Annotated in this window: 113 protein-coding genes, 5 pseudogenes and 1 riboswitch (2 of these 119 only partly in view); of the genes and pseudogenes, 89 read left to right on the top strand and 29 right to left on the bottom strand. The window is 40.5% G+C overall.

The features are described from left to right. The 13 genes from pdxS to MHI53_RS12590 all read left to right on the top strand — a co-directional run. Positions 1-233 carry the end of a pyridoxal 5'-phosphate synthase lyase subunit PdxS gene (gene pdxS / locus MHI53_RS12650; protein WP_061142929.1) on the top strand. The gene continues 655 nt to the left of window position 1, outside the view, so 233 of the gene's 888 nt are visible here — the last part of the coding sequence; its start codon lies beyond the left edge, outside the window; its stop codon occupies positions 231-233. Position 234: 1 nt separating this feature from the next. Then, positions 235-834 (top strand): pyridoxal 5'-phosphate synthase glutaminase subunit PdxT, encoded by a 600-nt coding sequence (gene pdxT / locus MHI53_RS12645; protein ID WP_061142928.1) that lies wholly within the window; start codon positions 235-237, stop codon positions 832-834. A gap of 417 nt (positions 835-1,251) precedes the next feature. Further along, complete coding sequence (ssuE, locus tag MHI53_RS12640; RefSeq protein WP_061142927.1) at positions 1,252-1,788, top strand: NADPH-dependent FMN reductase; 537 nt, start codon at positions 1,252-1,254, stop codon at positions 1,786-1,788. A gap of 234 nt (positions 1,789-2,022) precedes the next feature. After that, positions 2,023-2,132, top strand: a riboswitch (SAM riboswitch). Positions 2,133-2,281: 149 nt separating this feature from the next. Next, positions 2,282-2,425 carry a YezD family protein gene (locus tag MHI53_RS12635; RefSeq protein WP_340371437.1) on the top strand — a complete coding sequence of 48 codons (144 nt, stop codon included), beginning with the start codon at positions 2,282-2,284 and terminating at the stop codon, positions 2,423-2,425. Positions 2,426-2,610: 185 nt separating this feature from the next. Then, positions 2,611-3,315: a phosphoadenylyl-sulfate reductase gene (locus tag MHI53_RS12630; protein WP_061143013.1), complete on the top strand. Its 705-nt coding sequence runs from the start codon at positions 2,611-2,613 to the stop codon at positions 3,313-3,315. Positions 3,316-3,344: 29 nt separating this feature from the next. Then, the gene (gene sat, locus MHI53_RS12625) at positions 3,345-4,493 is read left to right on the top strand and encodes a sulfate adenylyltransferase (protein WP_061142926.1); all 1,149 of its coding nucleotides are present in this window, start codon (positions 3,345-3,347) and stop codon (positions 4,491-4,493) included. A gap of 39 nt (positions 4,494-4,532) precedes the next feature. Then, on the top strand, positions 4,533-5,132 hold the full coding sequence (gene cysC, locus MHI53_RS12620) for an adenylyl-sulfate kinase (protein ID WP_061142925.1): 600 nt from the start codon (positions 4,533-4,535) through the stop codon (positions 5,130-5,132). A 16-nt stretch (positions 5,133-5,148) separates the two neighbouring features. Further along, positions 5,149-6,774 carry a nitrite/sulfite reductase gene (locus MHI53_RS12615; protein WP_340371436.1) on the top strand — a complete coding sequence of 542 codons (1,626 nt, stop codon included), beginning with the start codon at positions 5,149-5,151 and terminating at the stop codon, positions 6,772-6,774. A gap of 19 nt (positions 6,775-6,793) precedes the next feature. Then, complete coding sequence (locus MHI53_RS12610) at positions 6,794-7,009, top strand: DUF3906 family protein (RefSeq protein ID WP_061142923.1); 216 nt, start codon at positions 6,794-6,796, stop codon at positions 7,007-7,009. 18 nt (positions 7,010-7,027) lie between these two features. Further along, positions 7,028-7,804, top strand: a complete 777-nt coding sequence (gene cobA / locus MHI53_RS12605) for a uroporphyrinogen-III C-methyltransferase (RefSeq protein ID WP_061142922.1) — start codon at positions 7,028-7,030, stop codon at positions 7,802-7,804. Next, a complete protein-coding gene (locus MHI53_RS12600; RefSeq protein ID WP_061142921.1) occupies positions 7,804-8,565 on the top strand; it encodes a sirohydrochlorin chelatase in 762 nt (253 codons plus the stop codon). Before cobA ends, MHI53_RS12600 begins: the two co-directional genes overlap by 1 nt. Next, positions 8,546-9,166 (top strand): NAD(P)-binding protein, encoded by a 621-nt coding sequence (locus MHI53_RS12595; protein WP_061142920.1) that lies wholly within the window; start codon positions 8,546-8,548, stop codon positions 9,164-9,166. The genes MHI53_RS12600 and MHI53_RS12595 overlap by 20 nt, the downstream gene beginning before the upstream one ends. A 140-nt stretch (positions 9,167-9,306) precedes the next feature. Next, positions 9,307-10,206 carry a sulfite exporter TauE/SafE family protein gene (locus MHI53_RS12590; RefSeq protein ID WP_061142919.1) on the top strand — a complete coding sequence of 300 codons (900 nt, stop codon included), beginning with the start codon at positions 9,307-9,309 and terminating at the stop codon, positions 10,204-10,206. A gap of 209 nt (positions 10,207-10,415) precedes the next feature. Here MHI53_RS12590 and MHI53_RS12585 read toward each other — a convergent pair whose 3' ends face one another. Beyond that, entirely contained in the window at positions 10,416-11,561 is a 1,146-nt protein-coding gene (locus MHI53_RS12585) for a glycosyltransferase (RefSeq protein ID WP_061142918.1), read from the bottom strand. A 400-nt stretch (positions 11,562-11,961) separates the two neighbouring features. On the opposite strand from MHI53_RS12585, the gene MHI53_RS12580 reads away from it, so the two are divergent. The 12 genes from MHI53_RS12580 to MHI53_RS12525 all read left to right on the top strand — a co-directional run bounded on the left by MHI53_RS12580 (position 11,962) and on the right by MHI53_RS12525 (position 24,145). After that, positions 11,962-12,546: a DUF2642 domain-containing protein gene (locus tag MHI53_RS12580; RefSeq protein WP_340371435.1), complete on the top strand. Its 585-nt coding sequence runs from the start codon at positions 11,962-11,964 to the stop codon at positions 12,544-12,546. Between the two features lie 13 nt (positions 12,547-12,559). Then, positions 12,560-12,775, top strand: a complete 216-nt coding sequence (locus MHI53_RS12575) for a hypothetical protein (RefSeq protein ID WP_100530045.1) — start codon at positions 12,560-12,562, stop codon at positions 12,773-12,775. A gap of 308 nt (positions 12,776-13,083) precedes the next feature. Beyond that, entirely contained in the window at positions 13,084-13,614 is a 531-nt protein-coding gene (locus MHI53_RS12570) for a mismatch-specific DNA-glycosylase (RefSeq protein WP_061142915.1), read from the top strand. Between the two features lie 376 nt (positions 13,615-13,990). After that, positions 13,991-15,004 carry a glycoside hydrolase family 15 protein gene (locus tag MHI53_RS12565; protein ID WP_061142914.1) on the top strand — a complete coding sequence of 338 codons (1,014 nt, stop codon included), beginning with the start codon at positions 13,991-13,993 and terminating at the stop codon, positions 15,002-15,004. A 245-nt stretch (positions 15,005-15,249) separates the two neighbouring features. Continuing rightward, a complete protein-coding gene (gene glgB / locus MHI53_RS12560; protein WP_340371434.1) occupies positions 15,250-17,190 on the top strand; it encodes a 1,4-alpha-glucan branching protein GlgB in 1,941 nt (646 codons plus the stop codon). Next, a complete protein-coding gene (locus MHI53_RS12555; protein WP_061142913.1) occupies positions 17,190-18,356 on the top strand; it encodes a glucose-1-phosphate adenylyltransferase in 1,167 nt (388 codons plus the stop codon). The genes glgB and MHI53_RS12555 overlap by 1 nt, the downstream gene beginning before the upstream one ends. Before the next feature lie 17 nt (positions 18,357-18,373). Further along, positions 18,374-19,480, top strand: a complete 1,107-nt coding sequence (glgD, locus tag MHI53_RS12550) for a glucose-1-phosphate adenylyltransferase subunit GlgD (protein WP_061142912.1) — start codon at positions 18,374-18,376, stop codon at positions 19,478-19,480. 16 nt (positions 19,481-19,496) lie between these two features. Continuing rightward, positions 19,497-20,936, top strand: coding sequence for a glycogen synthase GlgA (gene glgA, locus MHI53_RS12545; RefSeq protein ID WP_340371433.1), 1,440 nt, complete (start codon positions 19,497-19,499; stop codon positions 20,934-20,936). A gap of 117 nt (positions 20,937-21,053) precedes the next feature. Further along, positions 21,054-22,559, top strand: a complete 1,506-nt coding sequence (gene cls / locus MHI53_RS12540; RefSeq protein WP_340371432.1) for a cardiolipin synthase — start codon at positions 21,054-21,056, stop codon at positions 22,557-22,559. A 74-nt stretch (positions 22,560-22,633) separates the two neighbouring features. Then, a complete protein-coding gene (locus MHI53_RS12535) occupies positions 22,634-23,389 on the top strand; it encodes an exodeoxyribonuclease III (RefSeq protein ID WP_061142909.1) in 756 nt (251 codons plus the stop codon). Between the two features lie 63 nt (positions 23,390-23,452). Continuing rightward, on the top strand, positions 23,453-23,851 hold the full coding sequence (locus tag MHI53_RS12530; protein WP_061142908.1) for a hypothetical protein: 399 nt from the start codon (positions 23,453-23,455) through the stop codon (positions 23,849-23,851). Positions 23,852-23,866: 15 nt separating this feature from the next. Further along, positions 23,867-24,145 (top strand): HNH endonuclease, encoded by a 279-nt coding sequence (locus tag MHI53_RS12525; RefSeq protein WP_061142907.1) that lies wholly within the window; start codon positions 23,867-23,869, stop codon positions 24,143-24,145. Positions 24,146-24,187: 42 nt separating this feature from the next. On the opposite strand, the gene MHI53_RS12520 is transcribed toward MHI53_RS12525, so the two are convergent. Next, positions 24,188-24,709, bottom strand: coding sequence for a DUF2179 domain-containing protein (locus MHI53_RS12520; protein WP_340371431.1), 522 nt, complete (start codon positions 24,707-24,709; stop codon positions 24,188-24,190). Positions 24,710-24,959: 250 nt separating this feature from the next. Between MHI53_RS12520 and MHI53_RS12515 the strand changes: the two genes are divergently transcribed. The 5 genes from MHI53_RS12515 to MHI53_RS12495 all read left to right on the top strand — a co-directional run bounded on the left by MHI53_RS12515 (position 24,960) and on the right by MHI53_RS12495 (position 28,703). Next, entirely contained in the window at positions 24,960-25,304 is a 345-nt protein-coding gene (locus MHI53_RS12515) for a n-acetylglutamate synthase (RefSeq protein ID WP_185113100.1), read from the top strand. 30 nt (positions 25,305-25,334) lie between these two features. Then, positions 25,335-25,904: a histidine phosphatase family protein gene (locus MHI53_RS12510; RefSeq protein ID WP_061143010.1), complete on the top strand. Its 570-nt coding sequence runs from the start codon at positions 25,335-25,337 to the stop codon at positions 25,902-25,904. Positions 25,905-25,967: 63 nt separating this feature from the next. Further along, positions 25,968-26,645 (top strand): NAD-dependent epimerase/dehydratase family protein, encoded by a 678-nt coding sequence (locus MHI53_RS12505; protein ID WP_061142905.1) that lies wholly within the window; start codon positions 25,968-25,970, stop codon positions 26,643-26,645. Between the two features lie 324 nt (positions 26,646-26,969). Beyond that, positions 26,970-27,395: a VOC family protein gene (locus tag MHI53_RS12500; RefSeq protein WP_100530179.1), complete on the top strand. Its 426-nt coding sequence runs from the start codon at positions 26,970-26,972 to the stop codon at positions 27,393-27,395. A gap of 528 nt (positions 27,396-27,923) precedes the next feature. Next, positions 27,924-28,703: a hypothetical protein gene (locus MHI53_RS12495; RefSeq protein WP_340371430.1), complete on the top strand. Its 780-nt coding sequence runs from the start codon at positions 27,924-27,926 to the stop codon at positions 28,701-28,703. Between the two features lie 285 nt (positions 28,704-28,988). Here the strand turns inward: MHI53_RS12495 and MHI53_RS12490 are convergent, their stop codons facing one another. Next, a complete protein-coding gene (locus tag MHI53_RS12490) occupies positions 28,989-29,882 on the bottom strand; it encodes an AraC family transcriptional regulator (protein WP_340373682.1) in 894 nt (297 codons plus the stop codon). A gap of 457 nt (positions 29,883-30,339) precedes the next feature. Here MHI53_RS12490 and MHI53_RS12485 point away from each other — a divergent pair, with 457 nt between their 5' ends. The 11 genes from MHI53_RS12485 (at position 30,340) to speD (ending at position 41,282) form a co-directional block, all read left to right on the top strand. After that, positions 30,340-30,687, top strand: a complete 348-nt coding sequence (locus MHI53_RS12485; protein WP_340371429.1) for a UxaA family hydrolase — start codon at positions 30,340-30,342, stop codon at positions 30,685-30,687. Then, entirely contained in the window at positions 30,674-31,834 is a 1,161-nt protein-coding gene (locus tag MHI53_RS12480) for a UxaA family hydrolase (protein WP_340371428.1), read from the top strand. Before MHI53_RS12485 ends, MHI53_RS12480 begins: the two co-directional genes overlap by 14 nt. 36 nt (positions 31,835-31,870) lie before the next feature. After that, entirely contained in the window at positions 31,871-32,644 is a 774-nt protein-coding gene (locus MHI53_RS12475; protein WP_061142899.1) for a glucose 1-dehydrogenase, read from the top strand. Positions 32,645-32,690: 46 nt separating this feature from the next. Further along, a complete protein-coding gene (locus MHI53_RS12470) occupies positions 32,691-33,596 on the top strand; it encodes a fumarylacetoacetate hydrolase family protein (RefSeq protein ID WP_340371427.1) in 906 nt (301 codons plus the stop codon). Positions 33,597-33,732: 136 nt separating this feature from the next. Further along, positions 33,733-35,004 carry an MFS transporter gene (locus tag MHI53_RS12465; RefSeq protein WP_340371426.1) on the top strand — a complete coding sequence of 424 codons (1,272 nt, stop codon included), beginning with the start codon at positions 33,733-33,735 and terminating at the stop codon, positions 35,002-35,004. Between the two features lie 471 nt (positions 35,005-35,475). Continuing rightward, positions 35,476-36,639 (top strand): acyl-CoA dehydrogenase family protein, encoded by a 1,164-nt coding sequence (locus MHI53_RS12460; RefSeq protein WP_340373628.1) that lies wholly within the window; start codon positions 35,476-35,478, stop codon positions 36,637-36,639. Between the two features lie 196 nt (positions 36,640-36,835). Then, on the top strand, positions 36,836-37,990 hold the full coding sequence (locus MHI53_RS12455; RefSeq protein ID WP_340373627.1) for a betaine/proline/choline family ABC transporter ATP-binding protein: 1,155 nt from the start codon (positions 36,836-36,838) through the stop codon (positions 37,988-37,990). 12 nt (positions 37,991-38,002) lie between these two features. Continuing rightward, positions 38,003-38,656, top strand: coding sequence for an ABC transporter permease (locus tag MHI53_RS12450; protein WP_340373626.1), 654 nt, complete (start codon positions 38,003-38,005; stop codon positions 38,654-38,656). 12 nt (positions 38,657-38,668) lie between these two features. Then, positions 38,669-39,586 (top strand): osmoprotectant ABC transporter substrate-binding protein, encoded by a 918-nt coding sequence (locus MHI53_RS12445; protein WP_061142893.1) that lies wholly within the window; start codon positions 38,669-38,671, stop codon positions 39,584-39,586. Positions 39,587-39,602: 16 nt separating this feature from the next. Then, complete coding sequence (locus MHI53_RS12440; RefSeq protein WP_061142892.1) at positions 39,603-40,265, top strand: ABC transporter permease; 663 nt, start codon at positions 39,603-39,605, stop codon at positions 40,263-40,265. A gap of 186 nt (positions 40,266-40,451) precedes the next feature. After that, entirely contained in the window at positions 40,452-41,282 is an 831-nt protein-coding gene (gene speD, locus MHI53_RS12435; RefSeq protein ID WP_061142891.1) for an adenosylmethionine decarboxylase, read from the top strand. A gap of 190 nt (positions 41,283-41,472) precedes the next feature. Here the strand turns inward: speD and MHI53_RS12430 are convergent, their stop codons facing one another. Together MHI53_RS12430 and MHI53_RS12425 are read right to left on the bottom strand one after the other, a co-directional pair. Further along, complete coding sequence (locus tag MHI53_RS12430; RefSeq protein ID WP_061142890.1) at positions 41,473-41,913, bottom strand: DoxX family protein; 441 nt, start codon at positions 41,911-41,913, stop codon at positions 41,473-41,475. 295 nt (positions 41,914-42,208) lie between these two features. Beyond that, positions 42,209-42,826 carry a TetR/AcrR family transcriptional regulator gene (locus MHI53_RS12425; protein ID WP_340373625.1) on the bottom strand — a complete coding sequence of 206 codons (618 nt, stop codon included), beginning with the start codon at positions 42,824-42,826 and terminating at the stop codon, positions 42,209-42,211. Positions 42,827-43,135: 309 nt separating this feature from the next. On the opposite strand from MHI53_RS12425, the gene MHI53_RS12420 reads away from it, so the two are divergent. Next, positions 43,136-44,824, top strand: coding sequence for a CocE/NonD family hydrolase (locus MHI53_RS12420; RefSeq protein ID WP_340373624.1), 1,689 nt, complete (start codon positions 43,136-43,138; stop codon positions 44,822-44,824). A gap of 341 nt (positions 44,825-45,165) precedes the next feature. On the opposite strand, the gene MHI53_RS12415 is transcribed toward MHI53_RS12420, so the two are convergent. Continuing rightward, on the bottom strand, positions 45,166-46,188 hold the full coding sequence (locus MHI53_RS12415; RefSeq protein WP_061142887.1) for a YeiH family protein: 1,023 nt from the start codon (positions 46,186-46,188) through the stop codon (positions 45,166-45,168). Between the two features lie 131 nt (positions 46,189-46,319). On the opposite strand from MHI53_RS12415, the gene MHI53_RS12410 reads away from it, so the two are divergent. The 4 genes from MHI53_RS12410 (at position 46,320) to MHI53_RS12395 (ending at position 50,083) form a co-directional block, all read left to right on the top strand. Beyond that, a complete protein-coding gene (locus MHI53_RS12410; RefSeq protein WP_340373623.1) occupies positions 46,320-47,204 on the top strand; it encodes a selenium metabolism-associated LysR family transcriptional regulator in 885 nt (294 codons plus the stop codon). A gap of 241 nt (positions 47,205-47,445) precedes the next feature. Then, positions 47,446-48,333, top strand: a complete 888-nt coding sequence (locus MHI53_RS12405; protein ID WP_340373622.1) for a hypothetical protein — start codon at positions 47,446-47,448, stop codon at positions 48,331-48,333. A gap of 462 nt (positions 48,334-48,795) precedes the next feature. Beyond that, a complete protein-coding gene (locus MHI53_RS12400) occupies positions 48,796-49,422 on the top strand; it encodes a metal-dependent hydrolase (RefSeq protein WP_340373621.1) in 627 nt (208 codons plus the stop codon). Between the two features lie 217 nt (positions 49,423-49,639). Continuing rightward, the gene (locus tag MHI53_RS12395) at positions 49,640-50,083 is read left to right on the top strand and encodes a C40 family peptidase (RefSeq protein ID WP_340373620.1); all 444 of its coding nucleotides are present in this window, start codon (positions 49,640-49,642) and stop codon (positions 50,081-50,083) included. A 278-nt stretch (positions 50,084-50,361) separates the two neighbouring features. Here MHI53_RS12395 and MHI53_RS12390 read toward each other — a convergent pair whose 3' ends face one another. Further along, a complete protein-coding gene (locus MHI53_RS12390) occupies positions 50,362-50,499 on the bottom strand; it encodes a DUF4334 domain-containing protein (RefSeq protein ID WP_340373619.1) in 138 nt (45 codons plus the stop codon). 62 nt (positions 50,500-50,561) lie between these two features. Beyond that, the gene (locus MHI53_RS12385) at positions 50,562-50,906 is read right to left on the bottom strand and encodes a GXWXG domain-containing protein (protein ID WP_260320219.1); all 345 of its coding nucleotides are present in this window, start codon (positions 50,904-50,906) and stop codon (positions 50,562-50,564) included. A 462-nt stretch (positions 50,907-51,368) separates the two neighbouring features. Between MHI53_RS12385 and MHI53_RS12380 the strand changes: the two genes are divergently transcribed. From MHI53_RS12380 to MHI53_RS12285, 20 genes and pseudogenes are all read left to right on the top strand, one after another. After that, a complete protein-coding gene (locus MHI53_RS12380; RefSeq protein WP_340373618.1) occupies positions 51,369-53,498 on the top strand; it encodes an ATP-dependent Clp protease ATP-binding subunit in 2,130 nt (709 codons plus the stop codon). A gap of 381 nt (positions 53,499-53,879) precedes the next feature. Then, positions 53,880-55,751, top strand: a pseudogene (gene pulA, locus MHI53_RS12375) (type I pullulanase); the annotation flags it as partial. Between the two features lie 90 nt (positions 55,752-55,841). Continuing rightward, the gene (locus tag MHI53_RS12370) at positions 55,842-56,348 is read left to right on the top strand and encodes a PCYCGC motif-containing (lipo)protein (RefSeq protein WP_061142880.1); all 507 of its coding nucleotides are present in this window, start codon (positions 55,842-55,844) and stop codon (positions 56,346-56,348) included. A gap of 158 nt (positions 56,349-56,506) precedes the next feature. Further along, positions 56,507-57,478 carry a UV DNA damage repair endonuclease UvsE gene (uvsE, locus tag MHI53_RS12365; protein WP_340373617.1) on the top strand — a complete coding sequence of 324 codons (972 nt, stop codon included), beginning with the start codon at positions 56,507-56,509 and terminating at the stop codon, positions 57,476-57,478. A 515-nt stretch (positions 57,479-57,993) separates the two neighbouring features. Next, positions 57,994-58,341: a Na-translocating system protein MpsC family protein gene (locus MHI53_RS12360; protein ID WP_061142878.1), complete on the top strand. Its 348-nt coding sequence runs from the start codon at positions 57,994-57,996 to the stop codon at positions 58,339-58,341. A gap of 196 nt (positions 58,342-58,537) precedes the next feature. Continuing rightward, entirely contained in the window at positions 58,538-58,735 is a 198-nt protein-coding gene (locus MHI53_RS12355) for a DUF3311 domain-containing protein (RefSeq protein WP_340373616.1), read from the top strand. After that, entirely contained in the window at positions 58,732-60,213 is a 1,482-nt protein-coding gene (locus MHI53_RS12350) for a sodium:solute symporter (RefSeq protein WP_061142876.1), read from the top strand. Before MHI53_RS12355 ends, MHI53_RS12350 begins: the two co-directional genes overlap by 4 nt. 130 nt (positions 60,214-60,343) lie before the next feature. Then, on the top strand, positions 60,344-61,342 hold the full coding sequence (locus MHI53_RS12345) for an asparaginase (protein ID WP_340373615.1): 999 nt from the start codon (positions 60,344-60,346) through the stop codon (positions 61,340-61,342). 80 nt (positions 61,343-61,422) lie between these two features. Continuing rightward, positions 61,423-62,616 (top strand): amidohydrolase, encoded by a 1,194-nt coding sequence (locus MHI53_RS12340; RefSeq protein ID WP_340373614.1) that lies wholly within the window; start codon positions 61,423-61,425, stop codon positions 62,614-62,616. Positions 62,617-63,138: 522 nt separating this feature from the next. Further along, entirely contained in the window at positions 63,139-63,591 is a 453-nt protein-coding gene (locus MHI53_RS12335; RefSeq protein ID WP_061142873.1) for a VOC family protein, read from the top strand. Positions 63,592-64,414: 823 nt separating this feature from the next. After that, positions 64,415-64,987, top strand: coding sequence for a site-specific integrase (locus MHI53_RS12330; RefSeq protein WP_232732085.1), 573 nt, complete (start codon positions 64,415-64,417; stop codon positions 64,985-64,987). 729 nt (positions 64,988-65,716) lie between these two features. After that, positions 65,717-66,931 carry an ROK family transcriptional regulator gene (locus MHI53_RS12325; RefSeq protein WP_340373613.1) on the top strand — a complete coding sequence of 405 codons (1,215 nt, stop codon included), beginning with the start codon at positions 65,717-65,719 and terminating at the stop codon, positions 66,929-66,931. 108 nt (positions 66,932-67,039) lie between these two features. Continuing rightward, positions 67,040-68,296, top strand: coding sequence for a sugar ABC transporter substrate-binding protein (locus tag MHI53_RS12320; RefSeq protein WP_340373612.1), 1,257 nt, complete (start codon positions 67,040-67,042; stop codon positions 68,294-68,296). 85 nt (positions 68,297-68,381) lie between these two features. Continuing rightward, positions 68,382-69,320 carry a sugar ABC transporter permease gene (locus tag MHI53_RS12315; protein WP_340373681.1) on the top strand — a complete coding sequence of 313 codons (939 nt, stop codon included), beginning with the start codon at positions 68,382-68,384 and terminating at the stop codon, positions 69,318-69,320. Positions 69,321-69,334: 14 nt separating this feature from the next. Continuing rightward, entirely contained in the window at positions 69,335-70,147 is an 813-nt protein-coding gene (locus MHI53_RS12310) for a carbohydrate ABC transporter permease (protein ID WP_340373611.1), read from the top strand. A 400-nt stretch (positions 70,148-70,547) separates the two neighbouring features. Beyond that, positions 70,548-71,564, top strand: coding sequence for a Gfo/Idh/MocA family oxidoreductase (locus MHI53_RS12305; RefSeq protein WP_340373610.1), 1,017 nt, complete (start codon positions 70,548-70,550; stop codon positions 71,562-71,564). After that, positions 71,561-72,532, top strand: a complete 972-nt coding sequence (locus tag MHI53_RS12300) for a Gfo/Idh/MocA family oxidoreductase (RefSeq protein WP_340373609.1) — start codon at positions 71,561-71,563, stop codon at positions 72,530-72,532. The genes MHI53_RS12305 and MHI53_RS12300 overlap by 4 nt, the downstream gene beginning before the upstream one ends. Positions 72,533-72,631: 99 nt before the next feature. Next, a complete protein-coding gene (locus MHI53_RS12295) occupies positions 72,632-73,486 on the top strand; it encodes a sugar phosphate isomerase/epimerase family protein (protein WP_340373608.1) in 855 nt (284 codons plus the stop codon). Then, entirely contained in the window at positions 73,486-74,448 is a 963-nt protein-coding gene (locus MHI53_RS12290; protein ID WP_340373607.1) for a Gfo/Idh/MocA family oxidoreductase, read from the top strand. Before MHI53_RS12295 ends, MHI53_RS12290 begins: the two co-directional genes overlap by 1 nt. A gap of 600 nt (positions 74,449-75,048) precedes the next feature. Then, a complete protein-coding gene (locus MHI53_RS12285) occupies positions 75,049-75,231 on the top strand; it encodes a hypothetical protein (RefSeq protein ID WP_340373606.1) in 183 nt (60 codons plus the stop codon). A gap of 323 nt (positions 75,232-75,554) precedes the next feature. On the opposite strand, the pseudogene MHI53_RS12280 reads toward MHI53_RS12285, so the two are convergent. Then, positions 75,555-76,488, bottom strand: a pseudogene (locus MHI53_RS12280) (IS1595 family transposase); the annotation flags it as partial. A 247-nt stretch (positions 76,489-76,735) separates the two neighbouring features. Here MHI53_RS12280 and MHI53_RS12275 point away from each other — a divergent pair. The 4 genes from MHI53_RS12275 (at position 76,736) to glaH (ending at position 80,279) form a co-directional block, all read left to right on the top strand. Then, the gene (locus tag MHI53_RS12275) at positions 76,736-77,407 is read left to right on the top strand and encodes a GntR family transcriptional regulator (protein WP_340373605.1); all 672 of its coding nucleotides are present in this window, start codon (positions 76,736-76,738) and stop codon (positions 77,405-77,407) included. 17 nt (positions 77,408-77,424) lie between these two features. Continuing rightward, positions 77,425-78,642 carry an L-2-hydroxyglutarate oxidase gene (gene lhgO, locus MHI53_RS12270; protein ID WP_340373604.1) on the top strand — a complete coding sequence of 406 codons (1,218 nt, stop codon included), beginning with the start codon at positions 77,425-77,427 and terminating at the stop codon, positions 78,640-78,642. A 27-nt stretch (positions 78,643-78,669) separates the two neighbouring features. Then, positions 78,670-79,011 carry a DUF3870 domain-containing protein gene (locus MHI53_RS12265; protein WP_061142871.1) on the top strand — a complete coding sequence of 114 codons (342 nt, stop codon included), beginning with the start codon at positions 78,670-78,672 and terminating at the stop codon, positions 79,009-79,011. Between the two features lie 329 nt (positions 79,012-79,340). Continuing rightward, positions 79,341-80,279 (top strand): glutarate dioxygenase GlaH, encoded by a 939-nt coding sequence (gene glaH, locus MHI53_RS12260; RefSeq protein WP_061142870.1) that lies wholly within the window; start codon positions 79,341-79,343, stop codon positions 80,277-80,279. Between the two features lie 128 nt (positions 80,280-80,407). On the opposite strand, the gene MHI53_RS12255 is transcribed toward glaH, so the two are convergent. Both MHI53_RS12255 and MHI53_RS12250 read right to left on the bottom strand, forming a co-directional pair. Then, positions 80,408-80,611 carry a hypothetical protein gene (locus tag MHI53_RS12255; protein WP_185113098.1) on the bottom strand — a complete coding sequence of 68 codons (204 nt, stop codon included), beginning with the start codon at positions 80,609-80,611 and terminating at the stop codon, positions 80,408-80,410. 417 nt (positions 80,612-81,028) lie between these two features. Beyond that, complete coding sequence (locus MHI53_RS12250; protein ID WP_340373603.1) at positions 81,029-81,919, bottom strand: LysR family transcriptional regulator; 891 nt, start codon at positions 81,917-81,919, stop codon at positions 81,029-81,031. Between the two features lie 366 nt (positions 81,920-82,285). Here MHI53_RS12250 and MHI53_RS12245 point away from each other — a divergent pair, with 366 nt between their 5' ends. Continuing rightward, positions 82,286-83,695 carry a DASS family sodium-coupled anion symporter gene (locus MHI53_RS12245; RefSeq protein WP_061142868.1) on the top strand — a complete coding sequence of 470 codons (1,410 nt, stop codon included), beginning with the start codon at positions 82,286-82,288 and terminating at the stop codon, positions 83,693-83,695. 18 nt (positions 83,696-83,713) lie between these two features. After that, positions 83,714-84,955 (top strand): 2,3-bisphosphoglycerate-independent phosphoglycerate mutase, encoded by a 1,242-nt coding sequence (locus tag MHI53_RS12240; RefSeq protein ID WP_061142867.1) that lies wholly within the window; start codon positions 83,714-83,716, stop codon positions 84,953-84,955. Positions 84,956-85,435: 480 nt separating this feature from the next. Here MHI53_RS12240 and MHI53_RS12235 read toward each other — a convergent pair whose 3' ends face one another. After that, entirely contained in the window at positions 85,436-86,554 is a 1,119-nt protein-coding gene (locus tag MHI53_RS12235) for an FAD-dependent oxidoreductase (protein ID WP_061142866.1), read from the bottom strand. Positions 86,555-86,725: 171 nt separating this feature from the next. Between MHI53_RS12235 and MHI53_RS12230 the strand changes: the two genes are divergently transcribed. The 5 genes and pseudogenes from MHI53_RS12230 (at position 86,726) to MHI53_RS12210 (ending at position 90,287) form a co-directional block, all read left to right on the top strand. Beyond that, entirely contained in the window at positions 86,726-87,319 is a 594-nt protein-coding gene (locus MHI53_RS12230) for a hypothetical protein (protein WP_061142865.1), read from the top strand. Positions 87,320-87,833: 514 nt separating this feature from the next. Further along, positions 87,834-88,090: pseudogene (locus MHI53_RS12225) on the top strand (carboxymuconolactone decarboxylase family protein). Positions 88,091-88,128: 38 nt separating this feature from the next. After that, positions 88,129-88,875 (top strand): SDR family oxidoreductase, encoded by a 747-nt coding sequence (locus tag MHI53_RS12220; protein ID WP_340373602.1) that lies wholly within the window; start codon positions 88,129-88,131, stop codon positions 88,873-88,875. Between the two features lie 112 nt (positions 88,876-88,987). After that, positions 88,988-89,383 (top strand): cupin domain-containing protein, encoded by a 396-nt coding sequence (locus MHI53_RS12215; protein WP_340373601.1) that lies wholly within the window; start codon positions 88,988-88,990, stop codon positions 89,381-89,383. A gap of 406 nt (positions 89,384-89,789) precedes the next feature. After that, positions 89,790-90,287 carry a GNAT family N-acetyltransferase gene (locus MHI53_RS12210; RefSeq protein WP_061142862.1) on the top strand — a complete coding sequence of 166 codons (498 nt, stop codon included), beginning with the start codon at positions 89,790-89,792 and terminating at the stop codon, positions 90,285-90,287. Between the two features lie 249 nt (positions 90,288-90,536). Here the strand turns inward: MHI53_RS12210 and MHI53_RS12205 are convergent, their stop codons facing one another. Beyond that, the gene (locus MHI53_RS12205) at positions 90,537-90,692 is read right to left on the bottom strand and encodes a DUF4021 domain-containing protein (protein ID WP_100530237.1); all 156 of its coding nucleotides are present in this window, start codon (positions 90,690-90,692) and stop codon (positions 90,537-90,539) included. A gap of 223 nt (positions 90,693-90,915) precedes the next feature. On the opposite strand from MHI53_RS12205, the gene MHI53_RS12200 reads away from it, so the two are divergent. Then, on the top strand, positions 90,916-91,563 hold the full coding sequence (locus tag MHI53_RS12200; RefSeq protein WP_340373600.1) for a lysozyme family protein: 648 nt from the start codon (positions 90,916-90,918) through the stop codon (positions 91,561-91,563). Positions 91,564-91,629: 66 nt separating this feature from the next. Here the strand turns inward: MHI53_RS12200 and MHI53_RS12195 are convergent, their stop codons facing one another. The 5 genes from MHI53_RS12195 to MHI53_RS12175 form a co-directional block, all read right to left on the bottom strand. After that, the gene (locus MHI53_RS12195) at positions 91,630-92,181 is read right to left on the bottom strand and encodes a DUF402 domain-containing protein (RefSeq protein WP_340373599.1); all 552 of its coding nucleotides are present in this window, start codon (positions 92,179-92,181) and stop codon (positions 91,630-91,632) included. A gap of 235 nt (positions 92,182-92,416) precedes the next feature. Further along, positions 92,417-92,719, bottom strand: coding sequence for a monooxygenase (locus MHI53_RS12190; protein WP_340373598.1), 303 nt, complete (start codon positions 92,717-92,719; stop codon positions 92,417-92,419). 112 nt (positions 92,720-92,831) lie between these two features. Continuing rightward, entirely contained in the window at positions 92,832-93,332 is a 501-nt protein-coding gene (locus tag MHI53_RS12185; RefSeq protein WP_340373597.1) for a VOC family protein, read from the bottom strand. A gap of 186 nt (positions 93,333-93,518) precedes the next feature. Next, on the bottom strand, positions 93,519-93,932 hold the full coding sequence (locus MHI53_RS12180) for a VOC family protein (protein ID WP_061142857.1): 414 nt from the start codon (positions 93,930-93,932) through the stop codon (positions 93,519-93,521). Between the two features lie 77 nt (positions 93,933-94,009). After that, complete coding sequence (locus tag MHI53_RS12175) at positions 94,010-94,477, bottom strand: DinB family protein (protein ID WP_061142856.1); 468 nt, start codon at positions 94,475-94,477, stop codon at positions 94,010-94,012. Between the two features lie 232 nt (positions 94,478-94,709). On the opposite strand from MHI53_RS12175, the gene MHI53_RS12170 reads away from it, so the two are divergent. After that, positions 94,710-95,087: a VOC family protein gene (locus MHI53_RS12170; RefSeq protein ID WP_340373596.1), complete on the top strand. Its 378-nt coding sequence runs from the start codon at positions 94,710-94,712 to the stop codon at positions 95,085-95,087. Positions 95,088-95,157: 70 nt separating this feature from the next. On the opposite strand, the gene MHI53_RS12165 is transcribed toward MHI53_RS12170, so the two are convergent. Then, on the bottom strand, positions 95,158-95,478 hold the full coding sequence (locus MHI53_RS12165) for a 2Fe-2S iron-sulfur cluster-binding protein (RefSeq protein ID WP_340373595.1): 321 nt from the start codon (positions 95,476-95,478) through the stop codon (positions 95,158-95,160). A 279-nt stretch (positions 95,479-95,757) separates the two neighbouring features. Between MHI53_RS12165 and cdaS the strand changes: the two genes are divergently transcribed. From cdaS to MHI53_RS12115, 10 genes are all read left to right on the top strand, one after another. Next, entirely contained in the window at positions 95,758-96,378 is a 621-nt protein-coding gene (gene cdaS / locus MHI53_RS12160) for a sporulation-specific diadenylate cyclase CdaS (protein ID WP_340373594.1), read from the top strand. A gap of 209 nt (positions 96,379-96,587) precedes the next feature. Beyond that, positions 96,588-97,334 carry a type I methionyl aminopeptidase gene (gene map / locus MHI53_RS12155; RefSeq protein ID WP_340373593.1) on the top strand — a complete coding sequence of 249 codons (747 nt, stop codon included), beginning with the start codon at positions 96,588-96,590 and terminating at the stop codon, positions 97,332-97,334. Positions 97,335-97,736: 402 nt separating this feature from the next. Beyond that, positions 97,737-98,489 (top strand): helix-turn-helix transcriptional regulator, encoded by a 753-nt coding sequence (locus MHI53_RS12150; RefSeq protein WP_340373592.1) that lies wholly within the window; start codon positions 97,737-97,739, stop codon positions 98,487-98,489. Positions 98,490-98,602: 113 nt separating this feature from the next. Beyond that, complete coding sequence (locus MHI53_RS12145; protein WP_061142851.1) at positions 98,603-99,850, top strand: GTPase; 1,248 nt, start codon at positions 98,603-98,605, stop codon at positions 99,848-99,850. 118 nt (positions 99,851-99,968) lie between these two features. Next, positions 99,969-101,111, top strand: a complete 1,143-nt coding sequence (locus tag MHI53_RS12140) for an acyl-CoA dehydrogenase family protein (protein WP_340373591.1) — start codon at positions 99,969-99,971, stop codon at positions 101,109-101,111. A 224-nt stretch (positions 101,112-101,335) separates the two neighbouring features. Continuing rightward, the gene (locus MHI53_RS12135; RefSeq protein ID WP_340373590.1) at positions 101,336-102,604 is read left to right on the top strand and encodes a HAMP domain-containing sensor histidine kinase; all 1,269 of its coding nucleotides are present in this window, start codon (positions 101,336-101,338) and stop codon (positions 102,602-102,604) included. Between the two features lie 108 nt (positions 102,605-102,712). Further along, a complete protein-coding gene (locus MHI53_RS12130; RefSeq protein WP_340373589.1) occupies positions 102,713-104,701 on the top strand; it encodes an acetoacetate--CoA ligase in 1,989 nt (662 codons plus the stop codon). A gap of 377 nt (positions 104,702-105,078) precedes the next feature. After that, positions 105,079-106,074, top strand: a complete 996-nt coding sequence (locus tag MHI53_RS12125; RefSeq protein WP_340373588.1) for a nitronate monooxygenase — start codon at positions 105,079-105,081, stop codon at positions 106,072-106,074. Positions 106,075-106,261: 187 nt separating this feature from the next. Next, complete coding sequence (locus tag MHI53_RS12120) at positions 106,262-106,861, top strand: hypothetical protein (protein WP_340373587.1); 600 nt, start codon at positions 106,262-106,264, stop codon at positions 106,859-106,861. A 272-nt stretch (positions 106,862-107,133) separates the two neighbouring features. Beyond that, the gene (locus MHI53_RS12115) at positions 107,134-107,289 is read left to right on the top strand and encodes a hypothetical protein (protein WP_340373586.1); all 156 of its coding nucleotides are present in this window, start codon (positions 107,134-107,136) and stop codon (positions 107,287-107,289) included. 1,888 nt (positions 107,290-109,177) lie between these two features. Here MHI53_RS12115 and MHI53_RS12110 read toward each other — a convergent pair. From MHI53_RS12110 to MHI53_RS12065, 10 genes and pseudogenes are all read right to left on the bottom strand, one after another. Further along, complete coding sequence (locus MHI53_RS12110) at positions 109,178-109,459, bottom strand: hypothetical protein (RefSeq protein ID WP_061142846.1); 282 nt, start codon at positions 109,457-109,459, stop codon at positions 109,178-109,180. 9 nt (positions 109,460-109,468) lie between these two features. Next, a pseudogene (locus tag MHI53_RS12105) lies at positions 109,469-109,684 on the bottom strand (hypothetical protein); the annotation flags it as partial. Between the two features lie 38 nt (positions 109,685-109,722). Then, positions 109,723-110,841, bottom strand: coding sequence for a Gfo/Idh/MocA family oxidoreductase (locus MHI53_RS12100; RefSeq protein ID WP_340373585.1), 1,119 nt, complete (start codon positions 110,839-110,841; stop codon positions 109,723-109,725). 283 nt (positions 110,842-111,124) lie between these two features. Further along, positions 111,125-111,379 (bottom strand): annotated as a pseudogene (locus MHI53_RS12095) (catalase); the annotation flags it as partial. Positions 111,380-111,407: 28 nt separating this feature from the next. Continuing rightward, positions 111,408-111,602 (bottom strand): hypothetical protein, encoded by a 195-nt coding sequence (locus tag MHI53_RS12090; protein WP_340373584.1) that lies wholly within the window; start codon positions 111,600-111,602, stop codon positions 111,408-111,410. A gap of 203 nt (positions 111,603-111,805) precedes the next feature. Further along, complete coding sequence (locus MHI53_RS12085) at positions 111,806-113,134, bottom strand: 6-phospho-beta-glucosidase (RefSeq protein ID WP_340373583.1); 1,329 nt, start codon at positions 113,132-113,134, stop codon at positions 111,806-111,808. An 18-nt stretch (positions 113,135-113,152) separates the two neighbouring features. Further along, the gene (locus MHI53_RS12080) at positions 113,153-113,467 is read right to left on the bottom strand and encodes a PTS lactose/cellobiose transporter subunit IIA (protein ID WP_061142842.1); all 315 of its coding nucleotides are present in this window, start codon (positions 113,465-113,467) and stop codon (positions 113,153-113,155) included. A gap of 2 nt (positions 113,468-113,469) precedes the next feature. Next, entirely contained in the window at positions 113,470-114,372 is a 903-nt protein-coding gene (locus tag MHI53_RS12075; RefSeq protein ID WP_061142841.1) for an ROK family protein, read from the bottom strand. A gap of 22 nt (positions 114,373-114,394) precedes the next feature. Continuing rightward, on the bottom strand, positions 114,395-114,628 hold the full coding sequence (locus MHI53_RS12070) for a hypothetical protein (RefSeq protein WP_061142840.1): 234 nt from the start codon (positions 114,626-114,628) through the stop codon (positions 114,395-114,397). A 12-nt stretch (positions 114,629-114,640) separates the two neighbouring features. Further along, positions 114,641-115,343, bottom strand: the 3' portion of a protein-coding gene (locus tag MHI53_RS12065) for a PTS sugar transporter subunit IIC (RefSeq protein ID WP_061142839.1). 644 nt of this gene lie beyond the right edge of the window; 703 of the gene's 1,347 nt are visible here — the last part of the coding sequence; its start codon lies beyond the right edge, outside the window — the gene reads right to left on this strand; the stop codon is at positions 114,641-114,643.

Raw genomic sequence — 115,343 nt, 5'->3', positions numbered from 1 at the left:
CAGCAGATGCTGCATTGATGATGGAATTAGGAGCAGATGGCGTATTCGTAGGTTCCGGCATTTTCAAATCAGAGACTCCTGAAAAATTCGCATCGGCAATCGTTCAAGCTACTACATATTTCACTGATTACGAATTAATAGGCCGCTTATCAAAAGAGTTAGGCAGTGCAATGAAAGGAATCGACATTTCTAAACTGGCTCCAGCAGAACGTATGCAGGAACGTGGTTGGTAAAATGATAACGATCGGGGTTTTAGGATTACAGGGAGCAGTTGAAGAACACTTGAACCAAATCGATTCAGCCGGTGCGCAAGCAATAATCGTCAAAAAACCGTCACAGTTAAACGAAATCGATGGCTTGATCATACCTGGCGGGGAAAGCACGACGATGAGGAAGCTTATGGATCGCTATGGCTTTCTGGAACCAATCAAAACTTTCTTTGAACAAAAGAAACCAATCTTCGGCACTTGTGCGGGAATGGTTTTGGCAGCCAATAGGTTGTCTGGTGATGAAAAGCCTTATCTTGAATTGATGGATATTTCCGTGAAGAGAAACGGGTTTGGACGTCAACGTGATAGTTTCGAGGCGGACCTAGCAATCAATGGAATGGAAGAACCATTCAAAGCCGTTTTCATCCGTGCGCCATATGCTGATGGAGTTGGGGCAGATGTAGAGATTTTGGCTGAATATGATCAAAAAGTGGTGGCAGCAAGACAGGAACAGGTCCTTGTCAGTGCTTTTCATCCCGAATTAACGGGTGATAATCGTTATATGCAAATTTTCATTAATATGGTAAAAGAATCCCTGAAGGAAGCGGAACTGAAAACCTGCTAAAAAGCAAAGGGGAGCTCAGACTGTAGACAAACTCATTTTCATAGAGAGTTTGTCTACAGTTTTTTTTATGACTATGGAAAAAAGCAGCGGTAATAAATATCATGGCATGACTTTTCCCCCAATTTTGGTGGATTGTCGATTTTCACTTCAGGCACTTGCTGCCCTCGTCATCCATGTTGTCTCACTTGGACGAGCGTTGTTATGCGGGAGTCCTTTAATAGATAGATGGATATTCTTTTGGTGTGGGGGACCATGAAGAAGCTGCAGACCTGTTTTGATAGAAAGAGGGAAAGAACGACAATTAGCCAAGGGTTAGGATTTGACTTCCATTTTTCAGACTATTACGATAAAAATGCGAGCAGAAAAAACCATGATGGGTAATGCTGATTTGAAATCATATAATAGGAGGAAATGTACATGAGCGAAATTGTCATATTATCAGGTAGTCCTGCGATTCCATCCAGAACGGACATTTCACTGAAACATATTCAGTCATTAGTTGAGAAGGAAGGTTATACCACAGCGTATTATTCAATTACCGACTTTTCAGCAGATGATTTATTCCAAGGCAAATATAATAGTGAGGACATTTCAAAGCTTGCGGAAAAGATTTCAAAAGCTAGGGGGATCATCATTGGATCACCTGTTTATAAGGCCTCCTACACAGGGGTATTGAAGGCATTGATTGATTTGTTGCCGGAAAGCGCATTTAAGGGAAAGCCAGTGCTTCCGATCATGATTGGCGGAAGTCACAGGCATCTATTGGCAATAGATTACGCACTTAAGCCGTTAATTTCCATTTTGAAAGGCGAGCCATTGCAGGGCATTTATTTCGTCGATAAGGAAATAGACAAAACGGCTCCAGAAAGCCCGATTCAAGATTTGAACTTGGTTGATCGCGTTCAGGGCCAGGTTCAAGAATTTGTAGAAGCGATTCAATTAAGAAATGAGTGATTTGTTTCCGTTTTTGCGAATTGATTTTAATCGTGGATAGCAAAAATTATGAAAATGGACCCGTTCTCCGGAGGGACTCTAAAAAATGGGTCCATTTTCATATTCATGAACATAAATATAACAAGAGAGTAGTGTGTATAATAATGACAATTCAACCATTTAATTAATCCAAGTTGTTTTATAAGAAAACTCCATTGACATGGATTGAATATATGTTAATATTTAAAATAATAAAACTTATCCAGAGCGACGGAGGGAATTGGCCCTTTGAAGTCCAGCAACCTGCATGATGTATGCAAGGTGCTACATCCAACAAAATGGTTTACCATTTTGGAAGATAAGGTAACGATTATTTACCTTGAAATCTTTCCATGATGGAAAGATTTTTATTTTTTCAAAAAACTTATAATAAACCATAACAATGTAAGGCTGTGTGGAATTATATAAATTTAAGAAAATAACAATTCGTCGATTTTCTTAGGGGGGAACTATTTTGGATAAAGAGAATCAGCTTGAGGAAATATTTGAACGGCTCCAAGAAATGCTTCATTTAATGAAATACGGATCCATCACACTTATTGTCCAAGATGGTAAAATCATTCAAATGGAAAGAAATGAAAAGCTGAGAATTAAATAAGCAGCTGCTGACTAGAAAAACTAGAGGCGTGTTTAACTGATATAAAGAGAGTATTGGTTAGATTCGTCTCTTTTTCCTAGAATCACTTAAACTTGAACAAATTACTGTGGGCTCCGATTACCTGTTACTCTGGCCAATGATTCGCAAGAAAGTTTTTAGAGGGGGCTATAAAGTTGGCTGCATTAATTAATTATGAAAATTTCAATCCCGATTTTTTACCGGTCTTTTCTGAAGGTAGTGAGACTAAAGGGGCTTTAGAAGTACTGCAATGGGCTAATGAGGAATACGGGAATAAGCTCATTTATGCTTGCAGCTTTGGGATAGAAGGCATTGTGCTTACAGATTTACTGGCAAAGGTCAATCCTTCGGCCAAAATCGTTTTCCTCGATACAGATGTCCATTTTGAAGAAACGTACCAATTGATCGATCAAGTGAAAAAAAGATATCCGAATCTTTTAATCGAGATGAAGAAACCTGCTTTGACGCTTGAGGAACAAGCTGCGGAATATGGAGATGAACTATGGCTTAACGACTCTAACAAGTGTTGCCATATCCGTAAAATCACTCCGCTTACCGATGTGCTTTCAACGGCAACGGCTTGGCTGTCCGGACTGCGGCGCGAGCAATCCGAAACAAGGGCTATGACCGAGTATATCAACAAGGATAATAAGTTTCAGTCGATAAAAATATGTCCACTGATTCATTGGACATGGAAGGACGTTTGGCGGTACGCACACAAAAATGGACTGCCGTATAATATCCTGCATGATAACGGGTATCCGAGTATCGGATGCAAAACATGCACAACACCGGCCATAAATGCGGATGATTTACGTTCAGGCCGCTGGCAAGGCGCTCAAAAAACGGAATGCGGCTTGCATTTATCCTAAATAAATAGAAACCATAGGGGGAAATTAGCATGACAATCAGTCTGCCTCACGGAGGAACATTAATTGATCTTTGGGAACCAACATATGATATTAGTAAAATAACAAACTCGATCGAAATTGATGCCATCGCATTAAGCGATCTTGAGTTGATCGGTACGGGTGCATACAGCCCGATAAAAGGATTCTTTTCGAAAAGAGATTATGATGCTGTTGTCAAGACGATGAGGCTAAGCAGCGGCCACGTTTGGAGCATTCCGATTACACTGCCCTTAACTGAAGCGGCGGCAAAGACCCTTACTATCGGCGAGGAAGTCAAGCTGACTCATGAGGGGGAAACATATGGAGTCCTTACCGTTTCCGATATCTTCACTCCGGATAAAAAATTGGAAGCAACATGGGTCTATCAAACGGATGACGAGCAGCATCCAGGTGTGAAAAATTTATATGACCGCGGAAACGTATATGCCGGCGGAGAAATAAAATTGGTCAAAAGAATCGAGCGTACCCAATTCCATGCCCATTATTTGGACCCTGTCGAGACAAGGGCAGATTTTGCAGCGAAGGGCTGGAAAACGGTTGTCGGATTCCAGACAAGGAACCCTGTTCATCGTGCACATGAATACATCCAAAAGACAGCTCTGGAGATCGTTGACGGTTTATTCCTGAATCCGCTAGTAGGTGCCACCAAATCCGATGACATTCCGGCAGATGTGAGGATGGAAAGCTATAAGGTGCTGCTTGAAAAGTACTATCCTGAGGATCGAGTCTCGCTTGCCGTTTTCCCTGCTGCGATGCGATATGCAGGGCCGAGGGAAGCCATTTTCCATGCGATGGTCCGTAAAAACTATGGCTGCACTCATTTTATTGTCGGGCGTGATCATGCGGGGGTTGGCGATTATTATGGCACATATGATGCGCAAAAAATCTTCGGTAATTTTAATGCGGATGAGCTAGGCATCACACTGTTATTCTTTGAACATAGTTTTTATTGCAAAGCCTGCGGCAATATGGCATCGGCAAAAACTTGCCCGCATCGCAAGGAAGACCATGTGATCCTTTCCGGAACGAAGGTAAGGGAGATGCTGCGTAACGGTGAAATTCCTCCGGCCACCTTTAGCCGTAAGGAAGTCATTGAGGTGTTGATCGAAGGTCTAAAGAAGAATGAAGTTTATAACTAAGTAGTGAATTTGAAGGTTTGAAGGAAGAGGGGGAGCACAATGAATAAAAACACAAATGTAACATGGCATGAATCGTCACTGACCAAGGATTTGCGCCGGAAGCAGAACGGGCATGAAAGCACAGTCCTATGGTTCACGGGGCTTTCGGGATCAGGGAAATCAACCATTGCAAACGCAGTCGCCAAGGAGCTTTATAACCGGGATATTCGAAGTTATGTGTTGGATGGCGATAATATCCGTCATGGGTTAAATAAAGATTTAGGGTTCTCCGAAGAGGATCGGACGGAGAATATCAGGCGGATCGGCGAAGTATCCAAGCTTTTTGTGGATAGCGGGCAGTTCGTATTGACCGCCTTCATATCACCTTTTCGGGCGGACCGGCAGATAGTCCGCGATTTACTCGAAGAAGGGGAGTTTATTGAAGTATACATAAAGTGTCCCATCGAAGAATGCGAAGTGCGTGATCCGAAAGGCCTTTACGACAAGGCGCGTAAGGGAATCATCAAAGACTTTACCGGAATCGACTCCCCATACGAGGAGCCAGTACAGCCGGAAATCATCTTGGAATCCAACCAGTACAGTGTAGAAGAGTGCGTTGAACAAGTAATCGGCTTTTTGACAGCAAAGAGAGCGATTTAATCAAGGAGGAAAACGAATGGTGTACGAGAAATTTTGGTCGGATAATCCTTTGATTGCTAAAAATAAAACGGAAATCAGGAAATTGGAAAAAGACGGGTTGAAGATCTTTGAAGATATTGCCCATTATGCCGCAAATGGTTTTGAATCGATTCCTAAAGAGGAATGGGATATGTTCAAATGGGCCGGCCTTTACCTGCAACGTCCCAAGGAAGCAGGCTACTGGATGATGCGTGTCGTTATTCCAGGAGGAATCGTCACATATGATCAACAAATCGCATTAGCGGGCATTGCTGAAGATTACGGCCGCGGTGTGTATGATATCACCACTCGTCAAGCCATCCAATTTCATTGGTTGACGATAGAGCAAGTACCGGATATCTTGAACCGTTTAGAGCGCGTGGGAATGACTACGGCCGGTGCTTGTGGTGATATTACCCGAAATATCATCGGGAATGCATTGGCAGGAATCGACCATGATGAACTTTTTGATACACGTGATGTCCTTTATGATGTTTTTGAATATTTCCGGCTGAATGAAGATTATTCGAATCTTCCAAGGAAATATAAAATGTCAATTAGTGCGAATATTCACAATGCCTCGAATGCTGAAATTAACTGCCTTTCTTTCAATCCTGCAACCAAGGAAATGGAAGGGAAAACCGAAGTTGGTTTTCATGTGAAGGTAGGCGGAGGATTATCCTCCGTCCCGATGCTGGCTGAGGAGCTTGATTTATTTATTTTACCTGAAAGAACCGTTGAAGTAGCAGCGGCAATCACGACGATATTTCGTGACTTTGGCTACCGTGAAAAGCGTCATCGCTCACGTTTGAAATTCCTCGTTGCGGATTGGGGTCCAGAGCAATTTCTCGAAAAATTGCTGGAATACACGGGACCGCTTCCCAAAAAAGGTGAAAGTGCAGTGAAGGGCTGGAATGCAGGGTACTTCTATGGGATCCATCAACAAAAACAAAAAGGACTCCATTATGTGGGTGTTAATATTCCGGTTGGTCGCCTAACTCCAGCGGAAGTGATCGAGTTTGCCGAACTGGCAAAAAACTATGGGAATGGTGAAATCCGTTACTGTAATTCCCAGAATCTAATCATTCCCAATGTCTCTGAGGAAAAACTTGAGGAATTGAAACGGGAATCCATCTTTGAAAGGTTTCCGTATCAACCTAAAAATTTCATAGGCTATTCCGTTTCTTGTACAGGCATTGAATATTGCAACCTTGCTCTCGTGGAAACCAAAAACAGGATGAGAAGCATTTCTGAAAGACTGGATAGGGAAATGGCACTTGATGTACCGGTTAGGATGCATATGGTAGGCTGTCCGAATAACTGTGGGCAACGGGCGATTGCTGAAATAGGCCTTCAGGGCATAAAGATGAAAAACCAGGATAAAAAAATGGTCGAAGCATTCGAAATATACGTAGGCGGTACCTTGCAAGAAGGCGGGAAATTCAATGAAAAGCTTAAAGGGAAAGTGGAAGCTGAACAACTCTACCATGTGCTGAAAGAACTCATCCTGTTTTTCAAACAAACCAAGCTTCCAGCCGAAACCTTCCTTGATTTTGTGAAAAGGGTAGGAAAAGCGGAGCTGCAAATCAAGCTTGACGATATATTGGCTGAAGTGGCCGTTTAATGGGAGATGTAAGCAATCTATGAATCTATACCGTTTTGAAGTCACTATCGACGAAGTTCCAATCCACGTCATCATTGTCGCCGATTCGGATGAAAGAGCATTCCAGTTTGTTGATGTTGAGCTGGAAAAGCATTTTCTGAAAATGCCCGATGTGGAAGACATCTCCTTATACGAAAAAAAGCAACTAACTAATGGAGCTGGTTTCATTTTAACGAAGTTCGAAACGATTCTCTAAGGGAAGGCAGGTAGCAAAATGGGAAAAGTATATCTAGTAGGAGCCGGTCCCGGAGATCCAGATTTAATCACGATAAAAGGATTGAAATGCATTCAGGAAGCTGATGTCATTTTATACGATCGACTTGTCAACAAAGAGTTATTGAATCATGCAAAACCTGGCGTGGAATTGATCAATTGCGGGAAGCTACCGGACTATCATTTGTTGCAGCAAGAAACGATCAATCGTTTTTTGGTTAAATATGCAAAAAGGGGAAAGGTCGTAACCCGTTTGAAAGGCGGCGATCCTTTTGTCTTTGGAAGGGGCGGAGAGGAAGCGGAAGCTCTTGCCAAAAGTGGCGTAAGCTTTGAAATTGTCCCCGGAATCACGGCTGGAATCGCAGCGACGGCCTATGCAGGCATTCCCGTTACGCATAGGGACCATTCATCATCGTTTGCAATAGTTACTGGACATCGGAAAAAGGATGGAAAGGACGATATTAAGTGGGAATCCCTGGCGAAAGGCATTGATACATTAGCCATTTATATGGGAGTGAAGAACTTGCCATATATTCAAGGGAAACTCTTGGAGTATGGGAAAAATCCGGACACTCCGGTAGCTCTGATTCATTGGGGGACTTTAAAAAACCAAAAGACGGCCATCAGTACATTAACGAAGGTTGTGGAAACCGCACAAATCGAACAAATCTCCAATCCATGCATGATCGTAGTCGGAGATGTCGTTCATTTACGCGAAAAAATCAAATGGTTTGAAACAAAACAAACCGAAAATATGCTCGCGAATGAGGCTTATTAATGGAAGCAATTTTATACATATGCCATGGAAGCCGTGTTAAAGAAGCTTCAGTCCAGGCCATTGATTTTATAAAGGTTTGTATGAAATCACATCCAAACCCGATTCAGGAATATTGCTTTTTGGAATTGGAAGCCCCGTCGATTGAAGAAGCTTACGAACGATGCATACGACTAGGAGCGACAAGTATCATTGCCATCCCCGTCCTGTTACTGACTGCTGTACATGCGAAACATGATATTCCGGTCGTATTGGACAAAATGAAAAGTCGATATCCAGCTGTACCCTTGAAATATGGAAGGCCAATCGGTGTCAGTGACCGAATGGTTGACATCTTAGTGGAACGATTGGAAGAAACGAATGAAGAGGTTACCAAGGATTCTTTCATTTTGTTGGTTGGAAGAGGCAGCAGTGACCCCGACGTAAAACGGGATTTGGGACAGCTGGCTGACTTGCTTCGGAACAGGTTCCCAAAAAGCCAGGTGCAGGAATGCTATCTGACAGCTGCCGCACCAAGCTATGCCGAAGCATTGGAGATGGCTGCCGCCTCTCAATCCAACAAAGTTTTCATACTGCCCTACCTGTTGTTTACGGGTATATTGATGCAGTCCATCCAAAACGATTGGCAAAGAATTGCGAATGCCGAAGGGCGAAAAATCATCCTTTGTAATTATCTCGGTTATCACCCGAAAATTGAACGGATATTGAGAGACCGTATACATGAATTGAAGGGGGAGAGAGCTTGTGTATCCAATTACGCTTAATATCGAAAATAGGAAGTGTGTCATTATCGGCGGGGGAAAAATTGGTTACTTCAAAGCGCGCCCCTTATTGGATGCTGGAGCTGATGTGACCGTCGTTAGTCCTGACATATGCGAGGAATTCCGATTATTGGAAAGAGAAGGGGGAATTCGCGTTTCTTTAAAAGAAGTGGAAGAAGCTGACTATCGAGAAGCATTTTTAATCATCGTTGCAACAAATTCAGAAGAAGTAAATGAACGGGTGTACCGGAATGCCTCATCTAGTCAATTGGTGAACGTGATCAGTAATCATGAACTTGGTAATTTTCATATACCAGCAACCTTGAATCGGGGCATGCTTTCGATAAGTGTTTCGACTAATGGAGCTAGCCCGGCGCTCTCCAAAAAAATCAGGAATGATTTAGGGGACGTTTATGATGAATCATATGAGGAATATTTGGAATTCCTTTTTGAAGCAAGGATGATCATCAAGAAAAGCTTGTTAACAAATGAGGAAAAATCCAAACTATTGAAAGAATCGATTGCCGATATATATAAACATTCCACGAAAGAAAGATATCGCTTTTTAGCTAGGCTGTTGCCAGTAGAAGCTGAATTCAAATAAATCATCGGGCTGATCAGAAAAACTGAAGGCACCTAACCAACAAGTCATACCTTTTGGTTACGTGCCTTTTTTTCAGGCTCAATGACAGCCCATCGATTCTATGTTATCCAGTTTTTATTTTCGTTAAGAAGGGGAAGCTCATGAAAAAGTTAATCGTTTTAGCCTTTATCGGATTTTTAGCCCAATTAATCGATGGTTCACTTGGAATGGGATACGGAGTGAGTTCAACTTCCCTATTGCTGACATTTGGAATCGCACCGGCAGTGGCATCGGCATCCGTTCATTTATCCGAAGTGGTCACGACTGCTGTGTCAGGAGCTTCGCATATCAAATTTGGGAACGTGGACAAACATATGGTCTACCGTTTGATCATTCCTGGTTCGGTAGGGGCCTTTGTTGGTGCATGCTTTCTGAGCAACTTGCCTGCCGAACTGGCGAAACCGTATATTGCCGTATTTTTATTTGGGCTTGGGATATACGTTCTTTTTCGCTTTTTATTTATTTTCAAGCCTTCTAAGGAACATGAAACCTTTAGGCCATTAACCGTTAAGCAATCCATTCCGTTAGGGCTCTTTGCTGGATTTTGTGATGCTACTGGAGGTGGTGGATGGGGACCGATTGCAACGCCCGTCCTGTTGTCCAAAAAAGGGATGACTGCCAGAAAAGCCGTCGGAACGGTCGATACAAGCGAATTTGCCATCGCTTTCTTTGGAAGCCTGGGTTTTATCCTTTCACTTGGGTGGGAGGCAGTTAATTGGCTTTGGGTCGGGGCGTTAATCATGGGCGGGGTGGTTGCTGCACCGATTGCAGCCTGGCTCGTTCGGATGCTTCCGGCTCAATTAATGGGCGTCTTGGTCGGGGGATTCATCATCTTAATAAATGTACGAACGCTTTTAACAACATGGGTCCCGATTGAAGCACATGTGTATATCTATATTGGTATAGTCGTATTGTGGGTTTTTGGAATCCTACTTACCCTCAATAAGATGTCCACAGCAAAAAAACATGAACACTTGGAGCAACAGCAGCGTGTGTCCTAGTTAAGAATCAAAAGGAAGTTATTCCCTATTCTGCTAATTCGTCAGTCATATCAAAGAGCGATTGGAGTCATTTCTCAAGGCACTAATGATAGGCGGGATTTTCCATCTTCCCTCATCCCTATTGCATGAAACGAGATTGCTGACTTCATTTTCCCTGTGCCTTCATTACCAAAATATAAGTATTTGATCGTATGTATAAGCAGCAGAGCCTACTTTATGGCCTGCTGCTGTTCAAATGTTTGGACCGTATTTGTATATAACTCAATGAGCGGTAATATGTTTTTTTTGCTATCGAATTGATTCACTACCAATTTCCGTAAATCCCGACCTGTTTGCAAACCAATATCCGATCTAAGGAGGTTACGCAGGTCGCGATAAAGCAACGCTTGGGTGCATGTCTGCTCTGCAGCGTGATCCCCGAAATAACACTCCCACGCTTGTTGAAAGTTATTCCTGTTCACTTCTCCAAAGTATCCTAGATTTCCACAAGAAATGACTGGTTTTTCGCATGCCATTGCTTCCAAAGCAACCCTGCCTGTACCCACCACATAGTCTGCAACTGCATAATAGTCCTTCACATCCTTTTGTTCCCCGGTGAAATGAATGAAATCCTCCTTACATGAGGTCTGGATACTTGCTGCCATGCTCTTGATATCCTTCAATTGCCGTCCGTTCCCGACGACGATTACATGCAGGTTGGAAATATCCTTTAATTTTAACTCCCTGCAGGCCTTAATTAATAGCATGCAGATTTTTCCTTTATGCCGAGTTATTCTGCTGCAGTAAACAATGACTTTGGCATTCAGGGGAATATTCATTTTCTTTCTTAATTCCATTGAAGGAGAAGGGGAAAATAGCGCGGTATCAATTCCATTTGCTATCACTTCAATTTCCTTCGCAAACAATGGCTGAAGCCGTTTTTTTACTGGGTCGCTAACTGCAATCGCAGCATCTGTCAGCTGCAGCACACTTTTTATATCACTTTCGGGAAAGTAGGTGCCATGCAGTGTGAAGATGAACGGAATATTGGCGATTTTCGCTGCTTTGGCAGAGATGTGGCCGGAATTGATCTGGTGGCCATGCACGAGTGTTATCTGTTCTTGCTGTAACAAATCTACAAGGTTGCTTAATACGATTGATCCCGTTCCTGATTTCATCGTGAATGTTGCAGGAAAATCCATATTATGAATGGCGCAACCCGTCTCCCGCAAACGACTTATCATACTTCCGTCTCCTGTTACTACTGCAGTATAGATTCCTCTAGCCTGCAGCTCCTTTACGAGACTTAGCACATGAGTTTCCGTTCCGCTTACATCCAGGGTATCCAACACCATCATGACTCTGATTGGCTTCATGTTCGCATGCCCCTTATGTGAAAGGTGTCGATTGCGCTTAATTGTTTCCTGATAACGCGATAACCCTTATTTAATGGTGCAATAATACCTGGATCAGCAGGAAGAGCACTTACGAATGAAGGGGAGATTTCTTTTCTTGGTAATGAGTTCACACATTTTTTGGTTGGTCCGGATGTTTCGGAGCACGATGGAAATACGATGTTTTCGCTATCCGTTCTTCGTTTATACGTCACATTTATCACCTCATCCGTATCATATTCCGCGCTTTAAAGAAATGGACATGGTTTTGAACATCCTTCATAAAAAATATTAAGTTAGTAAAAAAAGGTTGTTTAGTCCAAGCCGAAAACAACATTCGTCAATATACTACTTTTGAAGCCATATAGAAAGGAGCAGCAAAATGTCAAGATCCTCAAAGGAATTAAGTGGATCAAGGAATTCAAGAAGATCGAATTTAGGTAAAATATTAGCAAAATTGCAGACAGAAAATTCATTTTCAATAGGAACCATACCGGGATTCACGCTTGCGATCGACAACGAATTCAGTGCTGTACTAAAAAAGGGAAAGGGGGAACAGTGCAAAAAGGAAGAGAGTAAGAAGTGTGAACACAAGCAAGATGAGAATAGAAAAGATGATCGTATAAAAGACAATCAAAAAGGTGGTAAAAAAATGAGCAGCAAGAAAGAATGTAAAAAGAATTATTGCGAATACCTCTATTATAAGTGGCTAATTGAAAATGGCAACAATACGCCAGATACACCAGACTTCCCTGATACACCTGGTATTCCTGGAGACCCATTCAGTGATTTAAGAAGGGTTTTATTTAGATTACTAGGAAGAACTGTAACGGTTTCCACTGATTTTGCACCGGTGACGGGAATTTTAAGTGCAATTGAAGCTGATTATATCGTCATTAGTGAAGCAGCTGGGACTGTCGTATTCGTTCCATTCCGTGCCATCAATTCTGTTAGAGAGCCTATATAAGGAGGAGAATGCATTGTTATCTAGTATTTTTTTCAATCAATTAAGACATTATATCGGGAACCCGGTCGAAGTGGCAACAAGCAGTGATTTATTTGAGGGAGTTTTACATGTAGTGACCGATGAAATCGTTCGCTTAACGGAAACATCCGGTGGTTATGAAGGCGATTTGGATATCATCACCATTCCATTAAATCAAATTAACTATGTTCGTGTAGAAAACGCACAATAAGTAATATGAAGAAGCAGCCATCTATAAGGTGGCTGTTTCTTTTCACCGATTAAGTTCGGCTGCTCCGGCTTTCAAAAGGATCTTGACACTGCCGATAAACATTCCAATCACACATAGGAAAAATGCTTATGTGTGATTTCTTTTGGTGCCGCAATTACTGGATACATTAAGTTGCAATATCGGTATCGAATACATAGGAAATTGACGTTTTTTTGGTTATGTTCGTGTGGGAAGGGCGTAGGGGTAGTTAATTATTGTTCCGTTTTGTACAATGAATGGAAGAGAGACATGAAAAGGAGTGATAATCAATGGAAGGAATAGATGATCATTTAAAGATGAATCTCGATATTTTGTTTGTTGGCTTCAATCCAAGCATACGTTCCGGGGAAACAGGACATCATTATGCAAACCCTAACAACCGTTTTTGGAAAATTCTCCATGAATCAGGTTTGACCCCGAGGAAATATGCCCCTGATGAAGATCTTACCTTATTGGATTTAGGGTATGGGTTCACGAATATCGTTTCCAGGCCTACAAAAGGGGCGGATGATATCACTAAGGCAGAATACAGCAAGGGAAGAGAGCAATTAAAAGCAAAAATTGAAAAGTATAAGCCTAAACTTGTCTGTTTCGTAGGCAAGGGTGTTTATCAGGAATATCGTCAATCACGACATATCGCTTGGGGCCTGCAGGAAGATCCCCTATCCAATGCGACGATGGAATTCGTCGCACCATCCTCCAGCGGCTTGGTGAGAATGAAGATCGAAGAAATCATCGAAATATATCGAGAATTGCCGATTCTGCTCGATAAGCCGGTAACTGAAAGAACTGCAAAGTAAAAAGCAAGAAGCAGGTGACGCAAATTTGTACGATTTTTTCTTTCAATCTATACTTAGCATTTTAAGGATAGGCCGAAAAACCCAGTAATGGATTTCCATTACTGGTTTTTTCGTTCCTACCTGGAATCATGCACGAACGAATGAACCGTGGACTGACTACCCATCGCGTAGGCAGATGACGCTTTTTACTGAACAAGGAAAGCTTGATTATCAAAAAAGGCATTGACCACATAAACTAGGGTGAAAGTACTTTTAAAAGGTGTTGTAGGTAAATGAATTGTAAGCGCTTCGAAATCTAAAAGAAAAAACGGATGTTTAGAATGCGGTAGTCTGTCAACAATGGAAATGAGGAAATAACTATGGAGGTGTTCTATAAATGAATGTAAATGGTGCCCTAGAGGTTCTCGATCGCATGCGGCTTACTAATGGTGCATATACTGCCAGCGTTTCCAACGATTATAATTATGTTTGGATAAGGGATGTGGTATATACAGTACTTCCTTTTATAAATGACCCATCCAATCGTTATGAAAAGGCCTATCATGCCTTATTCGACTTATTTCAAACCTATGAATGGAAGATAGATATTCACACTGAGCAAAAACCTCAGTATCTATTCGAATATATCCACTCGAGATATTCCACTGAGCTGAAGGAGCTGCCCGAAGAGTGGGGGCATGCTCAAAATGATGCAATCGGTGCTTTTTTGTGGGGCGTCGGCGAAGGATATAGGCATGGGAAAAAGGTGATCCGAGATGGACGTGATTTACAAATCGTTCAAAAGCTGGTTCATTACTTGGAATGCCTGCAATATTGGCAGTCGGAAGATAATGGGATGTGGGAAGAGAACATCGAAATACACGCTTCGAGCATCGGTGCATGTGTAGCCGGTTTGAATTCAGTCAAGATGCTCGTCAACGTAAAGGAAGAACTGATCAAAAAGGGAGAAGAGGCACTCCGCTTTCTTCTTCCTAGGGAAAGCTATTCTAAAGAGGCGGATTTAGCCCTTTTATCCTTAATATATCCTTATCGACTCGTCGACAGGGAAATAGCCCTTAAAATTTTGAATAATGTTACAAGTCTCCTTGAAAGAACAAACGGGTGTATTCGTTACGAAAATGATCTTTATTATAATGAAGGCCGGGAAGCGGAATGGTGCTTCGGGCTCCCTTGGTTGGGGTTATGCTTTCTTGAACTTGGCATGGTGAATAAGGCCATGGAGTATATAGAAAAAACGAAAAGGATCATTCCGGAAAATTGGGAAGTCCCCGAGTTATATATTGGCGGAAGTGATATCCCTAACAAAAATACACCATTGGCATGGTCCGTATCTTTGTCTTATCTTTTCTTGACGAAAACCGACATGCTTCGCTCAGAACAAGCGACATGAATTATTCATATACGGTAACGTAGAGCTCTTCCAATAAAAAGGGAAGAGCTTTTATTGAAATAATGATTTTTTTACATAATCTGGTTGATTTTTTGCAAATAAATGTTTTAATTTTCAAAAAAACGGGCATTTATTACAATATCTTCACCTCCATTGAAGGATTAATGTTATTTTCACCGAATATATATAATAACTGGGGAAGGATGATGAAATGTTATCGAGTTCATATTGATGGAGGGGTTTTATTGAATACAATTTTGGATCAGCTGCAAGAGAATTATCCAAGCGATTTTGATTTATATCTGTTTCATGAAGGGACCCTTTATGAAAGCTATAAGATGCTTGGGGCACACATAATCACATCTTTAGGTAAAGAAGGAGTTAGGTTTGCCGTTTGGGCCCCCCATGCCAAGCAAGTATCGGTAGTAGGTAATTTTAATGATTGGGACGGAACCGATCATGTGATGAATCGGGTCGAGCGTTCAGGTATCTGGGTGTTGTTCGTACCAGGACTTCAAGAAGGGGAACTATACAAATACGAAATACATACACCTGGAAATAAACGTATCCTTAAAGCCGATCCATATGCCTTTTATTCGGAAGTCAGACCAAATACAGCTTCAATTGTCAAAAGGCTGGATAATTTTGAATGGCAAGATTCGAAGTGGATAACCGATCGGAAAAAGGAAAACATCTATCATAGGCCCATGTCCATTTATGAAGTGCACCCAGGCACATGGAAACAGAAAAAGAATGGCGAATTTTATTCTTACCGTGAACTGGCCGATAGATTAGTTGAGTATGTGATTGATAATAGTTTTACACACATAGAAATCATGGCAATAATGGAACACCCATTCGATAAGTCTTGGGGATACCAGGTTACCGGTTATTATTCGGTAAACAGCCGTTTCGGTTCACCGGAAGATTTCAAGTATTTGATCAACAAATGCCATCAACATGGCATAGGAGTCATCCTGGACTGGGTTCCCGCCCATTTTTGTAAGGATGCCCATGGACTTTCCCGTTTCGATGGCACACCTCTCTATGAACCTATTGATCATAATAGGGCAGAACGTCCGTTATGGGGCACATATAACTTCGATTTCAGCAAACCGGAAGTCATAAGCTTCCTAATTTCAAATGTGATGTTTTGGATGGAGGTATACCATATCGATGGTGTCCGTGTCGATGCGGTATCGTCAATGGTGTATTTAAATCATGACAATCCTTTGCCGGTCAAATTGAAAAATCAAAATGGCGGGGAGGAAAATCTAGAAGCGATCGAATTTCTGCAAAGGCTCAATGAAGCAGTTTTCAAGAAATATCCTCATGCATTAATGATGGCTGAAGAAGCAACAGATCGCCCACTTATAACCTATCCAACCGATATGGGCGGGCTTGGTTTTAATTATAAATGGAATATGGGATGGACGAACGACATCCTTCGATACATGAAATTGGAAACGGGTGAGAGGCCATACCATCATAACCTTTTGACCTTCTCATTTTTCTATGCTTTTTCAGAAAATTTCGTATTGCCGTTCTCTCATGATGAAGTAGTTCATGGCAAGAAGTCGTTATTAAATAAGATGCCAGGTGACTATTGGCAGAAATTTGCAAATTCGCGACTGCTCTTCGGTTATTTCATGACGCATCCTGGAAAAAAGCTTCTCTTCATGGGTGGCGAATTCGGCCAATTCATCGAATGGAAAGATGAGGAGCAATTGGATTGGCTGCTCTTGGAATATGAATCTCATGAGAAACTTTCTTATTATTTTCGGACCCTGCAGTCATTCTATAAAGAAACCTCTTCATTATGGAGACTTGATCATGTCCAGGAGGGGTTTGAATGGATAGATCCAAACAATAGTAGTCAGAGTATCATTACCTTTATGAGGAAAGGTAAGCGAAAAGGCGATTATTGTATTGTGGTCTGTAATTTTTCTGCACAGACTCATGATCAATATCGGATTGGCGTGCCATCTCATGGTAAATATATTGAGGTCTTCAACAGTGATTCCGCGGATTTCGGAGGATCTGGTCAGGTCAACGAGCAACCCATTGCTGTTAAAAAAGAACCTTATCATAATCAACCATTCAGTATGGAAATAACTGTACCTCCATTAGGCGTTTCTATTTATATGAAGCAAACAAAAAAAAGACGGGGGAGAGTGAACGAATAATGGGAGCAAAAAAATGGATAGCAATGTTATTGGCAGGAGGCCAGGGTTCAAGGTTAGGTGAACTGACCATCGGGTTGGCAAAACCAGCTGTTCCTTTCGGCGGTAAATATAGAATCATCGATTTTCCATTGAGTAACTGCACTCATTCTGGTATTGATACGGTTGGGGTACTGACCCAATATCAGCCATTGATTTTAAATGATTATGTTGGGAACGGGAAAGCATGGGATCTAGATCTGGATGTTGGCGGAGTCTCCGTTCTTCCGCCATATCAAGGCAAAGAAGGCGGTGAATGGTATAAGGGGACGGCAAACGCCGTTTATCAAAATATCCAATATATTGACAACTATGATCCGGAGCACGTACTCATCCTTTCAGGTGACCATATTTATAAAATGGATTACAGTAAGATGCTGGATTATCATGTCGAAAAGAATGCAGAGGCAACGATAGCCGTCATTCAAGTACCATGGCAAGAAGCAAGCCGATTTGGGATCATGAATACAAATGACGAGGATAAGATCACCCAATTCGATGAAAAACCTAAATATCCAAAGAGTAACCTCGCGTCAATGGGTGTCTACCTTTTCAATTGGAAGAAGCTAAGACAATATTTGATAAATGATGAAAAAGATGCGGATTCTTCTAATGACTTTGGCAGCAACATCATTCCTAAGATGCTGGAAGACAGAAAGAAGCTGTATGCCTACCGTTTTAATGAATACTGGAAAGATGTCGGAACCGTCGAGAGCCTCTGGCAGGCACATATGGATTTATTGGAGGAAAAACCGAATTTCCAGCTGGATGATCAGCATTGGAAGATTTTTGCCCGCAATGCCAATCACCCACCGCAATATATCTCAGCAAATGCCGAGGTCAGTCAGTCACTTATCAATGAAGGATGCATGATCGACGGGAACATTGATCACTCGGTGCTATCCTACAATGTTAAGGTAGGCTATGGTTCAACCATTAAAGATTCAGTCATCATGCCCAATGTGACCATTGGTGAAAATGTTCATATTGAACGAAGCATCATTGCCAGCAATTGCATAATTGAAGATGGGGCAGTCGTAGGGAATTCGGCGGTAACTTCCGATATTACGTTAATCGGCGAAAATCAGACCATTATCAATCCAAATAAAAAGAAAATTACTCTTAACTAGAAAAAGGGGAAGATGCTATGGAAAATGTGTTGGGTATTATTAACTTAATCAATGAAAAACAACATTTAAAAGAGCTGACTGCTCATCGTAATGTGGCATCCGTACCATTTGGAGGACGCTACCGTTTGATTGACTTCACAATGTCTAACTTCATTAACGCCGATGTATCAAAGGTAGCCGTTTTCCCTAAGGAAAAATATCTTTCGGTCATGGATCATCTTGGTTCAGGTAAGGAATGGAATCTGGATAGACGTTCAGGAGGACTGTTCATCCTGCCGCCCATCCATCCCGACGAAACAGTAACTGGCGATATGAAACAATTTTATGATCACCTCAGCTTTTTCGAACGGGCAGCGGCTGATACTGTCATCATTTCCCCGGGATGCCATGTATCCAAATTGGATTTTAATGATGTGCTTGCTTATCATAAAAAACATGATGCGGATATAACCGTCGTCTATAAAGACTATGTCGGCGAATTAATTGAAAAACCGATTTATCACACATGCTCGGTCGATTCCGATGAAGATATCACGGACATCAGTTTTTACACGATCCCTAGGCCAGGAGACCATGTTTGTTTAGAAACCTTCATCATAAGCAAGACCTTATTGGTTAAATTGATTAAAAGCTGTGTAGCGAATGGGGAATATGACTTTTTGAAAGATGCAGTGAAAGCCAATCTCCATCGCTTTACAGTCAAAGGTTACAACTTTACTGGAGATATGCCATTTATCCATTCAATTGAAAGCTTCCATTCCAGTAATATGAATTTCCTTAACCCTGCCGTCATCCGTTCCTTTTTCGGAGACACATGGGATGTTTATACAAAAATCAAGCATGAAGCGCCGACAAAATACTCACGTTCTTCGAATGTTACCAATTCGTTAATTGCAAATGGTTGTGACATTGAAGGAACAGTGGAGAACAGCATTCTTTTCCGAGGGGTAAAGGTAAAAAAAGGCGCAATCATCAGGAATAGCATCATCATGCAAAAAGGTGAAATCGAAGAAGGTGCTATCGTCGAAAATACGATAACGGATAAAGAAGTGAAAATAACCAAGGAAAAAGCGGTCATTGGCAGGAAACAGCCGGCTGTAATAAAAAAAGCGGAAGTCATTTAATAGAGGAGGTGCGGCAATGAACATAGTATTCGCTGCTTCGGAATGCGCCCCCTTCATAAAAACGGGAGGGCTCGGAGACGTAATAGGCGCACTCCCGAAAGCACTACTAAAACAGGGAGTCCATGTAAGTGTCATTCTTCCTAAATATGAGGATCTCCCTTTTCAGTTCAAACAGGAAATGACGCATATGACAAGTATTGAAGTTCCTGTAGGTTGGCGTCAGCAGTTTTGTGGAATCGAGAAGCTTGTCGCAAATGGAATTACATATTATTTTTTGGATAACGAATATTATTTCAAAAGACATGGGAGTTATGGTTTCTTCGATGATGGCGAAAGGTTCGCCTTCTTTTCCCGTGCCATATTGGAGGCTTTGCCATACTTAGATGAAAAGCCCGATATCGTGCACTGTCATGATTGGCAGACGGGCCTAGTCAGTGTATTGCTGAAAGCGCACTATCATAATCATCCTTTCTATCAGGATATAAAAACGGTCTTTACGATACATAATTTACGATATCAAGGGGTCTATTCCAAAACGGTATTGGCCGAACTGCTGGATTTAAGTGAGTTATATTTTAATATCAATGGTCTTGAATTTCATGGGAATGTCAGTTATTTGAAAGCTGGCTTAGCATTTTCCAATATCGTCACAACGGTAAGCCAAAGTTATGCGGAGGAAATTCAAAGCCCCTATTTTGGTGAGAATCTGGATGGATTTTTACGCAAAAGAAATGGTGACCTTAAAGGCATCATCAATGGAATCGATTATGAAGAATATGATCCTCGCACAGATGAATACCTTGCTGTTCCCTACGATTCCTATGAAGGGAAGCTGGAGAATAAACGCCAGTTGCAGGAATCGCTGAATCTTCCAGTGAGTGATGATACACCGGTAATATCCATGGTGACAAGGCTCGTTGACCAAAAGGGAATCGATCTCATTCTCCACGTTTTTCATGAAATGATGAACCAGGGCATCCAATTCATCCTTTTGGGTACAGGGGAGGAGCAATTTGAATCGGCCTTTCGTCATTTAGCTGAACAGTATCCGAATCAAGTTTCCGTCAATACCTATTTTGATGAGGGCTTAGCAAGGCGTATCTATGCAGGATCTGATATATTCCTGATGCCTTCCCAATTCGAGCCGTGTGGAATCGGCCAGCTTCTGGCGCTGCGGTATGGCACCCTCCCATTAGTTAGGGAAACCGGCGGGCTCCGTGATACGGTCATTCCCTACAATCAATTTACTGGTGAAGGGAATGGCTTCAGTTTTACGAATTATAATGCACACGATATGCTTCATACCATTGAGCAATCAGTGGGGCTGTACAAATTCCAGCCGAAGCGGTGGAAGAGTCTGGTCGAACGTGCCATGAAGCTGGACTTTAGTTGGACTTCTTCCTCCTCGGCTTATATTAAGCTGTATGAGAGCCTGCTTCCCGTCATGAAACGATAGGAATTACACAAAACACCTGCGAAAATAAATCTTCGTAGGTGTTTTGTTTCTTTTACCATCAATTATGGGTATATGTTTAAATGTATATAAAATATTGCTGTGTAGGAGAATGAAAAGATGAAAAGAAGAAGAATGGAAATTATATTTTTATTTATATTAATCGCTGCTGTATACGTAATTTTGTTTACGGAAGTTAACTTTGATATGAAACTGTTTTTTGTAGGATTATATATATTTGTCATGTTCGTGACGATGTTTTCCCTCATGCTCGAAAATAGATTTGCGCACGAAACGCTATTATGGATGTATGTCCTGCTGTTTTTCCCGGTTTTCGGCTATCTATTTTATTTATTTTCAGGACAACTCTATTTAAAAGGGTATTTGTATCAAACCAAAAGGAAAAGAGACCGAGCAGAGTGGAAGGGCCTTGTAAAACAGGTATCAGCTCCAGATTTATCATTCTTGAATAATCACCAGCAATCGTTTGCAGCGTTTGCCAAAAAAGCTTCTGAGACCACTATCAGTACGTCTTCGAAAACGGAAGTCTTGAAAAATGGCAATGAAACGTTTACGGAAATCATAAAACAGTTAAAAAAGGCGGAAAAGTTCATTCATATTGAGTATTATATTTTTCGATCAGATAGGCTTGGCACGGAAATAATCGATATCCTCATTGAAAAAGCACAAGCTGGAGTGGAAGTTTTATTCATTTTTGATGCAGCCGGCAGTTTAAAACTGTCGAATAACGAAATTAAACGAATGAAAAATGCCGGTATAAAAGCCTTCCCGTTTTCTCCTTTGAAAAATGGTTTTTTCAATCAGAAATTCAATTTCAGGAATCACCGGAAGGTCATCATCATCGACGGGGAGATTGGCTTTGTCGGCGGCTTGAACGTTGGTGAGGAGTATTTAGGAAGAAATAAAGAGATTGGATTCTGGAGAGATACACATATGGTCCTTAAAGGGGAAGCGGTATATATGCTTCATACCGTTTTTCTTTTGGATTGGGAATATGTCAGTGGTGAAGATGTATTGCAGGAGCGTCCGGAACTGAAAAGCGAAGGCGGAAAAGGGGACGGAGCTGTCCAGGTTGTCGCAAGCGGGCCGGATACACAGCAGGGAATCATGAGTGATTTTTACTATGCGCTTATCAATAGTGCCACCGAATCAGTTTGGATCGCCAGTCCATATTTCGTCCCCAATCAAGCGATCAAAGCGGCGATTAAACATGCTGCCGTAAAAGGAATTCAAGTTAGGCTAATGGTTCCTGCGGTAAATGATGGTTTCTTGACACAATACGGAAGCCGCTCTTATTTCGGGGAGCTGCTTCAATATGGCGTTGAAGTTTATTCCTATAAAAAAGGTTTCTTACATCAGAAACTCATCATCGTGGATGGCGATATTGCCTCCATTGGTACGGCAAACATGGACATGAGGAGTTTTCATCTGAATTTCGAAGTCAATGTCTTCCTTATGGGCAGCCGCTCTATCGGTGATCTTATCACTCACTATAAGGAAGATATGCTGGACAGTGAAAAACTTGACCCCATTACATATAATAATCGCAGTATGCTCGAACGTTCAAAAGAATCATTTGCCAGGTTGTTTTCCAATGTACTCTAATGGGAAAACAACCGAATCAATAGTATAGTGGAAAGGAAAAGAAATTAACGGGAATAAGGAGAGTTTAAAAGAACATGAAATTGGTTTCCTGGAACGTAAATGGAATTAGGGCTTGTGTGAAGAAAGGATTTTTAGATTATTTTAAAGAAGTTGATGCGGATATATTCTGTCTGCAAGAAACGAAGCTTCAAGAGGGACAAATTTCGCTTGAACTTGATGGGTACCATCAATATTGGAATTATGCGCTGAAAAAAGGGTATTCGGGGACTGCCATTTTTACAAAAGAAAAGCCGCTCTCAGTGAAATATGGTGTAGGCGACTTGACCGAGGAACCAGAAGGAAGGATCATCACCCTCGAATACGAGAAATTTTATATGGTGAATGTCTATGCACCAAATGCCAAGAGGGATTTGACAAGGCTCGATTATCGTCTCGAATGGGAAGAAGCGATGATCGAGTACCTTAAGGAGCTCGACATGGTTAAACCGGTCATCTTCTGCGGCGATCTTAATGTCGCACATCAGGAAATCGATTTGAAGAACCCCAAACCTAACATCGGAAATTCAGGTTTTACGCTTGAAGAACGTGGTAAAATGACTGAATTGCTTGATGCAGGTTTCATTGATACATTCCGCCATTTTTATCCGTTACAAGAAGGTGCCTATACTTGGTGGTCGTATATGAGCAAAGTAAGAGAGCGGAATATCGGTTGGAGAATTGATTATTTCATTGTTTCAAAGCGATTGTCCGATTCTCTCATGGATGCAAACATCCACTGTGATATCATGGGCAGCGATCATTGCCCGGTCATCTTGGAAGCAAATCTTTAATCAGGATAAATCCAGTTAAATGGGGATACTATTGATTATCATAATTCAATAGGAGGTAATGAGATGAAGACATTCATCGTTGGTTTCCATCAGGAAGATAATGTAGACAGCATGCAGGTGCAAAAATTGACAGCCGCTGAGTTTGAAAAAACGACGTCCCGTGGATTTCGCAGATTATTTGATTTGGATACGAATATCGGCTATTTCGTCTTTTTTGATGCTGAAGATGACGAGGGGGATTTATCGCATTTGGTTTTACAGTATGAAGAAGATAATCAGGATCCAAGTGATTGTTATTCCTTTGCCAAACCTGATTTTTATGAATTCATGGCACTTTATTTACAAGGCATGAATGACAGTGAAGAAGTGGAAGAAGACGATGAAGAGGAATATGGCCCCATTCATCATCTTGCCCATTTAATGTTCCATATCGTTGAAGAAGGGAAATCCGTAAAACCTTAACGGACGTATCGGGAAATGATAGGAACATGTGAGCTTTGTCAAAGGGACGGAATTGAATTGACCGTCCATCATTTAATACCGAGAGAAGAAGGAGGCAGCCATTTACCGACTGCCGCTCTTTGTAAATCATGCCATAAACAGATTCACGCGTTATATTCAAACAAGGAGCTGGCCATCCGCCTCTATACGATCGCATTGCTAAAAGATGATGATTCATTGAAAAAATATATAAAGTGGATTAAAAAACAGCCGGCAACGAAAGCAGTGAAAATAAGGAAATCAAAAACCAAATAAAAGGGGAAAGCCATCTTTCATGTTGGCTTTCCCCTTTTGCTTTTAGCTTGCCTTATTTTTCAACCGATCCAGTAAAAACCCGCCTTTGAAGTAACGCGGCTCATACGAAATGATGAAAGCCTTCGGTTCGAATTTTTCTACGGTTGCGATCAATTCTTGCTCACGGTTGCGTTTCGTCAAAATTTCCATTCGATAACGGTTGCTATCCCTGCCCTCACCTGTATAGAGAGTAACCCCGAATCCATTGTTCCTAAGTGTATCAACTAACTGTGCATTTTTGGATTGAGTATTGACGGTTAAATTTATGTAGCCGATGGCGAGTTTCTGCTCAATTTTCGTTCCAAAAATAATTCCGATTCCAAAACCGACAGCATATACAACCATGGCCAGGATGCTCTGGTCGCCGCCAAATACAAGCGATAGTCCAAAAACATACACTAGCATTTCTGCAATGCCCAGTATCGAGGCAAGTACGGTGATATTTTTCACTAAGAAAATGGTTCGCAACGTGTAAATCGGTACATAAATAAGTTGCAATAGTAAAATCAGAAGTATTTCTTTCAAAAGAGCACCTCACCATATCTTCTAGTTATATTCCGATGTCTGAGCATTGGGGATGAACATCCCATATGTAACATCTTCCATAATCTAACCACAATTCATAAGCGGAATTCAATGGAAATATTATGTATTTTTCGTGTCTGTTTTTGGTGAAGGGATTTAATCATATTTTATCTTTTTAGAGATTCTCAATATACTCTTTTTTGTGGAAATTTGGTATGATTATCCTTAATCATTCATAGGGGGATTGATCGTGATTAATTATGATGGGCGGATTTTTAAGGCAAAAGTCAATTCAGAAAACGGGGAAGTTTCGGGCAGTACGTCCTTTCATTATTCACAGGAAGGCTCCATTCTTTCAGCGATCTATCAAGGCGGTGAAATTGTAAAAGGGAGCTTGATAGGACTCGTCAACCCTGATGGAACACTTCAATTCCGCTATAATCATATCAATGAAAAAGGGGAAATTAGAGGAGGCAGCTGTTTTTCCACACCAGAGATATTGACTGACGGAAGAATACGATTGCATGAAAAATGGAAATGGTCAGATATCGAGCAGACCGAAGGACATTCGATCATGGAAGAGCAGGAAAGATAATGTAATCCAATATAGAAAGGCGTGATGACAATTACGACGATTTGTTTAGTACGGCATGGACAGACGGATTGGAATGCACAGGGAAAGCTGCAGGGGCAGACAGATATTCCGTTAAATGAACTCGGAAAGATACAGGCACGTCAATGCGGTGAATTCCTGATGAAAGAAGATTGGGATGTAATCATTACAAGTCCGCTTATAAGGGCAAGGGAAACGGCTGATATCATTGCTCATTATATGGATGTTCCGGTAATTGAGAAAATCGAATTCATTGAAAAGAATTTTGGAGCCGCAGAAGGATTGACAGCCGAAAAAAGGGAGGCAACTTACAAAAATAAAGTTTATCCGGGCCAGGAAAGCGAGAAGGCCCTCACTAACCGCCTGATGAAGGGACTTCAAGAAATCCAGGAGGCATATCCAGAAAAGAAAGTGATACTTGTTGCACATGGAGCCGTTATTCATTTCATCTTACGATTGATGTCCAACGAATCAATTGTAACCAGTGATATGCGTTTGTCCAATGCATGCTTGAGTACGATAAGATTCGAGGTCGATTCCTGGATCATTAAAGACTTCAATCAAATCAAACATTTGTCATAATAATCAAAAGGTAAATGAGTCGATGGAAGGTTCACGATAGCTCATGAAGGAAAGAAGGAAATCATGATTAAAAAAAAGATGGCATTGGTTTTAGGGGCAACGGGAGTGGTCGGTACCCAGCTTGTTAAACAACTAAGCAATAGCCATGTTTATGACGAAATCCATTTGCTGACAAGAAGGCATGTGGATATGCATGAACCGAATTGCACCGTACATATTGTAGATTTCGACCGTTTGTCAACGTTTGCCCATTTATTTAACGTCACGGATGTTTTTATTTGTTTGGGTACAACGATCAAGAAGGCTAAATCAAAAGAGGCTTTTCGTAAAGTGGATTATACCTATGTTATGGAAGCGGCGAAAATGGCGAAAAGCTGCGATGTTGAAAAATTACTCGTCATAACGGCTATGGGAGCCAATTCAAAATCGGCCTTTTTTTACAGTCGTGTAAAAGGTGATGTCGAAGGTGGACTTCAACAGTTAGCCATGAACTCGGTTCATATATTTCGCCCTTCATTACTTCTTGGCGAAAGAGAGGAATTCCGGGCAGGTGAGAAAATCTCTGGCATGTTGAGCTCCATCGCACAATTCATCTTCATTGGACCTCTGCGTCCCTATCGTGCCATACAAGCAAAAAAGGTAGCCGCAGCCATGTATGCCGCAGCCCAAACATCACCCCAAGGCTTTCACATTCATCGTTCTGATGAAATCGAGAAGCTGGCCATTTCAATTGATCAGTAAACAAAAGGGGTCCGGAATTTTTAAATTCCAGACCCCTTTTGAAATTCCCTTTGGGTAAAGCTAGTATGATTTTTTCGTTCGGTAGCCGAAGTGGAAGGAATAATTAAAAATGGCAGTTTTCGCATACCGACGCGATTTAGAATAATCCCATTTTGGTGGGAAGTTAGCCGCTGCTCTTGCTTAAATCCACATTGACGAACGTATGTTCCTTGTTGTAAAATGGAAACATGGGTAATAATGTTAGATGATCATTCAAATGATAAATGAGCCATGACAGTTACTCGGGGTTATACCAAAAAAATAGAATCAAAGGGGTTATTTATTATGAGCATGAGGTTGTCTCCCTATTTAATGATGAATGGTAATGCGAAAGAAGCGATTGGGTTTTACGAAAAAGCATTGGATGCACAAGTCCTTTTTACACAAACTTTTGGCGAAATGCCAGAAAACCCGGAATTTCCTTTGCCAGAGGAAGCGAAGGAACTTGTGTCACATGCCATGGTGAAGGTTGGGGAAACCGATCTAATGTTTTCAGATTCATTTCCAGGGCAAACGAGTCAGACAGGTGATCAAGTTACGATTTGCATTTCAACTGACGATATCGAGAAATCAACCAAGATTTTTGAAGCCCTATCGCAAAATGGTCAAGTGAAAATGCCGTTGCAGGAAGCTTTTTTTAGCCCTGCTTATGGAATTGTGACAGACAAATTCGGTATAACCTTTCAAATTTATACAGAGGGCCAAAAATAACTTTTTGTAATTGCCCTATAAAATGAAACCGTGATGATCGCTATAGTGTCAATAAGGTAAGGGATGGTGAAAATCATTGCCATAGTAATCCCTTAATCGGCATGGTTGAAAGATTAAGTCCGAATCCCTCATTTTGCCTCATCGAGGGATTCGGATATTTAAATGGGCTCAGTGTTCTTATCCGTATTTTTCGTGTACATGATTTGGCTTTATACGAATGGAATTCTTTCGTTATCCTGCTGTGATATCTGTCATCCAATCTTTATCTGTTTGTTTTTTGTTTGAAAAGGAGCTGTGCTATTATTTATTGGATTACAAATTGATAGTGCCAAAGGAATTCAGTACAGCTATAGAGGAACAGCAGCACTGGCTATACATGAAATGCAGGCTGATGGCGGAATTGTTGAGTACATAACATATATAGATTTTTGAACAATGCGCCCCATCCTAAGGTAGAAGGCTCATTGTTTCGTAGTTAGTCCAGCATCATTCAGCATTTCATGGTGAGTAGAGGGAAAGGTGAAAAATGTGAACACAGATCAAGCTTTCGACCTGTTAAAGGATGCAGGCGTAACAGAAAGTATTAGTATACAAACTGTCAGGCGTTGGCTGCGTGAGGGCAGGATTAAATACGAGGGAGGGAACGGGAGTAGAAAAACAGGATCTACGATGGATGACACAGATCTGGCATTTGACTTGTTAAAGGATGCAGGCATTTCTGAACATGTTCGTTTGCAGGTTGTCAGGCGTTGGCTTAATGAAGGCAGGATTAAATACGAGGGTAAAAGCAAGCGGGATTCTGGATATATCATCGATGATGCAACCAAAAGTCTGTCTATAAATGATGTACCGGCACAAAACAAGGATGAAATCATACATCGGTTAAGGTTAAAAATACAAGCCCAAGATACGCATATAGAAGGAATGGAAGCACTCTATGAGACTGCCAAAAAAACATTAATTCAGCAAAGAGAAATGTATAAAAAGGAAGTGGTCATGCTTAGGAATGAGAAAAGCCAATTGCAAAATGAAGCGGGGGATCTGTTAACGGAAAATATTGAATTACGTAATGAATTGACGAAACGGAAGCAAAATCAAACGGGCCATTTCAATTCCGCCCCCATTGCCCGATCAGATGATTATAGCAAAAAATTAGGGCTTTCAAAAAAAGCAACCGTTAAAGAAGTATTGGCAGGATATAAAGGTTTATTAAAAATAACGCATCCTGATCAGAACGGCAATGCTAAGGTATTCCATTACATTAAGACAGATTATGATAACTTTAGAAAAGGCAACAACGGGATATGATGTTGCTGAAAAAGTGAGGTCGTTGAAGCGGCCTTTTTGTTTTGCCATCTATAGGGAATCTTATTGTATCAATATAGCTGATCTAGTAGTTACGCTGACAATTTATTTTATAGAACTCCTTATATATTACGTAATCCAAATTTTTAAATAAACTTAATATTCAGAAAATAATATACACTACGGCTTGTAATCGTTAAGACTTGTTTAAATCCCATCCAAACTATAAGAATACATTTCTTCATTCATGAAACCGCTTCTCATTCAAAGAGTTTTCAAGACTTTTGCCTACTCATTTTCTGTGTGTGGCGGCAGGTAATCAGTAGTCAGTATTCTGTTTTTTCTATAACTTCCAGGTGTTGAGCCGAGGTGTTTTTTAAATGTGAGATGAAAATGAGGCATACTTTGAAATCCGCATCTTTCAGCAATAACCGAGATGTTTTCATCGGTATGTAATAGGAGTTCTTTCGCCATGAGAATCCTTTTTTGGGTGATATATTCGGAGACATTTAATCCTATCACTTGCTTGAATACTCTACTGAAATGTGCAGTACTAACGTTTGCCACATCAGCAAGTTCAACCAGACTCAATCCAGTGGTAAAGCTACTCTCAATATAAACTAATATCTCTCTCATCCATAAAGGCCCCCAATTAATAGGCGTAGAGAGCTCGTGCTTGGATTGAACAATCATTCGGTTTAGGTAGTGCAACACCATATGAAGTTGTAATAGAATCGCATGTTTAAATCCGAATGCTTCTTGATTCCATTCTCTGTTCATCTCTTCAAAATGAGTTTCCAACACCTTTTGTTGAGTGCATTGCATGGAATATTTATAGTCCTTTGCTTTTCGGCTTTTTTCGAATAGTTGGTGATAAGAGAAGGATTCTCCAAGAGAGTTGTTATGAATAAGTAAGGGATTAAAGAAAATGACTGTACATGTTATAGGGTCTTCCTTATCGTGAATGGTGTGATGAATTGTATTTCCGGGGATGATGAATAGGTCTCCTTTTTGGATATAATGATATCCATTGTCAAAGAAAAAGGTACCCTTCCCGTCATACACATATATGATTTCGTACCAGTCATGAAAATGGTCGGGCAGTTCACTCTCCGTGTTTTTTTTGTCTTGATAGACTAGTTGAAGTGGAAAAAGTGTATTATTATCAAATTGTTTTTGCATGGGTTTCAATTAAAAATCATCACCATTTCCTGTAATTTAGTAAATAACACCGATATATCAAAAAACCGTATAAATATGATGAATTACGGAATTTATGTTTTGAAATTCGATGATACAATATTTTTAAGAGATAAAAAACATCATGTTGTTGAAATTTCTTAGCGACACAATTCATTGCATAAAAAAGAGAACGCTATCAAAAAGTACGAACTAATATAAAGGAGGAGATAGAATTACTGGCAGTTCCTATGGGGAATTGAGTCTGAAAATTTAGAATTATAAAAAATTTAATTCAATATTATTTTATCCCTATGACCCTACAGCTGTGAAGCTATTATGGACGAAATTTCGTCGGGATTCTACCATTTTTCTTTGCAAGTACTCTGTTTTATGTAAAATATTGGATGATTACGGTTCGTTTCTTATCAAAAAATGAATGATTGTGAGGTGTGAATAGATGATGAGTGAAAATTCTTTTAAAACGGGTGTTTCTTGTATTGTCATGGATTCCAAGGACAATGTGGCGACCTTACTTTGTGATGTCAAAGCGGGGGAAAACCTTTCTTTTAACCTTAACGGAATTAGTCATAACATAATCGTTCAGCAAGATGTGAAATTCTGTCACAAAGTTGCGATTCGTCCGGTTAAAAAAGGAGAGCGAATTATTAAGTATGGCGAATCAATCGGAGCCGCAACCGAAGGTATTGATGAAGGAGAACATGTACATGTTCATAATATTGAAGGCATTCGAGGACGCGGGGATCAAAAAGCAGGGAGTAGGAGGGATTCTAATGACATTATTTAAAGGTTATCGCAGAACAGACGGAAAGGTAGGTATACGAAATCATGTTTTATTATTGCCTACTGTTGTTTGTGCAAATCAGGTGGTAAACAGAATTCAGCAGCAAGTGCCGGGAACAGTTGCGATTCCTCATCAACATGGCTGCAGCCAAGTAGGGGATGATAAAGAAAGAACACATCAAGTACTCGTGGGAATGGGGAAAAACCCCAACGTCGGAGCGGTATTGATCGTAAGCCTTGGCTGCGAAGTGATGAAAGCAGACCAAATTCGCGATGAAATAAGAGAGACTGGCAAGCCCGTCATCTGGTTGGATATACAAAATGAAGGAGGCTCAGTTAAAACAATTCAAAAAGGAATAGATTCAGCTCGTAAACTTGTCATGGATATTCAACAAATCCCTAAGGAAGACATTTCTTTGTCTGAGATCATTGTCGGGGTGAAATGCGGAGGATCTGACTCAACTTCCGGATTATGCAGTAATCCTGCTTTAGGTAAGGCCTCAGACTTGATCATCAGCGAAGGAGGATGCATTGTCATGGGGGAAACAACGGAAATTATTGGCGCAGAGCATATTGTAGCTGAAAAAGCCGTTTCCGATGACATTCGTCACAAACTATATTCGTATGTTGAGAGGTTTGAAAAAGAAATCGAGCGCATGGGTGTCGATATGCGCGGTGGCAATCCAAGCCCGGGAAATATTGAAGGTGGACTTTCAAGCATTGAAGAGAAATCGCTAGGGTGTATTAGTAAAGCAGGAACATCACCTTTACAAGGGGTAGTGGAGTACGCGCAATCCATCCCTGGAAAAGGTTATTACTTTATGGATTCACCAGGAAATGATATCGAGTGTGTTTCTGGCATGGCAGCTGCCGGGGTACAAGTTGTTTGCTTTACAACCGGCCGTGGGACTCCTACAGGAAACCCGATTGTTCCAGTCATTAAAATTACTGGAAATGAGCTAACCGGAAAACGGATGAACGATAATATTGACATGGATATAAGCAGTGTGCTGCAAGGAAAAGAAACATTAGACCAGGCTGGAAAGCGGATTTTTGATGAGATTGTGGACATATCATCGGGTAGTTTAACAAAAGCAGAAATTCTCGGTCATCAGGAGTTTAGTATCAATCGAATCGGCATTAGCCTATAAGAAGCAAAATTTAGTGATACGAAAGGTGTGAGTGTGATGAGATTGCAAGGGAAAATTGTATTGATCACTGGTTCGGGCTCTGGCATCGGAAAAAGTACGGCGTTACTTTTTGCAAAAGAAGGGGCCACTATCATCGTGAATGACCTTGATGAAAAAAATGGGAACCAAGCAGTAGGAGAAATCACTTCATCAGGCGGGGAAGCGACCTTTATTCATGCTGACGTCACGGATGCCGATTCTGTTAAAGAAATGGTTCAACAGGTAGTTGGAAAATATTCCAGGATTGATGTTCTTTTCAATAATGCCGGCATTAGCGGTATAGGCGAACTGCATGAAATCGAACCCGACGACTGGGATAGGGTAATCAGTGTAAATATTAAAGGAGTTTACCTGCCAAGTAAATATGTCTTGCCGCACATGATGGAGAGAAAAAATGGCTCCATCATCAATATGTCATCATGTATCGCTGAAATTGGCTTAGCGCGCAGAGCCTCTTATGCTGCTACAAAAGGAGCGGTTTTGGCACTTACAAAATCCATGCAGGTCGATTACGCACCTTATAAAATTCGTGTAAATGCGTTGTTGCCGGGAACGATTTTCACGCCATTTGTGGAAAAGTATTTGCAAACCTCTTACGATAATCCGGAAGAAGCGGTGGAACATATAAAAACTCGCCAATTAAGCGGTGATCTCGGAAAACCGGAAGATGTTGCAAAAGCGGCTTTATTTTTAGCATCCGATGAATCTAAGTTTATGATGGGCTCCCCGCTTTATATGGACGGTGGTGTCGTCTTCGGAAAAAATGCATGAGAGCAAAGAGATACAAAAAATTTAAAAGGATATGAGGAGGATCATTTTGAAGTTATTAACTTTCAAGAAAAATGGCAAACAATCTCTTGGGGTGAAAGTGGATAAAGGTATTGTTGATGTAGTATCTGCATTATCCGTTATTGGAGGGGAAAGCGTACCGACGAATATCATGGAAGTCATCGAAGGCGGACAAACAGCACTGGCTGCATTAGGAAGATTAGTAACCAACCCTGATGTATATAACGCTGAAACCTATGTTTTGAATGAAAAGGATATAGAGTGGGAGCCTTGTGTGACCCAGCCTAATAAAATCATTTGTGTGGGGCTTAATTACCGTAAACATGCAGATGAAACTAATGCAGCTTATCCGGAAGTTCCGATTCTTTTTAACAAGTTTAATAATACACTAACAGGCCATCAATGTGAGATTGCCGTACCCGCAGTAACAGAAAAGTTAGACTATGAGGTGGAACTGGGTGTTGTCGTTGGAAAGAAAGCAAAATTCGTTTCACAAGAGAATGCCCTCGAGCATGTGTTTGGGTATTGTCCGGTGAATGATTTGTCAGCAAGGGATTTACAGTTTAAGACACCGCAATGGCTGCTTGGAAAAACATGTGATGATTTCAGCCCAATGGGTCCCTATTTAGTAACGGCTGAAGAAGTGGGAGATCCACAGAATTTGAGTATAAAAACATTGGTAAACGGAGAAGTGCGTCAGAATTCTAATACGTCGGACATGATTTTTACTGTTGCCCAAATGGTAAGTTATATTTCCAATCATATGACCTTAATTCCAGGAGATATCATTCTGACAGGAACACCGGAGGGGGTAATCTTGGGCTATCCCGAAGAAAAACAAACTTATATAAAGCCTGGCGATGTCGTTTCCGTTGAAATTGAAAAGCTGGGAGTATTAACAAATACATTTATTGAAGAAAAGAATCTGCAATAAAAACATGAATTTCCTGCCAGCGTGATGATTTTGATGCAACATCAAATCGCCTACTAATGATTTCGGGCAGGCTTCATTCTTCGGTGAACCTGCTCTTTGTCAGTATATCCATGGCTTACTTTAAGGGGGGGAGAATATGTTTTCAAAGGGTAGGACTTCTATTATGATTTTGCTTTTCTTAGCAGGTGTTATTAATTATTTGGACAGATCCGCACTCTCGATTGCTGCGCCTTTTATACAAGCTGAGTTAAATTTAACACCTACGCAAATGGGTATAGTCTTTAGCAGTTTTTCTGTTGGTTATGCGGTGTTCAACTTTCTTGGAGGAATGGCTTCGGATCGTTATGGCGCTAAACTGACGCTATTTGTCGCCATGATTGTTTGGTCTATATTTAGCGGTGCAATCGCTTTAGCATTTGGACTAGCTAGTTTAATTATTATTCGTGTGTTTTTTGGAATGGGGGAAGGACCATTATCTGCCACAATAAACAAGATGATTAATAATTGGTTTCCAGCTGACAAACGGGCAGGTGCTATTGGCTTAGCCAATAGCGGTACTCCATTAGGGGGAGCGATTGCAGGACCCATTGTCGGTATAATAGCACTCAGTTTTGGTTGGAGAATATCTTTCATCATAATCATGCTGCTCGGCTTTGCCTGGGCGATAGCTTGGTGGTTATTCAGTAAAGAAGGACCTGCAGATAATGTTACTACTCCAAGTAATCAACAATATGTTAATAATGTCTCCTCAAATAAAAAAATTCAATTAAGTTATTATTTAAAACAAAAAACAGTTTTATTTACATCCTTTGCTTATTTTGCTTATTCATATATTCTCTTTTTCTTTTTAACTTGGTTTCCTAGCTATTTAATAGATACTCATGGATTAAATGTCAAGGAAATGAGCATCGTTACAGTCATCCCATGGATATTGGGTTTTATTGGATTAGCTTCAGGCGGATATTTATCGGATTTTGTATACAAGAAGTTCTCTGGAAAAGGAATATTATTTTCTCGTAAGGTTGTATTAGTCACATGTTTGTTTATTTCTGCTTTGTGTATTGGACTTGCAGGAATTGTGACCACAACTATAGGAGCTGTAAGTCTAGTGGCTTCATCAGTTTTGTTCTTGTATTTAACCGGATCCATTTACTGGGCGATCGTTCAGGATGTTGTAGATCCACAAAATGTTGGTTCGGTCGGAGGTTTCATGCACTTCTTAGCCAATACGGCTGGAATACTTGGTCCAACGGTAACAGGATACCTTGTTCAAGTATCTGGAACCTATACAGCAGCATTTCTATTAGCGGGCAGTTTAGCAATTTTCGCATCATTGGCGGTAATACGGTATGTAAAACCGATTAATTTGGAAGTGTTAAACATTAACAACCAATTGGATTTAAGATAAAGTGAATGAACTCCAGGGTATTAGACAAATAAAAGGTTTAATAGTAGGTGAGTTATTGCGGCAATAAATTAAAGCTGTAAAAAAAGGGAGATATATTACCCGTTTAAGGCATCAGGCAGGTAAATTACCGAAGAGGCAAGGTTTATTTACCTTTATAAATATTTTAAAAATAACCTCGTTAGAATATACGAATAAAACCAATCTAAAAACAAGTAAGTAAGACTCAAGTACCTTCCTAGGAATTATCCGATACACAAATGATTTTCAAATGGTAAATAATCGTTTTATAAAAGGGAATTTTATACTTTTGTTGAACTTGAATAGTGTGGGCCGTTTTTGCAGTTTGAAGATTTGATTTTTTTCGTAACCGCTTACATGCATTGATCATCTTTGTCTTTGAGCAGGCCTGTGTACTATCATATTATTTTGCATGCATGCCAAACCAAATCATTTGCGAATGGAGGTTAACTTATGGTTAACACGATGGCGGTCAATAAGGATGAATCACGTTCCTTCTTCACGAAAGAACACTTATTATTTCGACGGTCATTTCGTGAATTTCTTGATAATGAGGCTGTTCCCCATTATCATCAATGGGAAAAAGAGGGGGAAATACCACGCTCATTTCGAAAGAAAATGGGGGATAATGGATTTTTAAGTCCATGGCTTGATGTGGAATTCGGTGGATCCGGAGCAGACTTTGCCTATTCAGTTGTAGTGGCAGAGGAATTGGAAAGAATCAGATCTGGCTTGGCAGGAATATTCATTGATTCAGATGTTGTGGCCCGCTATATTGCTTCATTCGGAACAATTGATCAAAAACATAGGTTTTTACCTGGACTCAGGTCAGGTGAACTGATATCTGCTTATGCTCTTTCAGAGCAGGATGCGTGTCCTGAGCAAACCACTGCCGTCAAAAAAGATGGGTATTATCGAATCACGGGAGCAAAAACCTTCATTACGAACGGTTATAGGGCCGACTTAATGATAGTAGCCTGTAAAAACGATTTTGGAGTCGGTCTTGACGGTATCAGTTTGCTGCTGGTGGACAAAGATACTCCGGGATTGACAATGGGCAGGAAGCTTGTTAAGGATGGCAGGAATGGTCTGGAAACAGCCGACCTTTTTTTTGATGACGCTGCAGTACCACTCGGAAGCATCCTTGGGGAGGAAGGGAAAGGGCTATCCTATATCAATCAAAATTCACAGCAGGAAAGCCTTATGTGTGCGCTTAAATCGTTAATGGCAGCAAAAGAAATGTACCATTTGACGAAAGGATATGTAAAAGAAGGCAAAACCTTTAATAAGAACATTAGCCAATGTCCAAAAACGAGGTCTACGTTTGCTGAAATAGCGACAGATATTCAAGTGGGCAGTACGTTAGTCGATGATTTGATATGTAAACATATGGATGGGGAGAATATCATCACTCAGGTCTCGATGGCTGAATATTGGATCACAAAAATGTCCAAACGAATATCTGACAGGTGCATGCAGGTACATGATGGGTACGGACATAGGAGTGACGATAAGATTATCAGGCGTCATCGGGACATTTCCGTGTTTTCAACCCGTAAAGGGCCAACTGACATCATAAAAAACCTCTTTGCCAATCCAAACGAGTTGGATGCATGATCTTAATTAGAATCTACTAACTGCCTTTTTAAAAGGGCAGTTTTTTTATTCCATTTTTTCATATAAATACAAAGAACTAGAAATTTACACTTTAAATGTTTAAGAGATTTACTGTCTGGGTATAACAGACTGTGCATATAAAAGGTAATATTTTTGTAAAATTTGTAATTGTTTACGAATGATGGAGGTGCTTGTTATGTTAAAAATCGAGAATGTATCAAAAATCTATAAGGGAGGCAAGAAGGCTGTAAAGAATATATCACTGGACATAAAAAAAGGAGAGTTCATTTGCTTCATTGGTCCAAGTGGCTGTGGTAAAACGACAACCATGAAAATGATTAACCGTCTAATTGAACCGTCAGAAGGTCAGATCCTGATAAATGGTGAAAATATAATGGATAAAGACCCGGTTCAATTAAGAAGGGAAATTGGGTACGTCATTCAGCAAATCGGACTTTTCCCACATATGACGATTCTGGAAAATATCACGCTCGTTCCAAAATTTCTTAAATGGGAGGAACAGCGAAAAAAAGAACGTGCACTTGAATTGCTTCAGCTTGTCGATATGGGCCCTGAATATTTAGAAAGGTATCCACACGAACTGAGCGGCGGGCAGCAGCAAAGAATTGGCGTGCTGAGAGCACTTGCTTCCAATCCACCTCTTATTTTGATGGATGAACCATTCGGTGCACTCGATCCGATAACCCGCGATGCCCTACAGGAAGAATTTAAAAATCTCCAGCGTACACTGAACAAAACCATCGTTTTCGTGACTCACGACATGGATGAAGCAATTAAGCTAGCCGACCGGATTGTCATTTTGAAGGGTGGGGAAATCGTTCAAGTGGGGACACCGGATGAAATACTCAGAAACCCAGTGAATGAATTCGTCGAAGAGTTCATAGGAAAAGATCGATTGCTTCAAACAAGACCTTATGTTGAGTTGGTGGAACAAATCATGAGTCGTAATCCGATATCCATTACAGAGGAAAAGTCTCTTACCGATGCCATCAAGATCATGCGCGAGAAAAGGGTGGATTCCTTACTTGTGGTCGATGAGCAAAATACGTTGAAGGGCTACGTGGATGTAGAAACGATCAGTGAATACCGTAAAAAAGCTACATTCATCAGTGAAGTGATCAATACAGAAGTATATTCAGTGAAACAAGATTCTTTAATCCGTGATTCGGTTCAAAAGATCCTGAAACGGGGATTCAAATATGTGCCGGTAGTTGATCACAATAAACGCCTGGTCGGAATTGTCACCAGGGCAACACTAGTCGATATTGTATATGACAGCATCTGGGGAGAGGAAGAAAGTCAAATAGCTGAAATGGTTGAAATGTTCTAGGAGGTGTATAAGATGGAAACTTTGCTTGATTTTTTACAAACGAACTGGCAAGAATTGATGTTTAAGGCATGGGAACATTTATACATATCTTTGATCGCCGTGTTTCTTGGAATAATTATTGCCGTCCCCCTTGGCATTCTGCTGACTCGCATGAAAAGGAGCGCTTCCTTTATAATCGGGATTGCTAATATTATGCAGACGCTGCCGAGTCTTGCAGTACTTGCCTTTTTCATTCCTTTCCTCGGGGTAGGGAAGACACCCGCAATTATTGCCTTATTTTTCTATTCTGTTTTACCCATACTCAGGAATACATATACAGGCATCAAAGGAGTAAATGAAAATTTGCTGGAATCCGGGCGGGGCATCGGGATGACCAGCTGGGAGCGGATCCGCCTTGTTGAATTTCCGCTTGCCTTATCCGTCATCATGGCAGGGATTCGCACCGCTTCCGTCTATTTAATAGGTTGGGCCACCTTGGCTTCCTTCATCGGAGGCGGAGGACTCGGGGATTACATTTTCATCGGTTTGAATTTATACCAAACAGAATATATCATCGCTGGTGCAGTGCCAGTCATTATCATGGCCATCGTGGTCGATTATGTATTCTCGATCATAGAACGAAAAGTCGTTCCTAAAGGATTAAAGGGAATGAAGGAAGCTGCTTGAGGAGGAATACCAATGCATAACAAAATAAAAACTTCAATGATAATCGCCCTGTTGGCTTGTACTTTGGTCATCAGTGGCTGTTCTTTGCCTGGATTGGGTTCTTCTTCAGAAACTACGGTGAAGATCGGTGCTCAAAGTATGACGGAATCCGAAATCCTGGCAAACATGATCGCTCAACTCCTTGAACGAAATACGGACCTCGATACGAAAATCATCAAAAATTTAGGTTCTAACTTTGTTCAGCAAAAAGCGATGGAAACAGGAGATATCGACATTGCCGCAACTCGTTATACAGGTACGGATTTAACAAGTGTTCTGGGACAGGAAATTGAAAAAGATCCAGAAAAAGCAATGAAAATCGTTCAAAGGGAATTCAAGAAACAATATGGATTTAAATTTTTCGATTCTTATGGATTCGATAACACCTATGCCTTTACAATTTCAAATGACCTTGCCGAGAAAAAAGGCTATGAGAAAATATCTGATTTAATGAACGATGCTGGTGAGCTTAGATTGGGTGTCGATAGTGCTTGGCTGAAAAGAAAAGGGGACGGATATAAAGGATTCGTCGATACATATGGCTTGGAATTTGGCGAAACATACCCGATGCAGATTGGTTTGGTATACGATGCCGTCAAAAGTGGACAGATGGATATAGTCCTTGCATACTCTTCGGATGGCCGTATCAAGGTCAATGATTTGAAGCTTTTAGAAGATGACAAACACTATTTCCCCCCTTATGACTGTTCACCTGTGGTCACGGGAGAATTATTGAAGCGTTACCCGCAGATCGAAGACGAGCTTAATAAGTTAATAGGTGAAATTAATACCGAAACGATGCAGGAGCTGAACTATGAAGTGGATGGGAACTTAAAAGAACCATCCGTCGTGGCAACGGAATTCCTTAAAGCTCATCACTATTTTGAATAACGGGAGGTGCTAATGAATGGAAACCTTACAACAGCTGGGAACGTATTATTCCCAAAACTGGATGTATGTGCTTACTGAGTTTTATCGTCATTTTTTAATGTCCGCTTACGGTGTATTATTTGCAGCCATCATAGCCATCCCGGCAGGCATTTTCATCGCTAAGCATAAGAAATTGAGTACATGGGTATTTTCGATAACGAATGTGATACAAACTACACCAGCACTGGCAATGCTTGCTCTCCTCATGCTAGTGATGGGGTTAGGGACGAATACCGTAATTTTGTCATTGTTTTTATATTCCCTATTGCCGATCCTGAGGAATACTTATGTTGGAATTACAAGCATAGAACAAGCTTATTTAGATTCCGGCAAGGCAATGGGCATGACTAAATTCCAGCTTCTTCGAATGGTTGAACTGCCATTATCCCTATCAGTCATAATGGCCGGTCTACGTACAGCACTTGTCGTGGCAATTGGAGTCACTGCGGTCGGTACATTCGTTGGCGCAGGCGGCCTAGGCGATATCATCGTCAGGGGAACGAACGCTTCCAATGGGACGGCAATCATACTGGCAGGTGCGATTCCGACGGCATTGATGGCCATCCTTTCAGATTTATTGCTTGGGTGGATCGAGCGAGCACTTTCCCCCATTAAAAAGAGAAAAACGCATACAGCTTGATGTATAACAACAAAGCACTGAAAGGGATCGATGCAGCTCATGCATCGGTCCCTTTCAGTTGGCATGCAAAGGTGGCATCAATGTCAACAATTCGGAAATGGATTTCAAGCGAGGCATAATTAGTTTTTTATTTGCGAAAAAGGGTAACTATTAGGGGAGTGAAAAAATATATAAGGGGAATCGATCATGAAACTGACACCAGAACAACGAATCGAACTACATGGCTTTAATAATCTGACGAAGTCGTTAAGCTTTAATATGTATGACATCTGCTATACAAAAACCCGGGAAGAGAGAGAGGCTTACCTGGACTATATCGACGAGCAGTACAATGCAGAGAGGCTTTCAAAAATATTGCATAACGTGGCGGATTTAATTGGGGCACATGTATTGAATACGGCGAAGCAGGATTATGTTCCCCAAGGCGCAAGTGTAACGATCCTTGTTTCAGAGGGTCCTGTCGTCGAGGTGCCGACTGGTACTTACGAGGAATCACCAGGTCCATTACCGGATAATGTGGTCATGCAGCTGGACAAAAGCCATATTACCGTTCATACATACCCTGAGTTTCACCCCAATGAAGGCATTAGCACCTTCAGGGCTGATATCGATGTTTCCACCTGTGGGGAGATATCTCCTCTTAAAGCACTTAACTACCTGATCCATTCCTTCGATACCGACATCATCACAATCGATTATCGTGTAAGAGGGTTCACGCGCGATAAGGACGGCCAGAAATTGTTCATTGATCATGATATCAATTCGATTCAAAACTATATTCCTGAAGAAGTGAAGGGACTATATGACATGATTGATGTGAATGTATACCAGGAAAATATCTTCCATACAAAATGTAAGCTGAAAAGGTTCGATATCAATAATTATTTATTCGGGTATACGGAGGAAAAGCTAAATGCGGAGGAACGGCAGGAAATAATAGAAAGGCTCCAAACCGAAATGGACGAAATTTTTTATGGCGCCAATGTTCCCCATCCAAAAGAGAAAAATCGCGTCTAAAGATTGCTTCAGCAGGTAGACAAACTCGCTAATGCTTGAGTTTGGTCTACCGTTTTTTACGTTTTAAAATTAGAATGTTCTTTTCATTTGCTCGAAGTAATGAGATCTTCATAAATCGCTACGGGTAGAGCAAACTTTAACTTCCAACTAATTATTGCCCCGTTAGTTCACGATACAATAAATTGCAAGTTCAACCCATCTTTGTAGAGTTAAAGTCATTTTTATCACTAATTGATTGTCTTCGCTTTATAGGAAAGATAGTCTGCAACCTCTCGTCTCGAAGGTAAATCCCTCCCCAAGTTAATATTGCAAGATAAACAGGGAATAAGGTATGGGAAAATAAGGGGTTATCTAAACGAATATGAGAAGCAATGACCCCACCAAAAAAACCGGTTAATACAATGGCACCAAGTATGGATGTTGGAGGCAATGTGTACAGGACCGCTGAAAGAATGGCAAGGAAACCAATGATTGTAACATGATGTTCCGCAAATCCCATTTCCAAAGTACCATCTACCATTACTTTTAATTTAAGTATTTTCGTAATCCCATCGAACAACATAAATAGTATAACAAGACCACTCATGACTCGCGCAACCCAAAGACGACTTTTAGAAATGGGGATCTTCATAGTATTTCTCCTCTGCTTTTCATAAATTCAAGGAAAATCTTCAATTAAGTAAGCCGATTGTAATGAGATTTCTCAACTTTACGGCTTTTTAACTTCAAGGCCGGTCGTAATGATGATGATACAGCTATATTTCCCATTCGCAAGATGTATGGCATCTCGAAATCATTGCAAGACAGTAATTAGCACGGTTCATCCTCCCATTTTATTAGTGAAAAAACTTCACTAATGGTAATTTATTTGATTTTCCCGATTTTATAACTTTTTTAATCAATTGTATTTCCTTTTTATTTGGGAATCATTTTTTTAATCCAGCTGCATAGTAAGGACCATTTACCGTAAGGGTCGTTAGGATACGAGCCATTTCTTGTGAAGTTTCTTTTCCGCCACTTTCCAACCATTGTTGAATGACCCCTATTATTGCAGTTCCCATATAAGAAGCTAAATATTGTCCTGGAACGAGAAAATTTTCCTCCTTTATAAATGCACTTGGATTATTTCCATAAAGTGTTTCCCACATAAATTCTTTCAGTCTTGTTTGAAAGGATAAATCTCCTTTTGGTCCTAACACTGCTTTCATAAAGTCACTATTCATATGTAAATACTCAAATAATGCAACGGTTAAGGAAAATGGCGTTAAAGTCTGGGAATCAGTCTCAAGTGCAGCAATGACACTTGGGAAGTTCTTTTTTGTTATGGCGGACATATCAAGCATAATTTCTTCTTCACATTTATTCATTAAATCAAATTTATCTTGATAGTGTGCATAAAATGTGCCCCTATTAATTTTCGCCCTCGTGGTTATGTCTTTAACCTTAATTGCTTCAAAGCCTTTTTCATTTATCAATTCTACCAATGCGTGGCGAATTGATTCTTTCGTCCGAATGACACGTAAATCAGGATTACTATTACGCAAGCAAATTCCTCCTTCATTTTATCCAACACAATGATTAAAGGTGTTCCGTAACCAACACAATTTCGATTTTTAATGATTGTACAGAACTTAATCAAATTTTATAATTTGAGATGTAATACACAACAGGTTGTTCGTTATTATAACTTGATCTTAAGGAGGGGTACAACCAACCTTTAATGAAATATTCGCTAAGCAAAATTCGGCATCAGCTAAGTATAGAGTTCATTCAAAGTTAGAAATACTATTTTTAGGCTAAGTGAACTTATGTATTCCTGCAAACAATGTCTAAATGAGAGGAAGTAATGTTAAATGAATAAATTCATGGGACGCCCTGATCTGAAACCGACACATCCCACTGACACTAAATCAGGTTTAAACAAGATAGTCATAACTACTGCGCATTATGGAAATCAAGAGATGATAATGGAAAAGGATGTTCCTATCAAAATGCGGGATGGGGTCACCATATACGTCAATGTTTTCCGTCCAAATAAGCCTGGAAAGTTTCCGGTAATAATGAGCATGGATCCATATAATAAAGATGGCTTACCCCCCTATGATACTTTTCGTCAAGTCTGGCCATCGGTAGGCACCATCGTTACATCTCTTTTTGCCCCATTTGAGTCACCTGATCCCGGTTTTTGGGTGCCAAACGATTATATATTGATTAAAATCGCAACGCGAGGCAGTTCAAAATCGGAAGGTGACCTCTATCCTTGGACGAAAACGGAAACTCAAGATTATTATGAAGTCATCGAATGGGCCGGCGTTCAGGAGTGGAGCGATGGCAATGTGGGACTAAACGGTGTGTCATATTTGGCCATGACCCAGTGGCGGGTGGCCGCTATGAATCCGTCTCATCTGAAGGCGATCATCCCGTGGGAAGGGACTTCTGATCTGTACCGGGAATGGTACTTTCACGGCGGAATACCGGAAACGGTTTTCTCAGCTGATTTCGAGAAGTTGCAACATACCAGGTGGCCAAATAACAACATAGAAGAAATGGTAGCTGCGCAAAAAGAACATCCATTACTCGATACACACTGGGAGGAAAGACAGGTTACATTGTCCGATATCAAGGTACCCATGTTTGTTTGTGCCAGCTGGTCCACTCAAGGGTTGCATAACCGCGGTACCTTTGAGGGCTTTAAACAGGCTTCATCCAAAAACAAGTGGCTGCTGGTTCATGGCCGCAAGGAATGGGAAACCTACTATTTGCGTGAATCGCTTGAACAGCAGAAGGAGTTCTTCGATTATTTCCTGAAAGGAATTGAGAATGATTGGATGGATACGCCTCGGGTACGCTACGAGGTCAGAGAGAAATTCTATAAGGGACACATTCGCACCGCGAATGATTGGCCGTTACCCCAAACCAAATATTTTGAGCATTATCTGAATGGCGAAGAAATGTCCCTGCAGCAGGCACCCATTCAGAACGAAACCAGACTTACCTATAATGCCGAACCTGGTCAGACAGAAAATAGTGATTTAAGATTTAAATTTACTGCTGACGAGGACATGGAGCTCACCGGTAATATGAAGCTCAAGCTATGGGTCTCCACCGATGACACGGATGATATGGATCTTTTTGTCGGCATTAAGAAGTTCGACAAACACGGTAATGAAGTATTCCTGCCCGACTTTAACCATCTTGAAGACGGTCAGGTGGCTAGCGGATGGCTGAGGGTTTCCCATAGAGAGCTGGACCCTGTGAAATCCACTCCTTATCAGCCTATACTTAGGCACAAGCGATTATTGAAGCTTAATAAAGGCGAAATTGTGCCGGTAGAAATTGAAATATTGCCTTCAAGCATATTCCTCAAGAGTGGGGAAAGTCTGGTGCTGGTCATAAAAGGCAGCGATATAATTATCGATGACAACCCGACAGGCTCAAGGGGGTATGGGCACACTGATACAGTGAACAAAGGGACTCATACGGTTTACGCCGGGGGAAAGTATGATTCATTCCTTTTGGTACCAGTGATTCCTAAGCAATAGTGAAAGTCGAAAACTCAAAATTGGAGAGTACCACTGTACAAGCCGTTCCCAAATAGGGAAACGGCTTGTTTCATAAAGGTATGTGAACAATTGGAATAAAAAAACGTCGCTGTTTCCTGGAATGTATAGGGTTTTTCATAGCAGCACCGCCTAAAATTCGACTGATAGAGTAGACTCAGATGAGCACCAATCACTAATAGATTCAGCGGAAAACAGGACCTCTATTGTCAGCTGTGTCTAACAATTGAGGTCCTGTTCAATAAAGGTATCCACTTTTTAAAGCTGATATTTGTTTAATGCGTAAACGCGCAATATCTTGACGCTGCTCCATTTAGTTCCTGTCAAGTCAAATGAAAAACGTGAACCAATGCGAATCCGAGGACCGATAATAAAATGGAGCCTATCAGACCGGCCGCGAATGGTTTTCCGCCATATTTTTTAAAAGTCAGAAGGTCGATGTTCAAGCCTAACCCAGCCATTGACATGGCCATGAGGATATAAGAAAGCGTTACAAGCATTGCCGCTACAGAAGCAGGAACGAATCCTGAGGTATTGAGGGCGCTCATTAATAAAAATCCAATTATGAACCACGGTATCTGAATCGATTTAAAGGAAGACTTGCTTTCACACGTTGATCGCTCTTTCCAATTCATCAAGAAGCCAATCAAAAGTGCAACAGGGATGAGCAGGGCCACTCTCGTTAATTTGACCATGACCGCTAAGTCCACTGCCTCATTGCCTCCTGGTGCTGCAGCAGCGATGACGTGAGCAATTTCATGAAGCGTAGCTCCAGCAAATATACCGTATCCGGGATCGGATAATCCGAGTAACGGATAAAGGATCGTGTACCCAAAGGTGAAGGTCGTGCCTAAAACCGCGACTGTCGCAACAGCGACGGCTGTATCCTTTTCTTTTGCTTTAATCTGCGTGGAAATGGCTAAAATGGCAGCAGCGCCACAAATCCCGGTTCCGCACGCTGTCAAAAGGCCGAGCTTTTTATCGACTTTAAAAAGCCGGGTCAAGCCATATACGATTAATATAGCAAATACCAGGCTAATGGCGCCGACCGCAAACGTACGCGGCCCGGCAATGACAATATCCTTAAGGTTCAAGCGCATCCCCAACAAGATAATGCCCAACCGCAATAGGACTTTACTTGAATAATTTGTCCCGGCAACTGCATATGCTGGAACGCCCATAATGGATTTCCATGTTACTCCTATGAGTATCGCAATGACTAGCTGACCCATTATATGAAGGAACGGAAGCTCTGCTAAGTATTTTGCTGCTATCGCAATTAACAAGGTCAAGCCGATTCCTAATGAAAATCCACGTTTTTTTGTTCTTACCTTTGTTTGTTCCAAGGTGATCACTCCATCTATGTTGATGTCTCCACTTTAAGGTGAAATTAACGATAAGTGAAATATATTTTTGCTATTTCAATAATCAGCTTTACTTATGATAAAATAAATCATAAGTGAATAAGGGGGTAATCATGGATCCTTTAAGAGTATTTGTAACCGTAATCGAGCAAAAAAACTTTTCCAGGGCAGGGGAAATCCTGAACCTGTCCCAGCCGGGTGTCAGTCTTCATATCAGGAATTTGGAAAATGAGTTAGGAGCGAAATTGATATATCGATCACCGAAACAAGTCCAAATAACGGAACCCGGTAAAATTTTATATCGTCATGCGAAGCAAATGCTCAATCATTATGAGACGGCCGTAAGGGAAATTAATGATTTCAATAACGTGGTTAGCGGAACGCTGAAAATCGGTGCTAGTTTTACGATCGGGGAATATTATCTTCCAAAGGTCTTGGCGGAATATGCTGCCCAATTTCCGCTGGTGGATTTACAGGTCATCATCTCCAATTCAAATGAAGTCATTCAAGGGATTCGATCAAATCAGCTCGATATAGGTTTGATTGAAGGGGAGACGGAGCATAAAGATATAGAAGTCAGCCCATTCATGAAAGATGAGATGATCATCGTCGTTCCTCCGGTGCATGAACTTTCACAAATGGATATCATTGAAGGTTCCATGCTGCAGGATCAAACTTGGGTGCTCAGGGAGCAAGGATCGGGCACCCGCACATATTCAGACAAACTTCTCGGCAGCCTGGAGCTAAACGTGACACGAAGCTTTATTTTCACCAGTATCCAAGGGGTGAAAGAAGCGGTCATGGCAGGGCTGGGGATTGCCTTATTATCCCGCTTGACTGTCCAGAAGGAATTGAAATCCAATGAATTGAAAACCTTTCATTTGAAAAACGAACCCATCATCAGACCGTTTTCCATTGTTAAAAAACTGGACTTTGAAGCTTCAAAAGCATTGGAAATGTTTTTAAAGAAGGTGGAAAAATTTTCGTTAAACGGTTAACTAAAAATAATTCATGTCCGCTCCTTTTTGTGAATGAAGGGGAAGGGCATTTTTTTGTGGCGAATTTTTTCCGATTCCAATGAAAACGTCGAAAGTATTTTGGAATATGCCGCTTGAAAGAACAATATTTACGTATTTTCACACAATGACAAACATATAAATTAAATAAGCAGTTCCCCTCAACTGCCCAGACGCTATCTGGCTTTTCTTTATTTTAATTTTCTTAAAAGGAGCAATTACAGTGGCTATAGAGGAGCAGGAAGGTAAACGGATTTCTGTTTTCGACAGGATCATAGGTTTCATGCCAAAGTTATATGTGATTGGCACCATCCTAATTTTTGTTTATACACTTGTAGCGATGGTCCATTTAGCACTCCAATCATGGAAGAAGCCAGAGGAAGCGGCCATTCCGGTTCATCCCCAAATCCCTCCCGCTTCTGCAGGATTTGAACATACATTGATAACGTTAATCATTGAACCGATCGTCACGTCTGAATTTTACCAAATCATTTTTAACACATTATTTCTGTATCTTGTCTGGATTTTGCTTTTTCTATTGGCACCGATCGCTTTTTATCGATTGAAGCACTTTAAGTTTTTTAATATAGAAATTGAAATTGAAAAACAAGATGCAGCCGTTTATGAGGTATTTAGCGTAAGCAGCTCGAAAATGAAATTTGCCGCACATTTGACATCAGAGGAATATCAATTGGAGATATCGGAGGAAATTGCCAACAGCAAGGCATTCATGACTCCATTGAAGTACACATTAGACAGTGCGGCAGACTTTTATTCCAATCAATTAGGACTTTCCTTTACCTATGATATCTATACGCTGAACCAGTTCAAGAAAGCAAAACTGCCCAAGTCGATCAAAGCGATGCTCGATATGTCGATCGAAACTGGTGATCCTTGCATAACGAATAAAAGCAACAGTGATAGCGAATATTACAAAAACTTTCTTCTGCATTATTTTGAAAACATGGATGGTCAATTCGTCACTGTCTTAAACAGTTATCAAACCGAATTCGATACCTTCGATAAATCCCTGATTAAAATCCTGCAAAACGTCATCTACGATTATTACTTGCAGTATCATTACATTTATGATGTAAATGATCGAAAGTGAGCGGCCCCTCTAAATAAAAAAACCACCTTACAAGTGGTTATTTTTTTTGGCAAGGTGATTATTTATAATATTCTGGACAATCACATTGTTTCCGATGAGCTCAGACGATCTCCTGACATGCTGTTCGCGAAAATCCATGTTCTTTATTTTCTTGGACTTTTTCCCCTTTTTAAAGTTATTGAAGGCATTTAAAAAAGCTATCTGAATCACTCCCCTTATAGATTAGTATATTCATATTATGGATAAAATTTCATAAAACAGGCGAATTTTACAGAAAAAAATAAAGGGGATTGAAGATAGGGGGACTTTACATTCACTTTTTTTCAAATTATGATAATTCCTGCTTTTTTTCTTAGAAATAAAGAAATTTCTTTAAAAATATTGTATAGTATTAATAAAGCTTCGAACAAACATTCGTTTCTTGGAGGCAGCACAACATCTTAGTGGAACAGGAGAGAGACATTGAACGGTACAGCACACATGGCACTTGGGGCAACAGTTGGATACTTAACGGCCCATTCACTACAAACGGATCCGACCACCACGTTATTTTTGGTAGGAATCGGGGGCGTTTCCGGCCTCATGCCCGACATGGATATTGATGGGAAGTTAAGCAATAGGATTACGTTTTCACACAAGTTCATTAGGATCCTGGCTCAAACCATTGGAATTTTAATGATCATTTATAGCGTATTGGAAGGCTTTGAGGCGGAAAAATGGATCGGGGCTGGGGCAGGGATCGGAATAATCATTATTTCCTCATTCATAACACAAAGGCATATGCTCACCCTGAGCGGATTAGGGGTTTTGGGCATTGGGATGTCTTTACAGGAAAATTGGTTATGGCTGCTGGGTCTCTATATGATTCTAGCATCCTTTACGCCTCATAGAAGTTATACCCATTCGATTGCCGGCATTGTTTTCTTTGGTATCATTGCCTATCAGTTCGAGGCAGCGATTGGGGTTGACGGGATTTTCACTACATGTTTATTCGGATATATCAGTCATTTAATTGCCGATATGAAATTCCTTCCTTTCAATAAACGGGGCGTAAAGTTATTTTTGCCATTCTACTCTAAGGCGTTTTGACAGTGGTTGAATCAACCACTGTTTTTTTGCTTCAATGGCTTAATGGAAGAAGGGAATCAGTATGAACGTAGGTAAAGTTCGACTTTTTTATCGCTTATTTTTGGTCATTCTACCTATTTCTACTAAATGTAACATAATTGTAAAGATCCTGTGATGCGAATGATATGCATTTTCTAGTATATTAGGTTTAGCAAATCACATCAGGGGGTAAATTAAATTGTTCAAGAAAATTGTCGTCGGATTGTCATTAGCTATCATGCTTGGGTCAGCAACCTATACAGGGAGCCAAGCCGAGGCTGCTTCATATCATACAAAAGCGATTAAAGTGGCCAAAAGTGAATTGGGCACAAAATATAAAATGGGCGGCATTTCATCATCAGGTTTTGATTGTTCCGGACTAGTGAAATATTCGTACCAAAAGGCTGGCAAGAATCTACCGAGGACGGCTGCTGACATATATAAAAAAGGCAAGTCAGTTAAAACGCTGCAAAAAGGGGACTTAATGTTCTTCGCACCAAATAAAGCGAAAAAGCCTACACACGTGGCTATATACATAGGCGACAATCAATTCATACACTCCGCATCCTCTAAGGGAGTGTCATATGCCAAAACCAATAATCCATATTGGAAGCCGAAATACATCGGTGCAAAACGCTTATAATATAAATGGAAGCAAATACGAAAAGCATGAGACTTGATGAAGTCTCTTTTTTTTGTTCACATTCTCAAATCTGTTGGTTTATCCCCTTGAAATATGCCCCACTAGATAATGCTCGTACAAAAATTCCGACGATGCTGGCACCGATCGAAACCTAATCGCGTACGGAATGAGTAGGCTTAAGTAAAAGCTGGTTTTTCCATTCCCTTCATTTGTTGACGATGTCCTTCAAACGTTTTGTACCATTACAAAGATAGGACCGATCTTAAAGCGTAGATTCTTCATGGTTCATTTATTCTTCTTAACACAAAGAAGTATGACTTGTCAGGAAAAAAATCCTTGATGTCCATGACACCAAGCAATGTATCTTCGTCAACTTTCCGAAACAGATCTATGATGCTTTTTTGATCATAAACCATCCCTGCGCTTACTTTTCCCCTATATTGGATCTGTCTCAGCCTTGCCCAGCTTTTTTTGTTTTTTACAGGGGGAGAAAAATTTTCATGGCAAGCGTGATGAATGTGTCAGGAAATTTTCCATAGCTTATGCTTATCGGTATGAGACCAGGATTTCCAGCGAACAATTCCCCATTTCCCTTTTGGAATACAAGTGGCTGGACATGCTCTTCATTAATGAATCTCTTGTCGTACCAATTCGATGCAGGTAACAAGCCATCCATTGGATGCCCAGTTCTAAGTTCTTCTCCTTTCCATAGTCCTCTCATCTCTTCGAAGCCGACCGTCCCGAGCCGGTCAAAGAATTCAAAAGCTTCAGTTTGTGAACTTCCCCTTCGCAGTTGCTCGTTTAGAATGTCCTTATCATGCAATATCTTTCCCTCCTATCTTCGCTTTTCAAAGAAGTGTGACTTCCTGTTCTGATGCTCATTGCCGCAGCATTTTCAGTAATGGATAGCTTTCACCTAAACTTGACTAATTAGAACCTCAAACTGACTGCCTCTCCAATTAAGGAACTGCTTCACTCGGTACAGTTAGCTTTCGCCTGTGGGTTATAAGTCGCACTTGACTGGGTAATAAATAAAAATGGCTTCGATACTCCTACGAAAAGAGGCCGAATCATTTGACTCTCGATCGATCATTTAATATGCTAAGCAAAACATTTCGGGATCTCCAACATTATCTCCTTTATGGAATGAGGATAATTCCTGTAATGGTGATACATATTCGAAGACAAAATGATTGAAAGTCAAAGAAGGTCAATGTATAATAAACTCATAAGGTCAAAAAAGGTCAAAGTTTCCTAATCACGATATTTTAAGGAGGAGTACTACATGTTTTGTGAAAAATGCCATGTAAACCAAGCTAATATTCAAGTCCATCTAAATATGAATGGTCAGGAGCATGATGTGAAACTGTGCTCCACTTGTTATAAAGAAGAACGAAATAAGCTGGGAGCAGCAATGGGGGGAATCGATACTGGTAAAGCCCAGTTCAATGGATTCCATCACCCATTCAATCCATTTAATCATAACGAAGCACCTCAACCAGAGCCTGTTAACCAAAGTGAAGGAGGAGGGTTGCTTGAGGAATATGGAAGCAACTTGACCGATGCCGCAAAAGCAGGGCTGATTGATCCGGTAATCGGCAGGAATGAAGAAATAAAACGAGTGATAGAAGTTCTGAATAGGCGAAATAAAAATAATCCAGTTCTAATAGGTGAACCGGGGGTAGGTAAAACAGCCATCGCGGAGGGTCTGGCCCTTGCCATTGCCGAAGGCTCTGTACCTGTTAAATTGCGCAATAAGCTGGTCTATATGCTTGATGTTGCTTCCCTTGTCAGCAATACCGGAATCCGGGGCCAATTCGAAGAACGGATGAAGCAGCTGATAAGTGAATTACAGACAAGAAAAAACATCATTTTATTCATTGATGAGATTCACCAAATTGTCGGGGCCGGTTCGGCTGAAGGATCAATGGATGCCGGGAATATTCTAAAACCTGCACTCGCCAGGGGTGAACTTCAACTTGTCGGCGCGACTACTTTGTCTGAATATCGAAAAATCGAAAAAGACGGTGCACTTGAACGACGTTTTCAACCGGTTCAGGTTGATGAGCCGACAACGGATGAAGCGCTAGTGATTTTAAAAGGATTAAAAGAAAGCTATGAAGCATATCATGGGGTTACCTATAGTGAAGAATCACTCAAAGCGGCAGTGGAGCTGTCGAATCGTTACATTCAAGATCGTTTTCTGCCAGATAAGGCAATTGACTTGATGGATGAAGCCGGCTCCAAGTTGAACCTGACGATTGAAGATGGACAGGAAGAGGATTTGAAAGAGCGTCTTGCCCAAATCTATAAAGAAAAAGAACGGGCCCTAAAAGAAGAAGCGTATGAAAAAGCGGCAACACTGCGAGATGAAGAAGAAAAGCTTGAAACGTTATTGCAGTCAGGAAGCAACTCTGTAAAACCAATCGTTACCATTGAAAACATCCAGAGCATCATCGAACAAAAAACCGGTATACCGGTAGGCAAGTTACAGGAAGACGAGCAAGAGAAAATGGTGCACCTTCAAGCTCAACTCATGAATAAAGTCATCGGACAGGAAGAAGCAGTCAGGAAGGTTGCAAAAGCCGTCCGCAGAAGCCGCGCGGGGCTGAAATCGAAAAATCGTCCTACAGGTTCATTCCTTTTCGTTGGACCAACGGGAGTCGGTAAAACGGAATTGGCAAAAACCCTTGCTGACGAATTGTTTGGAGACAAGGAAGCGATGATTCGCCTTGATATGAGCGAGTTCATGGAAAAACATAGTATTTCCAAGTTAATTGGCTCACCTCCTGGATATGTTGGTCATGAAGAAGCGGGACAATTAACTGAAAAGGTTCGCCGTAAACCATACAGCATCATCTTATTGGATGAGATTGAAAAGGCGCATCCAGATGTTATGCACATGTTCCTGCAAATTTTGGAAGACGGCCGGTTAACGGACAGCCAAGGTCGTACTGTTACTTTCAAAGACACGGTCATCATCATGACAAGCAACGCCGGTGTAGGCGAAAAACAAAAAGTCATGGGGTTCGGCACAAGTACTGCAGTGGAGGAGGCTTCCATCCTCCAGTCATTGGGCAATTTCTTCAAGCCGGAATTCTTGAATAGGTTCGATAGCATCATCGAATTTTCCGCATTGAAGAAGGAAGACCTTCTCCAAATCGTCGATATCATGCTGAAAGAACTTGGCGAGACATTAGCTGCACAAGAAATATCCTTAACCGTAACGGATGAAGCCAAACAAAAACTGATTGAATTGGGATATCATCCGACATTCGGTGCTAGACCGCTTCGCAGGGTCCTACAGGAAGAGCTTGAAGACGGAATCACTGATTTCATATACGAGCAGCCTGATGTTAAGAAGTTCACGGCAATCGTAGAAAACGACCGTGTGAACATAATTAAAACACGATAAAGAGTACTAGAAATGCCTCCTAGACCGTAATACTGTTATGGAGGCATTTTTTTTTTAGCATTATTTTATGATTGGAAAGAAAACATTGATATGATAAAGTTACAAATCTGAATTCAGAATGTTCTCTATCATCGCGAGTATAAAGTATCAAGTCAGGAGAACCCAAAGTGTAAAGCAAGTTATCAAACTTTGGGCCATAAGTATAAGTATAGACATTAAATGGATTCCTGTTCTAAAAAGGGAATTTCAATGGGGGAATGACTTATTAAAGATTCACTTTATTTTGAAGAAGAAAATATCGATAATCGAAAAGAGACGGATGCAGATACAGAAAATCCATCAATTTCACTTCCTTTTGCGAATATTCATCCACTGAATCCAGAAGAAGTGGACCGCCTCTATTTCTTTGATGGCAAAGACCTGGGGAATACCTACCATAAAGATAAAACGTGTTTCAGATTATGGGCACCTGCAGCATCTGAAGCAAAACTGGTCACGTATGAACAATGGGATGATTCAGCGGGACTTGAAATCGAGATGGCTCGTTCTGAAAAGGGGACATGGTTTGCAGAATTATGCGGCGATCACGATGGCTTGATTTATACATATAAAGTAAAGATTGGAGAGGTATGGGATGAAGCCGTCGATCCTTATGTACGCGCAGTCACGGTCAATGGTGATAAAGGGGTCGTGGTGGACTTGGCTGACACGAATCCAAAAAAATGGACACATGACAAACCTCCGCTTGATGAACCGGAGGACATCATCATCTATGAATTACATATAAGGGATTTATCGATCCATCCGGAGAGCGGAATTACACAGAAGGGTAAATTCCTGGGGGTGATTGAAGAAGGGACGAAAGGTCCTAAGGGAGTGAAAACAGGGCTGGACCATATAAAGGACCTAGGGGTGACCCATGTACAATTTATCCCGATATTCGATTTTGCCACCGTCAATGAAACGAAATTAAAGGAACCGCAATACAATTGGGGCTATGATCCGAAAAATTATAACGCACCAGAAGGATCGTATTCGACTGACCCTTACCAATCAAAAGTGAGGATCAGGGAGTTGAAGGAAATGATCCAGGCCCTTCATGACCATGGTTTGCGTGTCATCATGGATGTCGTCTATAATCACGTTTATACAGTGGCCGATTCGAACTTCAATAAGCTGGTACCCACCTATTTTTTCCGCTATAACGACGACGGTACTTTATCGAATGGCACTGGGGTAGGGAATGATACCGCATCCGAACGGAAAATGATGCGTAAATTCATCGTTGAATCCGTCGCCTATTGGGCAAAGGAATATAACCTTGATGGCTTCCGTTTTGATTTAATGGGGATTCATGATGTGGCAACGATGAATGAAGTGAAAAAAACGCTTGCAGAGATCGATCCGACGATCATTGTGCTGGGCGAAGGCTGGGATATGAATACTCCATTGCCCCAAGAGCAGAAGGCGAATCAAAAAAATGCTTATAAAATGCCTGGAATCGCTCATTTTAATGATGCAATCAGGGACGGATTAAAAGGTTTTGTAATGGATAAGCATGATAAGGGATTCATCAATGGGAAACCAGGAATGGAAGATATCATAAGAAAAAGCATAGCTGCCGGTTTGCACTACGATGACCAAATGGCAACCTATCAAACACCAGACCAAGTCATCAATTATGTGGAAGCACATGATAACTTCACCCTCTGGGATAAGCTTGCCATCACTAACCCAGAAGCTTCCGAAACGGAACGTAAACAGATGCATAAATTGGCTTCCGCCATCGTCCTGCTGTCCCAGGGAATACCGATGATACATGCTGGCCAGGAATTCATGCGCTCGAAGGAGGGCGATGAAAATAGCTATCAATCCTCTGACTGGATAAACCGCTTGGATTGGAAAAGAAGGGCAGATTTTAAAATCGAAGTCGAATATATGAAGGGCTTGATTTCGATAAGAAAAAATCACAGTGCCTTCAGATTGAGAACACCCGAAGAAATCGAGCAGCATTTACAATTCATTGATGCTCCATCGAATGTGGTTGCATTCACTTTAGTAACGGAAGATTCAAGATTGGCTGTCATCCACAACGCCAATTGGCAATCGATAAACCTTGCACTTCCGCAGCAAGGGGATTGGTCCGTTTTAGCGAATGGACAGCTTGCTGGCCTGGAAGAAATAGAAAGAATTAAAGGGAATCAAATAACCGTTCCCCCCTTATCTTCATATGTATTAAAAAAATTATCATGAAACTAGCAGGATGGACCCTTTCAATAAATTTGTAGAAATACACCAAGTGTAATAAAATGGGAATATCAATCTGGAACAAGGAGTGTCAAAATGAATGTTAAAATGATGACCATGACCTTTGGAGTTTGTTCTACATTATTGCTTTCAGCTTGTGCGAGTGAAGAAAAAAGCGTTGTCGAAAAAAAAGAAACCAGCCATGAAGGACATTCTGATCATGAAGCATCAGCCGATGTCCAAGAAGAAACCGCAAGTAAGGAAATCGCACCAAATTTCTTATCAGGAAAACCGGAAGACATGAAAACCATCTATTTAGCGGTTGCCCAAAATAAAGATTTACTAGAAAAAATCCCATGCTACTGCGGTTGCGGGGAATCAGCGAACCATAAAAATAACTATGATTGCTTTATCCATGAGAATAAACAAAATGGGGAAGTGGTTTGGGACGACCATGGGACGAAGTGCGGCGTTTGCTTGGAAATAGCAGCACAATCAATTTTGGACTGGAATGACGGCATGAACATTAAAAAAATCAGGAATAAAGTGGACGAAAAATACAAAAGTGGATATGCAAAACCGACTCCGACCCCACAAGTGTAATGGAGTCTCAAGCCTGAGCAATGGTCTTTTTCCGGTTACATTCGGAAAAAGACCATTATTTATTTCTGTTGAAGAATGGTTTCTTGGACTCAGGCAATATAACCTGAGCGTGATAGGGGAATACTTCCAATATAAAAAAATGTAAGGGAGATATTCATTTGACATTAATACGCCTTGGTTATGTAGCGATGAGTAATCATGTCCCAAACTGTTCACCATCCCAGACGATGACTTTTGCTCAGTTTTCAAAAATTAAGGATCGAGATGCTGCCATAAGGAAGCTCGAACGTATTTCCAATTCCAATCTTCATAATTGTTGGCGGTTACTGATTCATAACGAAGCGAACCGGATTCAGTTTTTTAGACTTTCATCTAAATTGATTCCATTGGCTAATCATCCAGAAATCCCAGAATGGGATTACATCGAACCCATCACTGACGAGCTTACTAAAATAAGAACCTTCTTATCCAAGCATCCAAAGATGAGGATAGATTTTCATCCAGATCATTTTGTGATTTTGAATAGTTCCAATATTGATATTCTTAAGACATCATTAAAAACCTTAAAAATACATCATACTTTGTTGAGCCATATGGGGATCGATCCCGAGCATCGCTGTGTCTTGCATGTGGGCGGCGGTTACGGGGAACACGAACAGGCTTTAGAACAATTCATCCATAATTGGGGCTTGATTCCTGAATCCATTCAAAGAATGGTCATCCTGGAAAATGATGATACCACTTATACATTGTCGGAAACCCTTTACTTATGTGAAAAACTGGGGATTCCCATGGTTTTCGATTATCACCATTATCTTGCTCATCACTTACCTGGTGAAAACTGGAGCGAACATTGGGACCGAATCATTAATAGCTGGCGAAATTCAAAACTGCCTCCCAAGATGCATATTTCAAGTCCAAGATCGGATAAGGAATTTAGGGCACACGCTGAATATGTGGATCCGGCACAGTTCATGGAATTTTTGCGAAGGATAAAAGGAACGGTTCCACAGCTTGATTGCATGATCGAAGCCAAGCAAAAGGATGAAGCACTTTTTCAATTGATGGAACAGATGAAAGGATACAAAGATATCGAATTCATTGACGAAGCCAGCTTTTATATCCATTAATTTGCCGAAAAATAAATAGTTGATAAAGAGGGGAGCGAGTAAATCTCTTTATCATCAATGCATTTAGTTTACATAACGTTATTATTGTAAATTAGTAAACGATTACTAAAACAACAAAACGCAGGATAACAGGAGATTTAAACCAAGGAACGCTATTTCCTATACGAAGGAATGTTCCATTAATTAGAAATTAGGAGGGGCAAGGATATATTCACTATCTAATTCCTTTTTCCCTTCAATGGTATCGTTGCTACAACAATCGTAATGAAAATTTTCCGGGATTTTTATCCACATAATAACAACCGTAGAATGTACACCTATTTACCCTCTTTCTGTTATATAAGTGATATTTTTTGCGCCTTCAAGGCTAAAATGGGAGGGAATTACGGTTCTCGCTGAAGTCTGTTCAGAATGAAGGAGGCTAAAATGGCATAAAAGTGGTTGATTATATCGTATGTTATAGGTATAATTACCTCTAGGAAGCGCTTTCAAAAAATACTCTTTCGGGTGATCGTATGTACCTTACTGATTCTAATGAAATCAAGAAGAAGCTGACCATTATATACAACGAGGTGTGTAAAGGTCTGTTTGGGGCAGGTACAACTTTGTTAAAAATAGAGATTGATGATCAATTCATTACATTCCGTACAAAACATAGACGGACACCACAATCACTTGCTTTAGAATGTGAGGTTCCAGCACTGAAACGAGAAGTAGACGTTCAGATGTCACAGATATTCAAGAAACGAATCAAGGAATATTTGGAGCAGGAATTTGATCTAGAGGTTGAAGTAATACTGCGCGATTACGATTATGTTACCCAATGGTCCATTACAGAGGTCATTCTAGCAGAGAATGAATGACTTTACATAATTTGTCACTACTCTTTTGATCGATTCTTAAGAGATGAGACGCATACAGTAAAGATGAGTAGCCATTTACTTTGTTTACGAAGTAAGGAGCGCTTGTTAGAAAGGTTTGACTTTCTATACAAGTGCTCCTTACTTTTTTTATATTCCACTGTTTTATTAAGAAATTTCAAAAAAAGGAGGAGTTTTTTTGAAACCAGTTTATCTTCTTGGGTTTATTCCATTTATCGGAATACTTGTAGGTAGCGTCTTTGCGAGTAAAGTGAATGTGATCGTATTAGGAATGCCATTCTTACTGTTTTGGCATACGCTTTGGCTAATTATCTCATCAACAATCATGCTGATTATCTACAAATTAGATCCTATCAACAAGGAGGAAAATGAATGAATAGTGCACTGTTGATTATTACCCTCTTCTTGCTGCTTGCTCTTTTAGTTGCGATACGTGCGAAAAAAGGGAAAAAAATGAGTTTAGAGCAATGGACAGTTGGCGGACGTGGCTTTGGTACCCTTTTCGTTTTTTTATTAATGGCTGGGGAAAACTACACCACCTTCACTTTTTTGGGAGCTAGTGGTTATACCTATGGCAAGGGAGCACCTGCCTTTTATATTTTAGGGTACGGCTGTCTCGCATTCATTATGTCTTACTGGATGTTACCGGCCGTTTGGAAGTACGCCAAAAAGCACGAGCTGCTTTCCTTTTCCGATTTCTTTGCAAGCAAGTACAACAGTCCTGCCCTGGGTATTGTAGTTTCCTTCGTTGCTGTCTTGGGCTTGAACTCTTTATTGATGATTCAATTAAAAGGATTGGGGATCATCGTTTCTGAAACTTCCTATGGCTTGATTTCACCTAACATGGCTATGTGGATTGGTGTCCTTGCCATGATTGTATATGTAAGCATTTCCGGCATTCACGGTTCTGCCAGTATTGCCGCGATAAAAGACGTAATTATTTTAGGGATAGCCCTCTTTTTAGGGATCTATCTGCCAATCCACTTTTACGGAGGTTTTGAATCCATGTTCCAGGCGATTGATGCAGCAAAGCCAGGATTTCTAACTCTCCCTGCAAAAGAACAAAGTATTTCCTGGTATTTGTCTACGATCTTGGTGGTAGGTCTTGGTTATTGGATGTATCCTCACTCTTTCCAAGCAACGTATTCTGCAAAGAGTGCGAAATCATTGCGTAAAAATGCGATTATCATGCCGGTGTATCAAATTTTGATTGTATTAATCTTCTTTGTTGGTTTTGCGGCAATCCTGCAAGTTCCTGACTTGGAAGGAACAGATGCCGATCTTGCTTTGCTTCGTGTCGTGAAAGAAACGTTCAACCCTTGGTTTGTTGGAATCGTCGGTGGTACTGGCTTACTGACAGCTTTAGTACCCGGTTCCATGATCTTGCTGAACGCCTCTACGTTAGTAGCTAAAAATGTATATCAAGTCGTTTCTCCAAAAGCCACCGAGAAACATGTGACAACCGTCGCCAAAAGCTTGGTTCCTGTCTTTGCCCTGCTGTCCCTTTACTTCGTCTTCCAAGGCGGTAATTTTATCGTCGAGCTAAGTATTTTCGCTTCCTCTATTTTGACCCAGTTGTTCCCTGCATTCATTTTTAGCTTAATGAAAAAACCATTTGTAACAAAGCAGGGGGCATTCGCCGGTATTATCGCCGGTGCTACATTCCTAGCTTATTTTACCATCACCAAGACTAAGCTAGTGATTCTTTTCCCAGATTGGCCCTCGCTCATCACAGACATCAACATTGGATTCATCGCCATGTTATTGAATGCATTCGTTCTAGTTTTGGTTAGTGTGATTACACGCAGAGAAGCGGAAATTCAAGTACAACGAGTGACTAGTTATAAAGATTAGAAGTTAACAAGATAGAAAGGCATTGAATGAGATGGGCCATCTGATTTCAAAGATGAAGGGAAAATCAGAAAATCGACTGCTCCAAGCATGATGGAGAAGGGAAACAGAGAGTGAAAGGGGACCTACAGGCATGAGCAAAGAAAAATTACCTCGAATTACAATCCTTGCTGTCGGGGGGACGATTGCCGGAAAAGGAGCAGATAGTACGCAAATCACGCAATATCAGGCGGGTGTTCTTACAATAGAAGCGTTAATAAAAGCAGTTCCACAGGTTAGTGATTTAGCAGAGGTAAGCGGTTATCAAATTGCCAACATAGCTAGTTATGCCACTACAGATCAGCTATGGCTTAAGTTGGCCATGAAGGTAAATGAGTTGTTATCGCAATCGCATTGCGATGGTGTGGTGATTACACATGGGACGGACACATTGGAGGAGACGGCATACTTTCTTCACTTGACCGTAAAAAGTCATAAGCCGGTCGTAATGGTGGGTGCGATGAGGCCAGCAACAGCACTTAGTGCAGATGGACCGCTTAATTTATACAATGGTGTAGCACTGGCTGCAAGTGATGTGGCACGAGGTCATGGTGTTTTAATCTCATTAAACGGCAGGATTGGTTCTGCACGAGAAACGAGTAAGCTTCATACCACTGCGATTGACGCATTTGGTTCACCTGAAGCTGGGTTATTGGGGTACATGGTAGATGGCAAACCGCATTTTTATTATAAAAGTTTGCGAAAGCATACAGCAGAGTCCGAGTTCGTCTTGTTTGATGTACCTCAATTGCCTCGTGTTGATATTTTGTTTGGGCATAGTCAGGACACACGAGATCTGGTTGATGCTGCTGTTGCTGCAGGAGCAGAGGGAATTGTGCACGCTGGAACAGGTAATGGAGGCATTTTCCCGCTAACTCGTCAAGGATTACAATATGCCAACGAACAGGGAGTGATGGTGGTCAGCACTTCTCGGATTGGTAATGGTTTAGTAACGACAAAACCGGTTGATTTGGAAAGCGATTTTATCGCATCAGGTAATTTGACTCCACAAAAGTCCAGGATTTTACTGCAACTTGGACTAACCAAAACACATCGATCAACAGAGATTCAACGAATGTTTGAAATTTATTAGTAAAAGAATACGGCGGTAAATAAAAGTGGCAGGACATAGATTAATTTTGTCAGCCTCAAAAAACAGAAAGTGGTGATTTTATGGGAAATGGAATGAGTCTGAATTATATAGAAGAGAAACATGAGCCGTACCTTCAACGTGTTTATAAACATCTTCATCAATATCCCGAATTAAGTACAGAGGAATATGAAACGCAGAAATTCATTGAAAACGAACTGCAGAAGCTCCACATTCCATACAGGAAGATGGCGAATACAGGGATCTGTGCTGAAATTCATGGCGAACAACCGGGGAAAACCATCCTATTGCGTTCGGACATTGATGCTTTACCAATAACCGAACAGACAGACCTGGAATATGCCTCCAAAAATAAGGGCGCCATGCATGCTTGCGGGCATGATGCACATATAACGGTTGGCTTAGGTGTCGGAGCTTTGCTGCAAGAACGGAAAGCCAAATTAAAAGGAACGGTCAAAATCATGTTTCAGCCATCAGAGGAAGTTCATCCAGGTGGGGCTGTCCGTATGATCGAAGAAGGAATTCTGGAAAATCCAAAAGTAGATGCGGCGGTTGGCATTCATACTAACCCCTATTTACTACCAGGTCAATTCCAAGTGAAGGAGGGCTGTATGCTCGCAAGCAGTGACCGAATATATATTTCCTTGATTGGAAAGGGCGGTCATGCGGCAGCTCCGCATCAAAGTGTTGATGCCATAGCGATGGCAGGTCAATTCATCTCAAGCATTCAAAACATTGTTGCAAGGCAGGTATCTCCCGTTGATAAAGCGGTCGTAACGATTGGGGAAATAAGGGGCGGCTATACATCCAATGCGATTGCCGATCGGGTAGATTTGGCGGGCACGGTACGAACGATCAATGAAGAAACACGAAAGGCCATTGAAGCAAAAATTGAAGCACTATTACATTCAATAACGAATTTTTGGGGCGGAACGTACACATACGCATACGAAAGAGGCTATCCTGCCACTTGGAATGACAAACGCATGACTCAGCTGGCGATAGAGACTGCATTAACCAACATTGGCAAAAACAGCATCGTTACATTGGAAAATCCTTATATGAGCGGCGACGATTTTGTCTACTTGTCCCAATCCGTTCCTTCTGTCTTTATCTATTGGGGAACAGGAACTAAGGATAAAGAGTGCTTTCCATGGCATCATCCGAAGTTCCATGTAAATTTAACTTCTTTGAAATATGGTGTCTCCCTTACAACTCAACTTATTTTGACTTTTTTAAACGAGGAAGCAAGCTGACCCACCATGATAATCAAATTTACTAGTACAAGTAAATAAGGAATTACGCAGGTTGGTGGAAGACCAAAATTAGGGTTCGGTAATAAAGAGAAATCGAGTGAGCATTCAACTAATGTGTATCTTTCCCCATGACCATTTTAACCAGATAGGAGCATCGGAAATTGTCTGCGTTATCTCTTCAATGACGTTTATTTCACCACTCACTGTTACTCTATCTATTTTTTAGCTGAGCAAAGGGGAATGATGGATTTGATTAGGAATTGGTAAGTAATAATAGCATTATTCCATTAAAGGGCAGGACTATTTTGTCGGGAAGTCGAAGTTGTTTTATTGAACAGCAACTGCGCTATGAATGTTTGTAACGTTTTGAACAAGATGACATTCACGAAATATGGTTCGCGAATACTCCAATAGTACAGGGTTTACAAGGTGTTTGATATTTGGAAGGAATTTGTAACTTGTTAATAGTATAATTAGGAAGAGAATCAAATGAAAAATTTTTACACATAAGGAGATAATACTATGGCAAAAAACAAATTACTAAGAATGGATAATGTCGGCATCGTTGTAGAATCCCTTGATGACGCAATCTCTTTCTTCGAGGAGATTGGCTTGAACCTCGAAGGGCGAGCCACTGTCGAAGGAGAATGGGCTGGCCGCGTAACCGGTTTGGGCTCTCAGTGCGTAGAGATCGCTATGATGGTTACCCCGGATGGCCACAGCCGAATTGAACTCTCGCGATTTATAAATCCACCTACTATATCAGATCACCGGACAGCTCCTGTAAATGCCCTCGGTTATCTGCGCGTGATGTTCACCGTTGAAGACATTGACGAAATGGTATCCAGACTCATTAAGTATGGTGCTCAGCTCGTTGGCGAAGTGGTTCAGTACGAGAATTCGTATCGGCTCTGCTACATTCGTGGAACCGAAGGACTTCTAATCGGGTTGGCGGAACAACTCGATAACAAATAAGTAAGTGATGTTTTATAAAAAGCCTTTCCTGAAAGATACATTAAAATTGAAACAGAAAAGCAGTGTGTAAGTCATTCGAAGAAGTCGGGTGCGTCTCATATATCACAGCATTCACGCTGCGGACGCTCGGTGTCCCTCGGTCCCAAGCAACCCTACGCCTAAGCACTTCGTTCTAAGGCTAGCTGGGTTCGTGCATGTAAAAACAACGTTATAAGCCAATCCATCTCGATTAATAAAATTCTTATTCAATATGAGCGTCCGATTGTGAAAAAAATCGATGAACAAAATTTTTAAAATAGTAGCTCTATCTTTTAATCAACTATTACGAAATTCCTCCTGAACCTTTTACATCTCAGGGGGATTTTTCATGATAAGCCGTTTCGAGGGGGTTAATGGACAAAGCGGATGATGCCCTGAAATGGATTTCGATTTTCCGAATTTAAATGACAACTATTCAAATGAGGAGAATGCTGAATTAAGGGATTTTCATGAGAAAAAAGTAGAAAAGGCAAAAAAACGAGCTCCATATTCAACGTTTGAAGCTGTTGTTTAAAACAGATAGAGTCATTGGTCCAGAATAGTTTAAAGTCGCATAATGAGGCTTTAAGGGGCGTTTGGTAGGATGCTTAATTTCGACGTCATTTACGGTCATCTTTGCCAGAATATTCCGAATGTAACAAAGTACCTCTATTGATACATTCGAAATCCCTTTAAATCAGTGTTCTTAATGGTATAAGAATTTAAAAAAACTTGCCTTTTTTTCCGTTCTTCACGTACAATGAAAGAAGGGGAAAGGGGAAAGGGGAAAGGGGAAAGAAAACTTATGCAAGCAGCCTCTCAAAGAATCAAGAATGTCCAGCCGATTCGCCGTCTGGATCATATAGAAAAGATGAAAAAGTCTCTATTAAAATATTGTAGCTATAGAGACTATATGATGTTTTCAATTGGTATTAACATCGGCTTACGTATAGGCGATCTTTTAAAGTTGCGAGTGAAGGATATTCTCGAAGGTACGCATATCGTCATCGTCGAGCAAAAGACGGATAAAATTAAACGGTTCCTTGTCAATCCTCAGCTTCGAAAGGAAGTCAGGAAGTATGTCCGCAAGATGAACCTAAAAAATGAACAGTATTTGTTTCCAAGTCGAAAAGGGAATGGTCCAATCACCAGGGTCCAAGCCTACCGAGTCTTGAACAAAGCTGCCGAAATGGCCGATATTCCGGATGTAGGCACACATACACTCCGAAAAACCTTCGGCTATTTGCATTATCAGAAATTCAAGGATATCGCATTACTGCAGCAAATCCTTAATCACTCCAATCCAAAGGATACGATGATATACATAGGTCTCACCCAGGATTTAATGGACGAAACGTTGATGGATTTTTATTTCTAAGGAAGGTTTGCGTGTTTGCGCAAATCTTTTTCTTATGCTGGTGCTGCTTCATTCACCATTAAGAGGATTTTCCATTTACAAAGATAATTTCGTTATAATTGGAGTGTAAGAGAAAAATGGTATCGTTGGTATGAAGATTTAAAAGAAATATTTTGCATGCTTTCTTTTGAATAGTTGAAGTAGAGTGGTGTTGAACAAACTTTCCGAACAGAAGTAAAGAAATTTATCTAATATAATGAGATCATTGAAGATGAATTTTTTACGATACCATGTTTGGCGGGAGAATTGTAAGACTTATTTTGTGAGATTCTGCATCATAAATAGTTTACATAATATTATTATGGTATTTTTAAAAAATGTATACTATATTTCTTGATCCGCATCTTCGGGGTCACCGTATTACATTACATAGAACTCACTTCACTTATCAAAAATATGCTGTGCAACTACCTACAAGAAAAATGAAATTAACTTCATCTAATTTCAGAAAATTTTAAATATTCAATTTAATTGTTTACAATACAAAAAAATTAAACTATGATGTTATTAAACAGATTAGAGAAAGTCAAAATATAAATTTAGGAATTACATAAAGATTTGTTATCAATAACAAATAAAAAACACCTCATTATTCTAAAATGCTGATTTTTCCTTTTCTGTTTCGTTTTTTTAACAAACTTAATAAAGCCGATGGAAAAAGAAATCAGATTACAAGGAGAGATTTACATTATGCAAAGGCAAAGGACTGGAGATTTGAAGTTAATTCAGGAATTAAATCGATCAATTATATTGGATACAATTCGAAAAAAAGGACCAATTTCAAGAAGCGAAATAGCACAAATGATAAATATTAGCCCAACTACAGTTACTTCCGCTGTTTCTGAATTAATCGATGAAGGTCTTGTTTGTGAGGATGGTGTAGGTACTTCAAGTGGCGGGAGAAAACCGGTTTTGCTACGGTTCAATCCAAATACCCATTCCATTTTAGGTGTATCTATTACGAACTCCTTCATCAGGATTGCTGACATGAATCTGGAAGGGCAGATCTTGAGGAAAGAAATTCATCCTACAAATCATTTAAAGGGGGAGGATATTATTGAATTAATCCTTGACGTTGTGGAGAATTTCCTGGAACAAAAACCCAATAAAGATTATTGCCAGGGGATATCTGTTATTTCACCAGGTATTGTGGATGCTGATAAGGGCGTAATTTCATACAACACAAAACTGAATCTATATGATGTCCCTTTAAAGCAATTAATTGAGGAAAGAACCAATCTTCCAGTATTTCTAGACAATGATGCGAATGCATTTGTTTTAGCAGAGAATTATTTTGGCTTGTTTAGTAAATATAAAGACCTTCTTTATATTACGATTGGAGAAGGTATAGGTTCTGGAATGATGGTTAATGGGTCCATTTATCGTGGATTTCTTGGCAGTTCTGGTGAGATGGGCCATATGACCGTAGTTGAAGGAGGTATAAAATGTAGTTGCGGAAATAGAGGCTGTCTAGAGAATTACGTAAACTGGCCAGCCATCTACACTAGAATTGTAAGCGCAATCATAGCGCAAAGGCGGGATACTATTATAAAAGAAATGGTCTCTGATGACCTGAACAATATAAAACCGAATATTTTTGTAGAGGCACTAAATCAAGAAGATGAATTAGCATTGGAAATCATGGAAGACATTTTAAAATATTTATCCATTGTAATAATAAATACGATTCACTTTTTCAACCCGGAAGTTATTATTTTAAGTGGTGAAATTATCCAAAAAAACCCGTTATTTTTGGAAGGGATTAATGAACTTTTAGTAGCCAAAGCGATACCCACTCTCAAGGAAAAAATTAATATCCAAAGTACATCACTTGGTTCAGAGTTTGAATTGCTAGGTGCTGCTGCAGTGATACTTCATGGGAAATTTAAATTTCAAATACACTGAAGAAATTAATTGAGGAGGCGATGAAGTTAAAAATAATTTAAGCCTATGGGTTTTAACACATCATAGAATCTACATAAGATTATAAGTCATTATTTGAAGGAGGTAATTATGAAAATAAAATTATCATGTATTGTCGTAATTGTGCTGGCGGTTTTCATGGTGGGGTGCAGTAATGCTGCTGATTCTGATAAAAAGGTGATAAAAGTTGCGCTATGGGATGAAAACGTAAGTGATCAAGTTAAAGCTTCTATTAAAGCGTTCAATGAGGAACATCCGGAAGTAGAAGTCAAGGTAACATATACTCCTTGGAGTACCTATTGGACTAAATTGAAAACCAGTTTAGGTGGTGGAAACGGTCCTGATGTATTTTGGATGAACGGTCCGAACTTTTATAAATATGCCACTGATGGGTTAATTAAAAACCTAGAGCCATTCGTCAAAGAAGATGAGGAGTTTAATAAAGAAGACTATGTTTCAGCTGTAGTAGATCTATACTCTTTGGAAAGCGAACTATATGCAGCGCCTTACTTCACAGACTCTGTTGGCCTTTATTACAACAAGCAATTATTTGATGATGCTGGTGTAGATTATCCTGATGAGTCGTGGACCTGGGAAGATCTTGAAAGGCAGGGTGAGAAGCTGACTGATTCGGATAAAGGAATTTACGGCTATGCTGCACATACAACGGTAAACCAGCAAGGTTATTATAATCTTATCTATCAGGCTGGTGGTAATGTGATTAATGAAGACAAAACACAATCAGGTTTTGGATCTAAAGAGTCAAAAGAAGCTTTTGCTTTTATCAGTACTCTAATAGAAAAAGGAATCTCACCTACTACAAAAAAACAGATGGAAACAGAATCCACACAGCTGTTCATCTCTAACAAGCTAGCAATGTTGCCAGCAATTTCAGTTAACACTCCAACATTAATTGAGGCTTTAGGAGACAAATTAGGTGTTGCACCATTACCAAAAGGCAAAGAGAAAGCATCCATCGTACATGGAATCGGATGGGCAATGAATGAAAACACGAAAAATGATGATCTGGTTTGGGATCTGATTAAGAGTCTTACTAGTGAGCAAGCAAATAAAGATATTGCTGAATCAGGATATTCGATCCCAGCAATGAAAAGTACAGGTGAAATCTGGGTAGGTTCTGTTCCATCATTGGATCTTAAAGTATTACTTGACGCGCAGCAAAATGGAGGTGTAGCTTATCCAATATCAGAGCGTACTTCTGAATGGCAGGCTATAGAAACAGAAAAAATCCAGAAAGCTTTTCTGGATGGTACTTCAATTGATGATGCATTGGACGAGGTAACAGAAGGAATGAATAGGATATTAAAAGAAGAGAAAAAAGACTAATAATTTGAATGTAATGGCTCATTCCCATAAGTGGAAAGGCCATTACACCCATCCTTTCAAGGGAGGAGAGGTAAACTTGAATACTATTTCCGTTTCAAAGAATAGCAAAAGTAATGTAATAAAAAGAACAAAGAGTACTAAGAAAAAATACAATCGAGAAGCACTCTGGGCTTATCTATTTATTGCGCCAACTCTTTTTGGGCTTGCTTTATTCTATATGCTTCCTGCAGTCGCATCCTTTATTTTATCGTTAACAAAATGGGATGGAATAACTGCTCCAAAATATGTCGGATTAAATAATATCATTGTATTGTTTCAGGATTCGTCATTTATCCGTTCAATACTTAATACGTTCTTATTTACCGCCATATCTGTACCATTAACGGCTTCTATTGCGACAGTTATTGCTCTAATGCTTAATCAAAAAATCAAAGGAATGGTATTTTATAGAACGATGTATTTCCTGCCAGTGGTGACGATGCCGGTTGCTGTCGGGATGGTCTGGAAGTGGCTTTACAATACAGAATACGGATTGATCAATTATGTTTTAGGGATATTTAATCTTCCTCAGCCTTCGTGGCTGTTTGACCCAAATATTGCACTATTTTCGGTAATTCTGGTATATGTATGGATGACTATCGGAAGTAATGTCATTTTGATTCTTGCAGGTCTTCAGGGAGTTTCAAAAACATATTATGAAGCTGCTCAGATTGATGGTGCATCCAAGGTGCGACAATTTTTCAGCATAACATTACCGTTGATCACTCCAACTTTATTCTTCGTATTTATTACAGGTATGATTAATTCCCTACAAGTGTTTGACCTGATTTTCATCATGATCGGTAATAGTTCTGCACTGTTAGAACCATTGAGAACAGTAGTTTATGCCATTTACGAGTATGGTTTTAAGAATTCGGAGATGGGAATAGCATCTGCTCAGGCATTTTTACTATTCTTAGCAATATTAGCCGTTACAATTGTACAGTTCATTTTTCAAAAGAAGTGGGTCCATTACGATGGTTAAAGGAGGCATAAATAATGAAATTAAAATTCACTAATCATATCTTGCTGATTATTGGTGCTTTTATCATGATCGTCCCTTTTTTTTGGATGATCCTGACGTCGTTAAAAACATCTCCGGAAACCATGCAGGTGCCGCCGACTATTTTGCCGAAGGAACTGAAGTTTGAGAATTACCTTAACGTCTTCGAAAGTGTAGAATTTGTAAAATATTATTGGAATACCATCTTAGTAACTGTAGGAAGAACACTGTCTCAATTATTTTTATGTTCCTTGGCAGCATTCGCTTTCGCGAGGATGAACTTCCCAGGAAAGAATACAATTTTTATTTTGATTCTATCTGTCTTGATGGTGCCTATGCAAGTTATATTAATCCCTAACTATGGAATTTTATCACAACTTGGGTGGCTTGATACTTTCTATGCGTTGATTGTTCCGGGGATGTTCAGTGCATTTGGTGTCTTTTTTCTGAGACAGTTCTTTATGGGTATTCCGAAAGAACTGGATGAGGCTGCCACGATGGATGGCTGTTCGTTCTTCGGCATCTATTGGAGGATCATTATTCCGAATGCTACTCCCGCACTGATTGCACTGGCGATTTTCACCATTCTTGGGTCATGGAACGATTTTTTATGGCCACTTATTATGACAAGTTCAGAGGATATGAGAGTACTTTCTGGAGGGATTGCTGCATTCCAAGGAGAGTATTCAACTAACTATCCACTCTTAATGGCCGGTGCTGTGATGTCTACAATTCCAATGCTGATAATGTTTATCTTATTACAGAAATATCTTGTTGCTGGAATAGCACTGCAGGGGGCAAGAAAGTAAAGCCAAATGATAATGTTCAAGTAGAAAATCGGATGGAGGCATCAAGAGAATTAGCGATAGGTCTGGACATTCGAGGAACGAAAATAGGTGCAATTCTATTATCATGTGATGGAGAAATTTTTTTTGAATTTGAAGGTCAGACATCAACGAAGCGATGTTTCTGCCAATATTCTTTTAGCTATAAATTGCCTACTTACAGTACCAACTGGTTATAAAAAAGGATTAAAGGTACCGGAATAGCTCCAAAACTATATTGTTTAATCAAGTGGAAACCAAAAAATTAAAACCTGGAAGCCATATCGGTGTATTAGATGACTCAAGAATGTTCTTTCTTAATTAGGAGAAATGCTCACCTGAATACCAATTGATCTGGAAAAATAAATGATAGGGAGAGTTGACTATGTTTAATACACTTGTTATTGGAGCTGGGACGATGGGGCGTACACATGCAATTGCCTATACAAAAATGCAACATGTTACTTTGGCGGGAATTATTGATTCAAATTTTGAAAAAGCAGCTGTTCTGGCAGAACAACTAGGAACAAAAGCATTTAAAACATATGAAGAAGCAGTAGAAGGCCTGGACTTCTACATTGATGCCGTGTCCATTTGTGTGCCAACTCCGTTCCATAAACAATATGTCACAAAGGTTGCTGATGACAATAGACATGTTATTTGTGAAAAACCTTTAGCCCGAACGCTTTCGGATGCTAGGGATATGATCAATTATTGTAAAGGTAAGGGAGTGAAATTATTTGTAGGCCATGTGGTCAGGTTTTTTCCGGAATATATCAAGGCAAAGCAACTTCTTGATAAGGGGAAGATAGGGAAACCGGCGGTTGTCAGAACGACAAGAGGTGGAGCTTTCCCGATAGCTTCCAATGATTGGTACGCGGATTTTCAAAGCAGTGGCGGATTGGTTCTTGACATGATTATCCATGATTTTGATTATTTAAGATGGTGTTTTGGTGAGATAGAGCGTGTTTATGCAAAAAAATTCAGAACCAGAGATCCTGAAAACATAGAATATGCTTTAGTTACTTTGCGTTTTGAAAACGGAGTCATTGCGCATGTTGAGGGTACCTGGGCACATCAAAGTTTCATGACTAAATTTGAAATAGCTGGAAAAGAAGGAGTGATTGATTATGACAGTGATAAAGTAGCTCCAGTAGTAACAAGTAAAAAAGAAACTGCATCTAGTGAGGGAGTTTCTGTTCCTGAAAGTCCGATGAAGGATAATCCTTATTTCACTGAACTTCAGCATTTCATAAATTGCATCAATACGGATGCTGCACCAGTTGTTTCTGCAGAAGATGCTTATAAAGCTATGGAGATTTCATTTGCTGCACTTGAATCAATTGAAACAGGAAAAGCAGTTGTAATGAAAAGCAATAATGAAAGGGAGAGTGTCCAATGAGAGTTGGAATTATAAGTTTTGCTCATAGTCATGCATTTAGTTATGCAGATGCATTAAAGCAGTTAGATGGAGTCGAAATCCTTGGAATTGCGGATGAAAATCAAGAACGAGGAAAAAAGGTATCTGCCCAATTTAACACGAAATACTATGCGAATTATGCAGATTTATTGGATCAGCCTATTGAAGCAGTAGTCATTACTTCAGAAAACAGTAACCACTATGAACATGTAGTTGCAGCAGCAAAAAAAGGCAAACATATATTATGTGAGAAACCTTTAGCACATACGCTTAAGGACGCTCAGGCTATTATTGATGTATGTAAGGAACAAAACGTGATGTTGCAGACAGCTTTCCCAGTTAGATTCAACACACCTGTAGTAAAGGCGAAGCAGGTAATCGAGAGTGGGCAGCTTGGAAATATTGTTGCGATTAAAGGTACAAACCGTGGTACAAACCCTGGCAACTGGTTTGTTGATCCAGAAAAATCAGGTGGAGGAGCAGTTATTGATCATACAGTCCATGTGGTTGATATTATCCGTTGGTACACTGGAGCTGAAGTAAAAGAAGTATATGCAGAAGTTGGCAACCTGATTTCGGATTACGATATCGATGACTGTGGACTGCTGACAATGGAGTTTGATAATAATATGTTTGCAACACTGGACTGTAGCTGGTCGAGAAACGAGAGTTTTCCTACATGGGGTGACTTGACACTAGAGGTAGTGGGAACCCGTGGTACGCTCAAAGTAGATGCATTCGGACAAAAAACAAATGTTTATAATAAGGACGGTGCTAAGTGGGATTTCTGGGGTGACGACATGGATAAGGCTCTAGTGGAAGACTTTATTTCAAGTGTAAGGGATGGGAACCCCCCTTCAATTACTGGGGAAGATGGATTGAAAGCGTTATCCGTAGCTATCGCAGCATACGAGTCATCTAAGAAACAGGAACCAGTAACAATAAAATAATTGTTTTGGAGGCCTCTTTTATTGGGTCTCCTTCTTTACTCGAGTAGAGTCATAATGACTTTGAAGGTGGAATGCTTCATTAGAAGGAGTGGATTTTTTATGTTAAAAGGGATTAATCAGTGGTGCTATCCATCAGGAACTCCCCTTGAGAAGGTGTTTGAATACAGTTGGAAGGCAGGGTTTGATACAGTCGAACTGAATTTGAATTCAGAAAGTGACGTTGGGCTAAGTATGAATACAACAACCAAAGAGGCAAAAAAGATTGTGAAGCTTGCTTCATCATACAATTTGAAGCTGAAAAGTATTTCCACATCATTATTATGGGAATCGCCACTCTCCGATCCAAGTGAAACTATACGGGGAGAGGGAAGAAAGATTGTGGAGAAACTAATTGAATTAGCAGTCGCATTGGAGGCAGATACAATCCTTGTGGTCCCTGGCATAGTTAGTGAAACTACCACATATGATGAATGCTATAAACGCTCCCAGGAAGAATTAAAGAAAATCTTACCTTTTGCAGAAAAGAATCGTGTGCATATTGGCATTGAAAATGTCTGGAACAAATTTTTATTATCTCCACTTGAGATGGCACGCTACATTGATGAGTTGGATTCTGATTATGTTGGAGCATATTTCGATGTTGGTAACGTGCTGCAATTTGGTTATCCTGAACAATGGATTCGGATTTTAGAAAAACGAATTAAGAAAGTGCATGTCAAAGATTTCTGTACGGCCGTTGGAAACATTAATGGATTTGTTCCTTTATTGGCAGGTGATGTTAATTGGAAAGCTGTTTATCAAGCTTTAAGTGAGATTGGTTATGAGGACACGATTACATCGGAATTGAGCCCTCATTTAATTGATCCTTCATCTTTGGCAATAGATACGGCTAGGCATATTGATAGGATTATACAGTTAGGTAAGAAAAGGATGGAAGATATGGGGGCGAGATGATGGAGAAGGTAAAAATAGGTTGTGTTGGAGTAGGAGGAGTTGCTTCACTTCATCTAAAGAATATTGCCAACAGCAACAAAGCAGATCTCGTTGCCGTTTGTGACATTGATGAGGAAAGAGCGGTACGTGTTGGTAAACAATATGGGACTAGATATTATACAGATGCTGAAAAAATGATAGATAGTGAAGAAATTGATGCACTATTTATTTGTGTACCACCATTCGCACATGGAGATTTGGAAGAAATAGCTGCGGAAAAAGGTATCCATTTGATGGTGGAAAAGCCGGTAGGTCTCGATATGAAAAGTGTCCTCAGCAAATATGAACGGATTAAAGATTCAGGTATAATATGTGCTACTGGCTACTGCTTAAGGTACCTTGATACGGTAGGCATAGCCAAGGACTATTTACGTGATAAAAAAGTTTCAATGGCTCGCGGTCATTATCTCACTTCCTTTGTAAGTACCTCATGGTATAGAGAAATGAAAAAATCAGGAGGGCAACTCGTTGAACAATCCACACATATTGTTGATATGATTCGCTATTTAGCTGGTGATATTAAGACAGTTCATGCTAACATGAATCTTCTTTCCTCAGAAGGTATTGCTAATATTGATATTCCAGATGTATCTTCTGTTAACTTTTCACTGGAATCAGGAGCAGTTGGGCATATTGATAGTTCCTTTATTCAACCCGATCATCGGATGGGAGTAGAACTACTGGGAGATAATTTCCGTTTGTCCATTGATGGAACTGATTTAACGATTGTAGAAGAAGATCGTACCATAACGTATCATTCGAAAGTCGATTTTTATGAAGAACAGGATAATGCCTTTATTGAGGCGGTTCGTACCAAAGATATAAGTTTAATCCTTTCTGATTACAAAAATGGACTTGAGACGTTAGGGGTTACCCTTGCAGCAAATGAATCGTATGAAACGAAAGATGTTATTCATTTATAAGGAGAAAAGATGTCATTGTTAAAAGTCGATGCTAAGATTTCGTTGGGTTAGCTTGATGGGTATATGTCTTTATACCTGTATCCATGATTCAAACGAGTGCTTTTTTGCACCATACCCAATTATTCTAATGAAGGCTACTTAAGGGAAAATCATTGCCATAAGAAACACCATCCTTTCTGTAATATCATGGAAAGGATGGTGTTTCTTATGGTTAGCGAAATTTCATACGAACTAATCCTCTTTTCACAGGCCTACAACGATCCGAGTATATTTAATTGGTTATGTAAGAGATTACGCTGCACAAACCTATGAGATTTCTGACGTTCCCATTGGTCAGTTTCAAAAAGTGTGTATTAGAGTCATTATCCACAGCCTCATGGACAAACAAACTCTTTAATAGTAGGAAAATCAAGCATTAAAGGAGATAAAGAAGGCTGTGTTAAAGGTAAAGGTTGATTAATAAAATAGACAATATAAAAGCTTGAGATTGGGCATTTATGTTAAAATCAATATGAGATTGTAAAAATTTCTACATAAACTAACGGGACAGGTTAGTGAAATGATGAAATAAGAAAAAAACAATGTATGAGAGGTGCTATTATGAACAAAGTTTTTATTATCGATGGAGATAAATTTTCTAACTTTAAGGGGTTTTGTAAGGAGTTTTCAGATATAGTCCTCTCTGGAAAATATAAGTGGCGCGGAAATCTAGATGCTTTTAATGATATTTTGTTTGGAGGTTTCGGAGATATAGAAACCGAAGAACAATTTACTATTATTTGAAGGAATTCTGCTAAATCTAAAGTAGATTTGGGGTACAGTGAAACGATAGTTAAACTAAATGAGAATTTGAAAAATTGCCATCAAAGTAATGAAGAAAAAGTAATCGAAGAAATAAAGGATGCAAAATGAACAAAGGTCCTACAATATTTGACTTGATTGAAGAAATTACCCTTGAAAACGAAAATGTAACGTTGATATTAGAGTAAACCTTATTCAAGTAACGGTGCTTTAGAAAAAAATGGACAATAAAATAAATGAGCTTGGAGATACATTTCCAAGTTCATTTATTATGTAAACCATTGATGAATATTTGTGATTTCCTATTAGAGATACTTTGTAATTTTAGAAAGGATGCTTCTAAGTCTTAATGTATCTGCGGTTTCCCAAGTTCCGAGAACACTTGATAAAATAAGTATCAGCTTTTTCTTGCTTAAATCACTTTCCATTTTCCTAATGTCGAGGAACTGAAACCAGACTAAATAGAGCTGTAAATACTTCGTAGAAACGCCATTAAATCGACTTATCCATTTCTTTAATCTGGAGTGGTAATTATTAATATTGTTAAGATGGTAGATTCCTTTCTTAACATATTCTTTCTTACTGCCATTTATAATAATGTGTTCCAAATCGTTTTTAGCCGAATAAGATTTATATGAATGATGAGCATCAGAAATAAGCACCGTATCACTTTGGAAATGGGGTGTAAGGGTTATCTCGATTTGTTCGGTTAGAATTCTGCCTGAACCGACACCCTTTGAAAGAGTTGTTTTATTTCGGTCTCTTGCGACCAATACACAGACTTGCTCATTGGAGATACCTCTTTTTGACGCTGAACCACCACGTTTTCTTGATTTGCGAGTTTGGATAGTCTTTCGACCTTTATGACTCTCTAAGAAATAGGTTTCATCTACCTCTACTATTCCTTCAAATTCACCTACACTTTCTTTCGCAAGAGCAGACAACACTTTATGTCTCCAGTAAAAAGCAGTTACGTGAGTGATACCAACTATTTCGGCATTACGAAGAGATAGTCCCTTCAACATACGTTCAATAAACGCAATCCATTTGTCTGCCTTTTTTGAACGATACATAGGTGAATTTGTTAAATCACAGCTCATTTTAAGACAATCTTTGCACTTATAACGTTGGCGACCAGTCGCTTTCCATAGCGAACAACTGATATACTTCCACAATGACGGCAATGAAAGCCGTGAGAAAATTTTCTCTTCTTAATTCACCTATTAAACCTCCTTGTTGATACCACAAATGACTACGATTTATTCAAAATCAACCAAGAACTTTAAAATAGCCAAAAAGAAAGCAATCATGGAGAATTGAGAGCTATGATTGTGAATCTATCAATTGGAATATTGATTAACTATTGACGTTAAAGGGTAACACCCATTAAGATTGGATACAATTATATTGAATTCACGTATTGTAATCGCTTTATTTAGTTGATATAGTTAAAATTGTATCCAATACTTGAAAGGTGGAAGCTGAATTGGATAAGATCCATTCCAATAAAGATAAATCAACAATCGTTAAACATGTAACGAACAGCCTTAGGAAGGCGATTTTGAATGGCACGTTGAAAAAGGGCGATCGCCTTATCCAAGAGGAATGGGCTGATCGTTTGGAAGTAAGCCGAATGCCCATCCGTGAAGCCTTGACACAGCTGCAAATGGAAGGGTTGGTCGAGATGGTTCCGCATAAAGGTGCTATCGTCACACCCATAACCCGGGAAGATATTGAAGAAATCTACCATACCCGGTCACTGCTTGAAGGTCTGGCCGTCGAGAAATCGCTGCCCTTTTTAACTGAGGAGGATATGGAGAAAGTAAAAGGGATATTGATTGAAATGGAAGGACTGCAATTATCGGATGTAACCAATGAGCATTACATTCATCTAAATGCGGCGTTTCATGAAACGCTCCGAAAAGGCTGCCCTTGGCCAAGGGTTCAAAAGATGGTCGAAACGTTAGGAATATCACCCATTGCCCCTAATTTGCTGATTGATTATTATCCGCAAACGCAACGGGAGCACAGGATGATCTATGAAGCGGCACGAAGGGGCGATCCTGCAGAGCTGCGGGCAGCGGTAGAATATCACATTTTGCGGACAAAGAATAATCTTATCACTTATATGGAGCTGCTGAATACTAAAAATCATTGATAAAAGGAGTGTTCAATGTGTATGATTTTGCAATTGTTGGCGGAGGGATTGTAGGTCTATCTACAGGTATGGCCCTGTATCAGCGGTTTCCACATGCCAAAGTGGTGATCATTGAAAAAGAGGCAGTTGTTGCTGACCATCAAACAGGACATAATAGCGGTGTCATCCATTCTGGGATTTATTATAAACCTGGCAGTTTCAAGGCACGGTTTGCCCGCCAAGGAAGCCGCTCCATGACGGAATTCTGTAAAAAGTACGGCATTGAACATGATATTTGCGGTAAGGTGATTGTTGCAACGAAGCAAGAAGAAATGCCGCTCCTAGATGATTTATACACCCGCGGTTTGCAAAATGACCTGGCGATACAAAAAATCGATGTTGGTGAGTTAAAGGAAATCGAACCGCATGTTCATGGGCTTGGTGCGATTCGTGTGCCTCGGGCAGGCATCGTCAATTATCGTCAAGTCAGTGAAAAAATGGCGGATATCATCCGGGATAATGGGGGTGAGATCATGCTGAATACAAAGGTGGAGAAGATTGCCGAGAAAATTGATGAGGTCATCATCGAAACGAGCAATAAAACGATTAAGGCAAGGATGGTCATAAATTGCGCAGGCTTGCACAGTGATCGAATAGCTGCAGCAGCGGGGTATAAAACCGATATGAAAATCGTTCCCTTCCGCGGCGAATATTTTAAACTGAAACCCGAAAAACGCTATCTCGTCAAGCACTTGATTTATCCTGTTCCTAATCCTAAATTCCCTTTTTTAGGCGTGCATTTTACGCGGATGATCAGCGGGGAAGTGGATGCAGGGCCTAATGCCGTGCTAAGTTTTAAACGGGAAGGATACAAAAAAACCGACTTCAATGCAAAAGATTTAAGTGAAGTTTTACGTTATAAAGGGTTTTGGAAATTGGCCAGTAAATTCATGAAGGAAGGGATGGATGAATATATCCGTTCTTTCAGTAAAAAGCAGTTCACGAAAAGCCTGCAGGAATTGATACCCGAAATTCAAGAGGACGATTTAATCCCGGCGCCCGCTGGAGTTAGGGCTCAAGCGTTACAGGATGACGGTAATATGGTCGATGACTTTCACATCATCATGGGAAAACGTACCGTTCATGTGTGCAATGCCCCTTCACCAGCCGCCACGGCCTCGATTGAAATTGGAAAAGAGGTTGTTAACCGTATTCCGGAACAATCGCATTTAATGGAAGCGATATTCACAAAATAAAAACCTTTATGGAGAGGAAGATGCCTCATGTTTAATGGCAAAACAATATTCATTGCAGGTCATGCACGTTTACCTCAAGGGATGGCAGCAAAAAGTGTTTTTGAAACGTTGACCATCACGGCAGAAGTCGATGTTAAATATGGGGTTGTCCTCGAAGCATCGTGTACATTGGCAACTGAGCATGGACGGGCGTTTATCGGGGAATTATTAAAGGGGACCAGTTTAAAGGATGGTGTCGATGAGGCGATAGATTCAATTCAAACCTATTACCGGGGCAAAGCAGCGAATGCTTTGGTGGCTGCATTAAAGGACTTGGATAACCATTTTCAACAAATTAAAGCGGACGATCATACGAAACTATCAAGCTAGTAATCGTTCTTATTTTTCAGAATAATTTGCAAAAACCGTTGACAAAGGTTAGCAAAAAAGCTTTAATGGAGTTAAGCCAATATTTTGACATTCACACCTTTTGAAACACACCATTTCAGAATCGTGTAAAGTTCTTAATCATTGGAAACAGGAAAAATAAATCTTACATAAACTGCATATTCGCTGTGACTCTATTCCCATAGAGCAGTGAAGTGAATATAAGCCAGTTGTACATGTACTTCCTATTTACTGGGGGTAATAATGTGCGGCTGGCTTTTTATATTTCCCGTTGACTTTGTTACCTATCTTAATAACAGGAGGAATTATTCATGAACATTGCAGAAAAAAAACGGGCTAAGTTTGAAATGAAAACAGAAAACTATGAGGTGAAGGTTCACCCGCAAACCAATCGTTTGTATCACATCGAAATCTCCAAAGAATCCATTGCCGGTTTTCTCGAAGCCGTATTGAAGGATAATCAGACTGTTCAACATTTGGAATATACGCCATACGCTCGCCTCATCGTTGCATCGTATTTATTGGATCAAGTGGGATCGGAATTTGGAGAAGTTCTTCGCAGTATCGTTCATGATCGGGATTCTGGAGGGTTCACCCTCGGCCTAAATGGGGTCACTGAAAATACCGATGAATATGTATTGTTTGCCACAGCCATTTCTTACTTGCTTGGAACACCAAACCATGATGCCATGTCAGGTAAGTATTATGCGCGATTTAGTGTTCAAGATACGGATAGCAGTGATTCATACCTGCGCCAAGCCTATCGTTTATTCACGCTTCATACGGACGGAACGTTTGTGGATGAGCCGACGGACTGGCTATTGATGATGAAGATGGTCGAAGAGAATGCCCGCGGTGGAGAATCACGCCTATTGCATCTGGATGATTGGAAAGAACTTGATCATTACGTCAATCATCCCATTTCGAGTCATAAATTTACGTACAAAGCTCCAAAGAGTAAAAACATTGAACAGGAAATTGAAAGATTGACTTTCTTTAATCACAATAACCAACCAGGCGTTTGCTTTATCGATCAATTCGTTTATCCTGAATCAATCGAACAGGCCAAATACTTACGGGATTTATCTCATTCCTTGGAAAGCGATGAAAGCGTAATGGAATTGGGGCTTCCTGTTGGAGATTTAGTTGTCGTCAATAATATTTTTTGGCTTCACGGCCGTGCCGCTTTCGAAAAGGATCCGAACTTGAATCGTGAATTATTGCGCCAGCGCGGCAGATTCAACCAATAGTTTCATTTTGCACTCCCATAGATTTTTCCCTCGCTAAGAGAGTAACATCTTTACAACGGTAAGAAAAGCTTAATTTCTCGCATTTAACACCGAGAAATTAAGCTTTAGTTACGTTATTAAAGCGGCCTTTAGTTTAATAACATAGATGAATATCTTTCTATTAATCGCTTGGTTACAAGAGCTCCGAATCCAATTAACCTATATGATTCCATCATACATACAATCAACATACCAATTTCAATAAAACGAACACCCATTGCATATAAAATTAGTAAAGCAGCTCCATTGCCAAGAAGTACAACATAAAGCACAATCATCAAATAACGTTGCATAAGTATTAAACTTCTTTTTATTAATAACTCTCCAATTGGAAAGTAAAGATATCCTTACATCGATTATAAAAGATCACGACCAAATGTAAAAATATGTTTACATTTGGTCGTGCTTTTTCTTTTTCTTCTTCCAATAAGACTAGGTAACATTTAGTGCAATTCTTCACAATTCCCCCTGGATTTTAACTTATATATCCAAACCCAGTTAATGCTACTATTCAAGAAAATGGCTTTATTGTTGAACAATAATTAAAAAAACATATAATTCTTTAGTTATGGATAAATCACCATAAACGACTAGTTTTTGAACATTTAAATCTAGTAAAAACACAAGACTAACATTGTGTGCGGATAATATCCCACATTCTGTATTCACACCCTAAATGACGTCATGGTGATTGAACATCAACAGATGATTTAAACGGACTTTTGATCCAGCAGAGAGAGAAATTGCTTTGTAGCCGGTGAAAGATGTGAGCCTCGATGATAAATGTACCTAATTCCCCTTAGAAATTTTACTCCCTCTATGGGAACCTCAACTAATAATCCGCTTTTAATTTCCTGTTTAATGGAAAAATTAGAGACGATCGATACGCCAAGACCGTGAATTACGCTTTGTTTGATTGCTTCCAGGTTACTTATCTCCATATACTTTGGAAAACGGAATCCATATTCTTTAAATTCCCCATCCAAAAAATTTCGGGTAGCAGATTTATTAGGTTTCAAAACCAATGTTTCATCGATCAAATCCTTTAAAGTACACATATCTTTTTGAGCAAGCCGATGTTGGTTATTGACGATTAAAACAAGCTCATCTTGATGAAAATTTTTGAATTGAAAACGGTTTTCATCGATTGGTATTCGATCAGAGAGAACCAAAACCTCTACTTTTTTGGACTCCAGCATATGAATCAAGTGACTTGAGGATGTAATATTCATGTTAATCTTGATGCCAGGGAATTTTTTGTTGAAGTCACTGAGGATAGCGGGAAGAAGGTACACTCCAACAAAATTGCTTGCTCCAAAGGATAATGTTCCAGAAGCTAAGTTGTCTAGTTGCTTAATATGCTCTTTGGATGAATGAAATAGATTAATCATTTGTTCCGCATATGGTTTGAAATGCTCACCTTGTTTAGTTAAGAATAGCTTTTTTCCGATACGGTCAAAAAGGGGAAACCCTAAATCCCTCTCAAGACTTTGAATTTGCATACTTACAGCCGGTTGTGAACAATAAAGTTGCTCCGCCGCCAGGGTAAAGTTTAAACAATCAGATAGTGTGATAAAGGTTTGCAGCTTCATTAAGTTCATATTTCATGATCCTTCCCCTCAACTATGGCGTTTTCTTATTATTTATAAAATTATATCAAATTGTTTAATCGTTTTACGTGAAAATAAATGAACGGAGAAAATAAAAAAAGATTAGTTTTTTTATGTACAGGGGTGTTAATTAATACTCAATTACACCACTTACAAGGAAGGAAGTATTTTAAGATTACGGTTAACTATAACATTTCTTTATGATTATTGAAAAAAAATCAAATTGTTTCATAGTTTTAGATTCAATATAATGAAAGCGAATACATCAATAATACAAGGAGAATCCAAGATGATTAAAAAAAAAGATGAAAGGGATGTCACTTACTCACCATTTATGAAGAAAGGCGGGATTGAGGAATGAAAAAATGGGGAATTCCCATCGCTATTGTAGCTTTTTTATTATTGATATTCATGCCTACGCCAGAAGGAATGGAACCTGCAGCACAAAAATCAATAGCCGTATTCGTTGCTGCTTTGGTCCTTTGGGTAACTACTCCAATTCCGATATACCTAACATCGCTCATTGCAATCCTGATGCTTCCATTAATCGGAGCCGTTGAAGATCAAAAAGTGGCTTTTGGAACATTAGGGTTTGACGTTATTTGGTTAATGGTTTCCGCGTTTGTCCTCACTTCTGCAATGATGAAGTCAAATTTAGGAAGAAGATTCTCATTATGGATGGTCACGAAATTTGGTAAAACACCGAAAAGAACTTTGATTGTTTTAGTCGTTATCAATTTTGTGTTGGCGTTTTTCGTTCCGTCCACGACAGCACGAGCTACACTTATGATGCCGATTTGCTTGATTTTGCTGGAAGTTTATCGAGCAATCCCAGGGAAAAGTCCACTTGGGAAAGTTATGATGCTTCAAGGTCTCCAAGCGGATGCTCTTGCTACTTCGGGCGTCATGACGGCTACTGCTGGTAACATCATTGCAGTCGGTTTCATTAACGAGCAAGCCGGCGGTGACATCGGTTATATGGATTGGCTTTTTGCCTCTATGCCTGCCTCTATCATCACGATGGCAATCACCTTTGCGATAGGGTTAAAATTATTCTCAATAAAAGAAGAAGGTAACTTTGAAAATGTAATGGGTACGCTCCAGGATGAACTGAAGAATTTAGGTTCTTTCTCCTTAGCTGAGAAGAAAGCAACGATCATATTCCTCCTTACTGTATTCTTGTGGGCTACGGGAGACTATCAAGAAGGTTGGTTCGGTTTTGAAATCAGCACCGCACAGACTGCGGTTATTGCAGCACTCCTTTGCTTGCTTCCAAAAGTCGGAATGCTTGAATGGAAAGATGCGAACATCAAATGGGAACTCATGATTTTCGCTGCAGGTGCCTATGCTGCAGGAAATGCATTGGACGATTCTGGAGGAGCAGTATGGCTAATCAGTAAGTTAGTTGATGGTTTAGGGATAGACCAAATGAGTCATACGATGGTAGCTGTAGTTGTCATTTTCCTAAGTATGTACAGCCATCTCATCTTTACGAGTAAAACTGTGAGAGTTACGATTTTGATCCCAGCCTTCATCGCTTTGGCTAAAACATTGGGTATGGATCCTGTACCTCTTGCACTAGCTGCTGCCATGACTATGACCTATACAATCACGCTTCCGCCACATTCGAAAGTTAATACGATTTATTTTTCAACAGGATACTTTTCTGTCTTGGATCAAATGAAGTATGCGGTTGTTACTTGCTTTATTGGCGCTTCCGTTATCAGTCTATTATATTTTACTTGGTTTAACGTGCTGGGGTTATAACATTAGGAGGAAAGCATTATGTTGAAAAGAAAAGTTATCATGGCAATTGCTGATGGATTAGGGGATCGCCCCCATCCTTTATTAGAATATAAAACTCCATTGGAATACGCTCAAACACCGAATCTAGATCGCCTAGCTTCTGAAGGGATAACGGGTATGATGAATCCAATTAGTTCCGGCATTCCCGTAGGAACGGATATGGGACATTTAATTTTATTCGGTTATCAGCCTCATCATTATCCTGGACGAGGACCTATTGAGGCTATAGGCATCGGTATGCAAGTCGAGCCTGGAGATATTGTATTTCGGTGTAATTTTGCCACGGTCGATGAGAACGGAATTGTTGTCGATCGACGTGCAGGGAGAATTCGCGAGAAAACCGACGAAATTGCTGAAGCTATTAATGGAATAGAGATTGAAGATGGGATAGAAGTCTTTTTTAAACCAGCTACGGAACATCGAGCTGTGTTAATCCTGCGTGGAAATGGATTAAGCGATAAAATTAGTGACTCCGATCCTAAAGCCCCGCACGACGGTAAACCTTATCATCAGGTAGAACCTATGGACGCATCGAAGGAAGCTGCAAGAACAGCAACTATTTTAAATATGCTTCTTAAGAAGTCCCATGCCATATTATCATCCCACCCAATTAATATGAAGCGCAATGCTGAGGGGAAGTTACCCGCTAACTTTATTTTGACAAGGGGAGCTGGAAAAATGGTGAAGCTGGAACCAATTGTTCAACAACTAAAAGTTAAAGGAAGCTGTATTGCAGGAGAAAGTACGGTATTAGGTGTTGCCCAACTAGCCGGCTTTAAGCCGATTACCGATAGCAGTATGACAGGAAATATAGACACAAATGTAGAATTAAAAGCGCGACTAGCTCTTGAAGAGATTGCAAAACAAGATATGGTCTACGTCCATATTAAGGCGCCTGATGTTAAAGGCCATGATAATGAACCATTTGAAAAAGCAAAAGCAATTGAACTTTTCGATCAGATGGTCGGGCTTATTGTCCAGGATTTACCTGAAAATGTCTATTTGGCTTTGGCTGCTGACCATTCTACGCCTTGTGAAGTCGGAGAGCATACAGGTGAACCCGTTCCGATCCTCATTCATGGCCCTGGAATTCGGAGAGATCGTATCATGCAATATAGTGAACTGGATTGCGCCCATGGGGGATTAGGGCATTTAACCGGGAATGAATTTATAAGAACACTGCATGGATTAATAGGAGTTGTAAAAAAACAAGGTAATTAGGATATAAAAGAGGTTTTTGAAATGCAGAGAATTACTAATGATTTACTGGAAATGGTTTATAAAAAGGCTTTTAGATTAGGGGTAGATCAATAATTTATTTTCTGGATAGAAAAAGAGATCAAAAAAGAAAAGGAGGGGGCACGATGGAAAGAAAATTAGGTATTAGTGATACAAAGAATAGGACGTATATTGGTTAGATAAATTTTGTCTGATCCAAATAATACCTTTAATTTAATAGCAATCAATTCCATTTATCCGGCAGAACCGTCGCTCATTTATTGAAATATGATTCTGTTCATGGAACCTGGGATATTGACATCTCAGGACAAAATGAAAATCTATTAATAAGATTCAACCAATAGTTTCATTTTGCACTCCCATAGATTTTTCCATCCCCAATTGGATAAAGATCAATGCTGATGCCCTAAAGGGTAGAGCAGCATTGATCTTTTTTTTGACGCCTATCAAACAAAGGTGAACCTATTTTTCCAAAGCACCTCTTACATCATACATATCCAGATCGATATCCAAATCCCTATCAAGTGCAAGGTTTGCAAGTTGTGAGCCAATATAAGGACCCATCGTTAAACCGGAAGCTCCCAGGCCATTCGCTATGATTATCCCTTGCCAATCAGGCAGCGGGCCGATAACTGGCAGGAACCCTGGCGTGAAAGGACGAAAGCCGACCCTTGCTTCGACGAACGAACTATCTGCCAAACCAGGAGCGGTATTCATTGCTTTATTGAAAACCTCCTGCAAACCTCCGGCGGTCACTCGGTTGTCGAACACTTCCGTATTTTCATGGGTAGCGCCGGCAACGATTTTATTATGATCGAATGCGAGGAGATATTGATCACTAGGAGGCATGACAACCGGCCAGTTATCGGTTCCCTCAATCGGCGAATCAAGATGGATGATTTGGGCCTTCTGAAAGCTGACTTTAAAGTTCACACCAAGAGGCTTAAGCAAGCCCGATGCCCATGCCCCCGCACAAACGATCACTTGATCAGCAGATATGAATTTGCCTTCGAAGGTTACACCATTGACCTGTGAATCTTCATATGAAAGAATGGCCTCACCATACATTAACTTAGCGCCGTTTTTTTGCGATGAACGCAGTAAAGAATCGCGAAGTGCCCTACCATCCACCCGAGCGGCCCCACTTACATGAACAGCAGCATATTCACTGGAAAGAGGTGGGAATAACTCCTTTGTTTCCAAAGGGGATAGTAGGGTGATCGTGCCCATCTCCGGAGCGTCTTCTTTCCGTTTTTCGGCTCTCTCCTTCATCGCCATCAGTTTTCCTTCTTCCGTATGTAAACTGACGGCTCCGACTTGGGCATAACCAGTCTCGGTTTCCCCATCCCGTTTCAGTTCATCAATCAGTCCAGGATAAAAAGCCGCTCCATTTTTAGCAAGGTGGTACCAAGCCTTGTTACGTCTTTGCGATATCCAAGGACATACGATTCCTGCAGCGGCGGAGGTTGCCTGTCCATCATCCTGACGATCAATGATGATCACTTCAGCCCCCGCTTTAGCAAGCTGATAGGCAGTGGAGGCTCCGAGGATCCCTGCTCCTACGACAATGATTTTTTGCATGTTCAACATCTCATTTCTCTATTTGTATACCTGCTGTACCATTACTATAACGAAGCCTTGGTACGATTTCCACATTAGTATTGTAATTTGTTTCACAAAGTTATTTTCTAAGCTGTGGATATGCTATGATGGAAATTGCATAAGCTTGAAAAGATACGAGGAGGACATCATATGTTAAGAAAACGAATGGAAGCATACATATCAAAATCCATCACCAATAACAAGGTGGAGCTATTTAATGAAGAAAAGGAGTATTCGGAAAAGCATAAATTAATTACGGAAGATAGCACTATAGTGGTAAAGGAAAATACATCACGTTTTGTCGATGCTTATATCGAACGCAGTAATAAAGAGAGTGAAGAATTGATTGCCATCGAGAATGCTTCATTCTTGGCCCAGCCGATTGACTACTTTAAAAAAAATAAAGATGAATTCCTTTATTTTGAATCGGAATGGTTCGAACTTATCGGAGTTGAGGCCCTTTCTATCGAGGTAGATGATGTATTCGGTACCTATAATGCGATGTTCGGGTTGAAACTTCAGAAAAAAATGGGTGATGTCTTAAAAACGTATTTAAAAAAGGAGCTTCAAGAAGACATTGGTTCATTCAGTTTAATGTTTAACCCGGGTGACGGCCTTTGGGATGTCAACTTTGCCTTGAATAACGTCAAAGGGTTTCGAGAAGACCTATCATTAGAAGATGCTTTTCATTTAATTTATCATTTTCTTTTTATCCTTGTTCAAACAGTCGAAGAAGAAATATAAGTGCAAGTAACGCTATCCTTTGGATGGCGTTATTTTAATTTTTCGAGACAGTAATAAGGAATTGGAAAACAACCAATAGACGGGAATAAAATATTCATGTTCCTGGTACATTTCTCATAAAAACATTTCCACTATGATTTTCCCCCTTTTGTATATCTGCTCTGCCATAAAAATTCCCCAATGATATATTCGCAAAACTTCCTTGGTCTTTCAGTGGCATTCAGCTTGCTGGGACTGGAAAATTCATTAACTTTTTTTAAAGGTATGGCACAACTTTAATGAACATGTGCCAAATTGCATGAAACTCATGTTTTTGATTATTGCAGACATCCATTTTATCTATTATATTATACACAAATGCGCCATATCGCATTTATGTGCTTTTAAACCCAACACCAAATCAATTAGCTTCGGCATAATAGAAAAGTAAACAGTGAAAGAAGGGATATGAAATGTCAACTTCAAAACAAATCACTCCTGCACAAAAAATGAGCGGGGATTCGCCCCAAAACTTGTGCAATTAAACGATGAAGTGTTATTTGGAGAAGTATGGGAGCGTAAGGAGCTTTCTCCACGTGATCGCAGTTTCATTACCGTATCTTCATTAATAGTTGGTGGAAATACGGATTTCATTTAAACAAGGCAAAAGAAAATGGCCTTGCAGAAGAAGAATTGGTAGAAGTCATGACCCACCTTGCTTTCTATGCTGGTTGGCCAAAAGCGATGTCAGCGATTACGGTTGCAAAAGAATCGTTTTCAAAAGAGAAATAAGAAAATATAGGTTCATTAAGAAAGGATGTCATTTTAACATGTCTACTATTCAAGATAAAGTTGTAATCATTACGGGTGCTTCTAGTGGAATTGGCGAAGCTACTGCAAAGGACCTAACATCCAAGGGTGCCAAGCTGGTACTTGCTGCACGTCGTGAAGACCGACTTAAGGCATTACATGAAGAGATACTGAAGAGTGGCGGACAAGCCATTTATAAGGTGACGGATGTTACTTCCCATGAACAAATGGAAGAGCTGGCTGAGTATGCGCTAAAAGAGTATGGTAAAATCGATGTTTTAGTCAATAATGCAGGTGTCATGCCACAAGCATTTCTTTTCAATAAAAAAGTTGATGAATGGGATAAAATGATTGACGTCAATATTAAAGGGGTTTTGTATGCCATTGCTGCCGTACTCCCATCCATGAGGGAACGTAAATCAGGGCATATCATTAATCTTTCTTCGGTAGCGGGACACAACGTCTACCCAGGGGGAACGGTATATTGCGGCACCAAACATGCAGTAAGAGCCATTTCTGAAGGCTTACGACAAGAAGAGGCAATGAGCGGTACCAATCTCCGTGTTACAAATGTATCTCCAGGGGCTGTTAGCAGCGAATTGCTAACGACTACTACAGATCCGGAGATGAAAGCGGGGTTGGATGAATTTTACAAAACGGCAATTGATGCGGAAATCATCGCCCGCACCATTGCCTTTGCCATTGAGCAGCCTTCTGATGTAGCCATAAATGAAATGATAATCCGGCCAACTGTACAAATGGGCTAATCATATATAATTGTTCGGATCCTGTTTTGGAGGTTTTTAACATGGGCAGTAAGCGCCGTCCATATATGGTTTGCCATATGTCGTCTTTCAACAAAAAAGGAGGAAACATTTAATGAAAAATGAACAACTAAACAATAGCGCAATTTTTCCATTGGGACAAAAAGTTGAAAAAAACTTTATCGGTGATGCCTACTTACATATGGTGTTTACCGATCCGAAGCCACTCAATACTTCTATCGGTAATGTAACCTTTTCACCTGGAGCACGCAATAACTGGCACTCCCACAATGTTGGACAAGTATTGCTGATTACCAGCGGAGAGGGTTGGTATCAAGAAGAAGGGAAGCCGGCCCAATTCCTTAAAACCGGTGATGTGGTGAATATCCCTCCGAATGTCAAACATTGGCATGGTGCGACAAAAGACAGTTGGTTCGTCCACTTAGCCATGACCCCTGGTGAAACGGTCTGGTTAGAAGCCGTTGATGATGAAACGTATCACAATTTATAAAACTAACGCATCGAATGACTAAATTCGATGCGTTATTCTTTTATTATGGTTGCTGTGTGATGCCATCCTTTGGGTGGCTTTTTTACCTTTTCCATGCGGTGGAACTTTCATCGTTTAGCGAAAAATTCAGAAGGTGGGAGGAGTACTAAGGATTTCCTCTAGGCATATTACAGTAATTCTTTTCAACAATCGGAGGGAGAAGTGCTGAATGAAGTCAAACGAAGCTCTTCTAGCATCATCCTCCGAAAATGGGATGTTCTTTTGCATGTTGTCATAACTGTATGTACAGGCACTTATTTAATAATATTCCTGTCTTTTTCATGTTTAACGTCAATAGTTAAAAAAAACATTCTTGATTTTGTTGTAAAATAAAGGGGATTACTTTTCGTTTCATTAGGAGGAAACAATGGATATAAGACTTTTGAAACCATTAGATGCTGAAAATTATCGAAATGTAAGATTGGAAGGTTTACGAAAGAATGCTGAATCATTCGGTTCAAGCTATGAGGAGGAAAAAGAGAATTCAATAGAAACATATAAGAGTCGCTTGCAATCGGATGTATCTTTTACCTTTGGTGCATTTGAACAGGGAAAACTTGTCGGTGCTGTTACTTTGGTCAGAGAAAATAAACGTAAACTAAAACATAAAGCCCATATCTTTGCCATGTACGTTTCACCTGAAAACCGTGGTAGGGGAATTGGAAAGAGCTTGATGGTAGAAGCAATTAAGAAGGCAAACGATTTGGAAGGAATTGAGCAGGTTTATTTAACTGTGGTAACAACTAATGAATCAGCCAAAAAACTGTATTCTTATTTTGGTTTTGAGCTGTTTGGTAGAGAAAAGAGAGCATTGAAATTAGATCAGGCATATTTTGATGAAGATCATATGGTTTTGTTTCTTTAAAACCATTGTTAGCAAACCAACGGATGCAAAAGAGGATAGGTAGATACTGATCCAATCACTCAATCGAGTAATACGAAACCCTCCTGAATCTTTTTCATTTCAGGAGGGCTTTTCATATAAACCTTTTCGCTTCCATGTCCCGAAATAGGTTACCTGCATACGGACCTAATGAAGCGAAATCATGAAGTTCAATTCAGGTGAACGCCTAAAAACGCAATAGCAGGCGCTCGATAAATTAGCATGGAAAGGTTACTTTTCTTTGTCGTGAAGACGATCTTCATATTCGGTTTCCAGCATACCATACAGACCATTCATTTCCTGTTCATCTGGGTCGGCCCCAAAGTCGTTCGTGATTTTTTTCTTTTTATCATCATTCTTTTCTTGTTGATCATTATTCTTACCCAAACATATCACCTCCAATCACTAGTGTTTCTCCATGTCAATATAAATATACCTTCATGGCAAAAAGCGAGTTCCCGGTTAGATGGGCAAAGTTTTCATTAGTTGGCGATTCATCTAAATAGCCGGCATTTTTAGTTTGAGCAATTAAAATGCTATTCTAAATAGTTATTACTTTAACTTTTTGTTAAACTATAAATATATAACCTAGAGATTACGGAGAGAGCATGTGAAGAAAAAACGTAAGAAATCAAAGAAGTTGTTAGTTATACTGAGCTTGGTTTTGGCCTTTTTGGTCATGAAGCAGGTCATGCAAAACCCATTTAACGGAAATGTATCCACATCGATACCCCCTCTGGATTCTTTTGCGAATGTAAAGAAATATAGTCCCATTATCCAAGATGAGTTGAAAAAATACGGGCTTGAAGAACATACTTCAACATTGATTGCCTTGATGCAGCAAGAAAGCCGAGGGCGCGGCGGTGATCCCATGCAGTCATCTGAATCTGCCGGACTGGACCCCAATACCATTACAGACCCAAACGAAAGCATAAAGTATGGCGTGAAGCATTTCAGAAGGATCAATGAATATGGCAATGAAAAGAACGTTGATTTTGACACGATCATTCAAGCCTATAACATGGGAATTGGTTATATTGATTACATAGCAAAAAAAGGGGGGAAGCATACGGAAGAGCTAGCCAAGCAATTCTCCATGATTCAAGTGGAAAAGGACCCTGCGCTCTATGATTGCGGCGGGGACAAGGACAATTTCCGCTATCCGTATTGCTACGGTGATTATACGTACAGCGAAAAAGTGACCAAGAACATTGAAGAGCTGGCAGACAGTATTTCAGCTCAAGCGGACAGTGAGTAAGGATATCCTTGCAATAGATTCACCTGTTTACAATTGACTTGCCTGCCAAATTTCTGGCAGGTTTTTTTATCTCTGACGTAATAAGGAAAGGAGGTCTTCATGTTTATAGAAATGCCCTGATTGTAACACGGTTTGAGCAAGCAGATCATCCATTGAATCCAATAAATTGGTCAAAGCTTGTTGGACTGACCCATTTTCGAACACATCCAATGGGACGGGGAGCTCGTCTTCATCCAAGATAAAGTGATCGCCATCCGGAAGGACCAATATATCAATGATCAGGTCTTCAAAAGTTACCAACTTGTCCAGAATGGAAGTGTTTTTCACCATATTGAAATATGAACCGACATATTGTCCTTGCTTGTTTCTCCAAATGTACAAATTATAGGGGCGATGCCGCCAATAATAAGCAATCGTATAGCTTCCTTTCGAGATCGTTAATTCGGTTTCCGGGGTGTTCATCGTGAAAGAATCGTTGACTTCGTGAAAAAGCACAACTTCATCTTCATCTGCCGCTAAACAGATGCAAGGATGATCCACGATTAAAGAGTCGTAGCGGATTTTTCTTTCTATCATTTCGTCACGACGTTGAATCGTAAATGCACTTATATGGACCATTTTTCATCTTCCTCCTTATCATGCGATTTTGATTATGTATTTCAGTGTAGCCCTGAACAGGTTTCGTTTCTATTTGGAGGGTATTCAGGTAAAGGAAGGAGGCTATCCTAATGGGGTAAAGTATCTTCGTTACTAAAAGAAAAAAAGGAGACAGTACGTAAATTGTTAGATCTCCTTTATAAGGGCATGTAAGGGGGCTTAGTTCATGATTCATTCTGTTTTTTAAAATCAATGATTATACGGAACCTTTATTGAGCTCAGTAAGCTTTGAATTAATGGCAAAGATTTTTGCGTTGACGTTTGTAATTCCAAAGCCAGCTAATCTATTAGTGTGCATGAGCAGATATGTTTCAGCCGTTTCTTTCGTTTCAAAAGTGTAGATTCCGCCTGCTTCATTTGTTTCGGGACTTTCTGTCCAGATTTTCCATATGAAGCCCTCTTCTTCATTGATGCTTCTCGCTATATCAGAAAACGCCTCAGCCATTTCATTTCCGAATGGTCCATTCATTTTAAAATCGACTTGTAATACGTATGCCATGGTCATACTTTTTTGTTTTTTTATAGTTGTTAAATAGGATTCCGCTATTTGATTATGGTCTAGTGAAAGCTCTTTTTCAATAAACTCACTTATGAACTTATCTAAATAAATCTTATCCGTTATAGGCCCGCTTTAATGCATTTATATCAATTTTCTTCATTTGATACAGTGCTGTCATGACTCTTGCCGATCTTTCAGGATCCGTGTTGTTAATCATATCCGTAATATTTTCAGGAATTATCTGCCAAGATACTCCGAATTGATCTTTCAGCCAGCCGCAAGCTTGCGCTTTTTCATCTCCGCCTTGTGAAAGATTTTCCCAATAATAATCGACATCTTCTTGAGATTCGCAATGAATGATGAAGGATATCGCCTCTGTGAATTTGAAATGCGGCCCGCCATTCAATGCAATGAATGCCTGTCCTTCCAATTCAAATTCGACCGTCATCACTTTTCCCTCTGACATTCCATGGATTTCCCGACCTACATTGCCATAGTGTGTGATCCTGCCAATCTTCGAATTTTCAAAGATGGACGTATAAAATCTCGCGGCCTCCTCTGCCTGTGTATCGAACCATAGATTTGTTGTGATTTTTTGAAGTTTGTTTTTCATCATTTTCTCCCTTTCGTTTTCATGTTTACATGGACCTTTACTGTATATTATCATCAAGGGACTTCGGCGATCGAACCTGGCATCGTCCGTACAGAAGTTGAAAGCACAAAGAGGATATGGAGATGCTTTCCACGAAAGGAATAGCCCCCATATCCGCAGGGAAATGCCATTAACGTAATGCCGTTATCAGCTGCCGACGTTGACTTGCCAGTTGATTCCGAACTTGTCCGTTACTTGACCGTATAACTTACTCCAAAAGGTTTCTTGAAGCTCCATACGGACCGTGCCGCCTTCTTTTAAGTTATGGAAGATTGATTCGATTTCATCCAGATTATCCGTAACGAATGCGAGGCTGATGTTGTTTCCTTCAATAAAAGGCATACCAGGGAAAACATCGGAAAACATGATATTGCTGCCGCCAATATTCATTCTTGCATGCATGACTAAATTTTTCGCTTCCTCTGGAAGTTTAAATTCAGGGTTCGGCGGGGTTTCCCCAAAGGTCATGAAGTTCGTTGCTTCCGTTCCAAAGACCTCGGCATAAAACTTTACCGCTTCACGACAATTTCCATTAAAATTAAGGTATGCATCAACTGACATTTGTCCCACTCCTTTATTTTTCCTACTTATGGATAGCGTAATCAGGCAGTTTGTTCTCAAATGGTTTTACATTCGTCTTAATCCCTGACGAAAAATTCAGGCGGTTCCATCCCTAGTATCCTAAGATAAATAAACCCTTGTCCTCTATGATGGATTTCATTCTCCAACCCATATTGGATTCTCGCAAAATGGCTTTGAGCGGGGCCAAAGAATGGATCCTTTTCCACTACCTCAAGTGTTTCATCGGTCACTTCCTGCCAAAGTCTCCGTGTATTCTCCCTTACGGCTTCGCAGGCGGATATCAGGGCCTCTTTTGTTGAAATGGCTGCAAACGAATCTTGAAATTCCCATTCATGAAGAGCAATTCCCCGAATATAGGCACTCTCGATGTTCATGATTTCTTTAATCATCTCTGCGAAGGGACGAAGCTTATCAGCAGGTGTATAGTGGAATAGCTCCTCTTTAGGAAAAGCTTCCACCACCCGCATCGTCAATCTTCTGTTACCTTCCAATATCTCAAATAAACCGTCTTTCGAAAGTACCATCCATTCACACTCCCTAGCAAATTAGTCTGTATAGATGTTCTGTGCATAATTGAAAAATCCTGCAAATTCTACCGATAAAAAATAGTTTCTGAAGATTTCTTAAAGTTTAGTTGGGAAAGTAGAAACTCGCAGATAATTGACCTAATATTTGGTATAATCAAAAAGGAGTTAGATCATTCAAACTCTAAAAGACGCTGCAAGCCATAAAAACGCAGGAAATGGAGTGAAGCATATGATCAATAAAGTAGGCCAAATTATGCTATATGTAAATAACCAGGATGAATGCATGAAGTTTTGGACGGGAAAAATGGGTTTTAAGGTAATTTCAGACGAGGATAACGGAACTTTGAGATGGATTGAAATGGCACCTACAACAGAAGCGCAAACGAGCATTATCCTGCACAATAAGGAATTGATCGCTAAAATGCAGCCTGAATTGAACCTTCATACTCCTTCGTTGATGTTTTTCGCGGAAAATCTTGATGCCTTATATAAAGAATTTTCAGATAAGAATATCAAAGTCGGAGACATGGTTACGATGCCTACAGGTAAAGTATTCAATTTTGCCGATAATGAAGATAATTACTTTGCAATCATGGAAAAAAAGTGATTCTAAGATGAATCTTCAAAACGACTAGAAATTCCATTTCTAGTCGTTTTGATTTACAAAATTATCGTTCTCACTCTGCAGGCCTTGGTCCCGCGGCAAGCCCCGAGTTTTCAACCGTCATGATCGGATGGATGGCGATGTCTCCATTCACGTATATTTGACAGGATAGCCGAAGCTGATCCTCGATTCCTTTTTCCTCAAAGGATTTTTTTTCTTCATTTGTTACTTCAGCAAAATCACCTGCCAATATCTCCACTCTGCATGTCGTGCACTTGGCCTTTCCGCCACATCGATGGAGAATATTAACCCCGTTATCTTCCAATGCCAAAACTAACTTCTTACCCATTTCAACTTCAAACGTTCCTCGGTCATAAACCGTTACATAAGGCATTTCAATCCCACCCATTATTTTAAGATTTCACCCATGGTCTCTTCCATATTTATTTCCTTACCTTTCCCAAATGCCAAAAAAAAAATGTGGAGTCCATTCCGAATGGCGGTAAAACGAAGGCAGGGGGAAGATGCTTGTGACTGGCAGCCTATCATTGGATGAATAAATCGGCAGCTCGAAGACAAACATTAATTACATACTACCTATCGATTACACATTAACTGATCAGGATATAATCCAGTTGCAAAGAGAGGCATACTAGTAGGGAGGGGTCTAGCTGTGAAGGATGGAAATTGCGATTTTTCACCCATGAAACAAATATTGAAAGAGGATATCCGCCAAGTGATAGCGGCATTAGAGAATAACCTGGAGGCCATGGGGAATGAAAACGAATGTCTGCTTGGGAGCTTTGAAAAAATCAAGGAAAAATTTGTCTCCATTGATATGAAAGCTGCCACTTTTTATTTAAATTGCTATTTATCTCCTTTCACGGACAAATATCCGGAATTAACACTTTGCGTCCAAAATCTATCCAATCGCAGACATGGTGGGTTGATTGTGATTGAGCGGCAGGATGCACTGGAAACATACATTCAACCGGGTATTGCCATTGGAGCGGAATTAACACACTCTTTATTGGAGTCCATTTTTTTCCCTGGAAATCCGCTTCATGATGGTGCAGTGCTGGTCAGTCATAACCAAATCGCTTCCGCCGCAAATGTTCTTCCGCTTTCAGCCAGATCAACAGAAGGCAAAAAACTGGGAACACGCCACAGGGCTGCCCTAGGATTGACTGAACGAAGCGACGCCCTTGTGTTGGTTGTATCGGAGGAAACAGGACGAGTATCCTTTGCGTTAAATGGAAATATATATCCCATAAATAATCATGGGCTACATTAGAAAATCCCCTTCCCGTATCACACATTAATGGAAGTTCAAAGATACTTGCGTTCCGATTTTCGATTGCCGCTCTTATGTGGGAGATATGAAATGAAATTGTTAACCCGGTCAATTTCACCGGGTTTTTGGTTGCTTTTTATATAAAAAAAGGCATATGATAAATAAGGAGATTCAATCAGATAAGATACAAAACGAAAGAGGATTTTGAGATGATAACTATTAAAAGTGATCGAGAAATACAATTAATGCATGAAGCTGGCAAACTTCTTGCTGCGACGCATAGAGAAATTGCTAAAATGATCAAACCAGGCATCACAACTTGGGAAATCGAGGAATTTGTTGACAAGTACCTTGCAGAACATGGGGCAACGCCGGAGCAAAAGGGCTATAACGGATATAAATACGCAACATGCGCATCGGTGAATGATGTAATATGCCACGGTTTCCCGCAAAAAAAAGCGCTGAAAGAGGGTGACATCGTAACGATTGATATGGTTGTGAACCTGAACGGAGGTTTGGCGGATTCCGCTTGGACATATGCTGTCGGCGAGGTATCAGAAGAAGCACAGCGCTTGATGGATGTAACCAAGAATGCTTTATATAAAGGCATGGAAGTTGCACGGGCAGGAAATCGACTGGGAGATATCGGGCATGCAATCCAATCATATGCCGAGGGTGAAAATTTTTCCGTTGTCCGCGATTTCACAGGGCATGGAATCGGTAAAACGATGCACGAAGACCCAACCGTCCTGCACTATGGTAAACCTGGTAAAGGGGCCCGACTAAAAGAAGGCATGGTCATCACGATCGAGCCTATGCTGAATGCTGGAACTTGGCATATGAAAATGGACCAGGACGGCTGGACGGCGAGAACCGCGGATGGAAAGCTATCCGCCCAATATGAACATACACTCGTCATCACAAAAGATGAACCGATCATCTTGACTGAACAGTAAATTAATAAAAAACGGACCCAACTTACGGGTCCGTTTTTCTTTTGCGTGGAATTTCTCGAGAAGGCGGCACAAACCATCCTTGAAGAGCTTAACGGTAATGACCTTCCATCCGGTTTATCCCAGAAGGTATGGATGGATTTTGATCTTATGAAAACGGGCATTAAGAAATCTCGATGCCCAAAGCATTTTTGCTTCCTTCTTCTTTTTTACATATTATTCCACTAAAAACCTCGTCAGAATAGATCAAATATCCCATCTCCCACCATGTAATGAAGCATGAATAATAGTACAAGGCAGTTAAGCATTAAAAACTTTACTATTATGTGGCAGCACAGGATAATAAGGGAGAAGGATGAAATATTTATTTGCATGGTCATTAGAGATACGAAGGAGGTTTTGGCAGTGAAAAAAGGGGAAAAGCCGTCAGCAACGGTAGAATCGGTCGGGTTAAGCCAGCGGGAATTTTTAACGATTTTTTTACTCCATTCCTTGAAATTAAAGGCGAATTATCCACGGGCGATTCATCAGGACCTGAAGAATACGTTTACTGGGAAAGTGCATAGCTACGACTATTTGTGCAAAATATCCAATATGCTTGTAGAGTCCGATCATTTATCCCTTTACACGAATAAGGGCAGAAATTATTATCAAATTACCGAAAAAGGAAAAGAGCTTCATATATGGTATCAAAAGAATTTCCTCGAGCGGTTTTCCGAAGTGAAAAAGGTCATTGACCGGTTCATGTTCGATTTGCGGGGATCAGGTGAAAATCCCCCAGTTCAAAACGAACTTCCTGAAGAATATCGGTCTTATTTCTCAAAAATAATATCAGTGAAGGATCTTGTTCGGTACATTACATTAAAAGCCGCTTTTACAAAGAAACCTATTTATATGGGGGAAATTGGCGAATTGCTTAAAAATCAGTTCGGGTGGATTGCTTCTAACGGATATTTATACGATTTATCTCACGAAATGGAAGAGAACGGTCTTCTTGTCGGAAGATGGGAAAGCGAAAAACGAACGAAACGTTATTTGAGAATTACGGACGAAGGACAGCACCATTATAAACAAATTGCGGATTCGGCTGCTTTCCAAGTGCAGGAAATCCAAAAATACATGGCGAGTGTCGTGATGTTCTTAAAAGAAAGTGCATGAAGAAGTGAAAGCGTGCCCTTAAGATTGTAAGGAAGTTTCAAATTACATGCTTATCATGAATCTTTAAAGGGTAAAAGTCATTAAAAACACTTCATATCATGGGGGAATGCATAATGGTAGAAAAACACGATGAAATGGGCAGCATATTCAGTTTCATAAAAGGCCAGGTCGACAAACTGCCCATTTCCAATTCCAAAAAGAACAAAATGCTGGATCAGCTTTTAAAGCTTAAAACGATGACGGTCGATGCAAGGGAGCCGCGGATTGCCCTTGTCGGCAGGCGCGGGTCGGGAAAATCCTCATTGATCAATGCGATGTTTGGTCAGGAACGGCAATATGTCAGTTCTGTTAAATCAGGAACGGGTAAAGGGAAATGGCTCTGGTATCCGAGTGATGCCAACCCTAAAATTCGTCTGTTGGACTCCCGGGGATTAGGCGAAAGTGAAGCACCGACAGAGGAATTCGAAGAAGAAAGCCCATTGCAAGAATTGATGAAGGCGGTCACGGAAGAACAGCCCGATGTGTTTCTTTTCTTGATAAAAGCAAAGGAAGCGGACGCGCGGATCGAAGAGGATTTACAAGAGCTGAATAAGCTGCGTATGCTCGTCAAGGAGAAGCACCATTACGATGTCCCAGTCATCTGTGTAGTCACCCAAGTGGATGAATTGGATCCTCCGCATTATAAACAAGCACCTTTTGATGCCAATCCCAAGAAAAAACAGAATATGGAAGAGGCCATGATGTTGATGTCGAAGCGATTTGATGAAAGTGACATTCCGCTCTTGAACATCATTCCCATTTGTTCCTATATTGATTTCGATGAAAGCGGGAATATCGAATATGATATGCGTTGGAACATCGATTTACTTTCGGATTATTTAATCGAGGCCTTACCCAGTGAAGCGAAACTGAAGACAGCCAAAGCGATCCAGAGTCAATTCGTCAAGAGAAAATTTGCGCGAACGATCGTGGGGACCTTTACGGCCATTGCCGGTATTATTGGAGCAGAACCGATTCCTTTTGCCGATTTTCCGATTTTGACGGGAATTCAAGGCTTGATGATCGTGGTCATTGGTTTCATCGCCGATAAAGACATCAATACGAAATCGGCGAGTGAATTCATTGCAGCATTAGGAATCAATGTAGGCATCGGCCTCCTTGTCAGGGAAGGTGTCAGGGCAGCGGTCCGCTTCGTTCCGGTAGCCGGTCTAGCCGTTTCCGGTGCGGTCGCCGGCGGAGTCACCTATGGCATCGGTCAAGCTGCGATTGCCTACTTCATTGAAAACAAGGACATCGACCAGGCAAAAAACGCTTATAAAAACGCCAACAAAAATTTTAAAAATGAGGACATTGAATCCTAATAAGCAGATTCAAATCAGAATCTCCACTAAAGTGATATGATAAAAGGGAGTTCTAGTGGTGAAGGGTTTTGCTGCTGGATGGTTTAGCATATTGCTTATCATAGAAGGGGTGTTCTCCATGCTTTTTTTTCAATCACGGAAGCAACAAGAATATATACAAAGGTTAGAGGAAGCGATACAGCCCTTTGCTGATCGAGCAGAAGCACTCGATACGACAAATGGGTTCCCTTTTGAAAACATTAAAGAATTAAAGGATTTTGGCTATCCAAAGCTAACGCTGGCAAAAGAGTTTGGGGGCCATGGCGGGACATTATATGATTTCCTCCTTTGCCAAGAAAAAATAGCGCAGTATTGCGGCCCCACCGCCTTAGGGATAGGCTGGCACGTCGGGACGGTGCTGTCCTTAATGGAGAGGAAGCCCTGGGAAAAAGGGGTCATGGATCAATTGTTTCACGAAGTGTCAGCGGGCGCCCTCGTCAATACGGCGGCATCAGAGGCCGGGACGGGAAGCCCGACGCGAGGAGGCCGGCCTGAAACGACCGCCACTAAAAAAGGGGAACGATGGATTTTGAATGGCAGAAAGACTTTTACCACTCTTTCCCCCGTCCTGGACATTTTTCTTGTGACAGCATGGGTACCCGAGGATGAGCGGCTAGGTACATTTTTCGTTCATCGCGACGAAGCTGGTGTCGTAATAGAAGAAACTTGGGATATGATTTCCATGCAGGGAACAGGAAGTCATGACTTGGTGTTAAACGACGTGAGCTTGCCTGAAAAGTATTATGTGCAAAAAAGCAACCCTTTGGAAAAACGGAAACCGGAAGCGTGGCTATTACATATACCAGCCTGTTATTTAGGAATTGCAGTAGCTGCGAGAAATCATGCAGTGGAATTCGCCAAAACATATTCTCCCAATAGCTTGCCAGGACCCATAAGGGACCTTCCCAACGTTCAAAGGACAATCGGGGAAATGGAACTGGAGTTAAGTGAGGCGCATCATTTTCTATACTCTGTCGCAGAAAAGTGGGAGCGGAATCCTGAGGATCGTGAAGCATTAGCGACCCAGTTGGGTGCCGTTAAATTATCGGTCACAAACAAAGCGCTCTCCATCGTCGATAAGGCGATGAGGGTAGTTGGTGCCAAAAGCTTGCAACGGCAAAATCCCTTGCAACGCTACTATCGGGATGTTCGTGCAGGGCTTCATAATCCACCAATGGATGATGCGACCATTACGATGCTCGCAAAATCTGCTCTTTATTAAGGAAATGGAAAGCTTCGTTGCACTGGAATGACTAGGTCGTTTCAGTGCTTTTTGCTGTTCATTCCCACATTTCGGATCATCAGGGGACGAGCGTCGCTTTTTCATTTTATCCCATCCTAGTTCCCTTCTCATTCTGATAGTTTTACTAGCTTATCACACTCTATCTTGTTATGATTTATGTACCTTTCTAAATCTTCGAAAAATATCGAAAGTCCGGTGTAAAAATGAATCTCATGACAAAGGATTTGCTGATTAACTTTTTAATTATTCTTTTTCCGATCTTTTTGGCCCATGTAATCTATCTAGTGAAATATGTGTACCGTTTGAAAGCGATAAGGGGATGGTTCTTGGCCATTTTTCCGATTCTTTCACTCATCCTCTGTATGTTATTCCCCGTAGTCACGGAAAAGCATTTCGTTTGGGATCTGCGATGGATTCCTTTTATTTTAGGCGGTCTATATGGCGGCTACAGGTTAGGCATGATATTAATAGTGATCACCCTCCTCATCCGTTATGTAACCGGTGGGGAAAGCGGGTTTTATGTAGCATGCATCACTTTCCCGTTCATCGGCGTTTCCCTATTTTTCATATCGAAATACTATCAAAAAATATCAGTCGGTAAAAAAATCGTCATCGGTGTAGCATTAATCTTTCTTGTCCATATTCTTACAGACTACGTTTCGACCCAAATCTTTGACCTCGTCATAGGGATAAGCCTATGGAAACAGTATTTCATCATCCAAGTGATAGGCATCGTCATCGTCATCATCCTATGGGAGGTGATCATGGCCAATTTCCAGGTGCTTGAAAAACTAGTGAAGGCGGAAAAGCTGCAAATCGTCGGCCACCTGGCAGCAAGCATTTCACATGAAGTCCGTAACCCGCTTACCGTGACCCGGGGATATCTCCAAATGCTAAGGGAAGACGTTTCGCCTCAAACCAAGGTGAAGTATGCAAATATTGCCCTGCAGGAATTAGATCGGGCTACGGACGTCATCAATGATTATTTGACGTTTGCTTCCATATGTCCCGAAAAAATGGAGCGGTTGCGCACATCCGCTGAAATCAATCATGTCGTGAACAGCATCAAGCCATTGGCAAGCAAGAATGGGATTGACTTGAAAATATCCGTTTTTGACGATGAGGCTTACTATGTTGTGGGAGAAAGAAAAAAATTCCAGCAGTGCCTGTTCAATATCATCAAGAACGGGATTGAATCAATGTCTGAAGGAGAACTATCCATCCATCTCCTCCATGCTGCCGCCACCATCCAAATTAAGATTCAAGATCAAGGAAGAGGAATGTCCCAAGAGCAAATAAATCGTTTAGGCGAACCTTATTTCACGACAGAAAATACAGGAACGGGATTAGGGATGATGGTTTCTTACAGCGTAATCAAAAGCATGGATGGTACGATATATGTTTCAAGCGTACAGGGGGAAGGGACCTGTTTCTCTCTTAACCTTCCGATTCATGCCCATGAATCTATGTAATATCCTTGTTAATTGACGGTTCAACGGGGATACATTACAATTTAATCAAACTACCAATTTTTGTGAAATGATTCAATCAAGCATTTGATGCCTAAGGGAGATGATCGAATGAAATCGCTTACGGATGGACAAATCATTTGGGAACCGACTAACGAACAAATCGAGCAAACGGTATTGACTCACTATATGAAATGGTTAAAGGAAAAGGAAGGTTTATCATTTCAAGCTTATCATGAATTATGGAAATGGTCTGTTGATGAATTGGAAGCGTTTTGGGCAACGATTTGGGATTATTGCAAGGTAAAAGCGAATCGGACATATGATGCGATTTTATCAGGGCAGTCCATGCCTGGTGCGAAGTGGTTCGAGGGTTCCAGGCTAAATTATGCGGAAAATGCATTAATGAATGATCAGGATGAGAAAACGGCCATTTTTTTTCGTTCCGAGCACATCAAACGGAAAGAGATCAGCTGGAAAGAACTGAAAGATCAAGTAGCTTCCGTCGCCCATTCACTAAGGAAACTTGGGGTGAAATCCGGTGATCGGGTAGTGGCCTATATGCCGAATATACCTGAGACGGTCATCGCGTTCCTGGCTGTAGCAAGCATCGGTGCGATCTGGTCGAGCTGTTCACCTGACTTCGGGGCAAGAAGTGTCATAGATCGTTTCAAACAGATTGAGCCGGTTGTGTTACTGGCGGTTGATGGATACCGGTACAATGGAAAAGTATATGATAAAACAACGGTCGTTTCCCAGCTAAAGAAAGAGTTGTTCACTGTCAAGCATACTGTACTGGTTCCTTACATAGAAAAAAAGAATATACAAGAAAATCCAGCAGATACCATTCCGTGGGCTGACCTCTTACTGGAACCGGCGGAATTGTCATTTGAAAGTGTTCCATTCGATCACCCGCTTTGGATTCTCTATTCATCAGGTACGACGGGAATGCCCAAACCGATTGTACAAGGGCATGGCGGGATAATATTGGAGCACTTCAAATCGACTAAACTGCATCAAGGCATGTCCACAGAGGATACAGCATTTTGGTTCACGACGACAGGCTGGATGATGTGGAATCTCCTGATGGGCGGCTTGCTTAATGAAGCGACGATCGTCCTTTATGACGGCAGTCCTTCCTTTCCGAATCCAGAGGTGCTTTGGGAGCTGGCTGAAGATTCCGGCATGACCTTCTTCGGAACGAGCGCCCCTTTCCTTACCAATTCCATGAAATTAGGCATCAAACCGATGGGGAAATATGATTTATCAAAATTGAAGGCCCTTTTTTCCACTGGAGCCCCTTTGACGGGTGACGGATACAAATGGGTTTATCAGAATGTCAAGAAGGATATCTGGCTCAGTTCATCCAGTGGCGGAACCGATGTTTGTGCCGGATTTGTTGGCGGGGTTCCGACATTACCGGTAAGAATCGGAGAAATACAGGGCAGGGCGCTCGGTGTTCACGTCGAAGCGTTTGATGAAAGGGGGCAGTCATTGATTAATGAGGTCGGTGAATTGGTGATTACCAAACCGATGCCATCGATGCCGTTATATTTTTGGAATGATCCAAAGGGTACAAGATATCACGAGAGTTATTTCGATGCATATCCCGGCATTTGGAAACATGGTGATTGGATAAAAATTGACGAAAAGGGAAGCTGCATCATTTATGGGCGATCGGACTCGACCATCAACCGTTCCGGAGTCCGGATGGGCACTAGCGATATTTACCGCGTCGTGGAAGCGATTGACGAAGTGATGGAGAGCCTTGTCATCGATAGGGAGGTGCTTGGCCGTGGCTCTTCATTGCTGCTGTTCGTCGTCCTTAAGCCTGATAGCTACCTGGATGCAACGTTAACAGCAGCAATCAACGAACAAATCAGAGGACAATTGTCGCCGCGCTTCGTCCCTGATCACATTTATGCTGTCGAACAAATACCTAAAACACTGAACGGAAAGAAAATGGAAGTCCCGATCCGAAAAGGATTGTTAGGTTTCGAGTTTGATAAAGTGGTGAATGCAGACTCCATGGGCAACCCTGAATCACTTCACTATTTCAAGGATTTAGCCAAGGAGTTAAACGAGAAGAAAATATTCTGAAAGTCAAGGCGGGGCATAGGCTCCGTCTTTTTTCCATCTTGCCATGCGAGTTTGAAAATATCATGTTTTGTAACTCCCACCAATCCGTTGTAAGCGGATACAGATTCCACTATACTTAAGGTAACTTCGAATACCATCCTATTAAATTACTTCACCACATCTTTTCTCACGTTTAACCGTGCATATTTTCAATCATCCATCATGAAGGGATAAACGCAGGATTTGCTTTTTACCAACTTGGAATGGCCTACGGGCAATTATGTAACAAGTCACTTATAAATCCTTGAAGGTTGATACTTGCCTTGCCATTAGAAACTCCTTTACATGCAACTAAAAAATGATGAGGTATACCTGAGCAATGCCGAACAAACCAAACATTGAAAGGGGAATGCCAATTGAAAACACGAATCACTGAAATGTTGGAAATCGAATATCCGATAATCTGCGGGGGGATGTTTCAAGTTGGGCGGGCGCCGCTCGCAGCTGCCGTATCCGAAGCAGGGGGACTTGGCATCATTACTTCGAAAACACAGGCGACACCCGAGCGTCTGCGTGATGAAATACGTAAAGTGAAATCTTTGACAAAAAAGCCCTTCGCCGTGAACCTCAATTTATTTCCAAGTCAAACGGCCACGCCAAATGCTGACTTCATTGATATTTTAGTGGACGAAGACGTGAAAATCGTCGAAACGAGCGGCAGAAGTCCAGAGGGATTGATGCCAAAGCTTAAAGAGCACGGCTTTACCGTGATCCATAAGGTAGCAAGTGTCAAAAATGCGATTTCTGCAGAGAAATTAGGGGTCGATGCCGTAATTATCGTTGGAAATGAAACAGGCGGGCACCCCGGCATGGGGGATGTAGGAACGCTTGTCATGCTGCCTAGGGTCGTCGATTCCGTTTCCATACCCGTTATTGCGGGAGGGGGCTTTTCAGATGGCAGAGGCCTTGTTAGTGCCTTGTCACTGGGGGCTGAGGGTATCGTTATGGGAACCCGCTTCATGGCCACAAAAGAAGCTCCCATTCATGATCATGTTAAAGACTGGATGGTATCGGCAAATGAAATGGATACGGTCGTCATTCAAAGAAATATAGGAAGCCCATCGCGGGTAGCGTTGAATGCTGTCAGTAAAGAAGTGGACCGACTCGAAAATGAAGGAGCCACGATAGAAGCCTTAATTCCGCTCATTACAGGTCAAAGAAGCAAAAAAGTATACTTTGAGGGAGATTTGGATGGAGGTATCTGGTCGTGCGGACAATCCGTCGGACTGATTAAGGAAATATTGACTGTCGATGAACTGATCAAGCAAATCGTCCATGAGGCACATAACTCGCTCGAATCCGTCCAAACCAGGCTTGAATCGATCCGTACATGAATCTTGACGCAAGGGTTTCAGGGGATTATACCGTCGGGAGTCGATGACAATCATAGCTTCAAGCTTTTCACCAAGATGTTTGATATTAATATTGACTGGTTGCATACCTTTTGCCATGGTCTTAAGAATGTTGGTTGGATCCATCCATTCGGGATTCAGTATTGTAGTGCCAAGGGGGGTGAATCACATGATTTGGGCATTCATCATTTTATTTTTAGCTGCATTTACAATGGGTCTCATCGGGGCACCATCATGGGGACTTTTTATCTTGATGTTCCTTTTTTTGGCTTACCTTTTCAGGTTTTACTATTATCACGTTCTTTTTGGAAAAAATGCAGAAAAAATCAAGCATTACGTAAGCAAATCAAAAATACCGCATTATCGATTCATTTACCAGCTCCTATACGGTAATGAAGCAGAAGCGGAAAAAACATTGAATCGCATCAAACAGAAAACAGCCAAAAATCAGGCAAACGTCATGCTCCTTACTAAGCAAGAAAAGTACAAAGAGGCAAAAGAACTCTTATCAAAAATGAAGGATAACAAAGTCAAGTTCTATTATGGTGCGGTCATTTCCCTTCACGAGGGTAACCAACACGCCTACAACTCTTATAAAGAGCAAATCAAGGATAACGTATACCTCTCCTGGCTTAAGGCAGAGGAATACGTTCTTGAAGGAAACACAAATGAGGCAATAGAAATAGTGGATAAACAGATCAAACACTTAAGAGGGTTAAAATTACTTTCTGCCGTACATTATAGGGATTCAATGACTCAGGATGTTTAAATGAAGGTTTCCCTTATGACATATGGCGAAGAATATTTCGGATGGACCCCGAACTGAGATAATGCATAAGTCTGGTAATTGTAATGATAAATTGTTCACTTGATCTATCCACTTACTGTGAAGAAACATAAGTGTAATAAGGAACTACCGATACATGAGATTGATCCATGGCTAGTCTATGGTCAACCTATCGTAACAGACTTTGGCCGTATTTTTGCAAAAAAGGAAAAAGTATATGATTGGCAGACAAATTCAAGGAAATGGAGGGGGAAATGGATAAGTTTAGCGAGTTTATTAAAATTGCAAAAAAACTAAATGAGATGGGAATGATTCCATTATTGACGGGTTCAACTGGTTTAGAAGTCCTTACAGGAATAAGCTGGGATGCTCAAGACGTGCGGAAACATCAATACATAAACGGAGGCTGATCAAAAAAGATTTCAATAACCCCATAATTGCATGATGGTCTTATAAAGGGGCTCGTTGGATAACTAGGCATGAGTGGTCTAATGTGGAGTTACAAGTCATATACAGCAATTGTAGTCCATTTATGCGACATTTATTTCTCAATGGACCAAGATGTGTACGCAGGAGCATTTTTAGAACTCGGATCATACTTGAATATGTCATACATTATCATGATCCAGATTTTTGAGTTAATTCAATAATGAAAAGATAGATTAGGTTGGGCGTCGATTGGCCTAGCTCACGAAATCCATCCTATCGTAATTCTTTCAAGCGGTAAGCGGATTCATCGAATAGCCTGCTATGAATGTCATTTTATAAGCGGAGATAATACGTTGCAGTAAACAAAAGAGGATGTGTTTTTAACAGGCAAGGGGTAGTTTTGAGTGGTAAACAAATGAAGCATTCAGTAATTTTATTATATTTGTATAATTTTATCACGGTGTTAACCCGTGATTTTTCTCACTTCGGCATTATTTTTATATTTTAATATAACAATATGTCTTAAATACAGAATTTCTGCAGCAAAAAACTCTTTTTAGTCCCAGCGTATAAAAGATTGAAGGGAAGCATTCGAAAAATGAAGAAAAAGATTGGTTGGACACTTGCCATGATTGCACTTTTGATTGGCGGTAGCGTACTTTATTATTTCGGAACTTTATCACTCTACGAAACAAACGAAGATTAATACGAATTCCCTGTACCTAAAAATGCTGAGCTCACAAAGGAAAGTGAGTACGGTAAGAACTATGATTGGTCAAGGGCTTCTGAAGAGAACGGCATTCCATCTAGCTATGAATGGGCCATTAAAGCGAATGGGTGGAAAAAAGGAGAAAGAGAAGGGGCATCCGTTTTCTATACTAAGGGTGACCATACGATCGATGTAATCTCTACAACCAAGAAACTGGATATTCTAAGAGTGAAATAATTAAGTACCTGAACCATATAAGAAATGTCATGGATTGGATCACATGATTCAATCCTAATCATTATCTGGAATTAACTGATAATGATTAGGATTAAATACATAAAGACATTGAATTGCTAATGGAGCATATTTAAAATTTTGTTATTCAAAATAAAGCGCAAATGACATTCAAGGCAATATATCAAAATAAAGGAATTACAAAAAAATAAATAAAATCGATCAGCAAATTAGAATGGATAAATGTAAAGAATAAATATGAATTAGATTAAGTTGAACCAAAATCAATGTTTTGTCTCACTAAGTTAAGTATTCTTGAGATATGAGATATTATTAAAGATTAAAATACAACTTCCTATAATATATATTATGTAAACTAGAATAAAATTATTCATCAACTAACCAAAAACTCCCGTTCCCTTTTTCTTCGTTATTACTGGCTGTTATCTTGATTAAAGATCTATTCAATGCTGCTTCCAATGACTCTTAGGATTCGAAATAACTTATACATGTTATATTCCTAGCAGACTCCCATCGTCCTGTGAACAGTTTTTTGTGCAAACTTAGGCTATACTTCATCGCATTAGATCAAAACCGCTAAAGGTCCGCATTTTTTGCTTAATGACGTGGCGTCTGACTTTAAATCATTTCAGGTACCATATCCAGGAATTTACCATAATCAATCTATGGCTCCACTTATTAATGATTTGTTAAGAGATAATCCGCGCCCATATTATTAATGCAACTCCAATAGAAAAAAACTTCCATACCGATGAAAGCTGACTAACAGGCTCATGTCTATGATAATAAAAAGTTTTTACTCACCAATTTTCGTTATTGGATAGCCAACAACTATATTTTAACCCCGTCCTATATTTAGAACGGGTTCCGCTTTTACCATTTTACTCGGTGTATTCCTTAATGAATTATAGTCTAACCTTAACCTCTGTACCGTCCTTGGCCTTGACATCCACCAGCACCAGTCCCTTGTGATTTTTCAGTTCCTCGACGATCGGCTTTAGCATATTTTTGTCTATTAGGGGAAAGGTAAAGTCCAGTTTTTTTCTTTCGAAGGGCTCTTTTGTCCATTTGTTTGCCATTTGCTGAACGAATCTTGAAGTCAAAATTGAGATCCCAATGTTTAAAATCACATATGGAACCGGGATGGAAAACCGAACGTCCTTTACTTTCACCTTTACATGCATCATAAGTAAATCCTAATCAATGAATACGGAAACGGTATCGCCGTTTGCCGATTTAATATCAACGATTTGACCATCCAATTCGTTTTCGATTGCCTCTACAATCAGGTTTATGTCTATATCTTTCATGTACTTTTCCGATTGCGGTATACTTGCTGTGATGCTGTGTCCGGCCATTAATACGAGCTTGACGAGTTTTATCGGCAAATTGACCGTAACGTTATCGTTTTCAATAAAATAAGTTGGTTACTTAATCGGTCTTAATGTTGTTACTCATTCATTAATACTATTTTTTTACCTGTCTCTGCAGAATCTTGAATCGCATCTATCAACTGATGCAACTTAACAGCGTCATTAAAATTAGGAATTTGACTTTTGTTTTCTAATATATCTCTCGCTAAAAGATTATATGCATTTTCAACATATCCTGCTGGACTACTATCTTCTTTGTAGGATAGTTTTATTTCTTCCAAATAGACATCATCAGTTTCAGTAAAGGAGGAAAAGTTAGAATGTGTAATCTTTTCGATTTTGAGATTTCCAAATTGTACATGACCTGAAGAATTATGTTGTTTTAATCGAAAAACACCTTTTTCTCCTCTAATCTCTAAATGAAAATTTGGATAAACCCCACCTTGAATATGAACAGATGCCGAAGTACCATCAATGAGTGTCCCGTGTATTAATATTTGATCAGCTGTGTTTTTAGGTGTTTTTATACCAGTTTCTTGTATGATTGCTTCTGTATAATTCACATTCATAGTAGCTGATAATTCTTTAAAATCACTCAGAATATAGCAAAGAACATCGAGAGAGTGCCCTCCATTAATTGTAAGTAAATTTGCTCCATTTTCTTTTTTTAATAGATAGTCGCTTCTTTGGTCCGTTATTTTCCCTTTTCCTTGAGTAGCTACTTGCATTGTGCAGGATAGTATCTTACCAATCTCACCTTGTTTTATTGCTTGTTTCAAATAATTCACTTCTGGAGATTGTCTTGCTTGCAATCCAATGGCATGGTGAATATTTGCTTGATCAGCTAAATTGGCCAAATCTTTAGCTTGTATGGTGTCTATGCCTAAAGGCCATTCACAGTAGAGATGTTTATTTTCCTTTATGGCAGCGATAGAAGCTTCATAATGGAAAGGAACTTTTATACTAACTACTACCAAATCAACATCTTTAGATTTTGCTAATTCCTTATAACTTGTAAAAGCCAGAGGAGCATTAATCATCGTAGCACTTTTTTTCGCGGTTTCCATTTTCGATGTTCCAATCGCCATTATTTGAAAAAAAGGACTTTCCTTAAGTACTGGAATATGTGTTTTACTAGCCCACTGATTATTCAAAGACCCGCCTATAATCCCTACATTTATCAATTTGTCCCTCATAATTTATCCCTCCAAAACTTTATAGTTATCCCAGGCTAAGTTTAGTAAAAAGGTATTCATTACCCCGGAATAATAAGAACAACTAACACCTATCGCAGTGTCAGTTTTGTATGGTTACTAAAATTCCTTCATCGAAGTAAAGATACTTATCATTTGGATTTACCCATTGCTCAATCGTGCCACTTTGAGTGGCAGTATTATTTATTTCTTGAGGTTAACCCCAACCTTCTAACAAAATTTCTTCAACAGTCATACAGCTGTCGAAGATTCCAGATAACTACATAACTGTGTCAGGAAAGCGGATGGCATCCCGCACGGAAAAGACGGGAATGTGGTGCATGCCAAATCAATATTTCCTCTTCCATGGAAAATCCCCATACATTGCGGGACTTATCGGGCGTGCCTTTTGTGCTTACAGCAAGCGAAACCCTCACCATGACGGGATGACGGGAACTTGCTGACCTGGAGTTTGTAAAAAGCTGAGTTGTGTATATTCGGCCATGGAATGAATCGTCTCAAAATAAACAAAAGTTCCATATTACGTTAGCCTTGGGAGGGTCCATCATTCATCCCTTGGATGAAGGTTTAAGAGCAGCCATTTTTTTTGTTAGGTATGATTGATTTCTGCACTTGATCAGTACCTGCTCTTGCCCATTTCGCCCTACAAGCAACAAACTTTTCAGTATCGTCTTGCCTAGTTGCTGGTTATTGGGTGAAGGAGGTTTTCCCTCCAACTGATACCAGCCATTGTTTTTTTTCATGCTCCTACCTCCTATGTCCACAGGTTATTACTCTCCATTATGTATGTTAACCATCTTGCTATTATGTCTTTATAGGACTATTGAGGCGAAGAGTGGTTTAAATGCCAAGCAGTAAGGTTAGTGAGCAAAGACGGTGACAAACAAAAACCCTTGCTGATGAACAAGGGTTTTTGTTTGTCATTGCGAATACCGTGGTGCACGGTTTATGATCTCACTTCATTAAAAAATTGTGGCAAGTCTTCTTTATGAGCTTCTAGCATTTCATCCAATATTTTCTTGGCAATGGTGTCCGAAGGCACGAGTGGATTGATCGTCATCGCTACTAACGCTGTTCGATAATCCCCAGTGACGGCCGCTTCTGCAGCCATTCTCTCGAAGGATTTAATTTGCTGGACCAATCCACGAACCGCTACTGGCAGGTCTCCGATGGCAATCGGTTTTGGTCCCTCCTTCGTGATCACACAGCTTATTTCAATCGCCGACTCGTCCGGGATGCTTGCAATGGCACCATTATTCCTTGTATTGACAGGCTGAATGTCCCGCTTATCATTATAAATCGAATTGATGAGGCTGCACGCCGCTTCGCTGTAATACGCTCCGCCCCGCTTTTCCAATTGAGGCGGTTTTACATTCAGTTCTGGATCTTTATACAATTCGAATAAGTCCTTTTCCAGTTGCTGGACCACTTCGGCGCGCGTTCCTTTTGTTACTGAAGACTCCTTTTCCTCGGCAAGCATTTCATCTGTTTTAAAATAATAACGGTGGTAACCACATGGGATAAGGCCGATTCCTTTAATGAAATCACGATCCCAGGCAAAGCCAGCGATATTTTTCATCGTCATTTCATTTTCCGGATTTCCAAGCGCCTTTATCACCTGGTCCTTCACGCTTTTTCCGTCCAGATAAACATCAAGACCGAATACCATATGATTCAACCCGGCAAAATCGACCTGAACCCTGCTGTCATCAACATCAAGCGCTTTGGCAATGCCCATTTTCATTCCGATCGGCACGTTGCATAAGCCCACAACCTTTTTGATCGGACTATATCTTAAGACAGCCTCGGTAACCATTCCAGCTGGATTGGTAAAGTTCACAAGCCAGGCGTCGGGACATAGCTCCTCCATATCTTTGCAAATGTCAAGGATCACCGGTATCGTCCTAAGTCCTTTGAAAAGTCCTCCTGGCCCATTCGTCTCCTGCCCGATCACATCGTATTTCAAAGGGATCCTCTCGTCCTTAGCTCTTGCGTCAAGGAGGCCGACCCGGAATTGGGTCGTGACAAAATCCGCATCCTTCAGTGCCTCTCGCCGGTTGAGGGTAAGATGTATGTCAATGGGCAGACCTGCCTTTTCCACCATTCTTTTCGCAAGATTCCCTACAATGTTCAGTTTGTCCTTTCCTTTGTTTATATCAACAAGCCAGATTTCACGAACTGGAAGCTCGTCATAGCGTTTGATGAAGCCTTCGATCAATTCGGGTGTGTAGCTTGAACCCCCGCCTATTGTCACGATTTTTATCCCTTTTTTCATAACGACACCCCACCATTTTTATTTTTGTCTCATTTCCTGATACATTTTAATCATTTCAGCAACTAAATCACTAATTGTCTCTGCACTCATCATTTGATCTTCTGCATGCATTAGCAGCAATGAAAATTCCACCTTTTGTCCGGAAGCCTCCTGCTGGATAAGCGCTGCATGGGCATGGTGGCCTTCTAGCATATAAGTCCGAGATTCTTTCAGCTTTTCCTCGGCCGCATCATACCGGCCATCCCGCGCTTCATATAAGGCTTCCATTACCAAGCTTTTTGCTGTTCCTACATTACTGATAATCTGAAACGCTACCGCTTCCATTTCTTCCATGGCTATTCCCTTCTTCCTTGTTGCGCGTATGTTTGGTGATGGTGATACAGGGCACCGATCATGCCCGCATCATTGTTCAATTGACAGGCATCGATGCAATCTCCGTTTATATATCCATTTAACGATTCGACCCGCCTTCTTAGCTCAGGAATCAGTTCTTCCCTTACGCTTACAGCTCCTCCAAGCAAGATTTTGCTTGGATTAAAGAGGAAATACAAATTATGTAGTCCGATGGCAAGACTATCATAAAATCGTTCAACCTCTTCCAGTGCGATGGGATCCTGAGCTTCATAGGCTTGAAATATATCCAAACCTGTCAATTCGGCTGCTTGAAGTCCTTTCCGTACGGCATATCGCTCTCTTAAGCCTGTAATCGAACCATTCCAGCTCAATGTATTTTTTAAAGCCGCCCCGCTTTCAATACCATGGGTGATCATGTATCCAAATTCACCGGCCCCAAATGAAACGCCGCGGTATAACCGATCATTGATGAAAACCGCCCCGCCAACACCAGTGCCCACTGTCATGCAGAGGAAATTTTCATGTTCCTTTGCTTTGCCTTTCCATTTCTCGGCAAGGGCGACACAATTCACATCATTTTCGACCGTGACTGGAAGCTTCGTCATTTCTTCCATATAGTTTTTTATGTTGAAGCCATCAAAATCCTTGATGGCTCCTCCTACTTCGATAAATCCCGTTTCGTTGTTGACAAATCCGGGGGCACTGAGGGCGACCCCTCGTAAGCTCGGAAAAAGGGAAACCTTAGCCAATATGGCTTGAAGGATGACTTCCCCGTTATTACGAACCGTTGGAAATGCTCCCTTTTCCAATATGTCCCCGGATTCGGTCAGTAAGCCGTATTTTATTTCTGTTCCGCCTATGTCAAAGGCTAAGTAGTTGGACATGAGCTGCCACCCCCGTAACTCTCTACATATTTTTGATGGTAAAATATAGCCCAGGGCCAAACTTCGATAACTGAAAAACCTGTTTAAGGTGCTTCACCGCTTCCTCGATATTGAGTGGGGTCTTGGCTTCGAAAACCGCTTGGACCCGATTGGCGGATAAAAGGACAGTCTGGATCTGTTCATCTTCGTATTGCGAGAAGAAGTCACTAAGATAAGCTATTTGCCCGCAATTCATTTGAATTCGATAAGTGTTCATTCCTTCTCCTTTCTATGCCGGTAAGTCGTTATTGCTGGATTCCGATGATTGCTGGATGGACGCAGCCTTATTCGAGGCCAGCACAAACGGCAGGTAGACTAGCGTTGAAACGGCAAGGCAAATGAGTCCGATAAACAAGGCCATCCAGTTCCCGCCTGTACCGAAGAAGGCAATCAGCGGACCAGGCGTCGTCCAAGGCACAGCATAGGCAATAGGCGGTATCAGCTTCGTGCTGATCGCGATATAACCAATCAAGATGTTTACAGCAGGTACCAGGATGAAGGGGAAGATCAATATCGGATTAAGGACGACAGGCAATCCAAAAATGATCGGTTCGTTGATGTTAAAGATACCCGGGGCAATGGATAGCTTCCCGATATCACGGTAATCCTGTCTCCTTGATGCAATGAAAATCGCTATGATCAATCCCAAGGTCATGCCAGACCCGCCGTAGTTGGCGAATGCATCATTGATAGCCCACGTGACGGGGTATGGCGCACCCCAAGCCGAGCCATGTGCGGCCACATAGTTAAGGTTTTCGAGGCCTGCCTCAGCAAACATTCCTTCTCTGATCGCCGCGATCGTATTGGGACCATGAATTCCGAATACCCAGAGAAGATTCGACACGATGGCCAAGAGCACCAATGAGAAAATATTCGTCCCCAAGTTTTTCAATGGGGTCTGAATCGCTGCATAAATCAATTCATGTATCCCA

Source organism: Peribacillus sp. FSL E2-0218 (assembly GCF_037992945.1).
GTDB classification, from domain to species: Bacteria; Bacillota; Bacilli; order Bacillales; family DSM-1321; genus Peribacillus; species Peribacillus simplex_B.
Note: the sequence above shows the minus strand (reverse complement) of the source record. Positions and strands in the feature narration are given on the sequence as shown.

Bases quoted from the DNA above. Each gene is read 5' to 3' on its own strand.
- pdxT (WP_061142928.1), top strand. From the start codon at position 235: ATGATAACGATCGGGGTTTTAGGATTACAGGGAGCAGTTGAAGAACAC.
- ssuE (WP_061142927.1), top strand. From the start codon at position 1,252: ATGAGCGAAATTGTCATATTATCAGGTAGTCCTGCGATTCCATCCAGA.
- sat (WP_061142926.1), top strand. From the start codon at position 3,345: ATGACAATCAGTCTGCCTCACGGAGGAACATTAATTGATCTTTGGGAA.
- cysC (WP_061142925.1), top strand. From the start codon at position 4,533: ATGAATAAAAACACAAATGTAACATGGCATGAATCGTCACTGACCAAG.
- MHI53_RS12615 (WP_340371436.1), top strand. From the start codon at position 5,149: ATGGTGTACGAGAAATTTTGGTCGGATAATCCTTTGATTGCTAAAAAT.
- MHI53_RS12610 (WP_061142923.1), top strand. From the start codon at position 6,794: ATGAATCTATACCGTTTTGAAGTCACTATCGACGAAGTTCCAATCCAC.
- cobA (WP_061142922.1), top strand. From the start codon at position 7,028: ATGGGAAAAGTATATCTAGTAGGAGCCGGTCCCGGAGATCCAGATTTA.
- MHI53_RS12600 (WP_061142921.1), top strand. From the start codon at position 7,804: ATGGAAGCAATTTTATACATATGCCATGGAAGCCGTGTTAAAGAAGCT.
- MHI53_RS12590 (WP_061142919.1), top strand. From the start codon at position 9,307: ATGAAAAAGTTAATCGTTTTAGCCTTTATCGGATTTTTAGCCCAATTA.
- MHI53_RS12585 (WP_061142918.1), bottom strand. From the start codon at position 11,561: ATGAAGCCAATCAGAGTCATGATGGTGTTGGATACCCTGGATGTAAGC.
- MHI53_RS12580 (WP_340371435.1), top strand. From the start codon at position 11,962: ATGTCAAGATCCTCAAAGGAATTAAGTGGATCAAGGAATTCAAGAAGA.
- MHI53_RS12570 (WP_061142915.1), top strand. From the start codon at position 13,084: ATGGAAGGAATAGATGATCATTTAAAGATGAATCTCGATATTTTGTTT.
- MHI53_RS12565 (WP_061142914.1), top strand. From the start codon at position 13,991: ATGAATGTAAATGGTGCCCTAGAGGTTCTCGATCGCATGCGGCTTACT.
- MHI53_RS12555 (WP_061142913.1), top strand. From the start codon at position 17,190: ATGGGAGCAAAAAAATGGATAGCAATGTTATTGGCAGGAGGCCAGGGT.
- glgD (WP_061142912.1), top strand. From the start codon at position 18,374: ATGGAAAATGTGTTGGGTATTATTAACTTAATCAATGAAAAACAACAT.
- glgA (WP_340371433.1), top strand. From the start codon at position 19,497: ATGAACATAGTATTCGCTGCTTCGGAATGCGCCCCCTTCATAAAAACG.
- cls (WP_340371432.1), top strand. From the start codon at position 21,054: ATGAAAAGAAGAAGAATGGAAATTATATTTTTATTTATATTAATCGCT.
- MHI53_RS12535 (WP_061142909.1), top strand. From the start codon at position 22,634: ATGAAATTGGTTTCCTGGAACGTAAATGGAATTAGGGCTTGTGTGAAG.
- MHI53_RS12530 (WP_061142908.1), top strand. From the start codon at position 23,453: ATGAAGACATTCATCGTTGGTTTCCATCAGGAAGATAATGTAGACAGC.
- MHI53_RS12525 (WP_061142907.1), top strand. From the start codon at position 23,867: ATGATAGGAACATGTGAGCTTTGTCAAAGGGACGGAATTGAATTGACC.
- MHI53_RS12505 (WP_061142905.1), top strand. From the start codon at position 25,968: ATGATTAAAAAAAAGATGGCATTGGTTTTAGGGGCAACGGGAGTGGTC.
- MHI53_RS12500 (WP_100530179.1), top strand. From the start codon at position 26,970: ATGAGCATGAGGTTGTCTCCCTATTTAATGATGAATGGTAATGCGAAA.
- MHI53_RS12490 (WP_340373682.1), bottom strand. From the start codon at position 29,882: ATGCAAAAACAATTTGATAATAATACACTTTTTCCACTTCAACTAGTC.
- MHI53_RS12485 (WP_340371429.1), top strand. From the start codon at position 30,340: ATGATGAGTGAAAATTCTTTTAAAACGGGTGTTTCTTGTATTGTCATG.
- MHI53_RS12480 (WP_340371428.1), top strand. From the start codon at position 30,674: ATGACATTATTTAAAGGTTATCGCAGAACAGACGGAAAGGTAGGTATA.
- MHI53_RS12475 (WP_061142899.1), top strand. From the start codon at position 31,871: ATGAGATTGCAAGGGAAAATTGTATTGATCACTGGTTCGGGCTCTGGC.
- MHI53_RS12465 (WP_340371426.1), top strand. From the start codon at position 33,733: ATGTTTTCAAAGGGTAGGACTTCTATTATGATTTTGCTTTTCTTAGCA.
- MHI53_RS12460 (WP_340373628.1), top strand. From the start codon at position 35,476: ATGGTTAACACGATGGCGGTCAATAAGGATGAATCACGTTCCTTCTTC.
- MHI53_RS12455 (WP_340373627.1), top strand. From the start codon at position 36,836: ATGTTAAAAATCGAGAATGTATCAAAAATCTATAAGGGAGGCAAGAAG.
- MHI53_RS12450 (WP_340373626.1), top strand. From the start codon at position 38,003: ATGGAAACTTTGCTTGATTTTTTACAAACGAACTGGCAAGAATTGATG.
- MHI53_RS12445 (WP_061142893.1), top strand. From the start codon at position 38,669: ATGCATAACAAAATAAAAACTTCAATGATAATCGCCCTGTTGGCTTGT.
- MHI53_RS12440 (WP_061142892.1), top strand. From the start codon at position 39,603: ATGGAAACCTTACAACAGCTGGGAACGTATTATTCCCAAAACTGGATG.
- speD (WP_061142891.1), top strand. From the start codon at position 40,452: ATGAAACTGACACCAGAACAACGAATCGAACTACATGGCTTTAATAAT.
- MHI53_RS12430 (WP_061142890.1), bottom strand. From the start codon at position 41,913: ATGAAGATCCCCATTTCTAAAAGTCGTCTTTGGGTTGCGCGAGTCATG.
- MHI53_RS12420 (WP_340373624.1), top strand. From the start codon at position 43,136: ATGAATAAATTCATGGGACGCCCTGATCTGAAACCGACACATCCCACT.
- MHI53_RS12410 (WP_340373623.1), top strand. From the start codon at position 46,320: ATGGATCCTTTAAGAGTATTTGTAACCGTAATCGAGCAAAAAAACTTT.
- MHI53_RS12390 (WP_340373619.1), bottom strand. From the start codon at position 50,499: ATGGTTTATGATCAAAAAAGCATCATAGATCTGTTTCGGAAAGTTGAC.
- MHI53_RS12380 (WP_340373618.1), top strand. From the start codon at position 51,369: ATGTTTTGTGAAAAATGCCATGTAAACCAAGCTAATATTCAAGTCCAT.
- MHI53_RS12370 (WP_061142880.1), top strand. From the start codon at position 55,842: ATGAATGTTAAAATGATGACCATGACCTTTGGAGTTTGTTCTACATTA.
- MHI53_RS12360 (WP_061142878.1), top strand. From the start codon at position 57,994: ATGTACCTTACTGATTCTAATGAAATCAAGAAGAAGCTGACCATTATA.
- MHI53_RS12350 (WP_061142876.1), top strand. From the start codon at position 58,732: ATGAATAGTGCACTGTTGATTATTACCCTCTTCTTGCTGCTTGCTCTT.
- MHI53_RS12345 (WP_340373615.1), top strand. From the start codon at position 60,344: ATGAGCAAAGAAAAATTACCTCGAATTACAATCCTTGCTGTCGGGGGG.
- MHI53_RS12340 (WP_340373614.1), top strand. From the start codon at position 61,423: ATGGGAAATGGAATGAGTCTGAATTATATAGAAGAGAAACATGAGCCG.
- MHI53_RS12335 (WP_061142873.1), top strand. From the start codon at position 63,139: ATGGCAAAAAACAAATTACTAAGAATGGATAATGTCGGCATCGTTGTA.
- MHI53_RS12330 (WP_232732085.1), top strand. From the start codon at position 64,415: ATGCAAGCAGCCTCTCAAAGAATCAAGAATGTCCAGCCGATTCGCCGT.
- MHI53_RS12325 (WP_340373613.1), top strand. From the start codon at position 65,717: ATGCAAAGGCAAAGGACTGGAGATTTGAAGTTAATTCAGGAATTAAAT.
- MHI53_RS12320 (WP_340373612.1), top strand. From the start codon at position 67,040: ATGAAAATAAAATTATCATGTATTGTCGTAATTGTGCTGGCGGTTTTC.
- MHI53_RS12310 (WP_340373611.1), top strand. From the start codon at position 69,335: ATGAAATTAAAATTCACTAATCATATCTTGCTGATTATTGGTGCTTTT.
- MHI53_RS12305 (WP_340373610.1), top strand. From the start codon at position 70,548: ATGTTTAATACACTTGTTATTGGAGCTGGGACGATGGGGCGTACACAT.
- MHI53_RS12300 (WP_340373609.1), top strand. From the start codon at position 71,561: ATGAGAGTTGGAATTATAAGTTTTGCTCATAGTCATGCATTTAGTTAT.
- MHI53_RS12295 (WP_340373608.1), top strand. From the start codon at position 72,632: ATGTTAAAAGGGATTAATCAGTGGTGCTATCCATCAGGAACTCCCCTT.
- MHI53_RS12290 (WP_340373607.1), top strand. From the start codon at position 73,486: ATGGAGAAGGTAAAAATAGGTTGTGTTGGAGTAGGAGGAGTTGCTTCA.
- MHI53_RS12285 (WP_340373606.1), top strand. From the start codon at position 75,049: ATGAACAAAGTTTTTATTATCGATGGAGATAAATTTTCTAACTTTAAG.
- MHI53_RS12265 (WP_061142871.1), top strand. From the start codon at position 78,670: ATGTTTAATGGCAAAACAATATTCATTGCAGGTCATGCACGTTTACCT.
- glaH (WP_061142870.1), top strand. From the start codon at position 79,341: ATGAACATTGCAGAAAAAAAACGGGCTAAGTTTGAAATGAAAACAGAA.
- MHI53_RS12255 (WP_185113098.1), bottom strand. From the start codon at position 80,611: ATGCAACGTTATTTGATGATTGTGCTTTATGTTGTACTTCTTGGCAAT.
- MHI53_RS12250 (WP_340373603.1), bottom strand. From the start codon at position 81,919: ATGAACTTAATGAAGCTGCAAACCTTTATCACACTATCTGATTGTTTA.
- MHI53_RS12245 (WP_061142868.1), top strand. From the start codon at position 82,286: ATGAAAAAATGGGGAATTCCCATCGCTATTGTAGCTTTTTTATTATTG.
- MHI53_RS12240 (WP_061142867.1), top strand. From the start codon at position 83,714: ATGTTGAAAAGAAAAGTTATCATGGCAATTGCTGATGGATTAGGGGAT.
- MHI53_RS12235 (WP_061142866.1), bottom strand. From the start codon at position 86,554: ATGCAAAAAATCATTGTCGTAGGAGCAGGGATCCTCGGAGCCTCCACT.
- MHI53_RS12230 (WP_061142865.1), top strand. From the start codon at position 86,726: ATGTTAAGAAAACGAATGGAAGCATACATATCAAAATCCATCACCAAT.
- MHI53_RS12220 (WP_340373602.1), top strand. From the start codon at position 88,129: ATGTCTACTATTCAAGATAAAGTTGTAATCATTACGGGTGCTTCTAGT.
- MHI53_RS12215 (WP_340373601.1), top strand. From the start codon at position 88,988: ATGAAAAATGAACAACTAAACAATAGCGCAATTTTTCCATTGGGACAA.
- MHI53_RS12210 (WP_061142862.1), top strand. From the start codon at position 89,790: ATGGATATAAGACTTTTGAAACCATTAGATGCTGAAAATTATCGAAAT.
- MHI53_RS12195 (WP_340373599.1), bottom strand. From the start codon at position 92,181: ATGGTCCATATAAGTGCATTTACGATTCAACGTCGTGACGAAATGATA.
- MHI53_RS12190 (WP_340373598.1), bottom strand. From the start codon at position 92,719: ATGGCATACGTATTACAAGTCGATTTTAAAATGAATGGACCATTCGGA.
- MHI53_RS12185 (WP_340373597.1), bottom strand. From the start codon at position 93,332: ATGAAAAACAAACTTCAAAAAATCACAACAAATCTATGGTTCGATACA.
- MHI53_RS12180 (WP_061142857.1), bottom strand. From the start codon at position 93,932: ATGTCAGTTGATGCATACCTTAATTTTAATGGAAATTGTCGTGAAGCG.
- MHI53_RS12175 (WP_061142856.1), bottom strand. From the start codon at position 94,477: ATGGTACTTTCGAAAGACGGTTTATTTGAGATATTGGAAGGTAACAGA.
- MHI53_RS12170 (WP_340373596.1), top strand. From the start codon at position 94,710: ATGATCAATAAAGTAGGCCAAATTATGCTATATGTAAATAACCAGGAT.
- MHI53_RS12165 (WP_340373595.1), bottom strand. From the start codon at position 95,478: ATGCCTTATGTAACGGTTTATGACCGAGGAACGTTTGAAGTTGAAATG.
- map (WP_340373593.1), top strand. From the start codon at position 96,588: ATGATAACTATTAAAAGTGATCGAGAAATACAATTAATGCATGAAGCT.
- MHI53_RS12145 (WP_061142851.1), top strand. From the start codon at position 98,603: ATGGTAGAAAAACACGATGAAATGGGCAGCATATTCAGTTTCATAAAA.
- MHI53_RS12140 (WP_340373591.1), top strand. From the start codon at position 99,969: ATGCTTTTTTTTCAATCACGGAAGCAACAAGAATATATACAAAGGTTA.
- MHI53_RS12135 (WP_340373590.1), top strand. From the start codon at position 101,336: ATGAATCTCATGACAAAGGATTTGCTGATTAACTTTTTAATTATTCTT.
- MHI53_RS12130 (WP_340373589.1), top strand. From the start codon at position 102,713: ATGAAATCGCTTACGGATGGACAAATCATTTGGGAACCGACTAACGAA.
- MHI53_RS12120 (WP_340373587.1), top strand. From the start codon at position 106,262: ATGATTTGGGCATTCATCATTTTATTTTTAGCTGCATTTACAATGGGT.
- MHI53_RS12115 (WP_340373586.1), top strand. From the start codon at position 107,134: ATGGATAAGTTTAGCGAGTTTATTAAAATTGCAAAAAAACTAAATGAG.
- MHI53_RS12110 (WP_061142846.1), bottom strand. From the start codon at position 109,459: ATGATGCATGTAAAGGTGAAAGTAAAGGACGTTCGGTTTTCCATCCCG.
- MHI53_RS12100 (WP_340373585.1), bottom strand. From the start codon at position 110,841: ATGAGGGACAAATTGATAAATGTAGGGATTATAGGCGGGTCTTTGAAT.
- MHI53_RS12090 (WP_340373584.1), bottom strand. From the start codon at position 111,602: ATGAAAAAAAACAATGGCTGGTATCAGTTGGAGGGAAAACCTCCTTCA.
- MHI53_RS12085 (WP_340373583.1), bottom strand. From the start codon at position 113,134: ATGAAAAAAGGGATAAAAATCGTGACAATAGGCGGGGGTTCAAGCTAC.
- MHI53_RS12080 (WP_061142842.1), bottom strand. From the start codon at position 113,467: ATGGAAGAAATGGAAGCGGTAGCGTTTCAGATTATCAGTAATGTAGGA.
- MHI53_RS12075 (WP_061142841.1), bottom strand. From the start codon at position 114,372: ATGTCCAACTACTTAGCCTTTGACATAGGCGGAACAGAAATAAAATAC.
- MHI53_RS12070 (WP_061142840.1), bottom strand. From the start codon at position 114,628: ATGAACACTTATCGAATTCAAATGAATTGCGGGCAAATAGCTTATCTT.